The sequence below is a fragment of the Desemzia sp. FAM 23989 genome (genome assembly GCF_045528345.1).
Lineage (GTDB): Bacteria > Bacillota > Bacilli > Lactobacillales > Carnobacteriaceae > Desemzia.
This window is the reverse complement of the sequence record NZ_JBGQQT010000002.1, coordinates 1-115,343: the sequence shown is the minus strand read 5'-3', so window position 1 is coordinate 115,343 and position 115,343 is coordinate 1. Positions and strand designations below refer to the sequence as shown.

105 protein-coding genes, 7 tRNA genes, 3 rRNA genes, 2 pseudogenes and 2 riboswitches (1 of these 119 running past the window's edge) are annotated in these 115,343 nt (G+C 38.1%); of the genes and pseudogenes, 28 read left to right on the top strand and 89 right to left on the bottom strand.

All coding sequences use genetic code 11. From position 1 onward, the window contains the following. The 20 genes from pstA (ACEN36_RS02105) to ACEN36_RS02010 all read right to left on the bottom strand — a co-directional run. Positions 1–84, bottom strand: partial view of a phosphate ABC transporter permease PstA gene (gene pstA / locus ACEN36_RS02105; protein ID WP_407125823.1) — the start only. It extends 801 nt beyond the left edge of the window; 84 of the gene's 885 nt are visible here — the first part of the coding sequence; the start codon lies at positions 82–84; the stop codon falls past the left edge of the window. Next, complete coding sequence (gene pstC, locus ACEN36_RS02100; protein WP_407125883.1) at positions 84–980, bottom strand: phosphate ABC transporter permease subunit PstC; 897 nt, start codon at positions 978–980, stop codon at positions 84–86. Before pstC (ACEN36_RS02100) ends, pstA (ACEN36_RS02105) begins: the two co-directional genes overlap by 1 nt. Positions 981–1,106: 126 nt before the next feature. After that, positions 1,107–1,976, bottom strand: a complete 870-nt coding sequence (locus ACEN36_RS02095) for a phosphate ABC transporter substrate-binding protein PstS family protein (protein ID WP_407125821.1) — start codon at positions 1,974–1,976, stop codon at positions 1,107–1,109. Between the two features lie 297 nt (positions 1,977–2,273). Beyond that, positions 2,274–2,945, bottom strand: a complete 672-nt coding sequence (gene phoU / locus ACEN36_RS02090; protein WP_407095871.1) for a phosphate signaling complex protein PhoU — start codon at positions 2,943–2,945, stop codon at positions 2,274–2,276. Between the two features lie 33 nt (positions 2,946–2,978). Beyond that, entirely contained in the window at positions 2,979–3,731 is a 753-nt protein-coding gene (gene pstB / locus ACEN36_RS02085) for a phosphate ABC transporter ATP-binding protein PstB (RefSeq protein WP_407102721.1), read from the bottom strand. After that, a complete protein-coding gene (pstA, locus tag ACEN36_RS02080; protein ID WP_407125820.1) occupies positions 3,731–4,546 on the bottom strand; it encodes a phosphate ABC transporter permease PstA in 816 nt (271 codons plus the stop codon). The genes pstB and pstA (ACEN36_RS02080) overlap by 1 nt, the downstream gene beginning before the upstream one ends. Further along, positions 4,543–5,406: a phosphate ABC transporter permease subunit PstC gene (pstC, locus tag ACEN36_RS02075; protein WP_407095868.1), complete on the bottom strand. Its 864-nt coding sequence runs from the start codon at positions 5,404–5,406 to the stop codon at positions 4,543–4,545. The genes pstA (ACEN36_RS02080) and pstC (ACEN36_RS02075) overlap by 4 nt, the downstream gene beginning before the upstream one ends. A 226-nt stretch (positions 5,407–5,632) precedes the next feature. Beyond that, positions 5,633–6,544 carry a substrate-binding domain-containing protein gene (locus ACEN36_RS02070; protein ID WP_407125819.1) on the bottom strand — a complete coding sequence of 304 codons (912 nt, stop codon included), beginning with the start codon at positions 6,542–6,544 and terminating at the stop codon, positions 5,633–5,635. 429 nt (positions 6,545–6,973) lie between these two features. Beyond that, a complete protein-coding gene (gene pnpS, locus ACEN36_RS02065) occupies positions 6,974–8,749 on the bottom strand; it encodes a two-component system histidine kinase PnpS (protein ID WP_407125818.1) in 1,776 nt (591 codons plus the stop codon). Next, the gene (locus tag ACEN36_RS02060) at positions 8,746–9,471 is read right to left on the bottom strand and encodes a response regulator transcription factor (protein WP_407095865.1); all 726 of its coding nucleotides are present in this window, start codon (positions 9,469–9,471) and stop codon (positions 8,746–8,748) included. Before ACEN36_RS02060 ends, pnpS begins: the two co-directional genes overlap by 4 nt. Before the next feature lie 30 nt (positions 9,472–9,501). Then, a complete protein-coding gene (locus tag ACEN36_RS02055) occupies positions 9,502–10,677 on the bottom strand; it encodes a PDZ domain-containing protein (RefSeq protein ID WP_407095864.1) in 1,176 nt (391 codons plus the stop codon). An 898-nt stretch (positions 10,678–11,575) separates the two neighbouring features. Then, positions 11,576–12,781 carry an NlpC/P60 family protein gene (locus tag ACEN36_RS02050; RefSeq protein WP_407095863.1) on the bottom strand — a complete coding sequence of 402 codons (1,206 nt, stop codon included), beginning with the start codon at positions 12,779–12,781 and terminating at the stop codon, positions 11,576–11,578. 82 nt (positions 12,782–12,863) lie between these two features. After that, positions 12,864–13,751 carry a permease-like cell division protein FtsX gene (ftsX, locus tag ACEN36_RS02045; protein ID WP_407095941.1) on the bottom strand — a complete coding sequence of 296 codons (888 nt, stop codon included), beginning with the start codon at positions 13,749–13,751 and terminating at the stop codon, positions 12,864–12,866. Beyond that, positions 13,741–14,427, bottom strand: coding sequence for a cell division ATP-binding protein FtsE (gene ftsE / locus ACEN36_RS02040; RefSeq protein ID WP_407095862.1), 687 nt, complete (start codon positions 14,425–14,427; stop codon positions 13,741–13,743). The genes ftsX and ftsE overlap by 11 nt, the downstream gene beginning before the upstream one ends. 367 nt (positions 14,428–14,794) lie before the next feature. Next, a protein-coding gene (gene prfB, locus ACEN36_RS02035; RefSeq protein ID WP_407095861.1) for a peptide chain release factor 2 occupies positions 14,795–15,899 on the bottom strand; the annotation gives its coding sequence in 2 pieces (ribosomal slippage) (positions 14,795–15,826 and positions 15,828–15,899; 1,104 coding nt in all). A 126-nt stretch (positions 15,900–16,025) separates the two neighbouring features. Then, positions 16,026–18,563 carry a preprotein translocase subunit SecA gene (secA, locus tag ACEN36_RS02030; RefSeq protein ID WP_407095860.1) on the bottom strand — a complete coding sequence of 846 codons (2,538 nt, stop codon included), beginning with the start codon at positions 18,561–18,563 and terminating at the stop codon, positions 16,026–16,028. Positions 18,564–18,862: 299 nt separating this feature from the next. Beyond that, positions 18,863–19,420: a ribosome hibernation-promoting factor, HPF/YfiA family gene (hpf, locus tag ACEN36_RS02025; RefSeq protein WP_407095859.1), complete on the bottom strand. Its 558-nt coding sequence runs from the start codon at positions 19,418–19,420 to the stop codon at positions 18,863–18,865. A 274-nt stretch (positions 19,421–19,694) separates the two neighbouring features. Beyond that, complete coding sequence (locus tag ACEN36_RS02020; protein WP_407095858.1) at positions 19,695–20,393, bottom strand: ComF family protein; 699 nt, start codon at positions 20,391–20,393, stop codon at positions 19,695–19,697. Continuing rightward, positions 20,390–21,736, bottom strand: a complete 1,347-nt coding sequence (locus ACEN36_RS02015) for a DEAD/DEAH box helicase (protein WP_407125817.1) — start codon at positions 21,734–21,736, stop codon at positions 20,390–20,392. The genes ACEN36_RS02020 and ACEN36_RS02015 overlap by 4 nt, the downstream gene beginning before the upstream one ends. Before the next feature lie 131 nt (positions 21,737–21,867). After that, positions 21,868–22,881: an LCP family protein gene (locus ACEN36_RS02010; protein ID WP_407095856.1), complete on the bottom strand. Its 1,014-nt coding sequence runs from the start codon at positions 22,879–22,881 to the stop codon at positions 21,868–21,870. 265 nt (positions 22,882–23,146) lie between these two features. On the opposite strand from ACEN36_RS02010, the gene ACEN36_RS02005 reads away from it, so the two are divergent. Next, on the top strand, positions 23,147–24,226 hold the full coding sequence (locus ACEN36_RS02005; protein WP_407095940.1) for a glycosyltransferase family 4 protein: 1,080 nt from the start codon (positions 23,147–23,149) through the stop codon (positions 24,224–24,226). 92 nt (positions 24,227–24,318) lie between these two features. On the opposite strand, the gene ACEN36_RS02000 is transcribed toward ACEN36_RS02005, so the two are convergent. Together ACEN36_RS02000 and ACEN36_RS01995 are read right to left on the bottom strand one after the other, a co-directional pair. Then, positions 24,319–25,380 carry an LCP family protein gene (locus ACEN36_RS02000; protein WP_407095855.1) on the bottom strand — a complete coding sequence of 354 codons (1,062 nt, stop codon included), beginning with the start codon at positions 25,378–25,380 and terminating at the stop codon, positions 24,319–24,321. A 457-nt stretch (positions 25,381–25,837) separates the two neighbouring features. Further along, a complete protein-coding gene (locus ACEN36_RS01995; RefSeq protein WP_407102716.1) occupies positions 25,838–26,479 on the bottom strand; it encodes a YigZ family protein in 642 nt (213 codons plus the stop codon). A gap of 257 nt (positions 26,480–26,736) precedes the next feature. Here ACEN36_RS01995 and ACEN36_RS01990 point away from each other — a divergent pair, with 257 nt between their 5' ends. Continuing rightward, complete coding sequence (locus ACEN36_RS01990; protein ID WP_407095853.1) at positions 26,737–27,591, top strand: DegV family protein; 855 nt, start codon at positions 26,737–26,739, stop codon at positions 27,589–27,591. Positions 27,592–27,748: 157 nt separating this feature from the next. Beyond that, on the top strand, positions 27,749–28,627 hold the full coding sequence (locus ACEN36_RS01985; protein ID WP_407125816.1) for a hypothetical protein: 879 nt from the start codon (positions 27,749–27,751) through the stop codon (positions 28,625–28,627). Between the two features lie 74 nt (positions 28,628–28,701). On the opposite strand, the gene ACEN36_RS01980 is transcribed toward ACEN36_RS01985, so the two are convergent. From ACEN36_RS01980 to ACEN36_RS01950, 7 genes are all read right to left on the bottom strand, one after another. Continuing rightward, positions 28,702–29,409 (bottom strand): GntR family transcriptional regulator, encoded by a 708-nt coding sequence (locus ACEN36_RS01980; protein ID WP_407095851.1) that lies wholly within the window; start codon positions 29,407–29,409, stop codon positions 28,702–28,704. Between the two features lie 10 nt (positions 29,410–29,419). Then, entirely contained in the window at positions 29,420–30,124 is a 705-nt protein-coding gene (locus ACEN36_RS01975; RefSeq protein ID WP_407125815.1) for a glucosamine-6-phosphate deaminase, read from the bottom strand. A gap of 16 nt (positions 30,125–30,140) precedes the next feature. Next, positions 30,141–31,280 (bottom strand): N-acetylglucosamine-6-phosphate deacetylase, encoded by a 1,140-nt coding sequence (gene nagA / locus ACEN36_RS01970; RefSeq protein WP_407102714.1) that lies wholly within the window; start codon positions 31,278–31,280, stop codon positions 30,141–30,143. A 191-nt stretch (positions 31,281–31,471) separates the two neighbouring features. Next, positions 31,472–32,302, bottom strand: a complete 831-nt coding sequence (gene nadE, locus ACEN36_RS01965) for an ammonia-dependent NAD(+) synthetase (RefSeq protein ID WP_407125814.1) — start codon at positions 32,300–32,302, stop codon at positions 31,472–31,474. Positions 32,303–32,416: 114 nt separating this feature from the next. Next, a complete protein-coding gene (locus ACEN36_RS01960; protein ID WP_407125813.1) occupies positions 32,417–33,883 on the bottom strand; it encodes a nicotinate phosphoribosyltransferase in 1,467 nt (488 codons plus the stop codon). A 174-nt stretch (positions 33,884–34,057) separates the two neighbouring features. Continuing rightward, entirely contained in the window at positions 34,058–34,318 is a 261-nt protein-coding gene (locus ACEN36_RS01955; protein WP_407095846.1) for a DUF3006 domain-containing protein, read from the bottom strand. A gap of 2 nt (positions 34,319–34,320) precedes the next feature. Further along, the gene (locus tag ACEN36_RS01950; protein WP_407095845.1) at positions 34,321–35,535 is read right to left on the bottom strand and encodes an MBL fold metallo-hydrolase; all 1,215 of its coding nucleotides are present in this window, start codon (positions 35,533–35,535) and stop codon (positions 34,321–34,323) included. A 152-nt stretch (positions 35,536–35,687) separates the two neighbouring features. Here ACEN36_RS01950 and ACEN36_RS01945 point away from each other — a divergent pair, with 152 nt between their 5' ends. After that, positions 35,688–36,530, top strand: a complete 843-nt coding sequence (locus ACEN36_RS01945) for a class I SAM-dependent methyltransferase (protein WP_407095939.1) — start codon at positions 35,688–35,690, stop codon at positions 36,528–36,530. A gap of 305 nt (positions 36,531–36,835) precedes the next feature. On the opposite strand, the gene ACEN36_RS01940 is transcribed toward ACEN36_RS01945, so the two are convergent. Continuing rightward, positions 36,836–37,576: an SDR family NAD(P)-dependent oxidoreductase gene (locus ACEN36_RS01940; RefSeq protein WP_407095844.1), complete on the bottom strand. Its 741-nt coding sequence runs from the start codon at positions 37,574–37,576 to the stop codon at positions 36,836–36,838. Positions 37,577–38,257: 681 nt separating this feature from the next. Continuing rightward, the gene (locus ACEN36_RS01935; RefSeq protein ID WP_407095843.1) at positions 38,258–38,974 is read right to left on the bottom strand and encodes a pseudouridine synthase; all 717 of its coding nucleotides are present in this window, start codon (positions 38,972–38,974) and stop codon (positions 38,258–38,260) included. Between the two features lie 395 nt (positions 38,975–39,369). On the opposite strand from ACEN36_RS01935, the gene ACEN36_RS01930 reads away from it, so the two are divergent. Beyond that, on the top strand, positions 39,370–40,752 hold the full coding sequence (locus ACEN36_RS01930) for an MATE family efflux transporter (RefSeq protein ID WP_407095842.1): 1,383 nt from the start codon (positions 39,370–39,372) through the stop codon (positions 40,750–40,752). A gap of 318 nt (positions 40,753–41,070) precedes the next feature. Continuing rightward, positions 41,071–42,447, top strand: a complete 1,377-nt coding sequence (locus ACEN36_RS01925; protein WP_407095841.1) for a DUF1576 domain-containing protein — start codon at positions 41,071–41,073, stop codon at positions 42,445–42,447. Positions 42,448–42,495: 48 nt separating this feature from the next. On the opposite strand, the gene ACEN36_RS01920 is transcribed toward ACEN36_RS01925, so the two are convergent. After that, positions 42,496–42,915, bottom strand: a complete 420-nt coding sequence (locus ACEN36_RS01920; protein ID WP_407095840.1) for an Hsp20/alpha crystallin family protein — start codon at positions 42,913–42,915, stop codon at positions 42,496–42,498. A gap of 188 nt (positions 42,916–43,103) precedes the next feature. Between ACEN36_RS01920 and ACEN36_RS01915 the strand changes: the two genes are divergently transcribed. Beyond that, a complete protein-coding gene (locus tag ACEN36_RS01915; RefSeq protein ID WP_407095839.1) occupies positions 43,104–43,607 on the top strand; it encodes a pyridoxamine 5'-phosphate oxidase family protein in 504 nt (167 codons plus the stop codon). 57 nt (positions 43,608–43,664) lie between these two features. Here the strand turns inward: ACEN36_RS01915 and ACEN36_RS01910 are convergent, their stop codons facing one another. From ACEN36_RS01910 to ACEN36_RS01900, 3 genes and pseudogenes are all read right to left on the bottom strand, one after another. Then, the gene (locus ACEN36_RS01910; protein ID WP_407125812.1) at positions 43,665–45,047 is read right to left on the bottom strand and encodes a glycoside hydrolase family 32 protein; all 1,383 of its coding nucleotides are present in this window, start codon (positions 45,045–45,047) and stop codon (positions 43,665–43,667) included. A gap of 36 nt (positions 45,048–45,083) precedes the next feature. Then, positions 45,084–46,466 (bottom strand): annotated as a pseudogene (locus tag ACEN36_RS01905) (sucrose-specific PTS transporter subunit IIBC); the annotation flags it as partial. A gap of 90 nt (positions 46,467–46,556) precedes the next feature. Beyond that, the gene (locus ACEN36_RS01900; RefSeq protein ID WP_407125811.1) at positions 46,557–47,537 is read right to left on the bottom strand and encodes a LacI family DNA-binding transcriptional regulator; all 981 of its coding nucleotides are present in this window, start codon (positions 47,535–47,537) and stop codon (positions 46,557–46,559) included. 167 nt (positions 47,538–47,704) lie between these two features. Between ACEN36_RS01900 and ACEN36_RS01895 the strand changes: the two genes are divergently transcribed. The 3 genes from ACEN36_RS01895 (at position 47,705) to ACEN36_RS01885 (ending at position 50,496) form a co-directional block, all read left to right on the top strand. Then, positions 47,705–47,908 (top strand): YwbE family protein, encoded by a 204-nt coding sequence (locus ACEN36_RS01895; protein WP_407095836.1) that lies wholly within the window; start codon positions 47,705–47,707, stop codon positions 47,906–47,908. Positions 47,909–47,929: 21 nt separating this feature from the next. Next, a complete protein-coding gene (gene msrA / locus ACEN36_RS01890; protein ID WP_407102517.1) occupies positions 47,930–48,580 on the top strand; it encodes a peptide-methionine (S)-S-oxide reductase MsrA in 651 nt (216 codons plus the stop codon). A gap of 623 nt (positions 48,581–49,203) precedes the next feature. Next, entirely contained in the window at positions 49,204–50,496 is a 1,293-nt protein-coding gene (locus tag ACEN36_RS01885; protein WP_407102518.1) for a hydroxymethylglutaryl-CoA reductase, degradative, read from the top strand. 112 nt (positions 50,497–50,608) lie between these two features. Here the strand turns inward: ACEN36_RS01885 and ACEN36_RS01880 are convergent, their stop codons facing one another. Beyond that, complete coding sequence (locus ACEN36_RS01880; RefSeq protein ID WP_407125810.1) at positions 50,609–51,781, bottom strand: hydroxymethylglutaryl-CoA synthase; 1,173 nt, start codon at positions 51,779–51,781, stop codon at positions 50,609–50,611. 230 nt (positions 51,782–52,011) lie between these two features. Between ACEN36_RS01880 and ACEN36_RS01875 the strand changes: the two genes are divergently transcribed. Then, entirely contained in the window at positions 52,012–53,202 is a 1,191-nt protein-coding gene (locus tag ACEN36_RS01875) for an acetyl-CoA C-acetyltransferase (protein ID WP_407125809.1), read from the top strand. A 124-nt stretch (positions 53,203–53,326) separates the two neighbouring features. Then, a complete protein-coding gene (locus ACEN36_RS01870) occupies positions 53,327–53,539 on the top strand; it encodes a DUF378 domain-containing protein (RefSeq protein WP_407125808.1) in 213 nt (70 codons plus the stop codon). Positions 53,540–53,682: 143 nt separating this feature from the next. Here the strand turns inward: ACEN36_RS01870 and groL are convergent, their stop codons facing one another. Together groL and groES are read right to left on the bottom strand one after the other, a co-directional pair. Further along, the gene (gene groL / locus ACEN36_RS01865) at positions 53,683–55,305 is read right to left on the bottom strand and encodes a chaperonin GroEL (RefSeq protein ID WP_407102521.1); all 1,623 of its coding nucleotides are present in this window, start codon (positions 55,303–55,305) and stop codon (positions 53,683–53,685) included. Between the two features lie 54 nt (positions 55,306–55,359). After that, positions 55,360–55,644, bottom strand: coding sequence for a co-chaperone GroES (gene groES / locus ACEN36_RS01860; protein WP_407095829.1), 285 nt, complete (start codon positions 55,642–55,644; stop codon positions 55,360–55,362). Between the two features lie 339 nt (positions 55,645–55,983). On the opposite strand from groES, the gene ACEN36_RS01855 reads away from it, so the two are divergent. Further along, the gene (locus tag ACEN36_RS01855; protein WP_407095828.1) at positions 55,984–56,640 is read left to right on the top strand and encodes a CPBP family intramembrane glutamic endopeptidase; all 657 of its coding nucleotides are present in this window, start codon (positions 55,984–55,986) and stop codon (positions 56,638–56,640) included. Between the two features lie 34 nt (positions 56,641–56,674). After that, positions 56,675–56,878, top strand: coding sequence for a YdiK family protein (locus ACEN36_RS01850; RefSeq protein WP_407095827.1), 204 nt, complete (start codon positions 56,675–56,677; stop codon positions 56,876–56,878). An 18-nt stretch (positions 56,879–56,896) separates the two neighbouring features. Here the strand turns inward: ACEN36_RS01850 and ACEN36_RS01845 are convergent, their stop codons facing one another. Further along, positions 56,897–57,568: a redox-sensing transcriptional repressor Rex gene (locus tag ACEN36_RS01845; RefSeq protein WP_407095826.1), complete on the bottom strand. Its 672-nt coding sequence runs from the start codon at positions 57,566–57,568 to the stop codon at positions 56,897–56,899. Positions 57,569–57,869: 301 nt separating this feature from the next. Here ACEN36_RS01845 and ACEN36_RS01840 point away from each other — a divergent pair, with 301 nt between their 5' ends. Further along, positions 57,870–59,828, top strand: coding sequence for an ABC-F family ATP-binding cassette domain-containing protein (locus ACEN36_RS01840; RefSeq protein WP_407125807.1), 1,959 nt, complete (start codon positions 57,870–57,872; stop codon positions 59,826–59,828). A 603-nt stretch (positions 59,829–60,431) separates the two neighbouring features. On the opposite strand, the gene ACEN36_RS01835 is transcribed toward ACEN36_RS01840, so the two are convergent. The 6 genes from ACEN36_RS01835 to tsaB form a co-directional block, all read right to left on the bottom strand. Then, on the bottom strand, positions 60,432–61,376 hold the full coding sequence (locus ACEN36_RS01835; protein ID WP_407095824.1) for a nucleoside hydrolase: 945 nt from the start codon (positions 61,374–61,376) through the stop codon (positions 60,432–60,434). A gap of 47 nt (positions 61,377–61,423) precedes the next feature. After that, positions 61,424–62,500: a BMP family protein gene (locus tag ACEN36_RS01830; protein WP_407125806.1), complete on the bottom strand. Its 1,077-nt coding sequence runs from the start codon at positions 62,498–62,500 to the stop codon at positions 61,424–61,426. Between the two features lie 234 nt (positions 62,501–62,734). Further along, positions 62,735–63,748 (bottom strand): tRNA (adenosine(37)-N6)-threonylcarbamoyltransferase complex transferase subunit TsaD, encoded by a 1,014-nt coding sequence (gene tsaD / locus ACEN36_RS01825; protein ID WP_407125805.1) that lies wholly within the window; start codon positions 63,746–63,748, stop codon positions 62,735–62,737. Between the two features lie 38 nt (positions 63,749–63,786). Next, positions 63,787–64,272 carry a ribosomal protein S18-alanine N-acetyltransferase gene (gene rimI / locus ACEN36_RS01820; RefSeq protein ID WP_407095821.1) on the bottom strand — a complete coding sequence of 162 codons (486 nt, stop codon included), beginning with the start codon at positions 64,270–64,272 and terminating at the stop codon, positions 63,787–63,789. Next, positions 64,262–64,870, bottom strand: a complete 609-nt coding sequence (gene rimI, locus ACEN36_RS01815) for a ribosomal protein S18-alanine N-acetyltransferase (RefSeq protein WP_407125804.1) — start codon at positions 64,868–64,870, stop codon at positions 64,262–64,264. The genes rimI (ACEN36_RS01820) and rimI (ACEN36_RS01815) overlap by 11 nt, the downstream gene beginning before the upstream one ends. Continuing rightward, positions 64,854–65,576 carry a tRNA (adenosine(37)-N6)-threonylcarbamoyltransferase complex dimerization subunit type 1 TsaB gene (gene tsaB / locus ACEN36_RS01810; RefSeq protein WP_407125803.1) on the bottom strand — a complete coding sequence of 241 codons (723 nt, stop codon included), beginning with the start codon at positions 65,574–65,576 and terminating at the stop codon, positions 64,854–64,856. The genes rimI (ACEN36_RS01815) and tsaB overlap by 17 nt, the downstream gene beginning before the upstream one ends. 236 nt (positions 65,577–65,812) lie before the next feature. Here tsaB and ACEN36_RS01805 point away from each other — a divergent pair, with 236 nt between their 5' ends. Further along, entirely contained in the window at positions 65,813–66,019 is a 207-nt protein-coding gene (locus ACEN36_RS01805) for a CsbD family protein (RefSeq protein WP_407095818.1), read from the top strand. A 146-nt stretch (positions 66,020–66,165) separates the two neighbouring features. Continuing rightward, positions 66,166–66,915, top strand: a complete 750-nt coding sequence (locus tag ACEN36_RS01800) for an NAD-dependent epimerase/dehydratase family protein (protein WP_407125802.1) — start codon at positions 66,166–66,168, stop codon at positions 66,913–66,915. A gap of 100 nt (positions 66,916–67,015) precedes the next feature. Here the strand turns inward: ACEN36_RS01800 and ACEN36_RS01795 are convergent, their stop codons facing one another. The 4 genes from ACEN36_RS01795 to ACEN36_RS01780 are packed head-to-tail and all read right to left on the bottom strand — an operon-like array spanning position 67,016 to position 71,787. Then, positions 67,016–68,014, bottom strand: a complete 999-nt coding sequence (locus ACEN36_RS01795; RefSeq protein WP_407095816.1) for a LacI family DNA-binding transcriptional regulator — start codon at positions 68,012–68,014, stop codon at positions 67,016–67,018. Between the two features lie 39 nt (positions 68,015–68,053). Continuing rightward, entirely contained in the window at positions 68,054–69,094 is a 1,041-nt protein-coding gene (locus ACEN36_RS01790; RefSeq protein WP_407095815.1) for an aldose epimerase family protein, read from the bottom strand. 25 nt (positions 69,095–69,119) lie between these two features. Then, positions 69,120–70,601 (bottom strand): UDP-glucose--hexose-1-phosphate uridylyltransferase, encoded by a 1,482-nt coding sequence (gene galT / locus ACEN36_RS01785; RefSeq protein WP_407125882.1) that lies wholly within the window; start codon positions 70,599–70,601, stop codon positions 69,120–69,122. 22 nt (positions 70,602–70,623) lie between these two features. Beyond that, positions 70,624–71,787 carry a galactokinase gene (locus tag ACEN36_RS01780; RefSeq protein ID WP_407102532.1) on the bottom strand — a complete coding sequence of 388 codons (1,164 nt, stop codon included), beginning with the start codon at positions 71,785–71,787 and terminating at the stop codon, positions 70,624–70,626. Between the two features lie 194 nt (positions 71,788–71,981). Between ACEN36_RS01780 and ACEN36_RS01775 the strand changes: the two genes are divergently transcribed. After that, positions 71,982–72,323: a DUF6176 family protein gene (locus ACEN36_RS01775; protein ID WP_407102533.1), complete on the top strand. Its 342-nt coding sequence runs from the start codon at positions 71,982–71,984 to the stop codon at positions 72,321–72,323. Between the two features lie 27 nt (positions 72,324–72,350). After that, on the top strand, positions 72,351–73,091 hold the full coding sequence (locus tag ACEN36_RS01770) for a hypothetical protein (RefSeq protein WP_407102534.1): 741 nt from the start codon (positions 72,351–72,353) through the stop codon (positions 73,089–73,091). A gap of 57 nt (positions 73,092–73,148) precedes the next feature. On the opposite strand, the gene ACEN36_RS01765 is transcribed toward ACEN36_RS01770, so the two are convergent. The 5 genes and pseudogenes from ACEN36_RS01765 to ACEN36_RS01745 all read right to left on the bottom strand — a co-directional run. Next, complete coding sequence (locus ACEN36_RS01765; protein ID WP_407125801.1) at positions 73,149–73,634, bottom strand: LURP-one-related/scramblase family protein; 486 nt, start codon at positions 73,632–73,634, stop codon at positions 73,149–73,151. Between the two features lie 163 nt (positions 73,635–73,797). Next, positions 73,798–75,222 (bottom strand): MATE family efflux transporter, encoded by a 1,425-nt coding sequence (locus tag ACEN36_RS01760; protein WP_407125800.1) that lies wholly within the window; start codon positions 75,220–75,222, stop codon positions 73,798–73,800. A 196-nt stretch (positions 75,223–75,418) separates the two neighbouring features. Beyond that, on the bottom strand, positions 75,419–75,997 hold the full coding sequence (locus ACEN36_RS01755; RefSeq protein ID WP_407102537.1) for an SOS response-associated peptidase: 579 nt from the start codon (positions 75,995–75,997) through the stop codon (positions 75,419–75,421). An 18-nt stretch (positions 75,998–76,015) separates the two neighbouring features. Beyond that, complete coding sequence (locus tag ACEN36_RS01750) at positions 76,016–77,800, bottom strand: DUF4153 domain-containing protein (protein ID WP_407095808.1); 1,785 nt, start codon at positions 77,798–77,800, stop codon at positions 76,016–76,018. Positions 77,801–78,029: 229 nt separating this feature from the next. Continuing rightward, positions 78,030–78,308, bottom strand: a pseudogene (locus ACEN36_RS01745) (YrhK family protein); the annotation flags it as partial. 174 nt (positions 78,309–78,482) lie between these two features. Between ACEN36_RS01745 and ACEN36_RS01740 the strand changes: the two are divergent. From ACEN36_RS01740 to ACEN36_RS01730, 3 genes are all read left to right on the top strand, one after another. Beyond that, the gene (locus tag ACEN36_RS01740; RefSeq protein ID WP_407095807.1) at positions 78,483–79,355 is read left to right on the top strand and encodes an SDR family oxidoreductase; all 873 of its coding nucleotides are present in this window, start codon (positions 78,483–78,485) and stop codon (positions 79,353–79,355) included. 69 nt (positions 79,356–79,424) lie between these two features. Continuing rightward, the gene (locus ACEN36_RS01735; protein ID WP_407095806.1) at positions 79,425–79,745 is read left to right on the top strand and encodes a putative heavy metal-binding protein; all 321 of its coding nucleotides are present in this window, start codon (positions 79,425–79,427) and stop codon (positions 79,743–79,745) included. Between the two features lie 130 nt (positions 79,746–79,875). After that, on the top strand, positions 79,876–80,757 hold the full coding sequence (locus tag ACEN36_RS01730) for an SDR family oxidoreductase (RefSeq protein WP_407095805.1): 882 nt from the start codon (positions 79,876–79,878) through the stop codon (positions 80,755–80,757). A 131-nt stretch (positions 80,758–80,888) separates the two neighbouring features. Here the strand turns inward: ACEN36_RS01730 and ACEN36_RS01725 are convergent, their stop codons facing one another. From ACEN36_RS01725 to ACEN36_RS01700, 6 genes are all read right to left on the bottom strand, one after another. After that, positions 80,889–81,548, bottom strand: coding sequence for an amino acid ABC transporter permease (locus tag ACEN36_RS01725; protein WP_407095804.1), 660 nt, complete (start codon positions 81,546–81,548; stop codon positions 80,889–80,891). Beyond that, entirely contained in the window at positions 81,545–82,255 is a 711-nt protein-coding gene (locus ACEN36_RS01720) for an amino acid ABC transporter permease (protein ID WP_407095803.1), read from the bottom strand. Before ACEN36_RS01720 ends, ACEN36_RS01725 begins: the two co-directional genes overlap by 4 nt. Further along, positions 82,255–83,073 carry a transporter substrate-binding domain-containing protein gene (locus ACEN36_RS01715; protein ID WP_407095802.1) on the bottom strand — a complete coding sequence of 273 codons (819 nt, stop codon included), beginning with the start codon at positions 83,071–83,073 and terminating at the stop codon, positions 82,255–82,257. Before ACEN36_RS01715 ends, ACEN36_RS01720 begins: the two co-directional genes overlap by 1 nt. 30 nt (positions 83,074–83,103) lie before the next feature. Continuing rightward, positions 83,104–83,826 (bottom strand): amino acid ABC transporter ATP-binding protein, encoded by a 723-nt coding sequence (locus ACEN36_RS01710; RefSeq protein WP_407095801.1) that lies wholly within the window; start codon positions 83,824–83,826, stop codon positions 83,104–83,106. A gap of 481 nt (positions 83,827–84,307) precedes the next feature. After that, entirely contained in the window at positions 84,308–84,520 is a 213-nt protein-coding gene (locus ACEN36_RS01705; RefSeq protein ID WP_407095800.1) for a hypothetical protein, read from the bottom strand. Between the two features lie 133 nt (positions 84,521–84,653). Then, positions 84,654–85,535 carry a helix-turn-helix domain-containing protein gene (locus ACEN36_RS01700; RefSeq protein WP_407095799.1) on the bottom strand — a complete coding sequence of 294 codons (882 nt, stop codon included), beginning with the start codon at positions 85,533–85,535 and terminating at the stop codon, positions 84,654–84,656. A gap of 431 nt (positions 85,536–85,966) precedes the next feature. Here ACEN36_RS01700 and ACEN36_RS01695 point away from each other — a divergent pair, with 431 nt between their 5' ends. The 3 genes from ACEN36_RS01695 (at position 85,967) to ACEN36_RS01685 (ending at position 88,214) form a co-directional block, all read left to right on the top strand. Further along, complete coding sequence (locus ACEN36_RS01695) at positions 85,967–86,233, top strand: hypothetical protein (protein ID WP_407095798.1); 267 nt, start codon at positions 85,967–85,969, stop codon at positions 86,231–86,233. 305 nt (positions 86,234–86,538) lie between these two features. Next, on the top strand, positions 86,539–87,243 hold the full coding sequence (locus ACEN36_RS01690; RefSeq protein WP_407095797.1) for a hemolysin III family protein: 705 nt from the start codon (positions 86,539–86,541) through the stop codon (positions 87,241–87,243). Positions 87,244–87,512: 269 nt separating this feature from the next. Further along, the gene (locus ACEN36_RS01685) at positions 87,513–88,214 is read left to right on the top strand and encodes a zinc metallopeptidase (RefSeq protein ID WP_407095796.1); all 702 of its coding nucleotides are present in this window, start codon (positions 87,513–87,515) and stop codon (positions 88,212–88,214) included. A gap of 407 nt (positions 88,215–88,621) precedes the next feature. On the opposite strand, the gene ACEN36_RS01680 is transcribed toward ACEN36_RS01685, so the two are convergent. Beyond that, positions 88,622–90,229 (bottom strand): ABC transporter permease, encoded by a 1,608-nt coding sequence (locus ACEN36_RS01680; protein WP_407095795.1) that lies wholly within the window; start codon positions 90,227–90,229, stop codon positions 88,622–88,624. After that, the gene (locus ACEN36_RS01675) at positions 90,229–91,149 is read right to left on the bottom strand and encodes an ATP-binding cassette domain-containing protein (RefSeq protein WP_407095794.1); all 921 of its coding nucleotides are present in this window, start codon (positions 91,147–91,149) and stop codon (positions 90,229–90,231) included. The genes ACEN36_RS01680 and ACEN36_RS01675 overlap by 1 nt, the downstream gene beginning before the upstream one ends. 255 nt (positions 91,150–91,404) lie before the next feature. Here ACEN36_RS01675 and ACEN36_RS01670 point away from each other — a divergent pair, with 255 nt between their 5' ends. After that, complete coding sequence (locus tag ACEN36_RS01670; RefSeq protein ID WP_407125799.1) at positions 91,405–93,390, top strand: S9 family peptidase; 1,986 nt, start codon at positions 91,405–91,407, stop codon at positions 93,388–93,390. 248 nt (positions 93,391–93,638) lie between these two features. Further along, complete coding sequence (locus tag ACEN36_RS01665) at positions 93,639–94,466, top strand: aldo/keto reductase (RefSeq protein WP_407095792.1); 828 nt, start codon at positions 93,639–93,641, stop codon at positions 94,464–94,466. Positions 94,467–94,590: 124 nt separating this feature from the next. Here the strand turns inward: ACEN36_RS01665 and ACEN36_RS01660 are convergent, their stop codons facing one another. The 22 genes from ACEN36_RS01660 to thiM all read right to left on the bottom strand — a co-directional run bounded on the left by ACEN36_RS01660 (position 94,591) and on the right by thiM (position 112,229). Continuing rightward, the gene (locus ACEN36_RS01660) at positions 94,591–95,130 is read right to left on the bottom strand and encodes a dihydrofolate reductase family protein (protein ID WP_407095791.1); all 540 of its coding nucleotides are present in this window, start codon (positions 95,128–95,130) and stop codon (positions 94,591–94,593) included. A 72-nt stretch (positions 95,131–95,202) separates the two neighbouring features. After that, positions 95,203–96,558: a phosphoglucosamine mutase gene (gene glmM, locus ACEN36_RS01655; protein WP_407095790.1), complete on the bottom strand. Its 1,356-nt coding sequence runs from the start codon at positions 96,556–96,558 to the stop codon at positions 95,203–95,205. A gap of 92 nt (positions 96,559–96,650) precedes the next feature. After that, positions 96,651–97,838 (bottom strand): YbbR-like domain-containing protein, encoded by a 1,188-nt coding sequence (locus ACEN36_RS01650; protein ID WP_407095789.1) that lies wholly within the window; start codon positions 97,836–97,838, stop codon positions 96,651–96,653. Continuing rightward, positions 97,835–98,677: a diadenylate cyclase CdaA gene (gene cdaA / locus ACEN36_RS01645; RefSeq protein WP_407102553.1), complete on the bottom strand. Its 843-nt coding sequence runs from the start codon at positions 98,675–98,677 to the stop codon at positions 97,835–97,837. Before cdaA ends, ACEN36_RS01650 begins: the two co-directional genes overlap by 4 nt. 442 nt (positions 98,678–99,119) lie before the next feature. Next, positions 99,120–99,192, bottom strand: a tRNA-Lys gene (locus tag ACEN36_RS01640). Positions 99,193–99,205: 13 nt separating this feature from the next. Further along, a 5S ribosomal RNA gene (gene rrf / locus ACEN36_RS01635) occupies positions 99,206–99,321 on the bottom strand. 17 nt (positions 99,322–99,338) lie between these two features. After that, a tRNA-Gln gene (locus ACEN36_RS01630) sits at positions 99,339–99,410 on the bottom strand. A 7-nt stretch (positions 99,411–99,417) separates the two neighbouring features. After that, positions 99,418–99,498: transfer RNA gene (locus tag ACEN36_RS01625), tRNA-Tyr, on the bottom strand. 250 nt (positions 99,499–99,748) lie between these two features. Beyond that, positions 99,749–100,975, bottom strand: a complete 1,227-nt coding sequence (locus ACEN36_RS01620; protein WP_407102554.1) for a M20 family metallopeptidase — start codon at positions 100,973–100,975, stop codon at positions 99,749–99,751. Between the two features lie 28 nt (positions 100,976–101,003). Then, positions 101,004–101,966 (bottom strand): ABC transporter ATP-binding protein, encoded by a 963-nt coding sequence (locus ACEN36_RS01615; protein WP_407102555.1) that lies wholly within the window; start codon positions 101,964–101,966, stop codon positions 101,004–101,006. Next, positions 101,963–103,018 (bottom strand): ABC transporter ATP-binding protein, encoded by a 1,056-nt coding sequence (locus ACEN36_RS01610; RefSeq protein ID WP_407102556.1) that lies wholly within the window; start codon positions 103,016–103,018, stop codon positions 101,963–101,965. The genes ACEN36_RS01615 and ACEN36_RS01610 overlap by 4 nt, the downstream gene beginning before the upstream one ends. Before the next feature lie 24 nt (positions 103,019–103,042). Beyond that, a complete protein-coding gene (locus tag ACEN36_RS01605) occupies positions 103,043–104,425 on the bottom strand; it encodes a M20/M25/M40 family metallo-hydrolase (protein WP_407102557.1) in 1,383 nt (460 codons plus the stop codon). 23 nt (positions 104,426–104,448) lie between these two features. Beyond that, complete coding sequence (locus tag ACEN36_RS01600) at positions 104,449–106,053, bottom strand: ABC transporter substrate-binding protein (protein WP_407102558.1); 1,605 nt, start codon at positions 106,051–106,053, stop codon at positions 104,449–104,451. A 17-nt stretch (positions 106,054–106,070) separates the two neighbouring features. Beyond that, on the bottom strand, positions 106,071–107,000 hold the full coding sequence (gene opp4C / locus ACEN36_RS01595; protein ID WP_407102559.1) for an oligopeptide ABC transporter permease: 930 nt from the start codon (positions 106,998–107,000) through the stop codon (positions 106,071–106,073). 14 nt (positions 107,001–107,014) lie between these two features. After that, positions 107,015–107,971 (bottom strand): ABC transporter permease, encoded by a 957-nt coding sequence (locus ACEN36_RS01590; RefSeq protein ID WP_407097468.1) that lies wholly within the window; start codon positions 107,969–107,971, stop codon positions 107,015–107,017. Positions 107,972–108,600: 629 nt separating this feature from the next. Beyond that, a complete protein-coding gene (locus ACEN36_RS01585; protein WP_407097467.1) occupies positions 108,601–109,047 on the bottom strand; it encodes a DUF4385 domain-containing protein in 447 nt (148 codons plus the stop codon). Between the two features lie 240 nt (positions 109,048–109,287). Then, positions 109,288–109,360: transfer RNA gene (locus ACEN36_RS01580), tRNA-Thr, on the bottom strand. Positions 109,361–109,390: 30 nt separating this feature from the next. Further along, positions 109,391–109,462: transfer RNA gene (locus ACEN36_RS01575), tRNA-Glu, on the bottom strand. A gap of 211 nt (positions 109,463–109,673) precedes the next feature. Continuing rightward, positions 109,674–109,952, bottom strand: a complete 279-nt coding sequence (locus tag ACEN36_RS01570) for a GNAT family N-acetyltransferase (protein WP_407097453.1) — start codon at positions 109,950–109,952, stop codon at positions 109,674–109,676. 105 nt (positions 109,953–110,057) lie between these two features. Further along, positions 110,058–110,684, bottom strand: coding sequence for a thiamine phosphate synthase (gene thiE, locus ACEN36_RS01565; RefSeq protein ID WP_407097452.1), 627 nt, complete (start codon positions 110,682–110,684; stop codon positions 110,058–110,060). Further along, positions 110,677–111,489, bottom strand: coding sequence for a bifunctional hydroxymethylpyrimidine kinase/phosphomethylpyrimidine kinase (thiD, locus tag ACEN36_RS01560; protein ID WP_407097451.1), 813 nt, complete (start codon positions 111,487–111,489; stop codon positions 110,677–110,679). The genes thiE and thiD overlap by 8 nt, the downstream gene beginning before the upstream one ends. Then, positions 111,486–112,229 (bottom strand): hydroxyethylthiazole kinase, encoded by a 744-nt coding sequence (gene thiM / locus ACEN36_RS01555; RefSeq protein ID WP_407102560.1) that lies wholly within the window; start codon positions 112,227–112,229, stop codon positions 111,486–111,488. The genes thiD and thiM overlap by 4 nt, the downstream gene beginning before the upstream one ends. 120 nt (positions 112,230–112,349) lie before the next feature. Then, positions 112,350–112,447: riboswitch (TPP riboswitch) on the bottom strand. A gap of 67 nt (positions 112,448–112,514) precedes the next feature. After that, positions 112,515–112,613, bottom strand: a riboswitch (TPP riboswitch). A gap of 174 nt (positions 112,614–112,787) precedes the next feature. Between thiM and ACEN36_RS01550 the strand changes: the two genes are divergently transcribed. Next, positions 112,788–113,699, top strand: a complete 912-nt coding sequence (locus ACEN36_RS01550) for an NADP-dependent oxidoreductase (protein ID WP_407097449.1) — start codon at positions 112,788–112,790, stop codon at positions 113,697–113,699. Between the two features lie 51 nt (positions 113,700–113,750). On the opposite strand, the gene ACEN36_RS01545 is transcribed toward ACEN36_RS01550, so the two are convergent. The 5 genes from ACEN36_RS01545 to ACEN36_RS01525 all read right to left on the bottom strand — a co-directional run. After that, positions 113,751–114,305: a YtxH domain-containing protein gene (locus tag ACEN36_RS01545; protein ID WP_407097448.1), complete on the bottom strand. Its 555-nt coding sequence runs from the start codon at positions 114,303–114,305 to the stop codon at positions 113,751–113,753. Positions 114,306–114,711: 406 nt separating this feature from the next. After that, positions 114,712–114,784, bottom strand: a tRNA-Thr gene (locus tag ACEN36_RS01540). 41 nt (positions 114,785–114,825) lie between these two features. Continuing rightward, positions 114,826–114,899, bottom strand: a tRNA-Asn gene (locus ACEN36_RS01535). A 13-nt stretch (positions 114,900–114,912) separates the two neighbouring features. Next, a 5S ribosomal RNA gene (gene rrf, locus ACEN36_RS01530) occupies positions 114,913–115,028 on the bottom strand. A gap of 83 nt (positions 115,029–115,111) precedes the next feature. Further along, positions 115,112–115,343, bottom strand: a 23S ribosomal RNA gene (locus ACEN36_RS01525); the annotation flags it as partial.

The window sequence follows — 115,343 nt, the reverse complement described above, 5'->3', positions numbered from 1 at the left end:
CAAACTGGCAAGAATCAAGACAATGACTCCCGACATCGCATAAATAACGCCGACAGCAATTTTATCTACTTTTTTTGGATTCATTATTTCATTGCCCCTTTCTTCCCGATCCAACGTGTCAATATATTAAAGAATAAAGCCATGATTAAGAGAATAGTAGCTAAAGACCACAATACATTGTTCTCTAAAGTTCCCATAACAGTATTCCCCATACTCATCGTTAAGATACTGGTTAGTGTTGAAGCTGGAGTGATCAGGTCAGTCGGAACGATAGCTGCATTACCAATGACCATTTGAACGGCTAAAGCTTCTCCGAAAGCACGTGCCATACCAAATACTACTGCAGTAAGCAAACCTGGTGTAGCAGCTCTTAAAACAACCTTATAGATCGTTTGCCAACGAGTTCCCCCCATTGCTAAGGATGCTTCACGATAATGACGAGGCACTGCATTTAAGGCATCTACAGCCATACTAGTAACCGTAGGCAAAATCATCACAAATAATACCATGGTGGCAGACAAGATACCAAATCCGGTCCCTCCAAAAATACTCCGGATAAACGGGACAATAACAGTCAAACCAATAAAACCATATACAACTGATGGTATCCCAACCAGCAACTCAATAACAGGCTGTAAGATTTTCTTTCCGTTTTTAGGAGAGATCTCAATCATATAAATAGCTGCAGCAATCGCAAACGGAGTCGCTAATACCGCTGAAAGCAAGGTTACGTAAAATGATCCAAGAATCATCGGTAAGGCACCAACTAACGGCTCTCCATTTTCTCCTACTTCACCTGGACGCCATATATCGCCAAATAAAAAATCTGTTACAGAGACCCCATCTGTTGTAAATGTGGATACCCCTTTACTGATTACGAAATATAAAATAGACAATACGATCAACACAATAAAAGCGATACAAATAAAACTGATCGTCCGTCCAAATTGCTCAAATTTACGCTTTTTTGATTTTCGCATAAATTTACTTTGTGTCTCTTCCAAAAAGAAAACCTCCTTGTACTCATCCGCCTAATGCGCAACGAAAGACGCTGTTCATTCAAACAGTCGTCTCTTTCATATATTTTAACTATCGATTTTTTTGAATTATGGATTTTCTATAGGAGTTGTATTCCCTTCAAAATCCCTTTCTACTTCCATTTTGTTGATGGGAATATACCCTAATGTTTCAATCAAACCGCCTTGTACATCTTCTGACAACATGTACTCTAGAAAACCCTTTGTAAGACCTGTGGGCTCTCCATTCGTATACATGTGCTCATAAGACCAGATGAGCCAATCATTTGTACTGACATTTTCATCTGACGGTTCAATTCCATTAATAGACAAAGCTTCGACATCGTCATTTACGTATGAAAAAGCCACATAACTAATCGTTCCAGGAGTGTTGGCCACGATCTGACGAACTGTCCCGCTGGATTCTTGTTCTTGAGAAACAATACTCTTCAAGTCATCTCCAAGTACCCATTTTTCAAAGGTTGCCCTTGTCCCGCTTCCTGATGAACGATTCAAGACTGTAATAGGAAGATCAACTCCGCCTAATTCTTCCCAGTTGGTGATTTTACCCGTAAATATCCCTTGTAACTCTTCAAGTGTCACATTTGTTACTCCAGTCCCAGGTGTCACTATAGGTGTGATACCTACTACGGCAACACGGTGGTCGACTAATTTAGTCTCATCAATTCCGTCGCTTTCTTCCGCAAAAATATCTGAATTTCCAATATCTACTGCTCCTGCAGCGATTTGACTTAACCCAGTCCCGCTACCACCACCTTGAACATTAATAAATTTCCCTAAATTTTCTGCACTGTATTGTTCACCGGCTGCTTCCACTAATGGCTGTAAAGCTGAGGAACCCACAGCTGTGATAGACTCTTCGTCCACTACTTCACCACATGCTGTCAACACCAAACCGGCCATTATAGTCAAAAGAACACGGAATTTTTTAAGTTTCATCATGTACCTCCCATGAGATTACCTTTTTTTAAATAGAGTATGTAAATAGTATACATAAAATTAACTCAAATCCATAATACCGATACTTTGTAAATCTTATATAGTCTTATTGTAAATTTTATGTAAAGGGAATGAATGGAAAACCTTTACATAAAATCAGAATATACAAAAAAAGCGTTGAAGTTAGTGTAACTTCAACGCTTTTTTTTATTGCATATCCAAATATTGTTTACTGAAAAAAGATTCCGAATTATTTACAATAACTAATATAAAACACAGAATTCCATCATGTATTTCTTAGATACCTTTATTTTTGGTATTCAGCTCTACTACTTTTCCTGTTTCATGGTAAATGATCCATTCACAAATATTCGTGACATAGTCCCCGATTCGCTCTAGATAACCTGCTACTAAAATGTAATCTGTAGCCCCAATCACCAACTCTGAATTCCTTTTCATATCCTCAATGGCTTTTCCAGTGATCGTATGAGCAGCTTTATCAATCTTTCTGTCGTTCAAAGCAATTTCTTCGGCTTTTTCTACATCGTATTTTAGATAGGCTTCTAAAACGACTTCGACACTTTCTTTTACTTTTTCAGCTAAATCAGCAATATCTGCTTCTATTTCTGGAACGCGTTTGTTGCCTTTCACTCGAATAGTCGATTTTGAAATACTTACTGCGTGGTCTCCCATCCGCTCTAAGTCCGCGCTAGCTTTCATCACTGTAATGATTTTCCGTAAATCGCTCGTCACAGGTTGTTGTAAAGCAATCAGTTCAAAACATTTATTTTCCAGCTCTGCTTCTCTGTTATTGATAGCATCATCGTCCTCTATTACAGCATGCGCTAAATCTTTGTCATGATTGACAAACGCTTTTACCGATTTGTAGATAGCTTCATTTACCATCATGCCCATTTCAGAAAAATGAACGTGTAAGTCATTTAATTCTTCTTCAAAATTTTGTCTCATTGAAGGACCTCTTTCTGTTACATATTTTCTACTCTAACCAAATCGTCCTGAAATATAGTCTTCTGTTTGTTTTTTCTCTGGATTGGTAAACATCTTTCTAGTGTCACCAGATTCAATAATGTACCCATTGAAAAAGAAGGCTGTATTATCAGAAACGCGAGATGCTTGTTGCATATTGTGAGTAACCATAACTATAGTATACTTCTCTTTCAGCTCCGTTACCAATTCTTCTATTTTAGCAGTTGAAATGGGATCCAATGCACTGGTTGGCTCATCCATCAATAATACTTCTGGTTGAACAGCTAATGCTCGAGCTATACAGATTCTTTGTTGTTGTCCACCAGAAATAGAGAGTGCGTTCTTGTTTAAGTCATCTTTCACTTCACCCCAAATAGCCGCACCGCGCAAGCTTTTTTCAACGATCTCATCCAACTCTTTTTTATCTTTTACTCCATGTGTTCTCGGTCCATACGCGATATTGTTGTAAATACTCATTGGAAACGGATTAGGTTGTTGGAAAACCATCCCTACATCCTTGCGTAAAGTATTCACATTTGTACTCGAATTATAGATATCTTTACCATCTAATAAAATATCTCCTTCGATTCGGCAGCCTTCTACTAAATCATTCATTCGGTTTAAGCTTTTGATCAACGTAGATTTCCCACACCCAGATGGCCCGATAAATGCTGTGATTTCATTTTTAGGAATCTCTAAGCTTACGCCATGTAAAGCTTGAAAGTCCCCATACCAAAGATTCATATCTTTTATACTAATTTTACTCATTATTTAGTCCCCTTTGTGAGCTTATTGCTAAGAAATGTTGACAGTCCGTTGATGACCAATACAAACAATATCAATACTACACCGGTAGCAAACGATTGATTGACATGGATACCTTCATTTGATAACACATACATGTGTAAAGCTAGCGTTCTTCCTGAAGAAAACAATCCAGTTGGCAAATTAGAAGAAGTGCCCAAGGTGTACATTAAAGCAGCCGTTTCTCCGATCACTCGACCACTGGCTAAAATAACTCCTGCTAAAATACCGGGCATAGCGCCTGGTAAAACGACTCTGAAAATCGTTCTCAGTTTTCCAGCTCCTAAGCCAAAACTGGCTTCACGAAGAGAATCATTTACTGCCATCAATGCTTCTTCAGTTGAACGGATGATCAAAGGCAGCACCATGATTACAGAAGTCAACACTCCTGCTGCCACACTGTATTGAAAGCCTAAAAAAGTTACAAAGAACAACATTCCAAACAATCCATAAACAATTGACGGTACGGCCGCTAAAGTATCCGTTGCCATACGAATAGCTCCTACTACTTTATTTCCTTTTTTGGCATATTCTACCAAATAAAACCCTGTAAAAACACCGATTGGAGTTGCAATCAATAGCGTTAGTCCTAAAACGATAAAAGTCGTAATCAAAGCAGGCATCAACGATTGATTATCTGGAGTAAATTCCCATGCAAACATATCTGCTGTTAAATGAGGGAGTCCATTTGAAAAGATGTACACTAAAATAAAAACTAGTGAAGCAAATGTGATTGTGGCGGATAAATATACTAGAGAGCGGATAATCTTACTGCTCATGCTTTAGACTCCTTTCGCTTAATAATCATGAAAATTCCATTGATAATTAAGATAAATACGAATAGCACAACACCAGTAGCAATGAGTGCTTCTCTATGATTACCAGCAGCATAGGCCATTTCAAGAACAATATTCGTCGTTAATGTACGTACTCCGCTTGTCAAGTTTTGAGGGATGATCGGTTGGTTCCCAGCAATCAATACGACCGCCATCGTTTCACCGATAGCTCTTCCGACTCCTAAAATGACGGAAGAAATGATACCAGATTTTGCAGCAGGCAGCATGACTTTCAGTACCGTGCGTTCATGAGTAGAGCCAAGAGCCATACTTCCTGTGTAATACGATCTAGGTACAGATCGTAAACTAGATTCTGATAAACCGATAATTGTCGGTAAAATCATGATTCCAAGTAAAATCATCGCCGTCAACATATTCATTCCAGTCCCGCCAAAAATGTCACGCATGATCGGAACAATTAGTTGCAATGCAAAGAAACCATAAACAATTGAGGGAATAGCTGCCATTAAGTTAACAGCTGGTTTTAAGATTTTGTGCAGCTTTGGAGGACAAAATTCCGCCATGAAAATAGCTGTTAAAATACCGATCGGTACACCGATAACAATGGCACCGATGGTTACAAAAATTGATCCTAAAATCATTGGTAAAATACCAAATGATGCTGGCGAGTTTGAAGGAGCCCAACGTTCTCCAAACAAAAAATCAGTCAATCCATATTCCATCATAAACGGAACTCCGCCTGCAAACATGAAAATGATAATTAGAATAATTGATAGTACGGATATCAAGGCAGAAAATAGAAATACACCTTGCATAAATCCTTCTAATTTTTTTGCTTTCATGATTATCTCCTTTTTGTGTTACAGATTAAATCATCCATAAATACAATATCATTTAAGACAGTATACTTATGGATAATTGTAAAATAGTTTACCTAATTTCATTACCCCATAAAAAAAACAACGAGCCTGCTTTAGCAATAAGGCAGGCTCGTAAAGTTGAATGTCTTGTTTTTTCTTACATTCTAAAAGAAGACCAGAAAAATTGGTCTTCTTTTAATTGTTTTACTTATTCAGCAACATCTGCCCAAGTTGTTACTTCACCAGTATAAATTTGTCTTACTTGTTCTGTAGTTAAATCTTCCACTGAATTATCAGGGTGAACGATTACTGCGATACCATCAATTGCAAGCGCCTCTGCAGTTAATTCAGCAAGTTCTTCTTCTTTTAATTCACGAGAAGCCATACCAATATCAGCAGATCCATCCATTGCTGCTGTCATACCAGCAGATGAACCGTTAGATGTGATATCGATCGTTACATCTGGGTTTAAGTTCTTATATTCTTCAACCAATACTTCCATTACAGGAGTTACAGAAGTTGAGCCTACAACACTGATATTTCCAGAAAGTCCATCAGCAGCTTCATAAGCCGGAGCATCTGAAACAGCTTCTACATATCCTTCTTCAACAACAGTTTCTTGTCCTTCAGCACTCATCACAAATGTCCAGAAGTCTTGTGCAACTTCGCTCAATTCACCGCTGTATGCAATGTTGAATGGACGAGCAATTTCATATGAACCGTCTTGAACAGTTTCCGTACTTGGCTCAACTCCATTGATCATTAATGCTTTTACAGTATCATTAATTGATCCCAACGAGATATAACCAATTGATACAGGATCTCCAGCAACAGTGGTCATGACTCCGTTAGTACTGTTTTGAATCGTTGCTCCAGCGTAAGTATTGTCTGTTTCTGTGTCGCCATCTGCAACTAAAACACCAGTGATCTCTGTAAAAGCACCGCGTGTACCTGAACCATCTTCACGTGTGATAACATTGATGGTTTGAGAAGTATCAAAATCTCCTCCCCCAGCATTATCTCCGCTTTCAGTTCCAGCTTCTTCTCCACCGCCACAAGCTGCTAGTAAAAGAGCTGCTCCGGTAGTTAACATATATTTAGATATTTTTTTGAAATCCATTTATTCCCATCCTTTTTGTTTGGTTTTTTGGACTACATCCGCTCGTCCACAAAACCTATCTTAAACTGTGAATATTAATTTTTAATCGACTTTATGTAATGTTTCATTGGGATTATGTAAAGATTATTAACTTCATGTAAAAGGACATGGAGCAAGAAGGTTAGTTGCTCCTTTTTGATCAATCTTTTCTTTATAAGTCTTTAACCTATGTCATTATTTTCGCAAACTTCGATAGACTGTACCTATTAATAGTTATACTCAGCGTGTACATAGCTTAAGAAAAATAGTATTTTTCTATCCGACTTTATCCCCAAATAATCAGTTTCCTGAACCTTTCAGTTGAGTTATCCTCAACTGTAATCGCTGGAAATACACAAAAAAGCTCAAGAAATCTCCACATTTCTGCTGATTTCTTGAGCTTTTATGAGTTTAAATCAAATGATAGGGCAATTTAACTGTGAAGGTGGTTCCAAGTCCTAATTTACTGTGTACAGTGATCGAACCATTTAAGTTCTCCACTAAATACTTCACGATGGATAATCCTAATCCTGTTCCACCAGAGTTTCGGCTTCTCGCTTTATCTACACGATAAAAACGTTCGAAAATCCGGTCTTGTTCATCTTCAGGAATTCCAATACCATTATCACTTACTTCAATAACAGCATATTCATCCTCTTTATGAATCTTCACGACTACTTTCCCTTTTTCTTGAGTATACACAATGGCGTTGTTGATCAAATTAGCTAAGACCTGTTTTAAGCGACTTAAGTCGGTTTGGATACTGACTGTATCTTCTTCAATAATAGAAAGTTCCATTTGTTTACTTTCCGCTTTTTGTTTCACTAATTTGAAAGTTGATTCAATAGCCTCTCGCACCTTCACGTTTTCCGCATTTACAGGAACTTGTTTTTGTTCTACGCGAGATAATTCTAAAATATCGTTGACAATAGAATCTAACCGAATGCTTTCTTTTAACATGATTTCCAGAAATTGATCCAATACTTCTTTGTCTTCCTTCGCCCCGTCTAGAAGTGTCTCTGCAAAGCCTTTTAGAGCTGTTACAGGCGTTCTCAACTCATGAGATGCATTGGCAACGAAGTCTGTCCGGACTTTTTCCAATCTCCTGATTTCCGTAATATCATACAGCAAAACGATCACGTTGAGTTCTCCAGGATTTTTCCCGCTGATCGGAACAATATTGGCATCCACGATTCGATCTTGTGGATAATAGAAATAAATCTCATTATTTTGAGCTTTTTTCCTTCTGTACGCTCTCTCTATAATATGACTTAACCCATAGCTTTTAATGGCTTCCACATAAGTTTTCCCTAACAGTTTAGACGTATCTTCACCTAAAATCCGATTCATGGCTGGATTGACCATTTGGATGTTGCGTTGATCGTCCAGTAGCATGACGCCAATCACTAAATGATTGATCAACTCATACAGTCGTTCATCGTTTTGTCTAATCTCCAACATTTGGTTTTCTAAACTCTCTGCCAGTTCATTTACAGTTGAGCCCAATTTAGAAATCTCTCCAAATCCTTGACCCGAATAACGCACCGTATAGTGTTTTTCAGAAAGCTCTTTTGTCACATCCATAACTTCTTCTATAGGGCTTATAATGCGTTTAGTTGTGAAATACGTGATGATTGACGCTACTAATAAAGCCACAATAATAAATAGAACCAGAGACTGATTGATTTCAGTGTACAACTGAGTAATGGTTTCAACTGGTTGAGACAAACGCAGGATATTAATGAGTTCACCAGTTTCATCAAATAAAGGTACAGCCACATAGTATTCTTCTATCCCTGTACTATTGCTCACCCGGGATCCTATTCCATAAGAACTTCCATCTATAACTGTTTCCACTTCTTCTCTTTGCGCATGATTCTCTAACGTTTCTGCATTTGTTTCAGAATCATAAATAACTGTACCATCTGGTTGAATCAATGTGATTCGTTCATCCAGTTGGACAGACAGAGCATCCATTTGCATTAAAGTGTCAGATATCGGGCTGTTTTCTACGAAGTCATCGGATAAAAAGGAACCCATCAATCGAGCTTGTTCAATCAATGTGTCACTTTGTCGCTCACGAGAATGCGAGTCCAATAGATTATTTAAAAAGACACCGAATACTAAGCTGAACAAAATGAAAATAATCATAAAGGTACTTAAAATCCTTAAATGCAGTTGCTTCATACTTTAGGCGCCTCGAATTTATATCCGAAACCTCTAACAGTACGAATGTATTCAGGATTTTTAGTATCTACTTCGATTTTTTCGCGTAAGTGACTGATATGCACATCCACAATTCGTGTTTCTCCTGCATAATCAAAGTTCCAAATAGCATTAAGAAGCTGCTCACGGCTTAGAATACGATTCAATCTTTTAGTCATATACAAGAGCAGTTCGAATTCTTTTGGTGTCAATTCGATTTGGTCACCGCGAACCACTACTTCATATTGTTGTGGGTAAATGACGATTTCTCCCACTTCGATTTTTTCGTCTTCATTTGGCACATCTGTTTTAGCTTCGTTTTCAGTATTCTCAGAAGGCTCACCCATTCTACGCATGATAGCCTTCATTCGAGCTAAGACTTCCCGAGGGCTGAACGGCTTTGTCATATAGTCATCCGCGCCCAGTTCTAACCCTATAATTTTTTCGAGTTCATCGTCTTTAGCAGTTAACATCAAGATAGGAGTGTTGATCTTTTCTTGACGCAGCTTTTTACAAATATCCATTCCATCCATTGATGGCAACATTAAATCTAAAATAATAAAATCAAATGATTTCGTAACAGCTAACTCGTACCCTTCTAATCCATCAGAAGCCGTTTTAACTGAATAGCCTTCTTTTTCTAAATTAAACGCTAGTAACGTAATAATTGAAGGTTCATCGTCTACGATCAATACTTTTTTCATATTGTTCCTCCGTTAACTTTTTTCATTTTGTCAGGGTAAAAAGACAATTCCAAGTCCATGTGGATCATCAGCGTATAAAGCCGTCTCCGTTAATCGTGGTTCACCGCTGATGTCATTGACTTTTAAATGACAATAAACACTGTTTTTAGCAAGAGCTGCATAGAAGTCATCTTCTGTCTCAATGGGGATTTCATTGCAATAAGTTACTGTTTCTCCTGCCTGCAACTTCATTTTTTCTGCCGGAGTATTAGGTCGGATACCGATGATCTTTAATCCTTTATCCGCAGGTGCATATAGTCGTCGTCCACTTTTTTCTCTCAAATAGTGTCTCCATAGTACAATAACGCCACCTAAGAATAAAACTGTTAATCCGCCTAACAAGATCAAAGAATTCCAAAAAGAACCTGCAACGCACAGGAGCCCGAGTAGAGCTACAAGACTTAATTCCTTAGCTATTTTTTCAGTTGCCTCTTTTGGAACTTGAGATTGAACAGTGTATCTAAATCCGATCAATAGGGGCAACACAAAAAAAGAATAAGTTCCATTTCCAATAGAAAAGACTGGCCACCAATCAAATAACTCAGTAAAGGTTTCACCTGGTATAACAAGCACTAAGGGCATCAACCAAAAAGGCGTCAATGGGTATGTCGCGATTTTCTTCCCTCTCTTGGTTTTATTGAATCTTGGAGAAAAACTCGTCTCTCTTTGATAAAACAAATAAGCTGTTGTTGCAAGTAAACTGAATACTGCAATCATTAAACTATTCTGGATGAGCTGAGCATTCAACCACTCTAGTTGAGTAATCCCCTGATACCAATCATTGATGGGATTCGGTAGTTGATCCACTATTCCAAATCTATCTATTCCAATAATAGCTAAAGCGGATAAAGGAAACGTAAATAGAGGATGAAAAAAGCGTAATCCAGCCAGCAATCCTAGAAGTGCAAATAGTTGATAAAGAACTATAATTTCAATCGTGATCGGTACACCAGCACCAACAATCAAGAGCGAACCGATTAATCCGGGAATCAATCCTTTTGTAAAAAATTGAACCACCTCATGATTGTCTTTATTAATGGCTACGCGAAACAACTTTCGTTCTTGTTTTTTTCTATTAACTGCTAAACTTAGTGCCACCATAACACCGATCAAAAAAGTTGGTTGAATAAAAAAGAGTAGTACTGCACTGAATAGATTACTTACCATATTTTCCCCTTCTTCCCAGCTCCAACATTTATTTTAACAAATAAACATTAGATAATCTTGATTTTTACAAAGACCATACAATTTACATTACTTTTACAAAAATACACAAAAAAACTTTTTACGCATTCTATTTATCTCTACTATACCATAAGGAAACAAAAATATAATTTACTAATGATAAAAAGAGTATTGAAAAAAAGTGCGTTTATTGTATAAGTCTTTATTCTAGAAAGCTGGGCTCTTCTTAATAGTCAGGAAGAAGATTTAGACGTATGGTTCTATTTCAATTAACAGTGAGGAGGAAACAAAAGCGGACTTAAACTAGGCGTTTTTGTTTTTATTCGAGTAGAGTAACGGCACTCAACAGCTTCCTTTGGAGGAACGCTCTGTTCACTGTGAAAAGAGGCCTTCATTTGTGGGAGCAAATGAGGGTTATTCATCAAGTGAGGAATCAAAAATGTCCGACTCGATGAATAAATGGGGTTTATTGATGAAGCAGCGTTCACTTAAGCTCTCAATTGACTAATAAATTGTATTTACTTCTCAAATGAACCTAAAATGAAGTTTCACTTGACTAATAAACTAAAACAATAGAGTTGCTGGCTGTCTCAGATTCATTCATGTTCTCCTCCGAGCAACAATTAACAATTAATGAGAAAATATGGTTTTAGTTTCCAACGTTAAATGCCACAGAACCCAAATTTCACCTCACAGTGGACACCTTTGCCTTCTACTATATGCTTTACCACTGTCAGGTCGCATTCGGGACTTGCACCCGTTAGAGTTCGCCCATGCTGGGCGAACAAAAAGAGGCAGGACTCTAGGTCCTGCCTCCAACGTAAAAGCATTCAATCTCTATTATCGCATAATTAAATGGGGATGCTCTATAATGATTAAATTAGTTTACTCGTCCAAAACCTACTAGGTATTTTGCCCAGTAATATTGATTGATTTCAGCAACTGCTACTCCAGTTGAACTTTGTGCACCAATAAATTTATTGTTTCCTAAATAAATTCCTACATGATCAACTCCACCAGTTTGGCTGAAGAATACTAAATCACCTGGTTGTGCTTGAGATTGAGAAATTTTTGTAGAAGCTGCATATTGTCCGCTTGCTGTACGTGGAAGTGAAATGCCAGCTTTTGCAAAAGCATAGCTTGTAAATCCAGAACAGTCAAATCCAGATGTAGTTGTCCCACCAAATAGATACGGTGTACCACTTACTGAGAATGCTGCATTTTTAACAGTACCCCAAACTCCACCTGCTGGAGAAGTGGTTGCGTTAGCTGTTTGTGCAGCTTTCAATTCAGCTTCTGGAGCAGAAGCTGCTTCTACAGTTGATGCAGATGCAGTTTCTGAATCAGAAGAACTATTGTCCGTACTTGCTGCAGGTGTAACGGCTTCTACTGAAGTCAATAATGCAGCTTCTGTTTCTGCTGCTTCTTTTACACTCAAATAGTAGTCTTTTTGATCTTGAACATCAGCTTTATCAGCTGCAATGGTTGCTACTGCTACTTCTTTTTCAAGCTTTTTAGTTTCTAAATCAGCTTTAGCTGCTTCTAGTTCCGCAGCTAATACATTTTGTTCTTGCAGTTTTTCTTCTGTTGCAGCTTCTGCAGCAGCTACTGCTTCTTTATCTTCATTTTGAGCTGTAACTAGATCTTGATTAGCTTTAACTAAACTAGAAATTACGTCCATCCGTGTCATTGCATCAGCAAAAGTTTCAGATTCTAAAAGAAACTGAACAAAGTTTCCAGTGTTTCCGCTTGTTTGAACAGAACGAGCTTGTGCAGCCAATTTCTCTTCACGGTTTTCAATCGCTTCTGTTAAAGAGTTGATTTCAGATTGTAATTCTTTCAATGTTGTTTGAGCTTCTGTCATTTCTTTTACTAGAGAATCTGCTTTAGATTCATTCTCTTTGATAGAATCAGCAATTTCTACTAGAGTTGCTTGAGCAGATTTCTCTTGTGCTTCTAAATCTGACAATTGTTTGTTTGTACTCTCAATATCTGAATCGATTGATGCATAAGCCGTTATCGGCGATACCACTGTAGTAAACCCTAATACTGTAAGCAATGCTAGATGGACTAATTTCTTTTTCACGATGTTTCCCCCAATTATTCGATAAGTTTTTGACTGCTAGTTGCTTTACACTTGACTAGTTCTTTAACATTTTTGACTTTGTTTACACACGTAAAAATTTTCTAATAGAAAGTAAGGATCCTATTGCTCCGATAACTATTCCGACTGCTAAGAGTACTGCTCCCAGTTGGAATAAGAAAGGATTTACCGGTAATAATGAGAAGTAGGTTCCAACAAAATAATTTGAAATCATATCATATCCGTATACATATACTGCACTAATGATAGCTGTTGGGATGATAGCACCAACTAATCCTATAAGTGCTCCTTCAATAACAAATGGCCAACGGATAAACCAGTTTGTGGCTCCTACTAATTTCATGATCTCAATTTCTGTTCGTCTCGAGAAAATAGTGATACGAATCGTATTTGAAATCAAGAAGACCGCTGTTAGTAGTAATGCTATAATAACTACCCCACCAATATTGCGGACACTTTCCATTGTTTCAAATAATTTATCTGCTTCTGCTCCACCATAATTGGCTTGAGATACAAATTCCATTTCTTCGACTTTTTCAGCTACGACACTAGTTTGTTCTGGCGAATTGGTATTGACGATATAAACGTCGTGCAATGGATTATCATCGCCTTCGAATAAGTCAAATTCTGTTCCATAAGTTCCAACTACTTGTTGCAATTCATCTTCACGACTAGAATATTCAACGGTTTCAACTTCTGGCAGTTTTTCTAAGTCTTCACCTAACTGCGATTGTTGTTCTTCTGTTGCAGCTAAATCGATATATACACGAACACTCACATCATTTTCTACATCAGAGGCTAATTTATTTACATTCATTAATAATGCGATAAAACTACCAACTAAAAGTAATGTTACAGCAACAGCACTAACCGCTGCCAGTGACATCCAGCCATTTCTGACTAAGCTTTTAAATGCTTCTTTGATATGTCTTCCCATCGTTCTAAGCTTCATAGCCATAGTCCCCTTCCTGTTGGTCACGGACAATGCGGCCATTTTCGATTGCAAGAACACGATGTCTTACTTCATTAACGATTTGACTATTGTGAGTTGCCATAATAATGGTTGTTCCGCTGTTGGCAATTTCATCTAAAATATGCATAATTTCCCATGATGTTTCGGGGTCTAAGTTACCAGTCGGCTCATCACAAATCAATACGCGAGGCATATTGGCAATAGCTCTTGCGATCGCAATCCGTTGTTGTTCTCCACCTGATAATTCATTCGGGAACATCTTAACTTTATGTTTCAGCTTCACCAAATCCAGTACTTCCAAAACACGTTTTTTAATAGCTTTTGGATTTTTTTCCACTACTTCCATTGCATAAGCAATATTTTCGTATACAGTAAGTCTTGGCAACAGTTTAAAATCTTGGAAAACTACTCCAACATGTCTTCTTAAAAAAGGAACTTGTTTATTTTTCATTTTCGCTAAATCAAAATCTCCTACTTTTATCGTTCCTTTTGTAGGCAGCTCTTCTCTATAGATCATTTTAATAAAAGTTGACTTCCCAGCACCACTTGGCCCAACTACATAGACAAATTCGCCTTGCTCAATACGAATAGACAAATCATTCACAGCAGTAATCCCATTAGGATACTTCTTCGAAACGTTGAGCATTTCAATCATTATTTTATCACCTATCTAAGTTTGAATTTTTTTTACACTGTCTAACAGTATAAAAAAAGCAAAGTATTCCCTTTGCCCAAAAACAATTATATCATTTAGAGAATCAATGTCTGTTTTAATCTCTTTACAAAAACATTTCAATATATTTCACAACATGTCACTATAGAACTCTTTCTACCTGTGTCTTTCTCTACTTCGACTTCACTCCAACTTTACTATTGTTTAGAGGTTAGCTTGCCTTATATTGAGCAATTGGCTGCTTTTATCACCTCTTTTCGAGAGAGCCGGATTCTTTGAATGTTACAAAGATGACAAAAAAAGAACCTTCGCCATCTATAAAGTATGACGAAAGTTCGACAGAATATTTTTAGTTGCTGATATGACTAGTTAAATAAGCATGGATAAATGGATCTAAATCTCCATCCATCACATTATTCACATTTCCAGTTTCATAGTTCGTCCGATGATCTTTAACCATAGAATACGGATGAAAAACATAAGAGCGAATTTGAGAACCCCATCCGATTTCTTTTTGTTCTCCACGAATAGCAGCCATTTCTTTTTCTTTTTCTTCGAGCTGCAGTTGATGCAATTTGGCTTTCAGCATTTTCATTGCTTGCTCTTTATTTTGCAATTGCGAGCGTTGCGCTTGACTAGCCGTTACCTCTCCAGTCGGTAAATGGGTGATGCGGACCGCTGAATCTGTTTTATTGATGTGTTGTCCACCAGCTCCACTTGCTCGATAAGTATCGATACGCAACTCGTCCGGATTGATTTCAATATCAATATCATCATCAAATTCCGGAACCACATCTACCGACGCAAAGGAGGTGTGCCGTCTTCCAGCAGAGTCAAAAGGTGAAATCCGTACAAGACGATGTACACCTTTTTCAGCTTTCAAATACCCATAAGCATTTTGTCCTTTGATCAATAAGGTCACACTTTTAATTCCCGCTTCGTCACCATCCTGGTAATCAAGAATCTCTATCTTAAAACCTTTTTGTTCTGCCCAACGAGTATACATTCGGTACAACATACTGCCCCAATCTTGAGACTCTGTTCCGCCTGCTCCAGGATGAATTTCCAGCAAGGCATTATTTTTATCATACGGCTCGCTTAACAGCATTTGAAGTTCGAATTCTTCTACTTCTTTTTCAAATTGGATCGTCGTATCACTTAATTCTTTTTCCAACGCTTCGTCTTTTTCCTCATTCAGCATTTCCAGCATCACTTCAAGATCTTCTTTTTGCGTTTCTAATCCTTTAAACTGGTTGTACTTCTCTTTGATCGTATTCGCATCATTGATCGTTTGTTGAGCTTTCTCGGTGTTGTCCCAGAAACCTGGTTCAGCCATCATTTCATTGTACTCAGCAATGTCTCGCTCCATACCTTCTAAGTCAAAGAGACCCCCTGAAATTGGCTAACTTCTTTTCAACAAATTCTAAAAAATTTCTTACTTCACTGAGTTCCATTAAAATTCCTCCCAAAATTCACTAAAGGGCTTAGCCAAATAATTTGTCTAAACCCTCTAGTCTTTAAATACAGCTTATCGAAGCTCGTATTTTTTTATTTGCTTTATTTCATTTTTAATGAAAAGACTATACATCTTGTCCATGACAATTCTTGAATTTTTTGCCGCTGCCGCATGGGCACGGATCGTTACGGCCAACCTTAGATCCGTCAACATGAACAGCTTGTTTCATCACTTGTTTAGCTTGTTCAGCAGCTTTTTTAGCATTTTCAGCATGAGCTGGCGTTCCAGCACTGACTTGTTCTCGTTTCAAGTTCTGACGAATTTGTGCTTTCATCAAGAAGCGAGTCACATCGTAATCGATAGCTGCAATCATCTCTTCAAATAAATTAAAGGCTTCTGTTTGGTATTCTACTAACGGATTTGATTGCCCATAAGCACGCAAACCGATACCTTGACGCAATTGATCCATCGTATCGATGTGATCTGTCCATTTGCTGTCGACAACACGCAGGATAATGACTTTTTCAAATTCCAGTACTTGCTCAGTACCATTTAGTTGAGTTTCTTTTTCTGCATAGACCGTCTTAGCTAGGTCTAATAAATAGGTTTCGATTTGCTCAGCCGTTTTGCCTTCCATATCGCTCAATGATACATCATCTTGATGAACTAATGCTGAACCGGCAAAATCAACAATATTTTGCAAGTCCCAATCCTTCGTTTCACCTTGAGTATTGGCTTGAACGATTCGATTGATCGTACGTTTGATCATCGGCACGGATACATTCTTCAACGATTCAGTTTCCATGATGACTTCAAGTCTTTGTTTGTAAATGACTTCCCGTTGTTCACGCATCACGTCGTCATATTTCAAGACATTTTTACGTGTATCGTAGTTGTTTCCTTCGACACGTTTTTGTGCCGATTCTACTTGGCGAGAGATCATTTTACTTTGGATAACAGCATCTTCTTCTTGAATCTTTAATTGTTGCAAGACAGCTTGAATCTTTTCAGAACCAAAGCGTCTCATCAAATCATCTTCTAAAGATAAGTAGAATTGACTGACACCCGGATCTCCTTGACGTCCAGCGCGTCCACGCAATTGATTGTCAATACGGCGAGATTCATGTCTTTCGGTACCGATAACACATAATCCGCCTATTTCACGAACTCCAGCCCCCAACTTGATATCTGTCCCACGACCAGCCATATTGGTAGCAATCGTTACAGCACCTTGTTGACCCGCATTGGTAATGATTTCCGCTTCTTTAAAGTGATTTTTTGCATTCAATACAGCATGTGGAATTTTTTCTTGTTTCAGCATTCTAGAAAGCAATTCAGAAGTCTCCACGGCTACAGTACCTACCAAAATCGGCTGGCCTTTAGCATGGCGTTCTTTGATCTCTGCTACAACACTTTTGAATTTGCTTTCCAAAGAAGGATACAACAAGTCCGCACGGTCATCCCGTTGCAATGGTTTGTTCGTCGGAATAGCGACTACATTCATATTATAGATTTCACGGAATTCTTCTTCTTCTGTTTTGGCGGTCCCTGTCATACCAGATAATTTTTTGTACATACGGAAGTAGTTTTGGAAGGTAATATTGGCCATTGTTTTAGATTCTTTTTGAATCTCAACGCCTTCTTTAGCTTCGATTGCTTGATGAAGTCCATCTGAATAACGACGACCTTCCATGATACGTCCAGTAAATTGGTCTACGATTTTTACTTTGCCTTCTTGTACTACATAATCAAAATCATGGTGCATAATGTAATTTGCTCGTAAAGCTTGGTCTAAGTGATGCGTCAACTCTTGGTTTTCAACATCGTATAAATTTTGGACTCTAAACGTTTTTTCGGCTTTTTCCATACCCGTTTCTGTCAAAGCAATCGTTTTTGAAGAAACATCAATCGTGTAATCTTCTTCTTCGGTTAAACCTTTAACAAAAAAGTCTGTACGTGTGTAAAGAGTATTTGATTTTTGTGTTTGTCCAGAAATAATCAATGGTGTTCTGGCTTCATCCACTAAAATCGAGTCAACCTCATCCACTACAGCAAAATTCAATGGACGTTGCACCATTTGTTCTTTGTAAACAACCATGTTGTCACGTAAATAATCAAAGCCCAATTCGTTATTCGTACTGTACATAATATCCGATTGGTAAGCTTCTCGTTTCTCCGCAGAGGATTTATCGTTGGTGTTCAACCCAACCGTTAAACCTAACCATTCGTACAGCTCTCCCATTTCGATCGCATCACGACTAGCCAAATATTCATTGACGGTAACAACATGAACTCCCTCACCACTAAGCGCATTTAAATAAACGGGCATCGTAGCAGTCAGAGTTTTCCCTTCACCAGTTTTCATTTCCGCGATATTTCCTCTGTGCAAGGTGATACCACCCATTAATTGAACATGGAAAGGATACAATCCCAACACTCGTTTTGCAGCTTCTCGAACTACAGCAAATGCTTCTGGCAACATTTCATCCAGAGTTTCACCTTTTTGGTAACGTTCTTGCAATTCTGGCGTTTTTGCTTGCAGCTGCTCATCAGTTAGAGCTGCCATTTGATCAGCAAACGTTTCTATCTGTTTTGCGATTTTATCCAATTCTTTTAATTCTGTTCTATCTGTATCAAAAATTTTGCGTAATAAATTTGCCATTCAATATTTCTCCCCTATATGATCATTCTATCCACTAGTTATTTGCCTATATAATCTGACATATCCTTTTTGTTACACTTCGCCTATTATTCAGTTTACATTCTTTCTAATTCTATCATATATAGAAAGAAATTAAAGCTTTTTTCGATAAAACCAGCTTCCCTCTCCTAAACTTATGGCAGTAATGGACTAAATACTCTATGATTGACCTCAAATCGTAAAAAGAACACAAACGGAGAATGAACTCTTCGCTTGTGTTCTTTTAGTTTAACTCATTTATTAATAGATAGAATCAACGATTATTCTGTTTCAATCAATCCATATTTCCCGTCATTTCTGCGGTAAACAATGCTTGTTCCGTTTGTATCTGCGTCCTCGAAAATAAAGAAGTCGTGTCCAAGCATATCCATTTGCAATACGGCTTCTTCACTGTTCATTGGTTTCAATGATAAGCGTTTTGTGCGCACAATTGGCAACTCTTCTTCGACTTCTTCTGCATCAGCATGCTCGAAGTCAGTTCCAATCAATGGGTCAACAGGTTGAGATACTTGGTCGCGCCCTTTACGGTTTGATTTTGTTTTGTATTTGCGCATTTGTCTTTCCAATTTATCTACAACCAAATCCACACTTCCATATAGATCTGGAGAGGTTTCTTCTGCACGTAATACAATATAAGGTACTGGGATTGTAACCTCTACTTTAGCTGTTTTATCAGAATAAGTTTTTAAGTTTACATGAGCTGTGGCTTCTGGTACATCATTAAAGTATTTTTCAATCTTACTTACTTTTTTCTCAACATAACTGCGAATTGCAGCAGTCACCTCGATGTTTTCTCCACGGACATTGTATCTAATCATAAACAGTCTCCCCTTTCATCTGATACCTTTTTGGTAATTCAATGATTCGTTTAAATAGCAGAACTTTCTTTATGAATCCGCCTATCTTCATATATTAGTAGTTCTGATTCTGCTGTTTTAACACCTCTCATCATCAGATACCGCAACACCATGTGGACCACTCACAGGATGTATTGCTTATTGTCATTATAAAAGATAGCGTTTTAATAAGCAAACTTTTCAATTGAAATCTTTCTTTTGTCGTCAAAAGAATTTTGCACGCTTTTAATCCGCTTTAACGTGCGATCGTCAAAGACTGCACGTTAGCCGCACCATTCAAAAACAAACAATCTGCTGCATGAAAAAGAGTTCTTCCTGTAGTGTAAACATCGTCGATCAATAATATATTCCGACATTCTATTTCTATCCGTTTACTTGGTTTGATTTCAAATGGTTGCGAGCTGGTCATCCGCTGTTGTCGATTCTTACTAGATTGCTTCTCTCCAATCCCTACATGAACCAAAACTTCATTATATGAAAGGCCTGCAAAATCCAGCAATCCTTTCACTTGATTAAATCCTCTAATATCCATACTTTTCTTGCTGATGGGAATCGGTATGATAACAGACTCTGTATCAGCTCTCTTTTCAACCTTGTACTTTAGCGGTTCCGCAAATACCTTTCCTAAGCGGTAGTCTCCTTTAAATTTATAGGCTTCTATCCACTCTTTCATAAACTCATTGTATTCGTACAATGCTTCATTATGAAAATCATAATGGGGATAAAGATTTTGCCAACGTATACAATCTTTACAGTATTCCTCCCCGTCTTCAGGTCTTCCACACCCCCTGCAAGTTGATTGATCGTCTAAATAGCTTAATTGCTTTTTACATTGTCTGCACAGAGGTTCTGTTTTAATTTTTGTCAGTCCAACAATATCGATCAAACGAATTTTAGGCAACTCTTCACGTCCACACCACAAACAATTGGTCATTTTTGGATCAGTCCTCTCTCCGATGCCCATTTATTCATTTGCCGAATTTGTTTACGCGCTCGTTTCATTTCTTTTGACTGCCCATAATGAAAGAATAACACTTCTCCTTTTGGATAATCTTTGTGCCTTCCAGCTCGACCGGCAATTTGCACCAGTGCAGCTTCTGTAAAAGTTTTGTCTTCTGCACCTAAGACCAATACATCAATATCTCTAAAGGTTACTCCTCTTTCTAAAATAGTGGTAGTCAGTAAAAAATCATATTCTTCTTGCCTCATCTTTAAAACTTTTTCTTTTCTCTCTGGATCCTCTGCGTAAACACTCGTAAAAGAATGTGCTGGAAACAGGATTTGTAAATAAGCATCCAATTGTCCCATCAATGCAATATGAGGCACAAAAATAAGAAATCTCCGTTTTTTCTCTGTCAATCTTTTGACGTGATCCAAGAAAGGTAAGGCTTTTTTATGATCTGCTATCCCTTTTCGCCAATCTCCTGTCCAAATAAACTTTGGCACAGGCAGTGAAAAACCATGATAACGAGCGGGTAAAATCGATGCCGATAATTGTTTTGACCGAATCGCTTTTTGCATTTCCTTACTTGGTGTAGCTGATAAGTAAATCAAGGCTCCCTTTTTCTTACGAGCCTTTTGAGCAGCAAATTGCAAGCTTTTATCGATATGAAATGGAAAAGCATCTATCTCATCAATAATCAGCACATCAAACGCCTCACGGAACCGCATCAGCTGATGCGTTGTCGCAATCACAAGCTGTGTATAAGTATAAGGTTCTTCCATATTTCCATGCAAAACAGCTATTTCTACATGCAAAAAAGCTTGTTGCAATCGAGGCGCTAACTCCAAGCAAACATCTACTCGAGGAGAAGCCACACAGACTCTCTTCTTATCCTTTAATGCATCGGCTATTCCTTGAAATAGCATTTCCGTCTTCCCCGCACCTGCAACCGCCCAAATCAACCGCTCTTCTCCAACTCGTACAGCATTCAAAATCTCTACTGAAGCTTGCTGCTGTTGGGGAGACAACGATCCTGTCCAAGTCAAAATAGGTTCCTCTAGATCATCAAAACTGTTTTCTTCTTGCTGATAGTACAAAACACTGCATTTTTTTACTTTCCCCATTTGCAGACAGCTGACACAATAAAAACAGTCTGTACTACATGGACAAGGCGCACTGATTCTATCTTTCGATTGACTGGCGCCGCATCGATTACAGATGATTTCTTTGGCATTTAACGTAAAGCCTTTTCTCTCTTGAATGTTTTCTGAAGCTTCTATTACAGAAATCAGTTCGTTCCGCAACAATTCTCTTCCAACTAACCACTTTTCCATCACATCACCTCAAAATAATTTACGCAAAAAAAGAACTATTTTTTGAAATACACTAAATAACATAATGCAATTATGAACCATAAAAAACGAGGGAAAAGTGGATAACCATCCACATTTCCCTCGTTTTTTATTTACTCTATTTCAGTATTGCTTTCCTCTATGGATATATCATTATTAGAAGAATTGATTTCCAAGTGTTCTTGCAATACTTGACGAATTTCTTCTAATGTCTCTTCATAAGGGACCCATACATAGACGTCTTGTCCATACGTTGAAAAATAAACTGTATCTGCTTCACCGTCTAATGTCAATGATTCAATGTTTCGTGCTGCCGGCGCATAATTTGTGCCTAAAATCCATATCTCGCGACCAGTTAAATTGGTTTTCAAATTTGGAGCAATCGCATTAAAGATTGTATTAAAGTTTGTCAAACTCGAAATAGAGATCGTTTCATCTACGATAGCTTCTATCACTTGCCGTTGACGCTCTTGTCTCCCCCAGTCGCCACGAGGATCCTGTTTTCGCATTCTAGCATATCCCAGAGCTTCTTCCCCATTTAAGTGCTGATTGCCTTCTTCAATATGGATCGCATCGGCTTTCTCAGTACTATCCTGTACGGTGAATTTTAAAGGAGAATTCACATCAATTCCGCCAACTGCATCTACTAAATCAACCATGCCTTGAAAATTGATTTGAGCGTAATATTGAATCGGTATCTCTAAATACTCTTCAACCGTATCAATGACGTAAGGAATACCTCCATAAGCATAAGTAGCATTTATTTTATCTTCTTCTTGTGTATCGGGTAATTCGATCAATGTATCCCGAGGAATAGATACCAATTTAATGTCCTCACTCGTTGGATTCACAGTAGCCACCATGATCGTATCGGCTCTGCCGATATCCCCAGGTCGCTCATCTACACCTAACAATAAAATAGAAAAGGGTTCTTTATTTTCAATAATGACTTGTTCATTTGCGTCATCTGAAGGAATCGGTTCTCCTTGAATGGAATTAAAAAAATGATTTGCCGACATAAACGCATAAGTAAGATAAATACCTATTCCTAGTATAATGAAAATGAAAACCGAAAGGACAATCCATTTAGTTCGTTTCTTTTTTTTCTTTCTGTCAGTAGAACGCATAATTTTTCTCCTTAAGTTAGATTCATAACCATTACGGCCTATTTTTCAGGTATGCTCGTTACCAAAAAAGCTCTTTCAACTAGTTTATCGGATTATTTCCCTGAATACAATGAAACAAAAGAAAATTTTTATGTTGAATGCCATGAGTTCAATACTGTTCTGACCCGTAATCCTAAAATAAATAAGGTCTGCAATTGTGTTTAACCATTTAAATTTGTATAATAAATGAAGATAACGTTAAGGAAGGATCATTTGAATGTATAATATGTTCCATGTTCTTTTGACTTGTATAGTTGCAGCATTGATATCCATTGTTTTAACGCCTTTTGTAAGGAAATTAGCTATTTCAATCGGAGCTGTTGACCTGCCAAATGAACGAAGAGTAAACACAAGAATCGTACCATCTTTAGGAGGAATTGCTGTCTTCATCTCTTTCTTCCTCTCAATTTTCTTCCTGTTGCCTATTCCCAATCAGGAGACTCTGCCGATTTTTTTAGGGGCCAGTGTCATATTGATCACTGGGATAGTGGATGATTTAAAAGAGTTGAGCCCTAAATTAAAATCGCTAGGTATTCTTATTGCTGGTCTGATCGTTTATTACGTCGGAGACATTCAATTAAATATGATCAACTTGCCTTTTATTGGCGAGCTTCATTTTGGATCCTTCAGTTTACCGGTAACACTGTTTTGGATTTTAGCCATTACAAATGCGGTTAATTTGATTGACGGTTTAGACGGATTAGCCAGCGGAGTGTCCATGATCGCATTGACTACTATGGGAATTATCGGCTATTTCTTTTTAACCGTAGACAGTATGTCAGTACCAATCATGATTTTTGTATTAGTAGGCAGTATTGCTGGTTTTCTTCCCTACAACTTTAATCCTGCTCGAATTTTTTTAGGAGATACCGGAGCCTTATTTCTTGGTTTTATGATTTCCGTCATGTCTCTGCAAGGTTTAAAAAATGCTACTTTGATTACGTTGATTATTCCAATTGTTATTTTAGGCATTCCTATTACAGATACTATTTATGCAATGATCCGCAGAATTCTAAACAAACAATCGATTGCTACAGCAGATAAATTGCATATTCATCATCGCCTAATGACGCTGGGTTTCACTCACAAGCAAACAGTTGTTGCTATCTACTTTTTAGCCGCTATTTTTTCTTTGATTGCACTGCTTTATCCTTTATCCTCTCTGTGGGGTTGGATTTTTCTGACGATTGGTTTAGGATTTGGTCTGGAGCTTTTTGTAGAACTCATCGGCTTGACAGGTAAATCGAATCAGCCTTTGTTAAAACATATTCGCAAATTTGCTCGTGCTTGGAATCGCAAAGAATAGCATTATCACGATACTAAAAAAAGTGAGCTGAAGCATATTCATATGCCTCAACTCACTTTTTTTATAGGTGCAACAATTCTTCATCCTTGCTTTTAATCAGCGTATTCTGCTATTCGATTAGAAGTAAATTCATACCCTTCTGCATCGCGTTCATCTGCAGCTTCTAAATCCAATGCTACACGTAATTTATGACTGATGTAGTCAACACTATCCGGATACAACTCGACCATACTAGCTCCATTAAACGTAAAATCAGTCCATTCGAAAATGTGTGAATCGAACGTGTAACTTCCTTCCAAGCCTGATTGAGCAATATTCAGCATTTCATTAAATCGCAGATCGGTACGCATATTGCTTCCAACAGCTTCGATTGCATCAGAAAGTTTTGGAATCGAACCGATACTCAATGCTTTTTTCACAATCGCTTGAATAATCAATTGTTGACGCTCGCCGCGTTTGACATCATTATCGATTTTTCTAGTACGAGCCAGCGCTAATGCTTGCTCTCCGTTTAAGGTTTGATAGCCCTCTTCTAAATGGATCTGACCCATTTGTCCATCAGAATTTTGTTCTGAGATCGTCACAGGCACATCCATTTCAATTCCGCCTAAAGCATCAATAATTTCTAAGAAGGAATCAAAGTTAAACGTTGCGTAATAATGAACCGGCACATCCAATAAGTTCTCTACTGTTTCAATAACGGCTTTTTCTTGTCCTACTTCATAAGCAGAATTGATCTTATTTCTTCTGTAAAATTCACCATCATTCATAATTTCGGTATACGTATCTCGAGGGATACTCACCATATTAATTTCATGATTTTGAGGGTCTATCGTCAAATAAATCAGGGCATCCGTTCTGGCACTTCCCAAGTTTCGACTTTCAGTGTCATCCACACCCATGATCAGTAAAGAGACAGTATCTTCTATTGGATCGACATCTATTTCACTTTCTCGTTCAATAGAATGATAAGAATCTTCCACAGCGGTTTGAGCTTCAGCAAATAATTTTGCTGCAAAGATAGCTATTACTAATAAAACAGCCATGATAGGAATTAAAATAGCCAAAATAATTTTCTGGCCTTTGGATTTTTTGCGTTTTCCGCTTCTCCTATACTCAGAACGAGTTGAAGAGTCTTTCTGTTTTTTCTTCACTGATTATCACCTTTTCAAATGTATTCTTGAAACTAGTTTATTTGTTGAAATGAGCAGTACTATTGCTTATATCTTAACGTTTTTTCTAGAGCAAACAATCCTTTTTTGATTGGATAAAAAAAATAATGCAGATGCTTTGTTTGAAGTCTTGGTCATTTTATCACAAAATTACAATTTCCAATACTCTTATTGAAAAATTGTAAATGTTTCTTAACAATTGTTCAACATCGAGACCCAATTTCACCTTTTTTTATCATTCAAGAAGTTTTATTGATGTTCAACCCACCTAGAACGATTTTCTACTATGGCAAAATGCTCATTTCTCTGGCTGCTGACATTTAACTAACTGTAATTAACGACTGAAACAAGAACAAAAGGGAGTCTTTGAAACATTTTTCCCCATTGAATATATGTTGAAGAAACACAAAATTTAAGTTACAATTTGCAAATTAATCTATTATTCAGAGGTAATTTTTACTTCACGGTAACTTAACTCACCTTCCTCAAAAGTGACCTGATTGCTCACGCACTCAATCAGGTCTTCATAAAAACGAGCATTCTCCTCTTCTTTTACAAGGCAACTAAATGTTACTTTATCTGTATAAACGATATCTTTTATTGTATAAGATGACTCGCGCAGCAAGTTCTCTACTTTCCCTAATAACGGATACTCGATCGTTGCACGGATCTCAGCTTGGAGCATTCCTTCTACTAGTCCGATTTCCTCTAGTGCTCTACTGACAGAATTTCCATAAGCACGAATCAATCCGCCGGCACCTAGTTTAACGCCTCCAAAATAACGGGTTACTACAGTCGCTACATTCTTCAACTCTTTTTTCTTTAGCACTTCCAACATAGGAATTCCAGCTGTTCCACTAGGCTCTCCGTCATCATGAGCTCGTTGGACTTCGTTCTGATCTCCAATTAAATAAGCTGAACAATTGTGCGTAGCTTTAGCATGCTCTTTTTTTACGGCTTCAATAAAAGCTGTCGCTTCAGTCTCGTCTGCCACTCGTTTTAAATGGCAAATAAACCGAGATTTTTTGATCTCTATTTCAAATTGACCATCTTTTTCAATAGTACGATAGTTTTTCAGCATGATAATTTCCTTTCTTCAGACAGTTTCTATTTTGTTTTTGCCTTTAGTCTACAAGTTTTTTATTGATGACACAAGGCAAGTAAACAGCTTGTGTTTAACTAGTCGTGCGAATAAGTACAACTTGTTTATGAAACCAGATTATTTTAAAACAATGTAAACATTTTAGATTCTATTCTGTTTTACACTCTTTCTATGCTATAATTTTCTAATATGTGCTGATATTTCACCACAATAAAATCAGCTTGGGAGGTTTTGAATTGAAAATAGCTGTTGTAACAGATAGTACTGCTTATTTGACTGAAAAGCAGTACCAAGATAACCATATTTATCGATTGCCGCTTTCTGTTGTTGTGAATGGCGAAGCGTTAAAAGAAGAAGTAGATATCACAAGCGAACAATACTTTGACCTTATTCGAGATAGCGAAAAATTACCCACAAGCTCGCAGCCGACTATTGGCGATATTGAATCTTTATTTGCTGAACTAGCTAAAGATTATGATGCTGTGATCAGTGTCCACTTATCCAGTAAAATCAGCGGTACGTACCAAAGCATCGCAAGCGTTGGACAATACATGGAGGGCATACAAGTTTATCCCTACGATTCCGGTCTCAGTTGTACTGCTCAAGGGTACTTTGCATTAGAAGCTGTTCGTTTAGTTCGAGAAGGCGCTTCTGTACAAGAAATATTCCATCACTTTGACCACATGCAGCAAAGTTTGAAGGCCTTTTTTGTAGTCGATGATTTGAAGAATTTAGTTCGCGGCGGACGTTTATCAAGTGGTGCTGCATCTATCGGTACCTTATTGAAGATTAAGCCTATCTTGCATTTTGAAGACAAACAAATTGTCGTTTTCGAAAAAATTCGTACACACAAAAAAGCCTTAAAACGTATCGAAGAATTATTAGGCGCTGATGCAGCTAAAGGTTATCCTATCGTTTCTACCATTATACATGCAAACGTTGAGGAGAAAGCTCTTATTTGGAAAGAAAAATTAGAATCTTTGTACCCTGACGTTACATTTCACCTGAGTTATTTTGGTCCCGTTATCGGCACTCATTTAGGTGAAGGTGCATTAGGAATGACATGGGTAGAAGATTTCAGTAAAAATTAATTGTTTTGCATTTCTACTATATAATTAGTTAAGCCATTATTTATTTTTATGAGAGCTTGGGCATTTGTCCAAGCTCTTTTTTTATCATTGAGATTCGCACTCTTTTCAGTCATAATAAAAAAGAAAAACGACTTACCTATAGGGAGAGGATCAAGTAATGGAGGAGTATGAAGTTTTACAAGCAAAAATGAGTTCTTTACTAAATAAAGAGGCGAATGCAAAAATCAGATTTGAAGAAAATAAAGTACGCTATGAAACGGCTAAATCTATTTTTGCTAAAGAAAGCGATGATGTAGAAAAATTGCAAGAAGAGTCATTGTCTACTTTTTTAAAGCGCTTAGTGGGCAATTACGATAAAAGACTGGATAAAGAGAAACAAGAGCAACTCACGGCTAAAATGGAGCTGGATTTATCACTAGCCTTGGCCCTTGAATCTAGAGAAGCATTAGATGCGGTTCAAACTGCTGTCAACGAAACGTCTTCTCAACTCCAACGATTAAAAGAAACTCTGTATCAAAGTGATCCTCTCTTTCGTGAAAGAATCACTGCAGAAGAAACGAAACGTGCACAACTAAAACAAGAATTGATTGAAATTGAGGAAGCTTTAGCTGCTGGAGAAAGTATTTTGGATGCAATCGATTTTGCTTTAGACGATTTAGACTCAGCAGACTCTTACTCTACTTGGGATATGTTTACAGATAGCAGTCTATTGTTTGATATGATGAAATACGATAAAATCGATAAAGCTGAAGCTAAAATGAGTCAATTGGAACAACAGTTGGAACATTATTCTAAAGAATTAACAGATTTGTCTATGGATACTTTTTTGAGTTATGAGAAGTTTAGCGGAATGAGCAAAACATTCGATATCTTCTTTGACAATCTATTTTCAGATTGGGATACCAAATCAAAAATTGGACGCAACATCGAACTGCTGGAAAAACTAGGCCGGAATATTGAAGAATTGCAGACAAAACTGAAAAACAATCAAGCGGCTATCCAGAAGCAACTATTCGAATCGGAACAACTTTACTAAACAAAAAGACTGTCTCGCAGTGAGACAGTCTTTTTGTTTATACACACTGCACAAAGCAGTGCATGCTCTGTGTTCTAGTTCTCTAGATAGAATTCAAATCTGTCTGCTACGTATTGAGTTCTTACGTACTCAAACGGTCTATTGTCGTTGCTGTACGTAATTTGTCTCAGCTGCAGTATCGCTTCTCCACGTTTGATATCCAAGTATTCTGAAATTCTTTCTGATGCCAGCATAGCCGAGATCGTTTGTTCAGCTTTACCGATATGGATATCTTTTTCTTCTTCAAGAGTTTTATATAGAGAAGACGTGATCTCTTTTTTCCCTAATGACTCTACTAAATGAAACGGAATAGTCGCTACCTCAAAACAAATCGGAACATCATCTGCAAACCTTACACGCTCCATGCGCAATACAACTGTCTCATTTTCCAAATGCAAGTGTTCTGCTTCACTGACACTGGCAGGTTTAACATGGTATGAAATCGTCTTGCTCGTTGGTTTGCGTCCTTGAGAACGCATAGTTTCCGTAAAACTTTGGATACCAGTCATTTTCTCTTGGACTTTTTGACTGGAAACATAAGTCCCCGAGCCCACTTTCCGCTCTAAAATCCCTTCATCTACAAGTGTCTGAACAGCTTGCCTTAAAGTCATTCGGCTAACTTCAAACGTCTTAGCAAGATCACGTTCTGATGGAATCCGTTCACCAACTTTCCAGTGACCTTCTTCGATCATTTTACGGATCTTATTGTGAATTTGAATATAAATCGGTTTTTCCTTGGTCATTATTTCACTCCTAACGATTCAACAACGACCCAGCTTCTTCGTCTACAATCACAATTACATTTGGATGCTGTTGTAAAACACTGGCTGGAACCTCTTCGGTCACAGGACCTTCAATCATCTGTTGAATAGCTTCTGCTTTATTTTTACCAAATGCCATTAAAATAATTTTTTTAGATTTTAAAATCGATTTTATCCCCATAGAGAAGGCATATCTTGGAACATCTTCTTCGTGGTCAAAGTAAACTTTGTTGGAATCAATAGTAGATTCTACTAAAGCTACTTTACGTGTTTCAGACTCAAAAGATGAACCTGGCTCGTTAAAGCCGATGTGTCCATTTGTGCCAATCCCTAAGATTTGGAGATCAATAGGATTTTCAGCAATAATTTTATTGTAACGCGTATTTTCTTCTGCTTCTTCTGCTAAACCATTTGGAACATAAGTCTTTTTGAATGGTTTTTTAGAGAATAAATGTTTTTCCATAAAGTAACGATAACTTTGCGGATCTTCTGGTGATAACCCCACATATTCATCTAAATTGATAGATGTAATACCTGAAAAGTCCATATCGCTTGAAGTCATGATTTTGTATAAATCTTCAGGGGTGCTTCCAGTTGCTAGACCAAATACTTTTGCCCCATCTTCCATTTCTTGTGTAATCAAATCAAATACTTTTTGGCTACCCTCTTTTTTATCTTTTGCTACAAAAACGTTCATTTTTAACTCGCTCCTTTTATTCTTTATACACGATTTCCCCATAACTGACTGTTTGCAAGACATTGAAATCTTGACTCAACACTACCATATCTGCATCTTTACCCGCAGATAGTATACCTTTTTGTGTCAACCCAAATTCTCTTGCTTGATTGACTGAACTCATTTTTACAGCATCTTCCACACTGCAGCCTGTGAATTCCATAATATTTTTGAATGCATCTTGGAACTCCAAAACACTGCCAGCTAGATTACCAGATTCTAAACGAGCTTGTTTATCTTTTACAATAACTTTTTGCCCGCCCAGCTCACTTTCACCATCCGGCATACCTTTGGCCCTCATGGCGTCTGTGATAATCTCTACGCGATCTGGACCTTTCATCATGTAAGCCATCTTCACCATTTCAGGATGGATGTGGAACCCGTCTGCAATCACTTCTACATACGTATCTTCGTCTAAGAAAGCATGACCTGTTACACCTGGTTCACGATGGTGCAACCCTCGTTGTGCGTTATACAAATGCGTGATATGTCTAGCTTTAGATTGTTTCATTTCTTCTCTAGTCGCGTTTGTGTGACCAGCTGATAAAACAATATCATTCTCTTGGCATATTTTTTCAAATTCACTAGCATCACTAGTTTCTGGAGCATACGTTACAAGACGAACACGCCCTCCACTAATCTCATCCCACTTTTTCATTGTTTCAGCATCAGGAATTCTAATATATTCTTCAGGTTGAGCTCCTTTGAATACAGCGGAAATAAATGGCCCTTCTACATGAATCCCTTGAATCACCGGATTTGTTTCTGCTGCTTCAGCAATCCCTTTTAAAGCAGCTTCAATATTTTCATAAGATTGAGTCATAGTTGTTGGAAAATAAGAAGTGATTCCTTCTTGATACATTTGTTGAATCATCTGATTGATTTTTTCAGGATCCGCATCCATATTATCACTGCCGTATCCTCCGTGACTATGCACATCAATAAATCCAGGTACGATTATTTCCCCGGAAATATCGATTAATTCCTCTTCAGCTTCTTGAGTGAAATCTTCCATTCTACCAACCGCTAAGATTTCTTTGTTGAAACGGACGAAACCGTTATCAATTTTAGTTTCTCCTGTATAAACATTTCCATTGACGAATACTTTATTTGTCATATTATTGTCTCCTTCATTTAAAATACTTCTCTATTATAAATGGTATAGACCGAAAATGCAACGGATGAACTTTTTTTCTTTCACTAACAAAAAAGATTAAGAAAACTAGGCATTTAGCTAGCTTCTTAACCTTCTGTTACTTTTGATTTCGCTTATAATTATCGTCTCACACTATTCTCGACATCGTACGTTTATTCTTTCCAGAATGTATCAAAGACATCTATGGGCATATTGCGTTTGTGGCGTGTTCTATTGAACCAGCCTTCAATAGCAGCGGCTTCCCGTTCAGATACTTCTTTACCTTCTAGGTAGTCATCAATAGCTTCGTAACTCACTCCTAAAGCTACTTCATCCGGAAGGGATGGACGGTCGTCTTCTAAATCTGCTGTAGGTATTTTAGTATACAAGTGTTCAGGACAACCTAATGCAACAAGTAATGCTTTCCCTTGACGTTTGTTTAATCCAAACAGTGGGTTGATGTCTGTTCCGCCATCACCGTATTTGGTGTAAAAACCTGTGACTGATTCAGCTGATTGATCGGTTCCTACAACTACTCCATTGTAAGTTCCAGCAATCGCGTATTGAGCAATCATTCTTTGACGAGCTTTGATATTCCCAATTGTAAAGTCGCTCAATTCAATCGTTTCATCTTTTAAAGCCTCGACTACAGCATCTGTTGCTGGTTTGATATTTACGCGAACCGTTTTATCGGCTTGCATAAATTCAATGGCATCCATGGCATCATGTTCATCTGCTTGCGTTCCATAAGGTAATCGAACAGCTATGAATTGATACAGAGCGTCCCCTGTCTCTTCTCTTATTTCATTAATCGCCAATTGACTTATTTTCCCAGCCAACGTAGAGTCCTGTCCCCCGCTGATTCCTAATACAAGCGTTTTGATAAAAGGATATTTTGTTAAATAGGCTTTTAAAAAATCTACTCGTTGTCGAACTTCTACTTTAGGATCAATGGAAGGCTTTACTTTCATTTCTACTAGTATTTCATCTCTGATTTCTGACATAACTTGCACCCTTTCTCATCACAACTAATTTATTGAAGCTTTACAACTACTCGGCAAATAATATTTATTATAACCATTATAAATTACCACTGTTTCGCGAGAAGAAAGAAATAATCAGCTTTCCAGCTCTTTCATTCTCCGTCTCGTTTCTTTGATGATCGCTAATTTATTATCGTAAGCTTTTTGAGATAAATCAACGGGATAAGATTCAGGATTCAATATTCGTTTATACTCATCCCACAATGCCGTCAGACTTTCTTCTGCGTGCGATTTGATTTTATCCAATTTAGGTAACTCATACACCAATTCACCGTCCACAAAAATATCTTTCAACAATGGAACGGCAGTGAAATCTTTAACAGTTTTATTGATATACGTATGGATCGGGTGGAACATGAACAGCTCCTTTTCCAGATCGGGGCGTTCTCCCCAAAGAGCTACATAGTCACCTTCAGATTTTCCTTTTTCATTACTGGTGATTCGCCACACTTGTTTTTTACCTGGAGTAGACATTTTAGCAGCATTGCTGGTTAATTTGATTGTATTTCTCATATTGCCGTTTTTATCTTCTATCGCCACTAATTTATAAACCGCTCCTAATGCAGGTTGATCAAACGCGGTAATTAAACGTGTTCCAACTCCCCATACATCGATTTTAGCACCTTGCATTTTTAAGTTTAAAATCGTTTTTGAATCTAAGTTATTTGAAGCATAGATTTTAGCATCAGGATATCCTGCTTCATCCAGTTGCGTCCGTACTTGCTTAGATATATAAGCCATATCTCCACTATCTAATCGAACACCTAAAAAATTGATATTATCTCCCATTTCATTCGCAACACGAATCGCGTTAGGCACACCAGTTTTTAATGTATCAAATGTATCTACTAAAAACACACAATCTCTATGTGTTTTGGCATATGCCATAAATGCTTCATATTCACTATCGTAAGCTTGCACCATCGCATGAGCGTGTGTTCCGCTGGCTGGAATACCAAATAATTTTGAAGCACGAACATTACTTGTAGCATCTGCTCCGCCAATAAAAGCTGCTCGTGTTCCCCAAATTGCTGCATCCATTTCTTGAGCTCTTCGAGTCCCGAATTCCAATAAGGGATCATCTTCAACTACGGTCTTCATTTCAGAGGCTTTTGTCGCAATCAAGGTTTGAAAATTGACTACATTCAAAATAGTTGTCTCCAATAATTGGCATTCAGCCAGAGGCCCTTCTATTTGCAAGATGGGTTCATTAGCAAAAACTAAGTCTCCTTCTATGACTGAACGAATCGTTCCAGTAAATTTAAAGTTTTTTAAATAGTCTAAAAATGCTTCTGGGTAATCTTGAGTCTCTCTTAAATAGTCGAGATCAGATTCTGTAAACGTTAAATTTTCTACATAGTTTACTACTCGTTCCAACCCCGCAAAAACGGTATAACCAATACCAAATGGATTTTCACGGAAATATACTTCAAATACAGCATTCTTATCTGCATCCCCTAACTCCCAATACGATTTCATCATATTAAGTTGGTACATGTCTGTATGCAATGCCAAACTATCATCTGGATACGTTTTATTCACACTAATTGCCCCCAAAAAATTACTTTTTCTTTGCTTTTAATGATACCACAAAAACAAAATGCAACCTATGTTTAATCACTAAGAATTGTAATGAAGAAATAGAATAAACAGGCTCCATAAAAGATCGAATGGATTACCCGATCTTTTATGGAACCTGTTGAATTCATCTCGTTTTTAGTTGCGTTTGAATTTGCTGTCTGTACTTTTGGAACGTATAGATTGCATCAAATCATTGATCTTCTGGCTCTTTTCTTCTGTAAGCTGTTGATCAACGGATATACTGCTTATCTCATCTCCACTGATGTCTAAGGTAAACCAAGTACCTTTTTTACTTCCCGCTGGCAAGCGATCCACCTCTACAATCCATTCTTTATTTAACTGCTCAACCAATAAGACAGCTTTATCTTCTTCAAATCGATCTAGTATACCTTTCACACTTATTCCCCTCCTACATAAACTTTGCCTTCAGTTAAAATATCGTCTAACCTGGCAGCTCCAATGCCATTTACTTCGCTCAGCTCTTCAACTCGCTCGAAAGGACGCAAGGCGATAATCTCTTCTGCCCGTTCTGGACCGATATGAACGATCTCAAGCAACTCTTCATAAGATGCTGTGTTGATGTTTATCATTTCTGAAGATGGGGCAAGTTTGCTTTCTTCAGCCGATTCCTCAGGGACTTCAGAAATTGTAGCACTATTTTTTGAAGAATCCTTCTTTTCTTTCTTGCCGGTCTTCACAACCCCTTTGCCAGTTGTTCGAATAGTGTACTCTGCACCATTGGTAGTGACAATGATCGTGCCATAGGCATCCGTTCCATAAAGCTCTATCCCTTTATCTTTAATCATAGACACTACTTCTTGATGAGGATGCCCGTATGAATTATCTACACCAGCACTGTAGACTGCGACTTCTGGACTAACTGCTTCAACGAAAGAAGGATCACTGGAAGTATCAGATCCGTGGTGCCCTAACGAAAGAATTTCCGCATCTACATTCATCCCAGAATTGACCATTTCGATTTCTTGCGCTTTTCCAGCATCCGCTGTAAACATGAAATCAATCTCTCCATATGAAACCATCATTGAAATAGAATCTGCGTTTGTATTGCCGGTCAATTCAGCAGGATAAAGAATCTCCATATCCAATGGACCAACATCAAATTGGTCTCCTGCTCGAGGTTCATAATACCCTACTTCATGTTCTTGAATTGCTTCGAGTGATCGTGCAAATACATCTGAAGTGGTAGTATTTCCAGACATCCAAATTTCTCCTACTTCAAATTGTTCAATCACTTTATCTAATTGACCAATATGATCTGCATCTGGATGACTGACGATGACTAAATCTAGTTCTTCTATCCCTTCATTAGACAAGTAATCGACCACATCTGTTCTGTTCCAATCACCTGTATCATAGAGAATCGTATATTCTTCACTCTCATCTGCAAATTCAAACAACGTTGCATCGGCTTGTCCAGCATTTATGTAATGAACTTTCAACTCTTCTAAGCCGCTTTTTTCAATCGTTTCTACATGAGAAGCAGTAGGATTAGAGGCTTCATTTGCTGAACTTTCTGTTCCACAGGCACTTAGCAGGCTCAAAGCAGCCACAAGTCCTAATTTTTTTCTTAATTTGATCAAACTTTTCTTCATCTTTCACATACCTTTCTTCTATTCTATAGAATACCATAAAATCAAGAAACTGCCTTTCATTTTGCTGCACTTTACGGATTAAAACTAAGGTATACTAAGTAAGTCAAACGGCATATCATTGAAAGAAATAGAAAGAGGGATAAGAATTGGGAATGAACAACTTAAAAGAAATGGCTAAAAGCATTTCACCAACAGGTACTTTATCTGAAATTCAAACTGTCCAAACGCAACATCGCATTCATTTAGCAGAGTATTGGGGAATTCATGCTGGAGAAAGTGTTTTAGAAATTGGTTGTGGTCAAGGGGATATGACTGCTGTACTAGCTTATTTTGCAGGAGATAAAGGAAAAGTTCACGCTATCGATATCGCTGGTCCTGATTATGGCGCTCCAGAAACGTTGGGTCAAGCGATGGCTAAACTGCAGCAATCTTCTGTGGGCAAGCAAATTACAGTTGATTTCAACACAGATATTTTATCTGCTGAAATAGATTTTCCAGAAAATACTTTTGATACCATAGTGTTTTCTCATTCAAGCTGGTACTTAACATCTCAAGAGATATTGCTAGAAATGTTTACCAAACTTCATAAATGGGGAAAACGATTAGTTTTTGCGGAATGGGATACTCATATCACTGACAACCATCAAATGCCACATTTTTTAGCTGCTCTGCTGCAAGCACAATACGAAAGTTTCCGTGAAACTACTGAAGCCAACATCCGTACATTAATTACCCTTGAAGACAGCAAAAATTTAGTTAAACAGGCTGGGTGGAATGTAGTAGACGAAACCGTTATTCCTTCGAAAGATTTGCAAGACGGTTCTTGGGAAGTAGATATGACCTTGTCCAATGCACCTGAAGCTATAGCTTCTATTTCAACTATGCCGGATAAATTTAAAATATTGTTGTCTTCGCAGCTTAATTCATTAACTAGTTATCATAATCAAAAAAACATCCAATCTATGGATACATTCTCGTTTATTGCCACAAAGTAAATCTAACTAAAATAACTAAAGGAGCCGGAATATTTTCCGGCTCCTTTAGGTTTGTGCTTTCTAGACGCGTTGCGCAAGGCAGCTCACACGCCTATAAGCTAATCACTAACTGTTAGGAAAAACCACCTAACTGTTAGTGATTTTCTTATATTCGGTGAGCTAAGCGCCTTACTCCACGCTCTATTTTAGACGCGTTGCGCAAAACAGACTTCCTGTAGTTTCATTTTCTCTTTTTGGTGGGAAAGATCGCCCAACTAAAAGAGAAAAGTGAACCTCACGGAAGTCTAAACGTTTTGCTCCATGCTCTATCTTCCTATTGTCCATCCTCCGTCTATTTTGATGGAGGTGCCTTGAATGTAATCTGACTCGTCAGAGGCTAGAAAGACTGCTAATGCAGCTACTTCTTCTGGCCTTCCTGCTCGTTGTGCTGGGATATCTTTTAAGCGATCGTCTTCAATGCCTTCTGTCATGGGCGTTTCAATAAATCCTGGAGCAATTAAATTCGCTTTAATGCCTTTTTTACCAAAATCATAGGCCAACTGTTTCGTAAAACCTTCGATAGCATGTTTAGACGTTACATAAGCTGAACCTCCTGGGCCGGCTACAAAAGTGGCTTGAGAACCAACATTGATAATTGTTCCTTTCCCTTTTTCCAACAAAATAGGCAAAATCTCTTTGGTCATCAAAAAAGGACCTTTTACGTTAATGTCCATCAATTTATCGTAACTTTCTTCATCTGTATCCAATACCGTATCATACGAATCATGAATTCCGGCGCTATTCACTAAAACATCAATCGTTCCAAATGCATCTAACGTCTTTTCAACACTTTGTTTGATGTCTTCTTTTTCAGTAATGTCTAATGTGACAAATAGACCTTGTCCGCCTTTTTCTTCCATTTCTTTTACAATACGCGTTCCATCTTCCTCATCTCTACCTGCTACAATTACTTTTGCACCCTGTTCCGCAAATGCTTTAGCTGTAAATTCCCCTATTCCAGATGTTCCGCCAGTAACAAAAGCTACTTTTCCTGTTAATTTTCCCATATCTTAAAACTCCCTTCCTATTGCTCTTCTACTTTTAAGAATAGTGAGAATCAACTTTCAAATCAAAGATAACGTTCTGTATTGTCTAATTTTAATAAAAGCACAGCCCTTTCTTAATGTCCAAAAAGAAACGATTTTTCTTCGAGTGAGATTTAATACACTATCCAATCAATGATCTGAATAATTCATAGTTTTATGAGTTGATACTCAAAACTCGTGTTTATTCATCCATTTGGTGCGTAGAGTACCTAGAAGTAAACCATAATGATGGAGAATAGTGTTTGAACATCAAGGAGAAAACTGCCTTGATGAAGAATGGTGTTGGAACATCAAAGGGAAAGTTACCTTGATGAAGAACGGTGTTGGAACATCAAGGAGAAAGTTACCTTGATGAAAAATGGTGTTGGAACATCAAGGAGAAAGTTACCTTGATGAAGAATGGTGTTGGAACATCAAAGGGAAAGTTACCTTGATGAAGAACGGTGTTGGAACATCAAGGAGAAAGTTACCTTGATGAAAAATGGTGTCGGAACATCAAAGAGAAAGTTGCCTTGATGAAAAATGGTGTCGGAACATCAAGGAGAAAGTTGCCTTGATGAAGAATGGTGTTGGAACATCAAGGAGAAAACTGCCTTGATGAGTAACGATTATTCCAGGTCGGTTCTTTTTAGAGATTAAAAGTTAAAAATAAGGGATTAATTGATTTAATTCTTCGATTGAAAGAGGGCGATAGGCTCCTGCCGGAAGTTTTTCATCGAGTTCAATTGGTCCCATTGACAACCGTTTTAAAGAAGTCACTTTTTTCCCGCAAGCTAGAAACATTTTCTTCACTTGATGAAACTTACCTTCGTTAATTTCTACAAGTACCTTGCTTTCTGTTTCACTCGCTTCTAAAATGGTCAGCTTCGCTGGTTCGCACTGGATTCCCCCATGAAATACGATTCCTTTGGCAAATGCTTCTTGATCTGCACTAGTCACTCGTTCGTTGACGATTACTTCATATTTTTTTGCAACATGTTTGTGAGGCAGTAACAATTGATAGCCTAAGTTTCCATTATTGGTGATCAACAATAAACCTTCTGTGTCTTTATCCAATCTTCCCACAGGATACAACCCCGGTAAGCGATCATATTCTTTGATTAAATCGATGACTGTTTTATTCTCTTCGTCTGCTACTGCACTAACTACTCCACCAGGCTTATTCATCATATAATAGGCATGCGGCTGATAGTCAACTTTTTTCCCTGATACGACTATTTTTTGGATTTGCGGATCAACATTGGTGTTGTCTTCCATCACAACTTCACCATTAACGACCACTTGTTTACTTTTAATTAAGCGTTTAACTGTTCTTCGCGAGCCAAATCCAACTTCACCCAATAACTTATCCAGTCTCATACTTCTCTTCCTTTGTTTTAAAATTTTGCTTATTCTATTGAAAAATAAATTCCTTTATTTGTTTATTTAACAGTACGGCATGTTGCGTGTATGTACAATTAAAAATAAAAAAAATCTGTACTCTTTATTTTTTCATTCTGATTTTATATTTTATGAAAATGAACACTTTGTGAAGTTGGAAAACTATATGTATCAACAGCTGATTGCCGTTAAACCAATGAAAACGAAATGGTTTTTCTGCCTTTTTTTTGTTGACAAAACTGTCACAATAAAAAATGAAAATAAGGGTTGTATTTTCTGAAAATGAATCTATACTTGCAAAAGTATTCAAAAAAACAAACGCACTTATTCATGACAGATTTGTCAGACAAAAAAATTCAGGAGGCATTTTTATAATGGGACAAAACATGACTAAAGGAAATCCAATCAAATTGATTATCCTATTCACTCTACCAATGTTATTAGGAAATATTTTCCAACAATTTTACAGCATGGCTGATACATTCATTATCAGCAGAACGATTGGTGTAAATGCATTTGCAGCCGTTGGTTCTACAGGAAGTATCAGCAATCTGATTATCGGGCTGGCAACGGGTTTAACTGTAGGTCTTTCAGTGATTACTGCTCAACGTTTTGGAAAAGAAGATATTAAAGGGATTCGTAAAAACTTAGCAGCCAGTGTGATCATCAGTGCTGTAACTGCTGTTGTTTTAACTATTTTAGCTACTTTATTTACTAGACAAATTTTAGATTTCATGAACACCCCGGCTGCTTTAATGGAAGACGCTTATACTTATCTAATCGTTATTTTTGCTGGAATTAGTGCTACTGTATTTTTTAATTTGTTATCAAATGTTTTACGCGCTATCGGAGACAGCCGTACACCTTTGTTATTTTTAGCTATCGCTTCTGTATTAAATATCGTGTTGGACTATGTCTTTATTTTAGGCTTTGGCACTGGCGTAGAAGGCGCTGGATATGCAACTGTCATTTCTCAAGTTGTTTCTAGTATTCTTTGTTTAGTTTATATTTGGAAAAGAGTTCCTGTCTTACGGATTCGTAAAACGGACTGGAAAGTAAGCAAAGAAGAAATCACAACTCACTTAAACATCGGCTTGCCTATGGGATTCCAAGCTTCTATTATTTCAATCGGGGCTATTGCCATTCAAATTACATTGAACAGTTTAGGCGCTACTGCTGTTGCAGCCACTACAGCAGCTGAAAAAATCAACGGTATCGCGACCATGCCGTTAGTATCTTTTGGAACAACAATGGCAACCTATACAGCTCAAAACTTCGGTGCCGGTAAACACGACCGTATTTGGGATGGCGTTCAGAAAATCACTCGTATCGTTGTTGTATACAGCTTTGTAGCTGCAACTTTACTGATTGTATTCGGCAGCCGTATGGCAAAAATGTACATTGGCGAAACAGATCCCGAAATTTTAGGAATGGTACAAACTTATTTCGTTACAAATTCGACTTTCTATTTTGTGTTAGCTTTATTATTTATCTATAGAAATACACTTCAAGGATTAGGTAAAAGTACTGCACCAACTGTAGCAGGCGTAATGGAATTACTTTCTCGTGTTATTGTAGCACTAGCTCTCGTAACACCACTAGGCTACCTTGGCGTAACTATTGCTAATCCTTTGGCTTGGATAGGTGCATTGATTCCACTAGTCATTTCTTACTACTCATTCAAACGCACTACGATTGCCGGAGAAAAGAAAGCACACACAACAAAACTGTTACAAAATGTAGAACAAGGCATTTAAAAGAAAATCGTTGTAGTCGTTTAGAATCAGACCACTTTTCCTTTTAATTGATAACTAACGGAGCAATCTAACCAAAGATTGCTCTTTTTTTATTTTGTTCAATTTTTTAAAAAGGAAAACGATTCCTTTTATTGTCTGTTTTCATTGATGTTTCAATAAAACCGGCACTTTTTCTCGGTATTTTTTTATTGCTGTTGAAAACGAATCATGTTATTATTTTAAAAAAGCAAGTGCCTACTTTACTAGACCACTTGGATGATAAACAAAGAAAAATTCCATTCTATCTAGAAAATCCTCTATGAAAGTGTGTTGAACTAGATGAAAAATATTCTTTATCCTAAACAAAATCAAGAACAGACTTTGGTAACTGAACGTCAAAAATATCTCTTTATCTTCATTTTTGCTGCTTCCTTATTTAGTTTTGCTTTTTTGTTAAACACACCAAGTGAAATTTGGAATGGCAGTATAAAAATTTTATTTTCTCCCGCTAACTTAATAACGGATTATTTTGCATTGGCTAATCCAGGAGCTGCGTTAGTGAATGCTTCACTAATGACTTTGAAAAGCCTGTTGATTATTCGAAAAAATAAAGTAACCCTCTCCGGTCCGTTACTTGCCGCTGTTTTTACAGTCGTAGGATTCTCCTTATTCGGAAAAAACTTGTATAATTCTATCCCCATCATTTTAGGCGTACTGCTTTATGCAAAAGCTACTCGTACTCCATTTAAAAATTATTTATTATCTGCTTTATTCGGGACAGCACTGGCCCCTTTAGTAAGTGAGGTTTCTTTTAATGTTGGCTTGCCTCTTCCATTAGGTATCTTATTAGGGTCTCTCTCAGGGATAATTGTCGGCTTCGTGCTTCCTCCGTTGTCTCGTCATTTTGCCAGCTTCCATAAAGGGTTCAGCCTATACAACATCGGATTTACCGCCGGAATTATTGGTATGGCCTTTATCGCTATGTTGAGAGCTTATGGTTTTGAAGTCGATGTAGTGAATCTGCTTTCCAGCGGAAATAATGTAGCTTTTTCTATTTTTATGTACACTCTATTTTCCTTTATGTTTGCTGTCGGACTGTATTTTAACGGTGGGAATTTTCATGGATACAATGACTTCTTAGATGAGGATGGCATTGGTGGGGGAGATTTTTTAGAAAAGCATGGTTTTGGATTGACTCTTATCAATATGTCTTTACTAGGGCTGATTACTACTACTCTTTCTCTTCTGGTTGGAGGAGAATTGAATGGACCTGTACTTGGTGGTATTTTTACCGTTGTCGGATTTGGAGCTTTTGGAAAACACATCAAAAATGTCTTGCCTATTTTAGTTGGGATTGTTGTGATCAGTTTATTTACTTCTGTTGAACTATCTTCTACTACTTTTCTATTGACCGCTCTTTTTGGAACTACATTGGCTCCTATAAGTGGGCACTATGGGGCTGTTGCAGGTTTTATAGCAGGTGGTCTGCACATGGCCATGGCTGCAAACATCACTTATTTGCATGCTGGTATGAACTTGTACAACAATGGTTTCTCTGGTGGATTTATCGCAGCCATTTTAGTTCCCTTATTGGAAGTTTTACACTTCCACAAAAAGGAACGCAAAAACAAAGAAATCGTCAAACCACTTGTGGATACAGAAGTCGTCGAAGATTTGGATGAAGCTGAAGAACCTTCTGTTTACCAAGATAAATAAAAACAGCAGAAAGGACTGCCAATTAATGACAGTCCTTTTCTTCTGTTTTTATTGTATTTCAATTCTATTTTTGGGTGAGTCCATAACTTCTTTTTTAGGCAAATGAACAGTCAGTACGCCGTTATCAAATTTAGCCGTAATTGCATTTTCTTCAACGTCTTTTAAAATAAACTGACGACTGTAAGAACGAACCGAACGTTCTCTATGAATGTAGTTCCCTTTCTCATCCGTCTCGTCTTTGCCTTCTTCTTGGTGAGCATTAATGGACAATACATTATTGTGGTAATCTAATTGGATGTCTTCTTTTGCCAATCCTGGCATATCCGCTTCTAAGATATATCCTGTATCAGATTCTTTAATATCTACATCAAAGTTGGCTGTATTAGAAAACAGGTGATCAAAAGAATCTCCGAAAAAGTTTCTGTCTACATTCATGAAATCACGTCTAAATGGAAATAAACTATTCATAAAGCATCCTTCTTTCTTTTATTGTACTGATTCTTGCAGCAAGTCTCTTTCTTGCTACAACAATATTATAACCTTTTTTAGCACTTCGGTCAACAGAGTGCTATTTTTTTATAAGCAGCAAACGTATTATTTTAAGATCGATAATCCCTCTGTTATACTAACTGTATTAAACTAGTGAGGTGAAATAGATGTCGGAAAACAATTCTTTACAAAACGAAAAAGCTTTATCCGTATTAAGAGGTATTTTAAAAGATACGGAGATAGTCATGCTTACAACTGTTTCTGCAGAAGGAAATATCGTCTCTCGCCCGATGCAAACTCAAGAACTAGAATTTGACGGTGACTTGTGGTTCATCACGCGCAGAGATACTACAAAATACCAAGAAATTTCTGCAAATCCAAATGTAAACGTTACCGTTGTTGGCGATTCTTATGCTTCTATCAGCGGAACGGCTTCCTTTGTAGAAGATATCGAGCGCAAAAAAGAATTTTGGAATAAAGTCTATGAGAAAATGTTCGATGTCAGTTACGATGATCCTATTTTGGTTTTGATCAAAGTGGAAGCTAATCATGCAGAGTATTGGGATACAGGCGATACTACCAAATCTGTTGCCAACTTCTTTAAAAAAGTTGTTGGAAATAAAGACTCGGTGAAACCGGGAGAAAATGCCAACGAAACCTTAGATCTATAAGAGAAATGTAGAAAACAGACTGAGATAAGCAAATTGTGCTTATCTCAGTCTGTTTTGCTAAACGCTTAATTCATACAATGAAATAGTCCTATTTTCTATCTCATCACCTGTTGATATCACTAATTGACGGCTTTCTTCTTCTATGAAATAACGTAAGGTAAATACTTCTTCCCCGTCATTAATAAACAACTCTATTAAAGAACTTTCTAACAACAAACGGATATTTTTTAATCCTTTTTCTATTTTTACTTCTCGCTCTTCTCGTTCTTTCGTGAGCCAATTAGTGCGACTGACTACAAATCGGTTATTCCCATGATGGTACTGCATCGTTACACCCTTACGAATGTGAAGGCAGAAGTCTTTAGGGGTATTTTCCCAATCGATCAGCAACTCGTTTTGTAATGAAGGCAATTCAATCGTTTGCTGTGCAGCATCATTTATCACTGTTGGGTTTGGCTGTCTCAATTGTTCTAACTCTATTACAGGTTGTTGTTTAAGCGCACCATCCACATAAGTGACTTCCCTTGGGACAGATAACGCGTGCAGCCAGCCATCTTTTCGTGTTGGGACCGCTGCTTCGACTTCCGGGTACATCACTCCGGCCCAACCAAATGAGATTACCCTGCCTGAAACATCCGTAAAACTTTGAGGAGCGTAAAATTCAAAGCCTCTATCCAATTCTTTAAACGCCTTCTTATCTGGCGCAAAAGTTCCATTGGAAGTCAGCTTTCCGGTTAAATAACCCGTTTGATAAATATTTTGGAACTCTTTTCCTTTCGTTTCCAAGCCTTGTGGAGAGAAAATAAAGACATCCTTTTCTGTGAAACGCAATACATCTGGACATTCCCACATGTACCCCAGAGAAAGTTTTTCTTCCACAAATGATCCCTTGAATTCCCAATCCAGCAAATTAGTGGATTGATAAAGAATAGTGTCTCCTGATAGATCCTCTTTTTGTGCTCCTAACACCATCCACCACGTCCCAACTCCGTCTTGCCATACTTTCGGATCTCTGACATGACCTGTGTAACCTCTTGGATGATTGAACAATGGCCCTTTTTTCTCAAATGTGAACCCGTCTTCCGACACAGCTAAACACTGGTAGCTTTCTCGCTTCCCTTCAGCTCCTCGTACATTTCCAGTATAGAACAGATACAATTTGTCATCAAAGGAGACTGCACTGCCAGAATATACGCCGTCTTTGTCATACCACTCATCCGGCATCAAAGCAGCCTCATGGTAATCCCAATGAATCAAATCTTTTGAAGTGACATGTCCCCAGCTTTTGTTTTTGTGAACGGTATCGTGTTGATTCCACTGGAAAAACACATGGTAAATTCCCTTGTATTGAATCAGCCCATTCGGATCATTCAATAACCCTTTTGGTGGAACAATATGGTACTTCAATGAATATTTTTCTGTTTCTGACTTACTCGACAAATCATTTCTTCCTTTCATTGCTTAGTCCTTTGCAACTTCTTTATCTGAAAATCCGAACAGATACGTTAAAGCGAAAGCTACAGCAATTGCAACTGCGTTAACTACAAGGTACCAGATAAATTGTTCGTTTAAATACAACAATGCTCCAGGAATAACCGTAACAGACATCCCTGTTCCTTCTAAATTCAATAAGTCAGCCAACATCCCGCCAACTCCACCACCTACTAAACCAAATAAGAAAGGTTTAACGTAGCGTAAATTCACCCCGAAAATAGCGGGCTCGGTAATTCCTAAGAACGCTGATAAAGTAGAAGGGAAAGCTAAAGCTTTTAATTTTTTGGATTTTGTTTTCATTCCTACCGCTAATGTTGCTCCACCTTGAGCTGCTACACTACATGTGATAATCGCATTATATGGATTCACTCCTGTATTTGCTAAGAGCTGTACTTCCAAGAAATTAAAGATATGGTGTACTCCAGTGACTACAATCAATTGGTTAAGTCCACCAATGACCAATCCAGCAATACCGAATGGCAATTGCAACAACCAAATCGTTGCATCCAATACAACCGTTTCTAATGAGTGGAATACAGGTCCAATAACGAATAATGACAAAATACTCATTACAAGCAACGTTGCAAATGGTGTAATCAATAAATCAAGATATTCCGGTACTCTTTTGCGTACAATACGTTCAAATTTAGCACCCATAAATCCAGCAATAAAGGCTGGCAATACAGTTCCTTGGTACCCAACAACGGGGATGAATCCAAACATGGTGATTGGATCTACTGTTCCAGCAGCTACTTCATAAGCGTTTGGAAGAGCTGGGTTAACCAGCATTAAGCCTAATACAATACCAATAACTGGCGATCCGCCAAAAACTTTAAAGGAAGACCACGCTACTAAAGCTGGTAAAAACGCAAAAGCCGTATCGGTTAAAACTTGAGTATACAATAAAAAGTTCGCACTAATGTCTTCAGGAACTAAACCAAATACAGCTAAAACCTGTTCTTGTGTCAGTAATCCACGCAATCCCATGAACAACCCGGTGGCCACCAATACTGGAATAATCGGCACAAACACATCTCCAAATGTCCGAATAGCTCGTTGGAAACCATTTTTGCCTTCGTTTTTTTGAGCTTTGGTTTCTCCGGAAGTTTGCTCCGAAACACCTAATCCGGTTACTTCTTCGTAAATTTTATTGACTGTCCCAGTACCGAAGATAATCTGGTATTGTCCTGAATTGAAGAAGGCTCCTTTTACTTTCTCGATATCGTCTACTTTATCTTCTTGTATTTTTTCTTTGTCGTTGACGATAACTCTCAATCTCGTTGCACAATGGGTAACAGATTGAATATTTTCTTTTCCACCTAGCGCTTCCACCACATCTTGAGCAATTTCTTTATTCGTTGCCATTTTTATTCCCTCCTATTTTTTGGAACCGGTTCTATTTACGTTCATGATACCGGTTCCAAAAAGAGTTGTCAAGAGATTTCTCTTGATTATTTATTTTGGAACTGTGGATTCCCTTTTGATCAATGTATTCGGAATCAGTACATTCTTTTCTGCTTTTTCTCCATTTATTAAGTGGCAGAGTTGATTTACCGCAGTTTCACCAAGTTCTTTGTACCCGTATTTTACTGTGGTAATAGAAGGCGAAACAATAGATGTCACTTCATATCCTCCAAACCCTGAAAGCGAAAAATCTTTCGGGATCGCTAAATTTAAAGTATGTGCTGCTTTTAACACAGCCATCGCAATATTGTCTGTGGCACATAATACATAAGTAGCTTTGGTTTTTGGCAAGATATCCAAGGTTAATTCATAAGCTTGTTGGAAAGAAAAACTGGTTTCTATTACCTCTGTTTGACTATCCGGCCATTCTCTCAATGCTTCCAGCACTCCATTTGCTCTTAGTTGGCCCACTGCGATATCTTCTTTGAAGACAGAAAAATACAAAAAATCCTTATGTCCTAAGCTGCCTGCAAGTTTTCCCATTGCATATCCAGCTTTATATTCTTCATGCCCTATTGAATGCAACCCTTCCGCTTGCTGCCCTAGCAGCAACACAGGCACGTCTACTTCTTTGATAGCTTTCCGGTGTTCTTCTGTCACTACCGTAGCCATTAGAATAATTCCAGCGACTTTTTGTTTCGCCAATGTATAAATATTTTCAATTTCTCTTTCAACACTTTGATCCGTGTTAGTAATCAGTAATTGATATCCTGTTGCTGTTAATTTTCTATCAATACTGGTGATGACTTCATTTGCAGAATAAGAATCCAATCTGGGGACAATGACTCCAACCATTTTAGTGTGTTTAGCTTTTAAACTTTGAGCAAATGTATTGGGTGAATACCCTGTTTCGTTGACTATTTTTTCTATTTTATCCTTTGTTTTTTGACTCACCGAACCGCCATTCAAATAGCGGGATACTGTACTTTTAGCTACCCCCGCTTTTTTGGCAATATCATTGATGGTTACCATTTCACATCACCTGTTCCTCATTCTGCTGATTGCATACAGCTGCTTCATCGCAATGTTACCATAATTTTTAACGAATAGGTATTTTGAATTCAGCAAAAAAGAAGAACCCGCAGCTTCTTTTCTGTATAATAGGAACTACAAACTAGTTATAAGGGAGCAATTTGAATATGGATGGAAAAAAACGCAGTACTATTAAAATAGGGGCACTGGTCGATATCGTTCTTAAAAAAGATCAACGTACCGGAAAATTGACTCGTGGACATGTCAAACGTCTCTTGACCAACAGTCAAAGTCATCCGCACGGCATCAAAGTCATGCTTCAAGAAGGCGATCAAGTAGGACGTGTACAGCATATTGTGGAAGAGGAATAAAGAAATAGCGAGGTGAGCAAAATGACAGACTTGAATGAGCACGCTTCAGTTCTAGAACAAGCTACTTTTAGTATGGGCTGCTTCTGGGGCCCGGATAGTTTTTTTGGAAGTTTACCTGGAGTGATTCAAACCGAAGTCGGTTACGCTGGCGGAACTAGTAAGGATCCTACTTATCGAAAAATAGGCAATCATTCTGAAACAGTACACCTCACTTTTGACCCTGAAATCATTTCTTATGATCAATTAGTCCATTTGTTTTGGGAAAACCACGACGCTGCTAAAGATCGCTTTTATAAAGAGCGCCAGTATATCTCTATTTTGTTTTATCAAAATGAAACACAGTATAAGACGGCTAAAGAGATTCGTTCCGAATACGAGCAAGCCCAAGGAAAAGAAATCCAAACTGAATTCCAAACTTTCAACCACTTTTATACAGCTGAAAATCACCATCAAAAATACTTTTTAAGGCGCTTTAAAGGAGCCACTGAGGTGATCAAAAATCTTTTCCCAGATGAATCCTCATTTATCCAATCTACTATTGCTGCTCGATTGAACGGATTCGTCCGCGAGCGCGGCAAGTTGCCGGATATTAAAGAGGAAATCACTCACTGGGGTCTTAGTGAAGCTAATACAAAATTGTTATTGGAGACGATCGATAAGATTCGTTGGTAATGTTTTTAATGTGCATTTTAGGTAGCTAAGGATTTTGAAGAGTTATTGTGCTTAAGCAGGTAAAGTAATCTCTCAAAGTGCTTGGCTTTTTTTCGCATCGTTGCACTAGTTAGCAGGGAGAGGTTAATTCATCATTCTAGAAGGATTCCTGCTTTTTTTGTTAGCTAGGCTTTTGCTATCTAACAATTGCTGCTGATTTCTAGTTCTTTTGTAAATTAACCCCGCTCTATTTAATGATAGAATACTGATTCCCAGTTCATTTGTGAGCTAACGCCTCTCTATCTAATAATTGAATCCTATTTCCCAGTTCTATTGTGAACTAACCCCGTTCTATCTAATAATTGAACCCCTATTTCCCGGTCCTTTTATGAGTTAACTCCTCTCTATCTCATAAAAGAAACCTGATTACCGATTATTCTATGAGCTAATCCCCATCTATCTAATAATCCCATCTAATTTATCTGCTCTTTTATTAACTACACCAACACTATCATTTAAACCTATAGCTTTGTCATAACTACCTCATCAATTGACTTGTTTTTTAAACTAATTTTCTTTACTGGTGCTTAGTTTTTTTGAATGTGCTACTATAAATCTATACACATCACTGTTCAAAGGAGATTATGATGGACTACTCGTATTTAAATAAGTTTTATGCTAAAACTAAATCTAGCCGTATCTCTGCTTTAAGACAAGCTGGAGTTTTATCTGCCGAAGAAAAAAGTCAGTTGGAATCAGGGTTGCATTTGTCCAATGACGTAGCGGACAATATGATTGAAAACCAGCTGGCCACTTATGAATTGCCTTACGGAGTTGCTTTAAACTTTTTGATTGATGGCAAAGAATATGTGGTTCCGATGGCAATCGAAGAACCTTCTGTGATTGCCGCTGCCAGTTCAGCTGCGAAAATCGTCAAGCACACTGGTGGTTTTACAACGACTACGACTGATCGGACAATGATCGGTCAGGTGGCTTTGAAGAATCCCCCACACATAACGGAAACTCTTCAATTGCTTGCTGAAAAAGAAGCTGAGATCTTACAGATAGCTAATGAAGCTCACCCTTCTATTGTGAAACGCGGGGGCGGAGCCGTAAAACTAGACATTCGCCATATTAAAGCTGACGAACTAGAATATGCGCCTGAATTTATTGTGCTTCATTTGCATGTTAAAACCTTAGAAGCCATGGGAGCCAATATTATCAATACGATGATGGAAGGCATTATTCCTTACGTAGAGGATTTGGCGCAGAGCCGGGCACTGATGGGGATTCTTTCCAATTATGCGACAGAATGTCTGGCAACTGCTACTTGCCGCATTCCAGTTGAGCAGTTGCAAAAGGGAAAGTTTAGCGGCGAAGAAGTGCGTGACCGCATCATTGACGCTTACCAATTTGCTTATGCGGATCCTTATCGTGCTGTGACGCACAACAAAGGCATTATGAATGGAATTGATGGCGTTATTATTGCTTCCGGGAATGACTGGCGCGCTATTTCTGCTGGTATCCATGCATATGCCTCCAGAAGTGGTCAGTATCGTTCATTGACCAAATGGGAGAAAGCGAAAAATGGCGACTTGTTAGGGAGTTTGACGCTTCCTTTACCCATCGGAACAGTTGGTGGTTCAATCTCATTCCATCCAGCCGCTAAAATGACCAAAACTATTTTGCACTATGAAAATGCAGCTGAATTGGAATCAATCATCGTGTCTGTTGGCTTGGCTCAAAATCTAGCGGCTGTCAAAGCACTCGTCACAGACGGCATTCAAAAAGGACATATGGGATTGCAGTCTCGCTCTTTGGCTATCAGTGCAGGCGCTAAAGGCGAAGAAATCAACTGGTTGTCGCGTAAATTAAAACAAGCTGAAAACATGAATTTAGCCACTGCTGAGAAATTGTTAAAAGAATACCGTCAATAAAAAGAGGAGCTGTCTCTAAATTCAAGTAGGATTAGATGATTTAGGGTCTGCTTCATAAACTGAATCTCAAAAAAGGCAGCCCCTGTTTATTTTGGGATTGCCTTTTTTGAGATTATCTGCTTTTATTGACATACACTCTCTTATGCTCTTTGATTCCCGCAACACAAATCATTGCTGGGTCTTTTTCGATATCCAGTTGTAGATTTGATCCATCTACTGGCAATGTTTCACTAAAAATCGCTTCATACTTTTCAATCGAAACTTCTTCTCGTTCCGCAAATAAATTCTTATGATCCGCTTCTGCTAAAGCATTTCTGAATTCCGATTGAAGTATTCCAGTAAAGAATTCACCAACTGCTCCAGAACCATAACTAAACAATCCAATTCGATCTCCAGCTTTTAAGCTGACGTCCTGTTCCAGTAACGAAATCAAACTCAAATACAATGAACCTGTATAGATATTTCCAACACTTTTATTGTACACCGTACTCTTTTGGTAATGGTCCGTTAACCGTTTTTGATCTTCTTCAGTACCTTCATCAAATATTTCCCGCATCGCTTTCATACCCATTTTTGTATAAGGCAAATGGAAACACAGGGCTTCAAAATCCGCTATCGTCATATCTAATTGTGATTTGAATTGTTCCCAGGTGTTTAAAAAGAAAGCAATGTACTGTTCGTTTGAAAATTTGCCGTCTACATAAGCGGTATCTGAATAAGTCGGTCTCCAAAAATCCATGATATCATTTGTCAGGTAAGCACTTTGGTTGCCTAAACTTAAAATACGAGGGTCAGCACTAATGACCATTGCTACAGCTCCGGCTCCTTGAGTTACTTCTCCTGAAGTTCTCAAGCCGTATCTAGAAATATCTGAACCTAATACCAATACCTGACTCTCTGGATTCAAAGCAATATGCCCTTTAGCTAACTGGATTCCTGCTGTAGCTCCATAACAGGCTTGTTTGATTTCAATCGAACGAGCGCTGGATTGAATGCCCAGCAAATCATGCACATAAACAGCTCCTGATTTAGAGCTATCGACTCCTGATTCTGTACCAAAAATAACCAAATCGATTTTTTCCAAATTTTCTTTATCTAATATTCTTAAGGCTGCATTTGCAGCTAATGTTACTGAATCTTGAGTAACCGGTGAAACGGCCATTTGTTCCTGTCCGATACCAATCGTGTATTTTGCTGGATCCACTCCTCGAGCTTCTGCCAACTTCTCCATATCAATAAATGTATGAGGTGTATAAAAACCAATTTTATCTATCCCTATATTCAAGTTGATCTCCCCTTTTATTCGTAATCAATTGCTCTCCGAATCTTCTCCATCTTTAACGATAAAACAACTTTCTTGAAAACACAACTGAGACAAATGAAATTTAACAATAACTTATGAAATTGGGCAAAATGATAGTTTTAAGGAAATCTTATAGTGTATTCGGCTCAGTTTATCGTAAAATAGACGTATCAATACTTAATCGTATAAAAATTAGTTGGAGGAGATCAATTATGGAAGAAGTAGTAATTGTCAGTGCAGTCCGTACACCAATCGGGTCTTTAGGAGGTCAATTTAAAGATACTTCAGCTGTTCAACTGGGCACCGTGGCTGCTACAGAAGTCTTACACCGCTCTCATTTGCAGCCGGAAGATGTGGACTCAGTGATTTTTGGTAATGTCTTACAGGCAGGTTTGGGACAAAACCCTGCACGCCAAATCTCTATTCATTCTGGAATTCCCAATACTATCCCTGCTATGACGGTAAATGAAGTGTGCGGTTCAGGATTGAAAGCTGTTATTTTAGCCAGCCAAGCTATTCAAGTTGGAGATGCCAAAGTCGTGTTGGCTGGTGGAACAGAAAATATGTCTCAAGCTCCTTATTTATTAAAAAATCAACGTTTTGGCAGCAAATTAGGCGATACCAACTCCGTCGACAGCTTGGTACATGATGGTCTGACAGATGCTTTCAATCAGCAGCATATGGGAATCACAGCTGAAAATGTGGCTGAACGGTATCATGTGAGCCGTAAAGAACAAGACCAATTTGCCTTGGATTCACAAATCAAAACCGCAACAGCTCAAGAAAATGACTGGTTCAAGGATGAGATCGTTCCAGTATCTGTCCAAATAAAACGTGAAACACAACTCATCTCAGACGATGAATATCCTCGCAAAGAAACAACCATAGAAAAATTGCAAAAACTACGTCCGGCTTTTAAAAAAGAGGGAACCGTAACAGCTGGAAATGCTTCAGGCATTAACGACGGTGCAGCCGCAATCTTGCTGATGGCTAAAACTGAAGCTGAAAAACGAAACATCCCTTATTTAGCAACGATCAAAGGGTATTCAGAAGTGGGAACCGATCCTGAAATCATGGGTTATGCACCATATACTGCTGTTCAAAAAGTATTTGAAAAAACGAATTTCACAAAAGAAGACATCGATTTATATGAATTCAATGAAGCTTTTGCTTCCCAAAGCATTGCTTTGGTGCGCGATTTAGAACTTCCTACTGAGAAAGTCAATATCCATGGCGGTGCTATCGCATTAGGACACCCAATCGGCGCCTCGGGCTCACGCATTTTAGTCACACTTTTAAATGCGATGAAACAAAACAACAAAAAGCGCGGCCTAGCCACACTATGCGTAGGAGGCGGAATAGGCATCGCAATGATTATTGAGAGCGCGGAACAAGGCGTTTAGCCTATCGAATATAAAACACCTTTAACTGTTAGATATTCTTCTAATCAATTCATTGGACAATCAACAGTATCCCTGTTATTTTTAGAGTGATTTAAAAGTCATACTAAACAGGGAGGGATACCGGATGAAAACTCTAGACAGTATTGCTTTAGCTTTATTGATCGTTGGTGGTTTGAATTGGTTGTTGGTTGGACTTTTTGAATTTGACTTAGTAGCTACTTTATTTGGCGGACAAGACACTCTCTTATCTAAAATTGTGTATATCATCGTTGGTCTATGTGCTTTATACTGCTTGAAATTTTTTGGATTACTATCCAGAGATAACCACGAACACTAAAATTCTTGTATATTCTAACATTGGTAAAGACATGAATTTTTACTTACCAACGTTAAATAGTGGAGAACTGAAAATAATCGAAAAAAACAAGGGAGTGAGGCTTTTGCCTCACTCCCTTGTTCAATAATCTTAAAATAACTTTCTTACATCATACCGCCCATGCTTGGGTCCATTCCTGGAGCTGCTGGTGCTGCTGGTTCTGGATGATCTGCTACTACGGCTTCAGTCGTTAACAATAATGCCGCTACACTTGCAGCATTTTGTAGAGCTGAACGAGTCACTTTAGTTGGGTCTGTAATTCCAGCCTCAATCATGTTTACCCATTCGTCTGTTGCCGCATTGTATCCAACACCTGGTTCAGCAGTTTTCATTTTTTCAACAATTACTGAACCTTCCATTCCTGCATTTGCAGCGATTTGGCGAATTGGCTCTTCTAACGCACGAACAACGATTTTCACACCTGTTGCAACGTCGCCTACAGCTTCAATTTCAGCAACTTTGCTTTGAACGTTGATATAAGCAGTCCCACCACCAGCGATGATTCCTTCTTCAACAGCTGCACGTGCTGCATTCAAAGCATCTTCAATACGTAATTTACGTTCTCTTAATTCAGTTTCTGTTGCAGCACCCACACGAATAACGGCAACTCCACCAGCTAATTTTGCAATACGTTCTTGTAATTTTTCTTTGTCAAATTCAGAAGTTGTTTCTTCTGCTTGAGCTCTCAATAATGCTACACGTTGGCTGATCGTATCTGTTGAACCAGCGCCTTCTACAATAGTTGTCGCATCTTTAGTAACAGCCACTTTACTTGCATGTCCTAATTGTTCTACTGTAGTATCTTTCAATTCAAGACCTAGGTCTTCTGTGATTACAGTACCACCAGTTAAAATAGCAATGTCTTCTAACATCGCTTTACGACGATCCCCAAATCCAGGAGCTTTAACAGCTGCAACATTGAAGGTACCGCGTAATTTGTTCAAGACTAATGTAGGCAATGCTTCGCCATCAATATCTTCAGCAATAATCAACAACGGACGACCTTGTTGCAAGATTTGTTCCAATAATGGAAGAATATCTTGAATGTTTGAGATTTTTTTATCGGTAATCAAAATGTATGGATTTTCTAAGTTAGCTTCCATTTTATCGTTATCTGTAACCATATATTGTGACAAGTATCCACGATCAAATTGCATACCTTCTACAACATCTAGTTCAGTTTCGATTCCTTTAGATTCTTCGATCGTGATAACACCATCGTTGCCCACTTTTTCCATAGCGTCTGCTAATAAAGCACCGATTTCTGGATCTCCTGAAGAGATAGAAGCGATTTGTGAAATGGATTCTTTTGTTTCCACTTTACGAGAAACAGCTAATAATTCCTTAACAGCTACTTTAGTGGCTAATTCAATTCCAGCTCGAATCCCTACCGGGTTTGCGCCTGCAGTAACATTTTTCATTCCTTCGCGAACAATCGCTTGGGTTAAAACAGTGGCAGTAGTTGTACCATCACCAGCTGTATCATTGGTTTTTGAAGCTACTTCAGAAACTAATTGAGCTCCCATGTTTTCAAAGCGGTCTTCTAATTCGATTTCTTTTGCGATCGTCACTCCATCATTAGTGATTAATGGCGAACCGTAAGATTTGTCTAAAACTACATTTCTTCCTTTGGGTCCAAGTGTTACTTTAACAGTATCTGCTAATTTATCTACTCCACGTAATAATGCAGCACGTGCGTCTTCAGAAAATTTAATATCTTTAGTCATTTTCTTTCACCTCATCAGATTGATTTTTATTCGTGTACATGTCTTTATTTACGTTTAGTCTACGATTGCGATGATATCGCTCTCTTTGATCACTAAATATTCAGTACCATCATACTTCACTTCAGAACCAGCGTATTTTTCGAAAAATACTGTATTTCCAACGACAACTGAAAGCTCAGCTTTTGTTCCGTTATCGAGTATACGCCCAGCACCAACAGCAACTACTTCACCAGTTTGTGGTTTTTCTTTTGCTGTACCAGCCAAAACGATACCACTTGCTGTTGTTTCTTCTTCTTTTGTGACTTTAATGATGACACGATCTCCTAAAGGTCTTAACACGTAAATCCCTCCAATTATAGTTTTTCTTTGTTAGCACTCACTCTAAAAGAGTGCTAAATCACTTCTTCATCATATCAAACTGTAAAAATTTTGCAAGTATTTTTTACTCTTGAAAAAGAAAAAGAGTGCCCTTTTATTTAAGAAAGAAATACTTCAAGAAGAAAGCAAAAATTGCTTTAGTGGTATGAGACTTATGTTATACTGTTTATTGAACATCTTTTTTTAAAACTGTTTTACGTCCAAATGCAGTACCATTACAAAGGTGCATTGCTCACTTTATATAGTCTTGTTCTTTTTTAGTGCAACTGTAAATAATTACTTAAAGAAGGTTTTAAACACATGAAGAATTTAATTAAGTCTCCATATGCAAAAATCATTCTCATCTATATTATAGCTCAATTTTTCCCAGTGATAGTGTTGTTTTTTGTACCAGCTAAAGCTGTAGCAGACGCCAGCATTTATGGTACTATCGCCGGTTTCGTGATTGGAGCTATCCTAATGTTTATCGTTAATCATCGGTCTACATTTGATAATAGTCTAGAGAAAACGCCCAGCAATTCTAAAAAATCGATTGTTTTTTGGGGAGTAGGAGGAATGTTTTTAGCTTTTGTTGGTCAATACTTAGCTGTATTTATCGAAACATTCTTGCTCAATACACCTTTAGGGTCACAAAACACTGCAGAGCTCGTTTTCACTGTGAATAAATACCCTATTTTCTTGATTCTAGTAGCTATCTTTGGTCCTATTATGGAAGAGTTTGTATTTAGGAAAGCTATCTTTGGTTATCTTTATGACATTACTGGAGGAATCGGTGCTGCTGTGATCAGTTCATTGATATTTGCCTTTATTCACTTTGATGGTCATTACTTGCTTTATTCGATTATGGGATTTGTTTTCTGCTATTTGTACTGGAAAACAAAATCGATTGCTGCTCCAATTATTGCTCACGCTTTAATGAATGCTACCGTTACAGTAGCTAACTTATGGCTATACTAATAGTGTTTATAGTAGAAAGGAACTTTTAACGTTCATGAAAAAAAGAGATTTTATTATTCAAATTGTTTTCAATTATGTTCTTGCAGCTATTTTTATCTGGTTTGCAATTGACTACGTTGGTGAATTTGGTTGGGGATTCTTCTCTATCATTTTTGTATTGTTTGCCACACGAGATGTGGTAAGAGCTACGAAGATTTTACAAATCTATCTCAAACTAAAAAAAGGCAACAAACCGTAAATAGGTTTGTTGCTTTTTTTAATCTAATAGCAATAAAGTATCATCACTGTCTGAGTCTGCTTTATAGTGATCGATAAAATAGATAAGAGTCTGCAATTCATTCGCTAAATCCACGTTTTGTACTCGAACTTCTTCTGGTACGGAAATACGAATCGGTGTAAAGTTCAGTATTCCTTTAACGCCAGCTTCAACGAGATTATTTGCAGCATCTTGAGCTGCTGAAGTAGGTACAGTCAGCATAACTACATCGATTTGTTGCATTTTCAACTGTTGTACCATGTCTTCCATTGGATAAACCGGTACTCCAGATTGAATCGTTCCTACAATATCCTTGTTGATATCAAAGGCAGCACTGATGCGCATGTTGTTCCCTTGATGGAAATTGTAATTTAATAAAGCATGTCCTAAGTTACCCACACCAATTAATGCCACGTTCGTTAGTCGGTCTTGTTTCAATGTTTTACTGAAAAAATGCATCAGCGTTTCAACATCGTAACCATAACCTCTTTTTCCTAGAGCTCCGAAATATGAAAAATCGCGTCGAATCGTAGCGCTATCTACTTTCACAGCTTCACTTAATTCAGTTGATGACACACGTTCTTTTCCATCTTCATGCAAATACCGTAAATATCTATAATAAATCGGTAATCTCTTTGCCGTTGCTTTGGGTATTGTATTCGTTGAACCCATCGTTCACTTCACTCACTTTCTTTTATTCAAAATTCACAATATTCGTTAACAAATTATTTGTTTCACAAATTGTCGAGTTTCACATAATAAGATTATAACATCTTCTTCTTAAATTACCAGCTTTTTTAAACGGTCATTTCAATATTTTTTTTCGCTTATTTTCTTATCCATACAAAATTCACAAAGAACATTGTGAACCGGCTTTCTTTTTGTTAGTCCAGCCTTCCAGACACTCTCCCACTTAAAGACAGAATATGCTAAACTAAGTGAAAGAGCAGAGATAAGAAATGAGGACAACAAAATGATTCTATTACAAGCTCAACACGTTGCACGTTATTTTGGTGCAGATGTATTGTTTGAGAATATTTATTTAGAAGTACAAGAAAATTCACGTATTGCCCTTGTGGGACGAAACGGTGCCGGCAAATCAACTCTGTTAAAAATCATCGCAGATATTGAACCTCCGGATGCTGGACAAATTTCAAAAGGAAAACAAGTGACTATCGGCTACTTAGCACAAAATACTGGCCTTGACTCTACTCAATCCATTTGGGATGAAATGTTGGAAGTTTTCCAACATGTGATCCAATTAGAAAAGAAAATGCGTCATACCGAAGAAATGTTAGGGGATCCTTCTTTATTAGCCGATGAGGAACTCTATCATGAAACCTTAAAACAGTATGATCAAATGCAGCACGATTTTCGAGAGCAAAATGGTTATGGTTATGAAGCAGAGATCCGCTCTGTTTTACATGGTTTCCGCTTTTTTGAAGAGGATTATGCTAAATCCATCAATCAACTCTCAGGTGGCCAAAAAACGCGTTTAGCTTTAGCGAAATTATTGTTGCAAAAAAAAGACTTATTGATTTTAGATGAGCCTACCAACCATTTGGATATCGAAACATTAAACTGGTTAGAGAACTACCTGCAAACTTATACTGGTGCGTTGCTGATCGTTTCTCATGACCGTTATTTCTTAGATAAAGTAGTTAATGAAGTCTATGACTTAAGCCGTCAAAAAATGCACCATTATAAAGGAAATTATAGTAAATATTTAGACTTGAAAGCTGCACAACTTGAAAAAGAATGGAAAGAATTTGAGAAACAGCAAAAAGAAATTGCCAAGTTAGAAGATTTTGTAAACCGCAACTTAGTCCGCGCTTCTACTACCAAACGTGCTCAGAGCCGTCGGAAACAATTGGAAAAAATAGACCGTTTAGATAAACCTCAAGGCGAAGAAAAATCAGCTACATTCAGTTTCCACCCTGCCAAAGAAAGCGGAAATGTCGTGATGTCATTAGAAAACGGAGCTATCGGATATGACCAAACGATTTTATCTGAACCGATCAATATGGATATCCGAAAATACGATGCTATAGCTTTAGTCGGACCAAATGGTGTGGGAAAATCCACACTGCTGAAATCCTTACTCGAAGAACTCCCTCTTATGAAAGGTGAAAAGCGATACGGAACAAATGTGGAAGTTGGCTATTACGATCAAGAACAAGCTGAATTGCATTCTTCTAAATCTGTATTGGCCGAACTTTGGGATGAACACCCTACTACTCCCGAAAAAGATATCCGATCTATTTTAGGCAGCTTTTTATTTTCCGGAGAAGATGTTGAAAAAGCCGTCACCTCTTTAAGCGGTGGAGAAAAAGCTCGTTTGGCATTAGCTAAATTGTCTATGAATCAAGACAACTTCTTAATTCTGGATGAACCTACAAATCATTTAGACATAGATAGTAAAGAAGTACTTGAAAATGCGTTGATCGATTTCGACGGCACACTGCTTTTTGTTTCTCATGACCGCTATTTCATCAATCGGATTGCGTCTAAAGTAATTGAACTGTCTGCAGAAGGGAGCACAGCTTACTTAGGCGATTATGATTACTACCTAGAAAAAAAAGCTGAGCAAGAAGAATTGAAACGACTTGCAGATGAAGAAGCACAGGGAACGGAAAACAGTTCTGGGAAAGATTCCGCTTCTACCGCCCTTTCAAAAAAACGTGAAATCAATAAAGAAAATCAAAAATTGGTTCGACAGCTGACCCGTCGAATCGAAGCCATTGAACAGGAAACTTCTGAATTGGAGCCTAGTATCGAAAATTTAGAAACTGAATTGACCAAACCAGAAGTCTATGAAGATCATTTAAAAGTCCAAGAAATCAATGATAAACTTCAACTGTTGAATGAACAGTATGAAACACTCATGGAAGAATGGGAAGAAACGACGTTAACTCTTGAAGAATTAATCTAAGAAGTCCTTTAAATAAGAAGCTCGGGTTGGCTTGGTGCCCTAATAGTTAGAGTTCTTATTATACAGCTGATTGGCTGGTTTGAGTTCGGTTGAATACCGGACTCAAACCAGCCAATCTTACTTTTTATGTTCAATCTCAATTCCTCATCAAGGCGGTTTTAACCTTGATGTTCAAGCCTCTTTCTTCATCAAGACGGTTTTACTCTTGATGTTCAATCTCAATTCTTCATCAAGGCGGTTTTAACCTTGATGTTCAATCTCAATTCTTCATCAAGGCGGTTTTAACCTTGATGTTCAAGCCTCTTTCTTCATCAAGACGGTTTTACTCTTGATGTTCAATCTCAATTCTTCATCAAGGCGGTTTTAACCTTGATGTTCAAGCCTCTTTCTTCATCAAGACGGTTTTACTCTTGATGTTCAATCTCAATTCCTCATCAAGGCGGTTTTAACCTTGATGTTCAAGCCTCTTTCTTCATCAAGACAACTTTAACCTTGATGTTCAAACTCACTTCAAAATACACCCTTTACTCCGCCACAGAAAAAGCAACCCCCACAAAAAATTAGATTTCACTCTAACTTGGAGGTCGCTGCTTCTTTTTCTATCTAAATAGCTTTTAAAACATCTAATAAACTGGCTTTAAATTTGTCTCTATCTACTTCTTCACACACACGCACATTCGGTGTTTTGCCGGTAAAGTTTGAGACATCCACTAAATCGTAGCCTCTGGTCAGCTCACCATGTACTTCAATATCTACATAATACATATCAGAGCCTGTCATGATACTTTCATCTGCAGCTATAGCAACGAGTAATGTATCAGGGTGAGTAATCCCGTCTAACTTATGAATTTCTTGATCATAACGTATAACTGCACTATTTACATCCATGTAAAATTTAGATCCTGCTGTTCCTAGCGCTTGAATCTCCGTTTGGTCCTCTTTTTTCATTACGGAATGTTTTTTACACATATCCCAGCCCACCATAGTGATAGGAACACCAGAATGCATGACAATTCTGGCAGCTTCTGGATCTACATAGAAATTATACTCTGCTGCTGCCGTAATATTTCCTAACGTATTGTTTAAACCTCCCATAATATAAAGATGAGGGATGTCTTTAACAATTGTAGGATCTTTTTTGATGGCCATCGCAATATTGGTTAGAGGAGCAATCGCCAATAAAGAGATTTCGCCGGGGTTTGCTTTGACTGTATCAATAATGAAATCAACAGCGTGTTCTTTTTCAGGACGTTGTTCGGTTTTTTCAAAATAAGAATCGCCCATGCCATATTTCCCATGAATATCCTCAATCGTAATATGCTTCTCTACTCCAACTGCCATAATGGGTCTTTCATAGCCTTTGTATACCGGCACATGGTAGTCAGATTTTGCCATTTGAACTGTGTAAAGCGCATTTTCTACTTCTTGTTCAAAGTCGACATTCCCTCCAGCCACCGTTACTCCTTCAACTTTAAAGTAGTGCAGCGCTGTTAGAATAGCTATTGTATCGTCTCCAGCTGTATCTGTATCAATAATGACTCTTTTCATCGTTTCCTCCTGCAAATGTCTTCAAATTTGTACCCGTTCGCATGCCTTTATTCTGGCGCAGTCACTTCATCAGGATTTGTCGGTACAACAATGTCCCCATTGATAATTTGCTCTTTGAATTCTTCAACAGCTGTCCAGACCTCTTCGCTCAAATTGCCTCGTGTCATATAGATAGCCTCTTCTTTCAGTCCTAATTGAGTGATTTTACCTCCTGGGAAATTGCCTTCCATTGTATCATGCGCAACTGATTTGATAGCTGTTCCTAAACCTTTAATGGAAGACGTTAATGTCAAATTACCGCCATCATAGTTCCCTTCTTCTGTTTGATCACGATCACTACCGATGACCCAAATTTGCTCATCCGGGTTGGCGTTCATACGATCTCTTGCTTCAGAAAAGACACCATTACCAGCATCTCCAGCACCTTGGTAAACCACATCGATTCCGTTAGAATACATTCCTGCGGCAATTTGTCTGGCTTTTGATGTATCTGCAAAAGAGCCGACATACTCTACTTGAACTTCAACACTTGGATCCGCTGCCTGAACTCCTGCTAAAAAGCCGGCTTCAAATCGATCTAAAACTTCACTTTCTTGTCCAGCTACAAATCCGATTTTCCCTGTTTCAGTTGATAGTGCAGCAGAAACTCCTGCTAGGAATGCATTTTCTTGATCTTTAAAAAGAACTGAAGCTACATTATCAAGTCCTTCTATACTATCATCGGTAATCACAAATTGTTGCTCAGGATTGCCTGCAGCAATTTCTTTAATAGAATCTTTTAATTTAAATCCAACACCAAAAATGATATCAAAGTCATTCATGATGGCTTGATTTAAGTTGGGTATGTATTCTGAATCTTCATTAGAAGCAATGTACGCATAGTTCTCACCTTCAAGACCATTTGTTTCTTCCCCCCACTCAATCATACCTTCCCATGCAGATTGGTTAAAGGAACCATCATCAACTCCACCACTGTCAGTTACCATCACAATGGAATAATCGCTCGTTTCTATAGATTCTGTGCTGCCGTTATCTGTTGCTTCTGTTTCGTTTCCACAAGCTGCAAGCATTAATCCCGAAACTAATCCGAATGACATTATTCCTGTTACTTTTCTTTTATTCACACTCTTTACCCCCAAAGTTTTTTGTTTCGTATGATCTTTCATGGACACATCTTACAACAAAAAAATAAGCAAAGATTTAAAAACTTTACATTTCTAATCGTATTATAATTTATAGTTCGTGTTTTAAACTTAAAATAAAATAAAAAGTCATTTTTATTAATATAAATACAAAAAATCCGAAAGTTAGAATAACAAACATTTCTAACTTCCGGATGATTTATTTTTTATTGAGAATCAGCCTAACAATAGACCAGGTTTTGCATTCAACTCGTATCCTGCAAATTGATGTTTAGTCAGTTCCACAAATCCCGCAGCCCCTATCATAGCGGCATTATCTCCACATAGAGAGAGTGGCGGAATAACCAACTCTACTTCAGGAAGTTCTTCTTTCATAGCTTTCATAAGAGCTTCTCTCAAACCTTTATTAGCTGCTACACCGCCTGCTAAAAGAAGCTGTTTGACACGATATTCTTTAGCAGCTCGCAGAGTTTTTGTGACCAATACTTCGACCACACTAGCTTGGAAGCTAGCCGCTAAATCATTGTTATTCAATTCTTCCCCTTTTTGTTGAGCGTTATGCACTTTATTGATAAAAGCACTTTTCAGTCCGCTGAAACTAAAATCATAATTATCTTCTTTGATCATAGCTCTTGGAAAATTGTAAACGTCTTGGCCTTCATGGGCCATTTGATCGATAGCTTTCCCACCCGGATACGGCAGTCCTAGAACACGGCCGATTTTGTCATACGCTTCTCCGGCTGCGTCATCTCGGGTTTCGCCTACAATTTCGTAAGAACCGTCATCAGCCATATAAACCAATTCAGTATGCCCACCGCTTACTACAAGCGCCATTAGTGGGAATCTCATAGTGTGCACAAATTTATTGGCATAGATGTGACCGGCCATATGATTGACAGCGATTAAAGGTAATTTGTGTGCGTAAGCAACAGCTTTGGCAGCATTTACTCCGATCAATAAAGCACCAACTAAACCAGGTCCTTCAGTGACGGCTACTCCAGCTAGATCTTCATAGGTAACGTCAGCTTCTTCCATCGCTTCTTCAATGATCTGTGTAATCTGTTCTACATGGTGCCGGCTGGCAATCTCTGGAACAACTCCTCCAAAACGCATATGACTTTTTATTTGGGAAGCTACGATATTGGATAAAACAGTATCTCCATTTTCTACAACCGATGCGCTTGTTTCATCACAACTCGATTCAATAGCAAGAATCAATTTCTTTTCCATTTTAATTTATTTCACTCTTTCTCATTTTAGACTTTAAGTTATTTAAGGGTTAGTTGCATAATCACAGCATTTTCTTTAGATTGTGCATAATAATTCTTTCGTGTACCGATATTCATAAATCCGCTTTTTTGATACAAACCGATTGCGCTTTGATTGCTTTCACGAACTTCTAGAAAGACTTGTTCAACCTTCTCAGCAGACAGTTTTTCTAGGCAACTTCGCAGCAGCCTTAAAGCTATCCCTCGTCGCTGAAAGTTCTTCGCTACTACAAAATTAGTGATTTCAGCTTCTCCTAATAGGCTGTGGTAGCCTACAAAACCGACACATTCTTTATCAGATAAGACCATTCCATAATAAGCATGAGCTGTTTTTAAATCCTCTGCAAACCCACTGACACTCCAAGGTGAGCCTGTGCTGTAATTTTCATTTGCCAGTTCGAATAACTTGTTGGGAGGGGGGATATCTGTTGGTTCAAAAGATAGATGTACATCTCCAAACCTTGATAAATCTTGATTATCTTTCAAGGCTGGCTACCTCGCTTTTTACAAGTTGTTTGCTCATTTCAAGAGCATCTTCATGATCGTTTGAATAATAGAATTTTTTGACTTTTCCTTCTGAAAATCCCAATTGGTGATACAAACATTGTGCTTTTTCATTGGATACACGCACTTCTAAACTGAGAACTTCCATGCCTTCTGCCGCGGATATACGCTCTAATTCCTGTATCATCCATGTAGCGATTCCTTTTCGTTGAAATTCTGGAACAACTGCTACATTGGTGATATGAGCTTCTTTTTCCACTAACCAAGCACCAATAAAGGCTACTGGTTTTGAAATTTGGCGAATCACAATATACAATGCATTTGTATTTCGCTTTAATTCGTGGTGCAGTGCAGAAGCGTTCCAAGGCGTCTCTCCATTGTAACAAGCGGTCTGGATAGCCAATAAGGTTTCTACATCCCGGTCCTCCCCAATCGCTGTTTCAAACATTGCTCCATCACCCAAGATAAGATGAGACTGACTAAGCTGAACTCGATGGGAAACTTTCGTTTTAGGTATCGTTTCTGAAATAGACACTGTACTTACTCCACTGGTTAACCAATCTCTAAATTTTTTCAACATAGTTATCCTCCACTAAATCAGGATGTGCAGCACGCCAATTTTCTTCAGCTTCAGCTAATTTCAAGTAATCGGGAGTAAAAGTATGAACCTCCTCAACTTCACTAGATAAGCTTAATATTCCCAGCACACTAGCTTTTGGTACTTGTTGTTGCGGTGATGCAATACTGACACGTCCCATTAACTGTTTTTCAAATGTTTCCAAGTGTTTACTATAGTCTTCGCCTACTAAAATAAATTGACCTTCTTTGCGGCTCAAGTATTCAGCCCATTTATCGGCTGAGATATGAGTGTCAGGCTCTGCCTCGACCAGGACACCTTTTTGATACTGATACAATCCCGTATAAATATTGCCTCTTCTGGCATCCATGACAGGAACAATATACTGATCAGTAAAGCTTACATTTGCAGCGAGGACTTTCAAACTAGAAATACCTGTTAATTCTTTGTTCAATGTCCAAGCTAATGTTTTTGCAGTTGTTACTCCAATTCGTAAGCCAGTATAAGAGCCTGGGCCTTTAGCCACCGCAACTCGATCGATTTCTTGTATCTCCAAACTCAGTTCTTTCATTAATGCGTCAATAGCAGGCATCAAACGTTCACTGTGGTTTCTTTTTAAATTGGTTGTCAATTCGCCAATTAATGTTTCGTTTTCCATTACTGCAATACTCATTGCTTGATTAGAAGTGTCTATGGCCAATAATTTCATGCACTATTTTCCTCATTTCCGTAATCTCTATGCCATTATTTTAGCATAAAAACGCGGGAATATTAAGCAACTACGTACTTTCTGTCTTTTGCAACCATAGTTTTATCCTGTAAGGCTTTTTATTTGCCTTTCTGCCTCTCAAGCGATAATATTTTGGTATAAGATAGTTCATGCATTCAGATCCAACAATTGGTTTAACCTATTTTTATAAAATTTACTAAGAGGAGGAAATAAGAATGGCAGACAAAAAGGAAAGCTGGAAAGATAAAGCAGAAGGACTAAAAGATAAAGCAGTAGGTGGCGCAAAAGACACTTACGGCGATATGACAGATGATAAGTCCAAACAAGTCGAAGGAAAAGCACAAAAAGCTAAAGGCGACGTAGAGAAAAAAGTCGGCGAATTTAAAGATGATATGGATCATAAAAAAAACGACAACCACTAAGATGAATTCTTTTATTGTCACAGAATAATAAATAAAAGAATGACATTTGATGGGTATTCAAAAAAAGGCAAGACCATAAGAAATTTTGGTCTGCCTTTTTTAGATAACTTTTCTTGAATATTATTTCAATTTCGGGAGGAACGACTATGGCAAAAATTTTAATCACAGGTGCTACTGGAAGTATCGGAAAAAATCTAGCTGAACATTTACATCCGAATCATGAATTAGTGTTAGTAAACCGATCCTTTGATGATAAGGAAAAAGAATTGTTCAAAGAAATGGAAATCAAAGAATTAGATTTGGTAGAACAAAACAGTTGGGATGGTCTGTTAGAGGGTATTGATTATGTGATTCAATTGGCCGGACAAGCAGATGCAACTGCTGGTTTTTATGATAGTTTATTGGACTTGAATTATAAACTTCCATACAACTTATTTGATGCAGCAGCGAAAAGTTCGTCATTAAAACGTGTCATCTATGCAAGTTCTATTCATGCTTCAGATGCTTATCCTTCCAATGTACAAGTAAAAATCTCTGATATCCCTCGTCCTAGCGACTTGTATGGTGTATCAAAAGTTTATATCGAAGCTCTAGCTTCTTATTTTGCTTTTGAACAAGGCGTGGAATCAATTGGTTTACGGATTGGAGACTATAAAGAAGACGACAGCGAATTTGACGCAAATACAGATGTCAGCGGGTTAGCTATGTACTTATCCAATCGTGACATGTGTCACTTAATGGATTGCTGCTTGAAAGCTGAACTTAAAGAACCGGCATTAGTAGTGAATGGTCTATCCAACAATACATTCCCGCGCTTAGATATCGATCAAGCAAGAATCGCAATAGGTTATGAACCTCAAGATGATGCTTTTAAAAAAGCAGGGTTGGTTAAGTAATTTTAAGGAACTTATAGCCCGAAGAAGCAGTCACTCAAAGTTTATTATCTGTATACAATAAAAGAGAGTCTAATTAGGCTCTCTTTATTGCATGCAACAATTATTTTTGTGAACTTTCTCGCACCATCAATTCCGTTGTCAGAGTAATTTTTTTAGCGACTGTTCGCTCTGTAGTCATCCGATCTATCAGAAGTTCAAACGCTGTTTCTCCCATCAGTTCTGTTTCAACTCTTACCGTGCTTAATGTGGGAAAGACATATTTCGCTACACTTGCATCGTTAAAGCCGATAATACATACATCATCTGGAACTGACACGCTATTTTCCTGCAGAGTTCTTAAGCTACCTATAGCTAATGCATCATTAGCTACAAAAAAAGCCGTTGGAAAGTCATCACCTAGAAAATCGATTGCTTGCTGCATCGTTTTTTCCCCCTCACTGACATGATAAGAATCAGCCACAAAAAAGTACTTTTCATTATACAAGGCTTGTTTATCGAGCAACTGTGCGAAAATCATTTGTCGTTTATCAGCAACTACAGCCGATTGATCTGCATAACTTTCTTGTCCTCCGATAAAACCGATTTTCTGATGTTCATGATCTATTAAATAATCCACAACTTCTGAAACTGCCTGCTCAAAATCTACTTCGACAGAATCTAATTTACGAGACAGCTGATTTGAATCTACAAAACAAATATTTTTTGTCCATTTACTCAGCTTGTTGATTTCTTGCTCACTGAATTTTCCAATAGCTATGATCCCCGATACCTCTGAAGTTATCTCAGACTTTGAATCTTGAAACAGCCGAACGATTTCATACCCTTCTTCTGCTGCTTTTTTCTCCACCCCTAAGCGGATCGATAAATAATACAAATCATTGAGTTCTTCTTTTTCTGTATACCATTGTACAATGGCAATTTTCCCTTGTTTCAGCTTTTTCTTCTTTTGGAATTTAGAATAATTCAAATTTTCTGCTGTCTCAAAAATGCGTTTTTTAGTATCATCGCTGACGGAAAGACTCTCATCATAATTCAATACACGTGAAACTGTTGCGCTGGATACACCAGCTTTTTCAGCGATTTCTTTAATCGTCGCCATTTTATCACCACTTTTCTGACTTTATTCTAAGTCCTCTTTTTATTCAAATTGATAAATGGTTTCGGATCGGAATGGTTCACCTGGATACAAGATGACATCCCCGAAATTTTCTTGATTGATCGCGTCCGGCATAGCTTGTGTTTCCATCGCTACTCCTGCATATGGCTGAACTGTTTTTCCATCGATTCGGTAATCACCGCTGACCCCATTGTGAGTAAAAATAACTACCGCATCACAATCCGTTGTAACAACAACTTTTCTGCCACTTTCAGGATCATATAATACAGCATCTGGTTGAGAGCCTCTATGCGATAAGAAAAATGGATGGTCAAATCCCTCGTTGCTTTCTAATTGAGGGTGTTCGCTGTCGATTCCTCTACTCAACGGTGCAGCTTCTCTCAAATCAAAATCAGTATCATTAACAGGCAGCATTTTCCCTGTTGGAATTCCATCCTCTTTCAATTCTCCTACTAAGTCACTATTGATTTGCAGTTCATGATCACGAATGGTTTTAGTATGGTCGCCCGTCAAATTAAAGTACACATGATTGGTAGGATTGAATAAAGTAGGCTCATCCGTTTCAGCTTCATAAGTGATTTTCCATTCATTGGCTTCGGACAACGTGTACGTTACTGTAACAGTAACATTGCCTGGATATCCATTTTCTCCAGCTGGACTAAAATACTTAAAGATCAAATGTGCAGCAGCTTCCTCTTCTTCTATAGAAACTTCCCAAAGGTGAGACTCAAATGCAGGGTTTCCTCCGTGATGATGGTTCTCTCCTTCATTTACTTGCAATTGATATTTTTTGCCTTCAATAGAAAATTCCCCTTTTGCAATTCTTCCTGCCACGCGCCCTACTAGTGCACCATAGAAAGGCCGATAAGTTAAATAATCTTCCACATTATCGAAACCTAATGTGATATTGGCTAGAGCTCCACGTTTGTCTGGTGTTTTGATTGAAGTCACTACTCCTCCTAAGTTCAAAGCAGACAAGGACACACCCTGACTATTTGTGAGCGTGTACTCATAAACCGTTTCTCCTGACAAGTCTCCAAAAAATTTCTTCTCAAATTCCATTTTATTTCACTCCCCACTGTGCAATTTAAAGTGTCTCTACAAATCTTTTAAAGGCTTCTTTACCATCGTCTGTTGCTTTATACACACCTGCATCTTCCAACACCCGTAAAAATACAGAGCCCACACCCTCTTGAATCACTTTTCCAACCGTTTCCTTCGTGATGTGTTGAGTTGCTTTTAACTCATCCGCCCATTCTTTATGGTAATCTGCGATTGTGTTGGGTTGATCCAGTAAATACTGCTCCACTTCTTTTAATTCCGTTTCTAGTCGAGGCGGCAAAATTGCTAGACCCATGACTTCTATCAAACCAATATTTTCTTTTTTGATGTGCTGCACATCAGGATGCGGATGAAAGATTCCATACGGAAACTCTGCTGATGTTCGATTGTTGCGTAGTACTAAATCCAATTCAAATACGCCGTTTTTTTGACGAGCTATAGGGGTAATAGCATTATGGGGTTCTTCTCCAGAGTATGCTCTAATTTCTGCTGATTCATCGCTGTACTGTTCCCATTTCCCCAGAATATAACTGCCCGCTTCAACTAATGCTTCAGGTTGTTTGCTTTTCAGACGAATAACAGACATCGGCCATTTTACAATTCCACATGTTACTTCAGGATACTGATCTAAAGAAAAAGGTACATTCGTTTCTGCTTTTTCCATTGGAAATGTGTGCCGACCTCCTTGATAATGATCATGTGTTAAAATCGATCCGCCAACGATTGGCAATCCAGCATTCGATCCTACGAAATAATGCGGCAAAGTTTCTACAATGTTCAACAGGTTTCGATAAGCCTCCCCGTTTACATTCATTGGGCGATGTTCTTCAGATAAGAATATAGCGTGCTCATTGTAATAAGAATAAGGAGAGTACTGGAAGCCCCATGTTTCATGATTGACAGACATGCGGACTAAGCGGTGGTTGGCTCTTCCTGGATGTGTTGCATGTCCTTCATATCCTTCATTTTCCATACACAATAAACATGCTGGATAACTGGAACTGACTGCGTTTTTAGCTAAAGCGATCTCTTTTGAATCCTTTTCGGGTTTGGAAAGATTGATGGTGATTTCCAGATCGCCATACTCTGTTTCTTTCAAAAAATGGATATTTTTGGCAATACTTCTTGTTTTGATATAATTGTTTGATTGGCTTAATCCATAAAAGTAATCCGTAGCTTCTTTAGGGCTGTTTTCATACAAACTCCAGAAATCATCGTTTACTTTTGAAGGCAATGGTGTCACTAAATCCATTATTTCTGCTTCCAATACGTCTCTATGGGATGGGCTATCTTCGATTCTTCCAGTTGTTGCCGCATAATTGACCAGTTCATCCAATACTTCTAAAACAGATGGCAGCGGTGTGCTGTGGACAATAGAAGGTTCAAAGTCTATTTTATGCAATAAAGCCAACAATTGATTCGTTTTGTATACACGATCTACTTTAGCCATTTTTTGTTTCCGTATCCCAATTTCAATAAAATCGATTATAGCTTGATCAATCACTATTTTGCTCCTTTTCGAGTCATTTTTATCGTACTTTAGCTCCATCACTGATTTCCGCAATGTAAAATTCAGCTGCATAGCCGATATTACTTTCATATTCAGCTCCAACCTGTTGGATAAACGTTTCAGTACTGTCTTTTTGAACGATGGCAATAGCACAGCCGCCAAATCCAGCTCCTGTCATACGTGCTCCGATCACTCCAGGCTGTTCCCAAGCACTATGTACCAAGGTATCTAACTCTATACCAGTCACTTCGTAATCTTCTTGAGTAGATAAGTGGGATTCATTCATTAATTTGCCAAAAGTAATCAAATCTCCTGCTTTCAACGCTTCCGTAGCTTTTAGCGTCCGTTGGTTTTCGTACACAGCATGTTTCGCGCGTCTCGACAAAACTTCGCTGGAGATAACTTGCTTATTGGCTTCAAAAGTGGCTTCATCCAGGTCACCCAATGATTGAATAGCCAACACCGTTTGCAACTCGCTTAAAGCTTGTTCGCATTCGCTTCGACGTTCATTGTATTTTGAATCAGCCAGCTCACGTCTTTTCTTTGAATTCATGATCACGATGACATGATCAGTCAATTCAACAGGCACCATTTCATACTCTAAAGTATTTGTATCCAATAAAATAGCTCTATTCTTTTGACCCATCCCCACGGCAAATTGATCCATGATTCCTGAGTTGACCCCAATAAATTCATTTTCTACTTTTTTCCCAATTTGAATCAACTCTAACCGTTCGACCTTCAAATCAAACAATTCCTCTAATACTACTCCCATCAATAATTCGATAGATGCTGAAGAAGATAAGCCTGCACCATTAGGAATCGTTCCACAAATGACCATTTCTAAACCAGTAGAAATAGCATGTCCTGATTCTTTCAAGAACTTGATGACACCTTTAGGATAGTTCGCCCAGTTATCTTCTTTTTTATAGCTCAATTCACTCAAATCAAATGAAATAACTCCTGCTTCTGGAAAATTTTCAGAATACAACTTTACTGTGGTATCTTCCCGTTTACTAGCTATGCCGTAAGTCCCCAAAGTAATAGCACAGGGAAAAACGTTCCCTCCATTGTAATCTGTATGCTCCCCTATCAAATTAATTCTTCCTGGTGCGAAAAAAGAATGGATTTCTTTCTTTCCATATAATTGTTCGAATGTTTCTGTTAACTGATCTAATTGCATGTGTTTGACTGCCTCCTTTTATTAAAAACGCTTTCAAGTTCTCTTTGATTCTATTTTATTCCATCTAGTAAACAAATTCAAGTAAAGTTTACTAAATATTTTATCTTTCTAAAATCCTTATCCATTATGGCTGTTTTTTGCTATACTTAACTTAATTATTCTTTAAGGAGAGGACTACAACGGGACCGTTACATGTGGAATTAGAACGTTTTAGAGTAAAATCCGGAAAAGAAGACACTGCTCGAGAATGGATGCTTTTTTTAAACCATCATTTAGCTGAAGTCATCGAAACTCTGCCCGGTGAAAAAATGTATGTAGAGTCAATATTTGAAGAAATTATCGAAGGAACAATGTATTTATACTGGGTTTCTTATCAAGGAATGTCTCCTAATGAAGTGGAATTTTCTACTGCTGATGTCGATAAAAAACACTTGGAATATTGGAAGGAATGTATTGAGCCTGCGTATGGAGAACATCTACTGAAAACAAACGTGGTAATGATCCAAGATAAAATCAAAAAAGAAATGTACGATTAATTGACTTTTAAGGAAAGGATTGTATTTATGAAACAGATTTTTGCTTTTGAAGATTTAACTCAAGTAGAACCCCATAGAAAAATCATCCAGTCGATGTTCCAACAACTTCAACCGTATGAAGTGTATCTCCAACAATCATTCGCTTTAAAAGAAAGTCCTAAAGCTATCGTTTGGACATCCACTGAATTAGCTACAACTATTTTTTCTACGATTCCGATTCCAGCCTATACGAGAAAAGACGTTATTTACATGTCACCCGTTATGGAGGATTGGAAAACTATTTTCTATGAGCAATTGGATGGACGTGATTTGCCGGTCATCAAAAATTATTATGAACGGAATATGGAAAGCCAAATGATGGAGATTTTAGCACATGAATTGACTCATCACAGCGATTTGTTCTTAGAAGGATTTGATGACGGAAACTGGGAAAAAGATATTTGGTTCGAAGAAGGAATGTGTTTTTATTTGCCACGGAAGTTTTTGTTAACTGAGGAAGAATTTGATGAGATCAGTACTGTCGAACGAACTTTAGTCAAAGAATTCAAAGAAAAATATGGGCACCATTCTTTGAGTGAATTCGGCAATAGTACTTATAAAGGCAACATGACCAGTATCATGTATGATTATTGGAGGAGTTTTTTAGCGGTGAAAGAATTAGTGGATAGAGCAGAAGGCGATGTGATGCAGGTGTTTGCTCAATACCATGAATGGCACCACACAGGTAAAAAGGGCTCACTTACAGCATATTTCCAATTAGATATCTAGTCTTTTTTCAAAAGATCATAAAAATCCCCGCCAGAAATTAGTTGGCGAGGATTTTTTCTATTCATCTTCTTTTTCTTCAGCATCTGCTTGCAAGCTCCAAATAGCCACTACAACAGCTAAAGCCACCACAGAATCTTGTTCTTCTTCCACTTCTAGTACATACGATTCACCGACTGAGAACCATTTTTTCTTCAATTCGGCTACTGTCCGTAAACGTTCTTTGATCTTGTACTCATTGTCTTCCACGTTGCCTTTGATCTTCCAGTTGAGTTTATCAATATCATAATCCGAAGCAACCAGATTGTTTTCTTTTTTGACGACAGCTACATTGGTATCTAATTGACTGATTGCGTATTTCGCTGAAAAACCGAACTTCTTTTCTTCAATAGAAGCTACTTCTTCATTCTGCTGATCATAGATATGTACCTTTCGTCCAAATGACAACCATTCGCTTTTGATTTCGTAAATGGGCTCATCTTTTTCATTTCGTACAATCAAACTATCTCTTAAAGAAAAACGTTTTGCTCGAATGTATAATTTCATAACAACCCTACTTTCAGTAAAATATATCGTTTAATAAAGTATACTGATTTGTCGCATAATTTGCTATGAATAAGGTTTTTCTGATCAAAGTAATTTGCTTTTTTGCGAAAGTTTATCCATGCGGCTCCATGTTCTGCTCTTAAACGAATTATACGTGACACTTTTAATGAATCACTATATGTTTCCATTTTCCCGATTTAAAGCGCAGACCTACTAAGACCCATCTTAGGAATTGGTCTAAGACGATACCCATCCAGGCTCCTAACAGACCAAGATCTAGAATAAATACAAAAAAGTACGCGGATAGTACACGAACGATCAATACTCCAACAAAGGTAGAGATTAATGGGAACATGGTATCTCCTGCACCTCGTAAAGAACCGGCAACGATCAATTGATGTGTTTGGAACGGCTGAACAACAGCAATGATTTTTAAGGCCAGTGAAGCATTTTCGATAATCGCTGAGTCATTGGAATAAAATCCAACAAAGACTTCCGAACCGATAAATAAAGCTGTTCCTACTACCAAACCCGTAATGGCCCCCATGGCACTCGTTTTCTTAGCGTATTCCGCAGCCAGATCGGTATCCTTTTTGCCTAAAGAACGTCCAACCAATGAAGATGAAGATATACCAAAGGCTTGCCCTGTAGTAAATGACAGACTTAATATATTCATTCCAATTTGATGTGCAGCAAAAATAACAGTCCCAAGACTGGAGACGATTTGAATGAACAGAATAACTCCCGCACGCAAAATCAACTGTTCAATGGCGGAAGGCATCCCGATACGAACTAAATTTTTCAAAGTCCGTTTATCAAATGTAAATTTGCGTTTGAATGAAAAGGGGAGTTCACTGTTCCCTTTCATCAGGAAACGTACCAGTAATGTACTGGCAATCAGATTCGCTGCAGCTGTTGAAGTTGCAGCTCCAACGACTCCTAAAGCGGGTATACCTAGTAGACCATAAATCAATATAGCGTTCCCGATAACATTTAAAAAGTTTACCAAGATATTGATGCGCATTGGAATTTGCGTTTGGCCAATCCCACGAAGGGCTCCTGTAATACTAATGTTAAACGATTGGAATAAGTAGCTGATACAAATGACTCTAAAATAACTTGCTCCAATAGCAACGGCATGAGGTTCTCCACCCATGAACGTCAAAATAGTTTCCGCATTCAACAACCCGAATACAGAAATAGGGATCGAGAAAAACAGACCGAACAACATAACGTGTTTCAAAACATTTTCCATTCGCTTCTTTTCGCCTGCTCCATAATAACGAGCTATCATGGCTGTACCACCGACATTCAACGCTTGTACTACAGACAGCGCTAAAAATAAAGGCTGATTAGTCAAACCCACAGATGAAACAGCCGCAGCCGCATAGTTGTTATCTGGAATATTTCCCAGCATCATCATATCGATCATACCAAATATAGAACTTAACACTAATTCCATTAAGACAGGCCAAGCAATATTCAGGATGTCCAACTTTAATGGATCCTTGATCATGCTTTTAAAAACGGTTTGAGCTTTTCCTTTTGATTTCCGGATAATTGGATTCCGGATTTCTGTTTTTTTCACGTTTGCTTCTCTCCTTATAAATTTTCGCTTCGTGCTTACTTGCCAGCTTAAAACTATCTATTGTCAAGCAGCGCAAGATCATAACTTCAACGATACACTTTTGCCTTCAGTAATTCAAGTTGTACTAATAGAATATTCAGAACTTTCAGCCAAATAAAAAAAGCTGGAGAAAACCCAGCTTTTTTTTCATTCTGCTTCACACAATACTCAACTCTTTTTCAAAAGGTCGCAACAATTGATGAACTGTTTTAGGATCTTGGTTTAAGTCCAGATAATCTGCTTCATTTTCAGGTAATAAGATAACAGGCATTCGATCATGGATTTTTTTCATTGCTTCATTGGCTTCGGTCGTAATAATAGAATACATCCATGCTTCTTTCCCGTTTTTGTCTATAAAAAGATCACATATAGCCGCTATGGAAAAAATCGATTGGTCTTTGACAGAAATTTTGCGTTTTTCTTTATGATTGCCAATCTTTTCCCATTCAAAAAAGGACGTAGCAGGTACCAAGCAACGATTGGTTCTAAACGCTTTACTAAATGTCGGCTTCTCTAAAATAGACTCTCCTCTTGCATTAATCAGCGGACCTTTTGCAAAACTCGGAGAAAATCCCCAAGTCAGTAAAGCTGATTTTTTGTCTGGAAGAATAATGGGTGAAATAGTTGTCGGGTAAATTTCTTCTTTAGCACCGTAATTAAAATCTGCTTCTTTCAATCGATACCGTGCTATCAGTTCTTTCTGACTAGCTTCAAATGAGTATCTTCCACACACCACAATCTACTCCTCACTCTTTTATTTGACATGAATCAAAGCAAATAGTTCCATATAAAATTCTCCATTGTTATTGAAATCCAATTGGGTCACTAATATGTCCATCAAAGCTCCCTCATTTTCGCTTTCAATCAGTGCCTGATCTAAGGTCAACTCTTGTGAAACTGCATCAGGAGATTGATTCAATTCATTGGTCATTTCTGTTACATTCGTACTGATCAATGTATTTCCTTCCTCATCCTTCAAAGAGAGCAGCACACTATTTTCTTCTTCAGTTACCTCTAATTGATACGCAACTTCCTCTATCTCAATAGTTTGAACAGTTTCTGCATTCGTACCTTGTGACAGGGTATCTACTTGTATTTTTGACATGGTTTGATAATTGGAAACATCTAACACCGTACCATTTCCCCATTCAAAATAATGGTAGCTGAATACTTCAGTTGCTGCTCCATATTGGTTGAAACCAAATGTTTCTTCAAAATCTACCGAGGATTGAAAATCTTTCGGCAGAAATCCAACTTCATCAATATAGCCGTTACTCTCTAAGTCATTGACGGTTTCTACAATTTTCCGCTGCTCATTCTCCGGTACATCTGCATTAGGGACAATGGTATTTTCCGCAAGCATGTTGTTATCATTCAACACAGATCTTAGAAAAGCCATTTGCCCATTTTTGCTGACCGTAAAAGCGTCTACTGGGGGAACAATCGAGATGACAGAAAAAACAATCAGTACAATCGCTACTAGCCCATTTTTTTGTTTTGGCCAAATACTGAAAATAACACTGGCGATGATCGCAAAAACTCCAAATAGAATAACGTAGTAACGGCCAATGGTCAGCCCTTTTTCATTGATTTGTATAATAGAAGCTACTGTTTGGAGCAGAACGATAAAGAAGAGGACTTTTGGAAATACCAGCCTGAAACTAGTCACCATTTTGTTTTCCAACCTTCCAATCAGCAGCATCACTAATATCACCACTATGGCATAACTGACCAGCATGGGTTCCAGTAAATTATCTACCCAAAAATCTCTTCCTATATTCAGAACAATATACAGTGCTAGTATAATGGTAAAAACCATAGTGATTGGAATAATGATATAAGACAGCAATACTTCCATTATTTTTGGAACACTGATGGCTGTTTCAACTTCTGGAGACAATTCTTCTTTCACAGCATCCTGCTCAATTGTCGCTGTATAATGCGGGATATCCGATAAGAAGAAAATCGGTGCAAATAATGACGCCACTACATTTGCAGCATGGGCAAACACGCGATAGTCCACTGTAAACAGTAAAACATTGATGGCCGATAAAATAGACATGATCCCTATTGTCAAAACGACAGAAAATAAAATAGTTGTAAACAAGGCTTTGAAAGTAGCGGTAAAAGAATCACTGAATGACAACCGATTGCGAATACTTGGAATCCATATAAACGCAATGAGCAGCGCAAACGATAAGACCGTTGTCCGGATCACTACTTCAAGTGAAAAAACATCTGTTTCAACATTCAGAGTAAAATAGTAAATAATAGCTAACAAAAGCGCAGGTGAAAGAATCATCCAACGCAGTTTTTCTCTGTGAGAGAAAAATCGTTCAAAAACCATTTGTGCTACTGCTGCAGCTAAAGCTCCTACAAAACTGGCGATCACCAGCTCATAATAATCAAACTCTTCCGACTGTATATTAAGAGATAAAATACTCGTAGCAATGACTAAAAATACGACGGATAATGGAAAGCGACTGATTGCATCTGTTAAATTTTGTACCTGTCCTTTAAAAAATTTGGTCCATTTCATTTGTTCCGACCTTCTTTCCACGAAGAAATTTGTTATCTATAACGCTGATTTACGCATCATCGTGTTTCTCGTACTCTTCGTTCTTATCATCCCCATAATATTCTTCATTGTACTCTTGGTCTTCTTGTTTTTTCTCTTCATCTTCTTGGTCTTCTCCTTCAGTCTCTTGCTTTTTTCTCTCCTCCTCCTCTTCTCTAGCTTTTAGTTCTTCTTCATCAATGTAATCCACATCTGTATAAATATAAATATTGTGAAGGATCTTCAGTACTGGGCGCATCATCAAAAAGATACCTCCTGCTAGATAAAGGTAAGTACCATACTGACTTGGAAATCCCATCATTGGAGCCAAGCTCCCGAAAATATACATAATTCCTACTAAAAAGTCATTGATTAAAGAGATGAGATTGTATCGATTTTGAAAATAAATCCTTAATCGTCCAGCTTTCAATTCAACATCTTCATCTTTTCCGGTATCCAATTTGTGTTCTTTTCTCTTTATTTTTGGCACGGTATATCCTCCTTAATGACGAATGTTTCCTATATTCAGTATACTTTTTTTACTTTCATAAACCAATTATGAAGTCCGTAAAAAGACTCTCTTGCAGAGTCTTTTGGTTTGAATTCTAATCATTTACCTGCTATTCTGGCATTGATTAAAACTGTGATAAGGATGGTGTTTTTAATGGCAGATGAAAAGAAACTTGATACTCAAGCTCCAAAGGAAAATTATTTACAGCCAGATAAGTCGGGAAATATGAGTCCAGAACCATTAATTGAAAATCCAGATTACAAAGCAGCCGGAAAACTGAAAGACAAAGTAGCGATCGTTACCGGAGCTGACAGCGGAATCGGTGCCGCAGTTGCTGTTGCATTTGCCCAAGAAGGTGCTAAGTTGGCTTTAGTGGACATTGAAGAACATGAAGATGCAGCTGAAGTAAAACAACGCGTGGAAGAGTTAAGCGGATCAGTTTTGTGGTTTACTGGTGATGTGGGCGACGACGATTTTGTCCAAGAAGTAGTAGATAAAACGGTTGCTGAATATGGTGGAATTGATATTTTAGTAAATAATGCTGCAGAACAACTGACAAAAGAGTCAATTACAGATATTTCGGTAGAACAACTGCATCGAACTTTCCGAACCAACATTTTCTCGATGTTTTATTTCGCAAAAGCTGTTCTGCCGCATTTTAATGAAGGTGGAATAGTGATCAATAGTACATCCGTCACAGCTTACAAAGGAAACCCTTCTCTACTCGATTATTCTTCTACTAAAGGAGCGATTGTTTCCTTTACGAGATCTTTGGCTCAAAATACCGAGTTTTTGGATAAACACATTCGGGTAAACGCTGTTGCCCCTGGTCCGATTTGGACGCCTTTGATTCCGGCCACTACAGGAACTACTGATAAAGAAGAATTTGGAGCATCTGTCCCTATGAAGAGAGCTGGGGAAGCTTTTGAACTGGCACCTACTTATGTTTACCTGGCCAGTTCGGACTCCAGTTATGTGACAGGCCAAGTCTTGCATGTAAACGGCGGCTCTGTCGTTAATGGATAATGTACAACTTTAGTTATGTAATGGTATACTATTAGTTGTATACCATTACATTTTTTTGGAGGGATTTAAATGATCATCACAACAACTGGTAATGTGGAAGGCAGAACGATTGCTTCATACGAAGGAATCGTTTTTGGCGAAGTTATCTCTGGAATCAATTTTTTAAAAGACTTGGGTGCAGGAATGCGCAACTTTTTCGGTGGACGTTCACAAGGATATGAAGACGAAATCCTGCAAGCACGTGAAAATGCTCTAGATGAAATGGCAAATCGTGCCACGGAAATGGGAGCGGATGCAGTTATCGGTGTAAAGATGGACTATGAAACATTAGGCGCCGACAACGGAATGATCATGGTAACATGCAGTGGAACAGCGGTTAAATTGAACTAATCTTTCCCAATTCATAGTAAAGCTCGATGCTCGATGCATTGGGCTTTTTTTGACGGCTTTAGATTTCTCTTTTTTCTTGATTCTGCGTATAATTAAAATAAGAAATCGGATTTCTTTTGGAGGGATGGAAATGAAAATTTTAGTTACGGGAGCAACCGGTATGCTGGGTGTTAAAGTAATGGAGGCTTTGCTGGAAAGAGCATCTGTAGAAGACTTAGTGATTTCTGCCAGAGATCCAGAAAAAGCTGCCGGCCTAAAAGAAGAAGGCGTGGATGTTCGACAAGCAGATTATGAAGATCCAGCTTCTTTGGAACGAGCTTTCTCAGGAATCGATAAATTGCTGCTGATTTCTTCTCAAGGAGATGATGAAACCCGAATTCGTCAACATTCTAACGCGATTTATGCTGCTGAGAAATGCGGAGTAGGATCGATCGTCTATACGAGTATTTCAAAACCACAAGAAAGCACTTTGCCAGTTGCTGAAGTTCACCGCCAGACAGAACAACTCATTCGAGACAGTGGTATTCCGTTTACCTTTTTACGAAACAATTGGTACATCGAAAATGAAATTGGAACCGTTAAAAATGTATTAGAAGGTGGTCCTGTTCTGACATCTGCTGAAGATGGCCGTGTTGGATGGGTACCACGCGTGGATTATGCAGAGGCTGCTGCAGCTGTATTATCCTCATCAGGACATGAAAATAAAATTTATGAACTTTCTGGAAAGCCTTCCAGTTATGCAGATATGGCTAGAGAATTAACCAATATATTGGGGCGTCGAGTGATTGTACGGAATGTAAATGACCGTACTTATCAAGAAGTTCTGATCGCTAATGGAACCCCCGATATCATGGCTGAATTTTCTGTAGAGATCCAACAATCGATTCGCCATGGCGATTTAGACGTTGAAAGTGAGGATCTGCAAAAACTTATGGGTCGTCCTGCAATTACTTTAAACCAATCTTTAACAGAAATCGTCAATCAATTTGATTATACGAATCCTGCGAAATAACCAAAAGCACTCTACTATACAACGGTAGAGTGCTTTTTAGGCAAACAGAATAAAAAATCGTTTCGTTCTTGTTTAATTTATCAACAACTGAACGTTAACTCATATAAGGTCTTCAACTTTTTGAACAACTGCTACACATTTTCAGAATTTCTATTGTGCCAATTCCTTACTAAAATAGAAAGCAAGAAACAGATCATAAAGTACACTAAAGCTAAAAAACCATAAATCAAAAAGACTTCAGAAGTTTTTGTGGCTTTTCCTAAAATAACTTGTCCGCTTCGAGTAAATTCCATTATTCCTAAACCAGCAAGGAAAGAAGTATCCTTAATGGTTGTTATCACTTGTGACAACAAAGAAGGAATAATTTTTTTGAACGTTTGAGGCAGAATAATATACATTAAGGATTGAAAAAAAGAAAACCCTTGAGAATGAGCGGCTTCAAATTGGCCTTCTGGTATCGAATTTAATCCTCCACGTACAATTTCAGCTACTACTGCAGCTGTATACAAAAATAAAGCTAGAGAACCTTTCACTAAAATTGTACTTCCCGGAATCAGAAATGCACAACCCAGCATCCATAAAAGCAACGGCGTATTGCGAAACAATTCAATATAAAAACCGGCTAATTTGCCAAAAAATTTCTTTTCGTAATTTCTAACCAACCCTAAAAGGGTCCCGAATAGGATGGAAAGGATCACGACTGCTAAAGAAATCAGTAAAGATGTTTTTAAGCCATTTAATAAAAATAAGACATTAGGTTGGGTAAAGACAGTTCTTATAGATTCGATCATTCCATCACCTCCGGAACATCCACCACTATGGCATCATTCTTTTTCAGCTTCTCTTCATATTTCCTTGAGAATGTGGCCAGCGGGAAACAAAGTAAGAAGTACAATAACCCGGCTAAGACATATGCCGGTCCGTAATTTAAGGAAGAAGCAGCATAAGAATCAGCCGCATACATCAAGTCTGCTCCAGCAATGATCGCTAACACGGATGTATTTTTAATGAGATTGACCGCTTGATTCGTTAATGGTGGCAAAATGCTTTTCACCATTTGCGGCAAGATAATGTAACGCATCGTTTGTGCGTAGTTAAATCCTTGAGAATAAGCTGCCTCATGTTGGCCCTTAGGCATCGATAAAATACCTGCACGAACTACTTCTCCTACATATGCCCCATGATACAGCCCAACACCTACTACCCCTATAGTAAATTCACTCAACACTATACCCGCCATGGCTAACCCGTTATACATGAAGAAAATTTGGATCACAAGCGGAATATTTTGAAAGATCTCCACATACACTCGAGCAATGGAACGCGGAACCCAGTTTTGGGCTGTGGATAAGATCCCAACGAACATACCTACGATCAACGATACTATTAATGCTAAGATGGCTACTTGAAGTGTCCTAAAAAAACCAGCTCCAAGATTATCGATATTTTGAAAAAGAGCCTCCCATCTCCAAAGAGCGAATGGATTTGTGCTGTTCATTATTCATTCAGTCCCCACTCTGAAACCAATCCATCAAGAGTACCATTTTCTCCCCATGTAGTGATTAACTCATTTGTGTGCTCTGCTAATTCTGTGTTTGTTTTCTTAGTAGCGATTCCATAGTCTTGAGTCGCAAAACGATCTGGCAAAACCTCCGTAGAATCATCCAAGTAACCAGCCAAAATAGATCTGTCCACACTGAACGCATCTACGCGGCCTGAGTCTAGTGCCGCTTTGATTTCCGGATAAGTGGCATATTCGGAAAAGTCCAATGTGATATCATATGGTTCAGCTTCTGCTTTGATGGCATCTGCTGTAGTAGAACTTTGAGATACACCGATAGTCGCTCCATCCATATCTTTCAAACCTTCGTAGTTCTTATCTTTTTTGACCAGCAAACCAACTGCATCTTCATAATAAGCATCTGTAAAGTTATAGGTTTCTTTCCGTTCTTCAGTCACCGTAAAAGTGGCGATGATCATGTCAACTTCTCCATTGTCCAACAATGGACCACGTGTCTTAGCCGTAACAGGTGTCAATTCAATAGCATCTGGATCACCAAGGATATCTTCCGCTATTTTCTTAGCAATATCGATTTCAAATCCTTCTGTCTCCCCAGTTTCCGTATTCTTCAAACCAAAATTCGGAACATCTTCTTTGACCCCTACTTTTAAAACGCCAGCTTCCTTGATCGATTCAATCGTTACTTGATCAGATCCATTTGCAGCTTCCGTTGCAGAACCTTCTTCTGACGAGCAGGCTCCTAAAAATAATAAACTAGATAACATTACTGTCGCAAATAAATTTCTTTTTTTCATCTCTTTTTCCCCCTAAATAAATCTCTATTTTTATCGTAAAATTTTGCTTAAAAATGCTTTCGTTCGTTCATGAGTCGGATTTTCAAAGAAATGCTCCGGCGATCCTACTTCAAGAATAGTCCCCTCGTCCATAAAGATAACACGATCTGCGACTTGTTTAGCAAATCCTATCTCGTGCGTCACCACGACCATCGTGATATTCATATTCGATAACTGGATCATGACATCTAATACTTCTTGTACCGTTTCAGGATCTAAAGCAGAAGTTGGTTCATCGAATAAAATAATCTTTTTTTCTGAGCAAAGTGCTCTGGCAATTGCGACTCTTTGTTGCTGTCCACCAGATAGTGTTGAAGGGTAAACCAGCGCTTTTTCTCTTAACCCTACGATATCTAGATACCGATAAGCTGTCTCTTCTGCTTCTTTTTTTGATTTTTTTTGCAATTTTATCGGACCAATTGTCAGATTTTCTAACACTGTCATATGCGGATAGAGGTTGAACTGTTGAAAAACCATTGCCGATGAATTCCGCACAACTTCTAGTTTATTTCTTGCATTTACTTGGTATCCTTCAATAAAAACTTCTCCTGATGTGGGTTCTTCAAGAAAATTCATGCATCTGACAGTTGTACTTTTACCAGACCCAGAAGGTCCTATAATGACGATTTTTTCTCCTTCTGCCACCTCTAAATTAATGTCTTTTAATACATGGTGGTCACCAAAATATTTGTTTACATTCTGTAACTGAATCAATTCTGCTCATCTCCTTTTGAAAAAACTTTTAGTCCATAGTTTTTGTACGGTTTAAAGTTTTTTTACTTAAAACCAAATTATAGATACAGGTTTATTAGAAATCAATTAGAACATAACATCTAATGTTATGTTTTCTAACATCATTTTAGTCTTATTTTAATTTAAAACCTTCAAAACCCTTTTATGTAGCTGTTTTAAAAATGAGTTTAACCTAATTATTTTATCATCTTTTCATTAAAAAAAGATGTTGCACCGTTTTAAATAGGCGACAACATCTTTCTTATTTTAACCCCCATGCTTTATTTCTCTACCCATTAGCGGAAATATTTTTTCTTCCTAAATGATTCATCCTTGTTAAAAAAGGTTGAAACAAAGCCGAAATAAAAAGCAGAAGAATAAATTATCTTTTCTTCTGCTTTTTCGCGTCCTATAAGCCAACTCTAAATACAGCTGTACTAGTCTTCACTAGGCTCTTTTTAAGTCATTTATTTTTTCGTTTGTTTTTTAAATATTGACGATATCCCCAAACCAGCACAATAACTGCACTGATCTGCCATAAATCCAACACCATAAACAATACAAATAAACCAATCATTACAAAGATCTCGATTGTTGCCGGCCCACCTTCGTTAAAATACACTAGTGCGGCAATAGCCACGAGTAAAATACCTACAAATATCCACATCCACAACATGATACGTTCTCCTTAATTATTCTCTTTTCAAAATAAAAATCCTTATTCTTGATTCACTCACATGATACCATATTATTTAAAGCACTACTAAACCGAATTTTGTCATATAGTGGAATTTAAGTGTTGTTTATTTTTAAATAGGTGTTTCTTTGATTTGAAGGATCAGCATACTTTCTAAATATTCTTCGTAGCTAATAGCTAAATCCTCTGAACCAATCGTATACATTGTCGTGATGGCTTTTCGAGAGAGCTCTTCTCCAGCTTCTATGTTGCCTTTTTTAATTTCATAAATTCCTTTAAAGAAAACCAGAAGAGTACGTTCATAAAATAAATTTTCAGCCATGTGCATATTCTCCAACGTTAAAATAAAATACAAAGCATCATTAAGCAGGTTTGATTCTAAACAGACAATCGTTGTATTGATCAGAATCCCTAATGTCTGCACGAAATTTTTATTCACTAATTTATACATAGAGGTCTTTTTAACCACTTCTTTAGAAAGCGCAATAACGGTTTCAGGCGGGAAAACAGTCAAAGCATTGGCATAAATCACCAATTCATAATTTCCCCACAATTCTACATTGAATAAGTAATTCGCTAAGTACTCCCTTTTTTTCTTGTCGATTTCTTTTCTTTGTAAATTCAACATTTTTGCTTCTGCCATAATGGAATTGCACAGATAGGCATCTAAACCGTACTCTTCCCATTTTTGATACTCTTTATTGGTGATCATTTTTAATTTTGATGTATTGTTGCGTTGATAGGCTGACGCAATTTCAGACATTAAACTATCCAATTCATTGGGTTTATACTCATTGGCAGAAAAAATAAATTCATCTAGAGAAATGTTCATTCGTTCAATAACGTTAACAAAATGACTCAGCGAAATATTCGATTCGCCGCGTTCGAACTTGGATAAAAAAGAAGTCGATAAGATCCCATTAGAAACTTGTCGTAAGGAGTACCCTTTTTCTTCGCGCATTCGTCTTAGTACTTGGCCATAATTTTTTTCCATAGACTTGTTCCTCACTTTCCTTTATATGACACATATATACTTTTTTCATTTTTTTGTAGTACACTAAATTTATCTTAAGAAAGGCTAGGTGGTATTGATGAAAAAATTTATCAAAAAGAATTTCTTTAATATCTTAGGTGTTCTTGTTACCGTTGGCGCTCCTCCTGTTGTTTATGGAACATACGCATTACTTCCAGCCCTATTCTAGTCAGTCGAATAAATAAATGCAAAAGAGGAGTTTCTGTCATTTGTGAACCTACAACCCTCACGAATTGTATTCGAACCCTTTATCCTAATCTACTCCTCTTTTGTATTTTTTGTGATCCATTGGTTATTTCTTGTCTTATATGACAATATTTAAATCTTTAAAAACAGCTAAGTTCAAATGTGAAGAACAAAGTTGCCTTTATGTACTAAAGGAGTGAATGGTCATGGATACAGTAAAAAACAAAATAAATGTCCGGTATGCCTATGTCTTAATCAAATGCGATGCTGAAATTGAATTAGAGATCGATCAGGAAGACTTTATTTTAAACGCTGATGGAGAAGTAGATATTCCTTTAGAAAAAATTTTAAGAAAAAACGATTTAACGTTAAATGATTTATACCTTATGAATATTCAAAAATTGTTGTTCGTTCGGAAAAGTGATGGGCATTCTTGCATCCTAAGACAGATATGCCTTAATGTAAATTTATAAGGCTGTTACATTACTTAAAATATAGAAAGTAGAGCATTTCTTATGAATATACCCCCGGAAACGAAAATACTTTAGAACGGTGCTGACATTGTTCGATGAGTATTTTCGTTATTTTTGTTGCTCGCTTTACCATTGCTTTCGTTATCTTTAAAGTATCTTTAGTTTACTACGTATTCAAAGAAACAAAAAACAATATCCTGCTAAAATTTTTATCTAGTTTCGATAACTAGATAGTGACACATCTATAACCGTGTGTTAAAATGAATTTGTTGAACGAGTACAACTATTTTACTATAATTAAGTTCATGACAGGTTATCGTAGTTCTTGTACCGTTTTATTTTTCTTAAGGAGGTTATTTACTTTGGTCAAGACACCCACATTTACAAAAAAATACTTGATTCGCAATGAGGTTTTAAATGCGGTTACTCATGGAATCGGAGTCTTGTTGAGCATAGCTGGTCTGGTATTGTTACTTATGAAAGGTTCTCAAAGTGGTTCCACAATAGAACTTGCCTCTTACATTGTTTATGGATCAAGTCTCATTCTGTTGTATTTATGTTCTACCTTGTATCATAGTTTGAGTTTTACCCGTGTCAGAAGGTTATTCAAAATATTTGACCACAGCAGTATTTATGTGTTGATCGCAGGAACGTATACCCCTTATTACTTAGTAACCATCGGCGGAACTTTAGGATGGACAATGTTTAGTATCGTTTGGGTCATTGCTCTATCTGGTATCATTTTCAAGAGCGTGGCTGTGGAAAAATTCCCAAATGTTTCTACCCTAGTTTATATTGGAATGGGATTGCTCTGTGTCTTTACGTTTAAACCTTTATATGAAGGCCTGGGAACAAACGGTTTGTATTTATTGGTTGCTGGTGGAGCCGCTTATATCATTGGAACGATTTTTTACAGTTTACGAAATGTTAAGTACATGCATGTAGTATGGCACCTGTTTGTTTTATTAGGAACCGGGTTAATGTTTCTCTCCATTCTATTTTATGTTTAAACCGATACAATTTCTCTCTTTAACTCAGCAGCTTTATCTTCTGAGTTAAAGAGTTTTTTTAACATCTAGTTGTTTATCTTATCGGCCTTTTTTTAAAAAAATTTAATATTTCAAATTGACGTTACAAAAGTTTCACATATGACTGGTATACTGTCTATCAGTGAGTCTGTATTTAAGACTTTATTCTTTTTGTTAAATTTACTTTTATACTTTTCATGGTAAGATAAACATATAATAAGACAGAATGATTGGAATGAAAGGAGAATATTATGCCATTTTACTTTTTTTGGGACCCAACGATGATTTTTATTCTCATTGGATTAGTGATTTCCGGTATTGCAAGCAGTTATGTGCGCAGCACGTACAATAAATATTCAGATATAGGAAATTCCAGAGGACTTACTGCATGGGAAGTTTCTCGAAATATTTTAGATAATGCAGGTTTACAAGACGTGGCCTTAGATCGTGTTCAAGGCGACTTGACCGACCATTACGATTCTCAAAACAATATTTTGCGTTTATCAGATGCTACTTACAACTCAACTTCTGTAGCAGCGATCGGTGTAGCCGCTCATGAGACTGGTCATGCTATTCAAGACCAGGTAAGTTATTTTCCACTTAAATTAAGAAGTACTTTGGTTCCTGTAGCCAACTTTGGTCAAGGAATCTCATTCCCATTGATTCTAGCAGGAGTTATCTTCGGCGGAAATCAATCACTGATCAATATTGGGATCCTATTTTTCTCGTTGACTTTAGTATTCCAATTGGTTACTTTACCCGTTGAATTTGATGCATCAAATCGCGCTATCGCCATATTAGACAGCCAACAAATTTTAACTCCTGAGGAATTAGACCAAGCCAGACATGTTCTACGTGCCGCAGCCTTAACATATGTTGCTGCTGCAGTCGCCTCTTTCTTGCAAGTTCTAAGACTCGTTCTCCTATTCGGAGGCGGCAGACGAAATGACTAGAGAGAAGAACGGAACAAAGCTTCTAGGAAGCAAAAAGCGAGAGACCACTTTGTAAGTGGCTTCTCGCTTTTTTATATCGTTTAAATCCAGTTAACATCCACATCGTCGATATTAACCAAAGAAAAAATATTGCTGTTCGTTATGAGTCTATTTTAAAAGTGTGCCTTTCCTGACAATGATGAGGTTCTATAGTTATACCAATCAAGAATTCATCCTAATTATAGATCAACTGCATTTCACCAAGTGATGCTTGTCTGGTGCATATCTCACTTAAAAAATACCAGTACTCTAAGGCATTCTCATCACAAACAAAAAGTTCACTTTCTATTAATTGAACACAGTTGATTGTTTATTCTAAGTTGGAGAATTGGTTGTCTTTCTCTCTCACTCCTATTTGAGCAAATGGATCATTGGTTTTGAATATCTCGTTTGTTATATCCTATAAGTCCAATTAGAGTTAATACAACTGCAATACCACTTAAACTACTTAAAGCTTTCCAATCCATCTCTTCAATTGGAATTTGAGGAACATGAGTAAAAGCTGAAAAATTAATCACCCAATCTGGAAAATCAACTAAATCGCCTATATAAATCACAATGAACGAAAATATAATATAGAACCAAGCCAAACTGCCTCCTTTTGGGAAAACACCGACCAACAGTGTAGCCAGTCCTATGACAAGCCAAATTGCTGGTACATAGACAAGTGTGGTTTTCATAATCATACTCAATTCAAGACCTTCTTCTAAAACTTGATTCGCCGTTAAATACAACCCTAGCCCTGTCATAACTTGCATCACAATTACAGAGACCAATGAAATCATATAGTAACTAGATAAGATTGTATTCCGCGATACTGCACGACTGTAATAATTTTCTACACGGCCCTGTTTTTCTTCTTTTTTTAGTTTCAAAATAATCGACATAACTGGTACTGCGGTAAAGACAGACATAATACTTATCAGTAACGCTATAAACTGTTCTGTTAAAGAAATCCCCGATTCTTCAGAAAAGTAAGCTTGAATAATATCCATATCTGAAAAATAGACTTCTAACTCTCCTAATATGGCACCGAAAGCTGCACTTAACAAAAACAAGACTACCGTCCAAGCAATTAAATTCGTTTTTTCTAAATGCCATGTTAAACCAATAGGTGTTTTTAAAAATCTAGATGCATGTACTTTACCTTTGCGATCAGGAAGCAATCCTGTATTGATATCTCTTTTTAGATTCAAGTAGAGAGCTGCTATTAGCAGTACTATTGTGCTAGACAACAAAGCTCCTATTGGCCACCAGTTGTTATTCACGAAAACTTCTGTACGAACAACCCAACCTAGTGGAGAAAGCAAAGCTAACCCTTCACTATTTACATCTCCAATTGCGCGAATAACGTATGCTGCAATTAAAACGCCTAATGACAAAGCGGTTGCTCCTTTAGAAGTTTCTGCTAATTGGGCACATAATGCTGTCAAAGCAGCAAAGAATAGACCAGTTACTCCTAATAAAGTACCATAGAGAAAAGAAGCTTCCCAGATCATTCCTGATGCAGAAACAAAGCCTAACCCAACAGCCGTTAAAAGAAAGAGAATCCCATCCACAATAGCAATCATTATTCCAGAAGCAGTTAAGTATGCTAAACGGCCAACTGGCAAAGCTCGAACCATTTCTAAGCGTCCTTCTTCTTCGTCATCTCGTGTACTAGAACTGACCAATAAAATATTCATGACACCAACAGCAATAACTGTAAATAATAACATCTCATTTGCAAAAACCGCCCCAATATTGTAATCCTCTATAGCATAATTAGGACCTAACATTGCATTCATTGCCGGATTCTCCATAGTTAAAGCAAATCCCATAATGTCTTCTTGAGTTACATAAACTGTAGGATACACATTCGCTACAGTTAATGTAATCCCTACCACCCCTATTAACCAAAGAAAAATTTTGAATTGATTCTGGCGCAGCAGCAATTTTGTTATCTTTCGGGTTTCTTTAAACAACTGCTTTCCCATTAATGAACACCTCCACCTTTAAGTTCTTGTGCGGAAGATTCCCCTTCATAATGACGCATAAATAAATCTTCTAGTGTTGGTGCAGTACTTTCTAACTTTAAGACACCAAAATTACTGATGTACTCTATTGTCTCTGCCATTTGTTCTGTATCTACTTGGAAATGCCAACCCGTTTCATTTTGATACACATCATGGATGCCTTTCAGTTCAGTTAACCCTGTCAATTCTTTTGCTGTTTCAACTGTAAATTTCGTACGTGTAAGATGACGTAATTCGGTTAAAGTGCCTTTTTCTATCATTTCACCTTCCCGAATAATAGCGACTCGGTCGCATAATGTTTCTACTTCAGATAAGATATGACTTGATAGTAAGACACTTTTTCCTTGCTCCTTAGCTTCTAAAACGTATTCTTGAAAGATGCGTTCCATTAATGGATCTAGTCCAGAAGTAGGTTCATCTAAAATATATAAATCTGCATCTGATGCAAAAGCAGAAATAAGAGCAATTTTTTGGCGATTTCCTTTTGAATAGGTGCGGCATTTTTTAGAGGGGTCCAAGTCAAAGTGTTGGATTAATCTATCTCGTTTAGTTGGATTAATTTCCCTCCCACGCATCTTCAAGAACAAATCAATTACTTGTCCTCCAGTCAAATTGGGCCATAAATTGGCATCTCCTGGCACATAGGCAATCCGTTTATGTATCTCGACTGAATCGCGCCAAGCATCTTTTCCAAAGATAGTTACTTGTCCTTCAGTAGGCTTCAATAGTCCTAATAACACACGGATAGTCGTAGATTTTCCAGCCCCGTTTGGTCCAATAAATCCGTAAATTTCGCCTTCGTTCATGATCAAGTCAATATTATTCAACGCTATAAATTTCCCAAACTTTTTGGTTAGTCCTTTAATTTCTACAATACTCATTTCAACTTTCCTCCCTTAATTTGTCCAACAAGTATCTTATATTTCAAAAAAATTCTAAAAAGACTCCAAGTTGTTTGACATTAATTTATCATTTTATTGTCGCATTAGCCAATAGGATAATTTAACTACTCATTAGATTTCCTCTTGAAATATAGAACTAGAAGAAGGATAATAATGATAATACACTAAGATAATCATTAGAATATATTGAGATTTTAATTCAATACTTCTTTTATTACATATAGGAGGATAAAGATGAAAAAAATCACTACGGAAAGTTTATTTGAGTTGAAAAATGTCTCTCAACCTGTCGTTTGGAAGGATACTATTTTTTATTTGGAGACACAAATCGATAAAAAAGAAAATCTATACCGAACTGGGATCAAAAGTTTAAATCATTTAACGAAACAACGACTAAACTGGGGAGATACTGGTTCAGTGAATGCGGCTATCAAAATTTCTCCGAATAACAAATGGTTGTCTTACTTATCTAACGGAACCACAGATAAAAAGATGCAACTTATGGTCATGCCTTTAGATGGTGGAAGCCCTATTCAATTGACGGAAGAAAAAGAAGGGGTTTCAACTTATTATTGGTCTAGTACTGGTTCAAGTATCTATTATCAAACTTCTGCTGAACTAGAATTAGAAGAGGAATTGAGCGGAGATAAAAAGGACAGCAAAAAGGAAGAATCGGATAAATTACCAGAGGCTACCATCATCACCAACTTGACCTATAAACTAGATGGTGCTGGATTATTGCCGGAAAATCAGCAATACCATGTCAAAAAGGTCGATATAGCTACTAAAAACAGCCATACTATTCTGACAAGAAAAGAAAGTTTCGCTTTGAATTATGTCGCTAAAGATGAAAGTTATCTGATTTATGCCGATGAATTAGATCCAGATGATGAATGGGATTATGGAGCAACCGTCTATTGGTACGATATAGCTACAAAAGAAAGTCATTCATTGACTACATCCATTCCTCAAGGCAGTTTTGGTTTCGGAGCGATGTCACCAAAAGAGGATTACCTGCTATTAGTCGGAAATGATTTTGAATATGCTTTTGTCACACAGAATAAATTATATGGATACGACCTTATTTCACATCAATTGACCTGTCTAACAGCCAAACAAGATATTGAGATTGGCGATGTACTAGTTGGTGATTTTCAACAACAAGCTGCTGGTATCGATCCTATTTGGCTGAACGAGGAAGAATACCTGTTTTCAACTACTGAACACGGTAAAATCAAGCTGTACAAAGGAAACCGGTCAGCAGAAACTTCGACTCTTTTTGACGAGCCGATGCATTTAACGGATGGAAGTTTGATTCCAAATAGCCAAACAATAGTAGTAACCTATTCTACCACCACTAAACCAAGCGGATTAGGATTCATTGATCTAGAAACAGGCAATCTCGAAGCTGTATACAACCCAAATGAATCCTTTGAAAAAGAACACACCATTGTGGAGCCTGAAATGTTTTGGTACAAAGGTGCTGATGATTGGGATATTCAAGGTTGGTACTTAGCTCCTTTAGAAAAAGCAGCTTCTCATCCAGCTGTTTTATACATTCACGGTGGACCTCAAGTGAGTTATGGTGAAACATTCTTCCATGAAATGCAAACACTGGCTGCTAAAGGATATGGAGTCATTATGTTAAATCCTCGTGGCGGAAATGGCTATGGACAGCAATTTGTGGCTTCTATTTTAGGCGATTATGGGAATAAAGATTTTGAAGACTTGATGCTGGGAACAGACGCTGTGCTGGATGTCCATCCAGAGATCAATCAAGAGGAAGTTTATGTAGCTGGAGGAAGTTACGGTGGTTTTATGACCAACTGGATCGTTGGACATACCGACCGTTTCAAAGCAGCCGTGACCCAACGCTCCATTTCTAACTGGATCAGCTTCTATGGAACCAGCGACATTGGGCCCTTCTTTGTCAAATTCCAATTGCAGCATGAATTAGATGATGTGGAAAAATTATGGGAAATGTCTCCTCTAGCTCATGCACATAAAGCTAAAACACCTATTTTAGTGATGCACAGTGACGAAGATCTGCGTTGTCCAAAAGAACAAGGCGAACAATTCTATGTCGCCATGAAACGTCAAGACGTCGATACTCAATTCATGACCTTCCCTAAATCCAGCCATGGGTTGTCACGCAATGGACTACCAAATTTAAGAATCCAACGATTGAAAGCTGTTCTAAACTGGTTCGAAACACACTAAGAATAAGAGAGTGGAACAAGGCGTTTAGCTCTCCGGACAAAATAGAAACGACGAAAGTTAGGTGTTCACTTTACCTAACTTTCGTCGTTTCTATTTTGGTAGTGAGAGTTGCCTTGTGCAACTCGTCTAAGAGAGTGGAACAAGGCGTTCTAGCTCAAATTTTATTTTCAATAAAAAAGCAGAAGTATATACTTTTTTTACTCAAAGAAGTATATACTTAACTTATTCTTTCTCAGGAGGTTAGTCATGTGAATATCAAAGAAACTGTAACACTAGCAAATGGGGTAGAAATGCCCAGATTAGGTTTAGGAGTGTGGCAAGTTGAGGATGGTCAAGAGGTTGTCCAATCTGTAAAAACGGCTTTAGACACAGGTTACATTATGATAGATACCGCTGCTGGGTATGGTAATGAAACAGGTGTAGGCCAAGCCATCAAAGAAGCGGGCGTAAAACGAGAGGACATTTTCGTTACTACTAAAGTAGCCAATTCAGATCAAGGATATGAAACTACATTAGAAGCTTTTGAAACCAGTTTGAATAAATTAGGTTTGGATTACATTGATTTGTATTTGATCCATTGGCCGGTAGCTGATTCATTTAATGATACTTGGAAAGCTATGGAAGAATTATACGAAAGCAAAAAGATACGCGCCATTGGTGTATGTAACTTCCACAAGCACCATTTTGAAAAATTAATGCGTACCGCTCGCATCAAGCCTATGGTGAACCAAATCGAATTGCATCCGCTATTAAACCAAGAATCTTTGCGCACATATTGCGCCGAAAATGATATTGTAGTGGAAGCTTATTCTCCACTAGGCAGCGGTAAAATCTTAGACAACCAGGACCTCAAAGAAATTGCAGATAAATACAACAAAACAGTAGCCCAAATCATTTTACGTTGGGATATGCAAATCGGCGTGGTAACGATACCTAAGTCCGTTCATCAAGAACGCATTCAACAAAATGCAGCTATTTTTGATTTCGAACTAACTGAAGAAGATATGCATAAAATCAATGCCTTAAACAAAAACGAGCGTACAGGATGGAATCCCGAACGTTTTGACAATAAATAACAAGCAACGGTTCTATAGTAAAAAAGCAGAAGACAGTTAAACTTGTCTTCTGCTTTTTGCCATAGATTTGTTCATCAGATTGATTAAAAAATGAAAGTCGCTTTCTTTAATCAGTGAGGTCCTTTTATTTTCTTGTTAAATTTAATTCAGCAAATTGGCCCATCTGGCGTGTTCTTTTTAACGTCCACTCTGAATGATAATTCCCATTGTTAAATAAAGATATTCCCTCACCTAACAGTACAGGTGCGATTGTAATAATTAATTCATCTACTAAATCCGCTTCTAAAAAATCACGGATGACTACTCCGCCGCCCATTAACCAAATATTTTTTCCTTTTTGGCTCTTCATGACTTCAATTAGGCGCTTTGGTTCTTCTTTTGTATAATGAACATTTTCAAACGACTCGTTGGCTGTGTAAGAATACACATACGTCATTTTATCTTTATATGGATTCTCGCCTTTCGTTTCTTTCATTACCCAGTCAAACGTTCTTCTGCCCATAATAACGGTGTCTACTGTCTGGTCAAACTCTGCTATTCCTTTGTTTGCTTCCTCTTGCCCTTCTATCTTAAAAAGCCAATCCAGGCTTTCTTCTTCAGTAGCGATATATCCGTCCAAACTGCAAGCAATATTCAATACTACTTTACGTTCTGATTGATTCATTCTACTACATCCTTTCCTATAACAGAAAGAGCAGAAACCCCATTACGCGGATTTCTGCTCTTTCTGTTTAGCTTAGTCTAAACCAATTTCTTCTCTAACAACCGCTGCGATACGATCAACATAGTTGTTTACTTTTTCTTCAGACGGTGCTTCAGCCATTACACGCAATAAGGGTTCTGTTCCGCTCGGACGAACCAATACGCGCCCATTGCCTGCCATTTCAGCTTCTACTTCTTCAATAGCTTTCTTGATAGCTGGAACTTCCATAGCGCCATTTTTATCGCTGACTCTTATATTTACCAGCTTTTGAGGATACTCTGTAACTTCTTCAGCCAATTCAGATAATTTTTTTCCGGTTTCTTTCATAACGTTCAATAATTGAACCGCAGAAAGTAAGCCATCACCCGTTGTATGGTAATCTAAGAATACCATATGTCCTGATTGTTCTCCACCTAAATTGTAGTCGTTTTTACGCATTTCTTCTACTACATAGCGGTCTCCAACCTTAGTTTTCAAGGCTTTCATTCCAGCAGATTCCACAGCTTTGTGGAATCCTAAATTACTCATGACTGTTGAAACAATTGTATCTTTTTTCAAATGACCTTTGTCTTTCATGTGTTTACCGCAAATATACATGATTTTATCGCCATCAACAATATTTCCTAATTCGTCTACAGCAATAATCCGGTCGCCATCGCCGTCAAATGCTAAGCCAGCATCTGCACCTTTTTCGACAACCATTTCAGCTAATTTTTGAGGGTGTGTGGACCCTACTCCGTCATTGATATTCAGTCCATTGGGAGAAATACCCATAACGTCAAATTCAGTTTCTAAATCAGCAAACAAACGATTGATCAATGGGCTTGTAGCGCCATTTGCTCCATCTAGACAAACTTGCAATCCATTCAAATCACCTGCAATGGTTTGTTGTAAGAATTGTGTGTACTTTTGAGAACCTTCTTTGTAATCTTCAACACTTCCCAGTCCTGCTGCGCTTGGACGTGGTAGTTCGTCTTCATCTTGGTCTAAAAATACTTCAATTTCATCTTCTTGATCATCTGATAATTTGAATCCATCTGAACCAAAGAATTTGATACCATTATCTGGAGCCGGATTATGAGACGCTGAGATCATTACTCCAGCTGCTGCTCCTTGTACTCTTGTTAAATAAGCTACTCCCGGCGTACTGATAACGCCTAGCTTAAGAACTTCGATTCCTACAGACATCAACCCAGAAATCAATGCATACTCCAATAATTGTCCGGACATGCGTGTATCTCTACCCACCAAAACACGAGGTTGTTCGTCTCCCTCTGTATGTTGTGATAGCACATAGCCACCGTATCTTCCAAGTTTAAATGCTAGTTCTGGTGTAAGTTCTGAGTTTGCAACCCCTCTTACTCCATCAGTTCCAAAATATTTTCCCATTTTTCAAAAGCTCCTTTTCAGTAATTGAATCGATTGCTTATTTTTGTATTGAATCATCATTTTAATCACTATTCACTCAAACACTTTTTTCGTTATTCACTGTTGTCTTCTTCTGTACTCTCTTCTGTACTTTGATCAGAAGATGCTGAACTTTCTGAGCTGCCGGAGCTTTCCGTAGTTTCACTGCTTTCAGACTCTGCACTGCTCTCGGCACTGTTTTCAGATTCAGCACTACTTTCGGATGTAGAACCTGAAGTCTCATTCGTTGGCGGATCTGGTTCATCAATCGGATCAGAATTCCCTGCTTCTTCATCAACAGTTACCGTAACATCTACTTCTATCGTCTCCGGCAACACTGATGTCGCATTATTCGGTATAGGTACTGCGATTTCTACAGTAGACGTCTCAGTTATGCCTGTAATATCCACGGGTACTTCCAGATCTGTTAAGGCCTCCAAAACACTGTCTTCCGCCACAAGGTTTGCTATCGTTTCCGTGCCTTCAGCAAATTCCAGCTCATACGTATAACCTTCTACGGGCGTACCGGTTTGGATTAGTGACATAGGCAAGTCCTTATTATTTGAAGAGACTGGAATCGTTACATTGACTTCACTAGGTGTCACTTCAACATCTAGTTGATTTCCCTCAGCATCTGTCACAATAACCGGCAGTGTTTCACTGATGTCGGAATTGATGTTTTCTTCCTCTGAAAGTCTGACTTGGACATTTGCGATCTGTTCTAATGTAGAAGCTGCTCCTTCAACAAGAACTGTCTCTGTATCCACAATTGGAGTCCCAGCTTCATATCCTCTTGCTAAAGATTCCTCATCAAATAAAACAGATACATCATAGTTATCGCTGGCACGTTCTTCGATATTGATCGTCACCTCTGAAGGATAAAGCGTGTATTCCAGTTCATCAGATAAGCCAGATGGTATCAACTCTATCGTGAAAGTTCCCTCACCTAATTCATTTAAATCGGGTGTTACAATATCAAAACTTTCAGTAGTCAATGTGTTTAATAAGATCGCAGTAGATCCTTCTAACAAAATAGACACTGATTCAGGTACACCTGTTACAAAATACTTTTCTTGATCAATATTCACAATAACAGGCAAATCGGTGATCATTTCAGAACTATTTACCGTAGCTCCTCCTGATCGATTGTTTGTACTAAACTGTCTGTTGTTTTCATTATTTACATACGCAAACAATAATATCGCAAATGCTAGTGCTACAATCCGTAGGAACCAAGGAGAATTCGTTACTTTTTCAATCATTTTTTAGAAGCCCCCTTTTTAAAACTATTAAAGAAAGTTTGAATAGGGTTGCTTGTTTGTTCTTCATCATTCGTTACTAAGGCTTTTGTTAAGAATACCTCAAAATCTTCTTTTGATAAGTCACGGTACAGGTTGCCGTTTTGTGTAATACTTACCCCACCTGTTTCTTCTGAAACGATGACAGTCAAGGCATCAGATACTTCACTCAATCCAATGGCCGCTCTATGACGAGTACCCAATTCTTTAGAGATCAAGGAACTTTCTGATAGCGGCAAATAGCTGGCTGCTGAAGCAATCTCAAAATCTTGAATAATAACTGCTCCGTCATGCAACGGGGTATTTGGAATAAAGATATTGATTAGTAGCTCTCCGGAAATATCAGCGCTTAAAGGAATACCCGTGTTGATATATTCTTCTAACCCTGTTTCCATTTCAATCGCCATCAACGCACCGATACGACGTTTACTCATGTACTGAACAGACTTTAGTATACTTGATACAAGTTCTTCGCTAGGGTCTTTTTTCTTTTTCCTACGATTGAATAAAGAACCTCTTCCTAGATGCTCTAAACCTCTGCGCATTTCAGGCTGGAAAATAATGATCAAAGCCAATACAGCCCACTGAATCACTAAATCCACAATCCATTCTACCGTTTGCAGTTGGAAGAAATAACTTCCCACTTTTATAAGTACAATAATGGAAATTCCTTTTAATAATTGAACAGCTCTTGTTCCTCTTACTACAATAATGAGCTGATAAATGAAAAATGCTACAATCAGAATATCTATCAAATTGATAAACGAGCGCCATGTAAAAAGTAGTGACCAATCTATTGACATGTGGACACCTCCAAAATGGTAAAATTGTCACTCAGTCCATATTATATCACAGATTAGTTTGAATGACGCTATTTCATTGCACAGCCTGAGATCTTTTTCTCATTCATCTTTACTCCAGCAAAGGAGGACTTATAGCGGATACAACAATAATAAAATGATCCGACAGCCTTTTCGTACCCAAATAAATCATTCTTCTATTAAACTGTCACGAAAAAGAAATTTGCATCCCTTATTATCCAAAACTTTATCCATAAAGGCACACAAAAATATTTTACTTTGTCTTTTGAAATAAAAGATTCAGAAAACGTTGCGCTAATAGCCAAACGGTTCTTATTCCCGCACTTTCAAATTAGCTGCTCACTTCGAAAAAAATTATTTTACCAATACGCAAAAAAACTATCGATCAGCAGATTCTCTGATCGATAGTTTCATCTTATTATAATGAGTCATGCAGGATTCGAACCTGCGACCCTCTGATTAAAAGTCAGATGCTCTACCAACTGAGCTAATGACTCATAAATTAAACTAGCATGGCTTCGTCCTAATCTCACAAAGGGAAACCCTTCACTACCTTTGGCGCTAAGAAGCTTAACTGCTGTGTTCGGCATGGGAACAGGTGTGTCCTTCTTGCCATCAAAACCACACATAGTTTTATTTACAACTGGGCTAGCTGGATTCGAACCAACGCATGAGGGAGTCAAAGTCCCTTGCCTTACCGCTTGGCTACAGCCCATAAATGATGGAGGGGGGCAGATTCGAACTGCCGAACCCGAAGGAGCGGATTTACAGTCCGCCGCGTTTAGCCACTTCGCTACCCCTCCATGAATTAAGTGCTGAATTTCAGCAACAAGAATATAATACAATAAAATTATCACCTGTGTCAATAAAAAAATTATATTCCAGATTATTTATACATTATTTGGATAAATAATCTACTATTCTCTCGATATACAACCTATTCAATTAAAATAGCTAGACAATCAAACCGTATAGTAAAGTGTTGTCATTCTCCAAAAAAGATCCACTAAGCTTAGTAACAGCTTCTGCGGATCTTTCCAAGTCGTTATTCTCTCAATCAGCAGGATTGTTCACCAAATAATCCTCAGCAATGGCTAAAAATGCTTTCCCCGCTCGAAGCATCGCGACTTCATCAATATTGAATCGCTTGTGGTGATGTGGATAAGTGGCTTCTATGTCAGGATTACCGCCTCCAACATTAAAAAAGGTTCCTGGTCTGACTTTTGAAAAGTAGCCGAAGTCCTCTCCTCCCATGGAAGGCTCACGCTCGACCACTTCACTATCACCAAATTTTGCTTTCATAGTGTTCACGAATCTTGCTGTCTCTTTAGGATGATTGTAAACAGCATCATACCCTCTTGTATACGTCAGTTCACTAGTTCCATGGTACATTTCCGCAATATTTTTGGCCATCAGCTCCATTTCCTGTTGAATGGTATCTCTTGCTTCATCATGATAAGTACGAACAGTTCCTCTAATCATGGCAGAATCAGCAATAATGTTATTGGCTTCTCCTCCCGCAAGTACAGTAGACACTGTTACAACTGCTGGATGAAGCGGATTGATGGCTCGACTCACAAGTGTTTGTAGAGCTTCAATAATTTTCACAGCAATGATGACAGAGTCTACGGTATCTTGAGGGTGAGCCCCATGACCTCCTTTTCCCTGAACGTGAATATTAAAGAAGTCGGCAGCTGCCATAGCGTAGCCATTCATGTAGCCCACTTTTCCAGCAGCAAGCAAAGATTGTACATGTTGCCCAAAGACATAATCTACTCCTTCCAAAGCACCAGCCTCTACCATGCTCTTCGCCCCGCCTGGTAGAACTTCTTCCGCATTTTGATGGATCAACACGACATTTCCATTTAATTCTTCCGTGTGATTGGCTAATACTTTTGCTACACTCAATAACGTTGCCGTATGCGAATCATGCCCGCAAGCATGCATGACTCCTGGATTTTTTGATTTGTAATCGACCGTATTTTCTTCTTGAATGCGCAACGCATCGAAATCAGCTCGAAAAGCAATCGTCGGTCCTGGATTTTCTCCTTCAATTTTAGCTACGATCCCATACCCGTTACCCACACCTTCTTTAATATCCGTAATTCCAAAAGATTTTAATTGTTCAACAATATAAGCAGCTGTTTCTTTTTCTTCAAAAGACGGTTCCGGGTATTGGTGTAAATGACGTCTCATAACTACTGTTTCAGGATAATTTCCTTCTAGTTCTTGCGCCCAAATATCGTAGCTTGTTTTTGTTGTATTGATTGAGGATTCCATAATATTCCTTCTTTCTATTCTTAATGGATTAAATGACTAATTCTTTCTGTGCAGCTTTTTTATATTTTTCTTTTAAGAAAGGGACTTCGTTTCTTTTGCAATAAACAAAATGTTCGGACGCAATTTCATGTAAAGCCGCATCTGTATCATCCTCATATTGATGAAATGACTCCTGGTAGGCTGTTCTGATACGACTGCGCTCTTGGATTGGGTCTGGTATTGGAACAGCTGACAAAAGAGATTCAGTATAAGGATGCAACGGAAAACGATACAACTCATCTGCAGGAGCTACCTCTAACAAACGCCCTCCATTCATCACTCCGATCCGGTCACTAATATACTTCACCATAGACAAATCATGTGCAATAAATAAGTACGTTAACTTTTTTTCGTGTTTCAGTGTTTTCAATAAATTAACGATCTGTGCTTGGATCGATACATCTAAAGCAGAAATAGCTTCATCTGCAATAATGAAAGAAGGATCAACAGCTAATGCACGCGCAATACCGATCCGTTGACATTGCCCTCCTGAAAACTCCCTCGGGTAGCGTGTAGCGTACTCCGAACTCAATCCAACCAATTCCAACAGTTCATAGACTTTTGCTCTTTTTTCTTCTTCACTTTTAACTAACCCGTGCACTTTCAATCCACTACCGACAATTTCCATAACGGTTTTCCGAGGGTTTAAAGAAGCATACGGATCTTGGAAAATCATCTGCACATTTTTTCGGAAACGTTGTAACTCTTCTTTCTTTTTCAATGGTCCAACAGCTTGTCCATCAAATTGAATCTCTCCGGATGTAGCTTCTTGCAGCTTAGAGATCAGCTTTCCAGTTGTTGATTTGCCGGATCCTGATTCACCTACCAAACCAAAAGTTTCTCCTTCATAAATATAGAATGACAAATCATTGACTGCTCGAACCTCAGAGGATTTCCCTTCGTTAAAAAACAGGTTCAAATGCTGAATATCAAGTATTTTTTTTGATTTCATCCGTGTGCCCTCCTTACATAGTTGTTGTTGAAGACAGAGCGGCGCCAACTGATTTCAGCTGGTGGAGATACCTCTGGAGCTTCAGGATGCAACAGCCACGTTGCTGCATAATGAGTCTTTGATACGGCAAAAACATCCGGCTCCTGACGAAAATCGATTTCCAAAGCATAAGCGTTCCTTGGAGCAAACGCATCTCCCATCGGTGGATGAAGCATATTGGGTGGAGTGCCGGGAATTGAATACAGTTCATTATTGACGCTGCCTAAAGTGGGCATTGAAGCCAATAGTCCCCATGTATAAGGATGTTGAGGATTGTAGAAAATTTCGTCTACTTGTCCCCACTCTACTATTTTTCCGGCATACATGACGGCTACCCGGTCTGCCATATTCGCTACCACACCTAAATCGTGTGTAATAAAGATAATGGAGGTGTTGATTTTATCTTTTAATTCATTCATCAATTCTAGAATTTGAGACTGAATAGTAACATCCAATGCAGTCGTCGGCTCATCCGCTATCAAAATCTTTGGTTTGCAAGCCAACGCAATGGCAATCATCACCCGTTGCCTCATTCCACCTGAGAATTGATGAGGGTAATGGTACACACGCTTGTTAGCATCTTTTATTCCTACCATCTTCAACAGCTCTTTTGCTTGCTCAAAAGCATCTCTGGGACTACTGTCCTGGTGTTGGACAATGGACTCTGCAATCTGTTTCCCAACTGACATCGTAGGATTCAGTGAAGTCATTGGATCTTGAAAAATGGTTGCAATTTCTTTTCCCCGAACCTGCTGCATCTCTGCCTCACTTAACTTCAGCAAGTCTTGCCCTTGATACAGAATCTCACCGCTTTTGATCATCGTTGTTTTTTTTCCCAACAACCCTAGAATAGCCTGAGTAGAAACGGATTTCCCCGATCCGGATTCTCCAACGATTGCTAATGTTTCTCCATCGTATAAATCGAAATTCACTCCTCTGACAGCGTGCATCTCTCCAGCAGCTGTCTGGAAAGAGATTTCCAAATTTCTTACTTCCAATAATTTCTTTCGCATCGCTCCACCTCTTTTCTCAAATTTTTACGCGGCACCGAATTCTTTCATCAATTCCACCATATGCGCAATATTCTGATAAAAATCATTCAAACGGATGTTTTCATTTGGCGCATGCGCCCCTGAATTTGCCCAACCTGCTCCAACTCCCGCCACCGGCAGATGCAAATATTTTTCGAACAACTCACTGGGACCTGTACCTGCCATGCTAGGCGAGACTAAGACCGGATTGTCCGCTCCATAGATTTTCTCTGCTGTTGAAACGACCGTTGCAATAAAAGGGTCATCAATTGATGTGCGTTGTGCTCCTTCAGCTGCAATCATCGTTACAGAAATATCTTGATAACCGTGAGTTTCTAAATGATGACATATGCAATTATAAATGTGTTCTGGTTCTTGACCAGGTACTAAACGACAATCCAATTTGGCTTTGGCCGTTTTAGGGAGAACGGTTTTGATGCCATGACCCGTATACCCGCTGTTGAATCCACAAATAGTCATCGTAGGATAAAAAGCCAATGCTTCCGTTGGACTGATGTCAGTTCCTTCAGTGATGAATTTCCCTGTCACTCCATACTGTTCTTTCACTTCAGCTGGATCAAAGGGTTGTGCTGCTGCAGCTTCTTTATCTTGTTTGGATAATGCCGGTATGCCATCATAAAATCCTTCTACTACAATTTCATTGTGCTCATTTTTCATGGATTCCAACGCATGGACCAAACGCCAAGCAGGATTGTCAATAATTGCCGCCATAGAAGAATGGATATCAATGGCGGCGGTAGTCACTTCTAAATCAAAGTATGCGATACCTTTCATTCCTGCACTCACAACATAATTTTCGTATTTATCTTTTGAACCTGCTTCCCAAATGCACGCATCTGCTTGAAAGAGCTCTGCGTATTTTTCTATATAAGGTCCCAAATGAGGGCTTCCAATCTCTTCTTCCCCTTCTAATAAAAATTTCACATTACAAGATAAGTCACCTGTTTCGTGCAAGATCGATAAAGCATTTAGTCGTGCCATAAAATTGGCTTTATTGTCTGAAACTCCTCGTGCATAGAGTAGGCCATCTTTTACAGTAGGCTCGAAAGGTTCTGTGTACCATTCTTCTAAAGGTTCTGGTGGCTGCACATCGTAATGGTTGTAGAACAATAGCGTACGCTCACTATTCCCATTGGGAGATGCGGGGAAAAATCCGTAAATCACTGGGTGTCCACCTAAATCATCAAATACCTGGACTTCCCCACCAGTTCGTTCAATCAATCCTTTTACATACGCAACAGTTTCAGGAATTTGTCGGTGTTGCGTGGAAACCGATTCGATGCGCAAGTAATCGTAAAATTCTGTTTCCCGTTGTGAAGCCATTTCTTTAGCTTTTTCGATCGTTCCTATTACTTGTGATTGTTTCATTCTTATCTGCTCCTTTTGTCTGATTAGTTTAGTGTCCAGTCTTGAATGTCGTACAGTGAACCGCCCCAATATTCTTTGATGCCGCCGGTTAACGACTCATTCTGGATCACAATGTCGCTTTGGGAATAAAGCGGCAGAATCGGTGCTTGTTCTTGTAAGACGACTTGCAACTCATTGTAAATTTCTTTTCGTTTCGTGCTGTCGGTTTCAGAATTTCCTTGTTCCAATAGGTTGTCGATTTCTTCATTCTGGATAGATGGATGGTTAGAGCTGCCTGCTGAACCAAAATAAGTGGTCATGTCTGGATCAATGGGGACAGCAATTCCACCTAAATAAAGGTCATACTCTCCAGCTCTTGCTTTTTCAAGAGTAGTCGGGAAATCATAGGTAATTTGTTCCACAATAAATCCAACAGCTTCCAAATCTTGTTCGATCAAATTAGCTGACTGCTCGCGGACTTTATTTCCAGTTGGAACCATGATCTCAATTGGTTCGTTCATGTCATAATCGGATTGAGCAATGTACTCTTCTGCTTTGTCTGGATCATAGGCAATTGGGGCTAAATCTTCATTCATATATGGACTTGCGGAAGTGTAAGGTCCATTTGTGACTTCTCCATTACCTTGCAGCAAATTATCGACAATCGTATCTCGATTCACGGCATATGACATCGCCAAACGAATATTCTGGTCAAATTTGTCGGTATTGAAATAGATAAATTGATTGGTCCAAGCTGGTTGTGTAGTAACTGCCAGTCCTTCAACATTTTCTACTGTCTCAATGTCTGAAATAGAGACCTCTCCAATTCCACCACTTGAATTCATCGTTACACCACCTGTTTGCAGCTCAGTGGTCAAGTTCGTTCCGGTCATCACGCGAATGAAGATAGACGGGATATTTGGAGTACCACGGTAATACGTGTCATTAGCAGCTAGTTCAAGATAAGAATCTTGGACATATTCCTTAAATTGATACGGACCACTAGTGACTGTTGGGGAAGCAAAAGCTTCAGAGCCTTCCAATTCATTGACGGGAATACTTTCCAAGACATGTTTTGGCTGCACGAAAATGTTCGTTCCGATCATTTCTTTGACATAATTTGGATCCATAGGAGATTTTGTTTTAAAGGTCACCGTCTGGTCATCTACAACAACCAGATTTGGGATCTCATGGCCATTTTCTAATTTACCCGAACTATCCACTCCTTCTAATGAAGACAAGTACAATCCTGTCGTTTGGACTTCTGGATTGGCAAACAAATTAAAGGTAAAGACCACATCATCTGCTGTAATCGGTGTACCGTCTGTCCATGCAGCCTCTGGATTCAGTTTGATCGTATAGGTTTGATTGTCTGTAGTTTCGAATGATTCTGCTAATTTAGGTTCAAATTCTAACGGATTTGTCATTTCCAATAAGGTATCAAAGTAGAATCGCTGCACCCATCTGGTGGATACACTGCTCGCATTGATCGGGCTAAGATTTCCCATCCCATTTGTTACCCCGATATACAACGCCTCTTTGTCTGTTTCTGAATTAGCAGAGCTTGTTTCTTCTGCAGTAGTGTTGCCACAGGCAGCCAGTATCAATATGACTGCAGCTGCTATAAAACTAACTATTTTTCGATTCATACTTGTTTCCCCCATTTTTAAGTAATTGTCCCGTCAAAGGCATCACGCAAGCCGTCACCAATAAAGTTGATTGAGAGGACTGCGAGTAAAATCAAAAATCCAGCTGGCATCCATAACCAAGGCTGACTCGATAAAACCGTTAAGGACTGAGCTTGAGATAAGATATTTCCCCAACTTGCAATGGGTGGCTGGATCCCCATCCCTAAGAAGCTGAGTGAAGATTCGGTCAGTATCGCACTGGCAATTCCAAATGTAGCATTCACAAAAATACCGGAGAGCACATTTGGTAAAATCTCTCGAAATAGGATATAAGGTGTCGAATGCCCTACCGAAATTGCGGCTTGGATGTATTCACTATTTTTGATCGCTAACACATTCCCACGCACTAAGCGGCAAAGACTTGTCCAGTTCAGACAACCCAACACTACCGTAATCGTACCTACTCCAGGGCCAATGATACTGACGAGTACTAAGATCACCATGAATGTTGGAAAAGATTGAAAAATTTCTGTTGTCCGCATGACTACCTCATCGATCCAACCGCCAAAATAACCGGCAATCAGTCCTAAAGTCGTTCCAATAATGGTATACAACGCTACTGAGCTGATTCCGACAAATAAGGACATTCGAGAACCGTAAATGAGACGGCTGAATACATCTCTTCCAACTTCATCCGTTCCTAGCCAATAATCCATACTGGGTTTTGCTTCGAAATCTGGTGTAATCAACGTCGGGTCATATTGTGCGATTACCGGTGCAAAAACAGCTGTCAAAATCAATATCAGAAAAACCATCGAACCAATAAGGGCTGGTTTATGTTTGATAAATCGATTGAATACGACCTTGCTGTTGCTTTCATGCTTTTGTGTACCAAAAGGCTGCTTTTCAACACCTGATACGTCGCCATTTGGATAAACCAGTTTAAAATCTGTATTTGCTGAAGCCATGCTTTTCCTCCTCACTAATCTTTACTGAATCGAATTCTTGGATCTGCTAAAGCATACAAGATGTCCATCAACATATTAGCTGCCAGCACTGTAACAGCGGAAAGTAATGTAATAGCCATCAAAACAGTGTAGTCTCGTGATTGGATGGAAGAAATCGTTAATGCTCCAAGTCCAGGCCACTGGAAGATTTGCTCCGTGACAATGGCCCCTCCAATCAACATCGGGATATCGGTTCCAATGATCGTAATGATGGGAACAAATGCATTTCGGATACCGTGTTTAAAAATAATCTGACGCGGTTTTAATCCTTTGGCTTTAGCGGTCCGTAAATAATTCTCATCAAAAATATCGATCATGCTTGAGCGAACATAACGAATCATATTGGCCGATATCGTAGTGGCGATAACGATAACTGGCAGCACCATGTGCCGAGCTCGTTCTACAAATCCTCCATCTGATCCCAACATTTGCATGCCTCCAGTAGGCAACCATTTTAATTGGACGGCGAACACATAAATGAGAAATAACCCTAAGAAAAAGTTGGGAATAGAAATCCCTAAAAATGAGGTGCCCGTAATGAAGTAATCGACCCATGACTTCTGCTTTACGGCACTATAGATTCCTAAAGGTATCGCCACCAGATAAGCCGTTAAGAGCGAAACTCCCATTAGCAACACCGTTGGTCCGATTCTTTCTAAAAGGATATTGGCTACCGGCTGCCGAGTCGCAAAAGATATTCCTAAATCTCCACGAAGTAGATTCTTCACCCAATTGGCATACCGAATCAACAACGGCTTATTCAACCCTAAACTTTCACGAACCTGATTGATTTGTGCTTCTGTTGCATCTTGTCCCACATATAAGGTTGCGGGATCACCTGGTGAAAGATTGATAATCATGTAAGACAGAAAAGTGATAAAGAACAATACAATAAATCCAATCATAAAACGTTTTAGTAAATACTTTTTCATCCGACACCTCCGAAAGTTAGTTAGTCACCTTTATTCTTAGCTGCGTTACATAACCCGTATAGTTCCTCCTCTCTTAAAAAATAAAAAGCCCTTCGCAATGAAGGGCTTAAATCTCGTTAAGCCCTCGTAAAACGCAAATGAGGACTCAACTAATTGAATAGTTAGAATCCTGGGCTAAATCAATAAAATTAATAAGACAGTATGAGTGTTACATGTTGGGCACACAGATTCATTTTTTTGCTGCATCATTCGTAACACTCCTTGTCTTTTATTAAAGTAAACCTACTTTAACCGTATTAAATGAGAAAGTCAACCAATAAAACTAATCTAACTCACATTTTTATATCCGTGTTCTAATAGTTATCGCTTTCATTAGTAAGGAACCAATCTTTCTTTTGCATCAAACAGTTGCTTGTTTTTTAGAAGAAAATATAATGTATAACGAAATTTAGGAGAGAATGAACGGACAGAATTTTTTTTAGGTAGAGGTGTGCATCGAACATTTAATACATAAAATGTATTTTTATTCTACAGAAAAGGCCCTGAAAACAATTATTTGCTGAACCTTTTACTTATATAAGCTAAAAAATTCTACTCTTTCTCTATTTTTCTGAATGATTCCTGCGTTTTCAGCCATATTTTTTCTGATGTTTTTTCTTCATCTGGAGATAATCCGCATCTTCTCTGACGGTTTTCCATTTCTCCTCAAATATTGCAGCTGACTCTGCTTTTTCTTCGTCAATCGTTCTTTCTTTTATTTCGCCATCTTCATTGTATTTCCTTCCACCTTTATAATTTGCGTAACGCCTTGATCGTGTATATCCCATCTGAAGAAATTTTCTGGCCATGTCCATTCCAACAAAATCCTCAGCTTTTTTATAATCTAAGTACATCTGGTAAATTTTTTCAGACGATTCTTTAGCGAGTTTGGGAGTCTTAAACCGCCACTGCGGAAGTATCTCGCTCTTGTAAGGCTCTACCAGCAGCACACCTTGCTCTCCTCTTCCCACTCTATACAATTCTGGCTGCTCGCGAAAGTTTATATGATCGAAGTCAAGATCGTAGTCGAAAACCATTTTCATCACCTCTTGAATTTTTTACTGCCTCTGATTAAAGGTTTCATCATAGCAAACATTACTCTACTTGTTCATTCTAATCAATTAACTTGTCTATTCGTTTAGAAACGGAGACAATAAAACGCAAGTATCTTCTATTCATTTGAACTGGATTTAGATTATTTAATCAGAATCAAATAAAAAAAAGACAGGTCTATCAAAAGTTTAAAACTTTTGATAGACCTGTCTTTTTTCGTGTTATGCCGGCTGCAGGATTTGAACCTGTGACCTCCGCGTTACGAGTGCGATGCTCTACCAACTGAGCTAAGCCGGCGAACGGTATAATTATTAAACTTGGTTAGGATGACCCGTACGGGATTCGAACCCGTGTTACCGCCGTGAAAGGGCAGTGTCTTAACCGCTTGACCAACGGGCCTGATAAGCATTTGAGTGATAAGCACAAAATGAATTATATAAAATATTTTCTATAATGTAAAGAGAATAAAGCCTTTTTTGCATCTTTTTTAATTTTTTTTTAATAGTTATTCATTACTGCTTTGTTTTTTGAATGTTTAACACAAAAACTCTAAAATCGATCTCGTTTTAGACTATTACTAAAAAGATCGATTTTAGAGCCTAGCTCATCTTTATTTCGCTATAATATCTTGATATTTATCAGATTTCCGTTCAAATAAACTTACTACATACGGACACACAGCAACCATTTTTTTACCTTCTGTTTCCATTTCTTGGACTGTACGATCTACTAATTGTTCAGCAACGCCTTGCCCTCTTAAACTTGGGTCAACAAATGTATGATCAACCAGTACTTTATCTTCACCGGAAGGTATATAGGTAATTTCTGCAATCATTTTTCCACTTTCGTCATTTTTATAAAAGCGATTATCCCCTTTTTCAAACTCCATTGTTCTTCCCCCTTTCTTCAATCAATGTCATTTTAGCATTTCTTATTTACTGCTTCCAGTTTGTTCATCCTTTTAATCCTACTGCACAAGAAAAATATTTTTGCATCAGCTGCTTTTTTGCAACTTTTCTACTGTCTGTTTTAGGTCTTCACTGCCACAGATAGCAGATATGACGGACACCCCATCTGCTCCCGAAGCACGAATTCCAGCTGCATTTTCTTCCGTGATACCACCAATACCTACTATTGGAAAAGTACCAAACTGTTTTCGTATCGTACGTATGCAGTTCAATCCTACTGGGGAGGCAGCATCTTTTTTAGACTGTGTTGGATAGATTGGGCCAATTCCAACGTAATCTGCTCCATTAACTATAGCCTGTTCCATTTCTTCAACATTATGGACTGAAACACCTACAAGGTTTCCTTTTACTCTCTTCCGAAAGGCTGTCAAGGCTAAATCATCTTGTCCCACGTGTATACCATCAGCATTTAATTGTATAGCAAGCTCAACATCGTCATTGACAATAAAAGGTACTTGGTACATTGCACACAATCTTTGACATGCTTTGGCAAAATCTACATAGGCTGAACCAGTCAACGCTCCTTTTCCTTTCTCGCGTAACTGAAAACAGGTTATCCCTGCCTGCAAAGCTTCTTCGAGTGTTTTCAATGGGTCTTTTTTGCAATTCACTGTACCCATGACAAAATAAATAGTTAAAATACTTCTATCCATTTACTTCTACCTCACATATTCCTTGGTTGCATTTGTAAGCAAAGTGGTTCGTCGGCCCATGACCGTGACCAATATAAAGCGGTGTAGAAACAGCTAGTTGAATAAATTTTTTCGCTTCAACGATCGCTTCTTGCATGGATAGTCCTTTCGCTATATTGGCTGTTAAAGCAGCAGAAAATGTACAGCCTGTCCCATGTGTATCTTTTGTTTTCACACGATTGGTGGTCAATTGAAAAGACTGCTCGCAAGTGTATACTCTATCAATTGCCTGTTCTTCTTCTAAATGTCCACCTTTGATGACAACACATTGAATACCCATTCGCAACAGTTGTTGTGCTGCTTTTTCTATATCTTTCGTATTTTTAATACGAATACCTGTCAGCACTTCTGCTTCTGGGATGTTTGGGGTGCAAATGGTGGTATAGGGAAACAGCTTTTCTATTAAAGTTTTTGCTGCTGATTCTTGCAATAGCTTTGCTCCGCCTTTTGCAATCATCACCGGATCAACGATAAGCGGTATATTTTGTTTTTTTAGGATTTCAGCTACCCCATCAATTATTTCAACTGAAAACAACATCCCCGTTTTGATAGCTTTTACTGAAAAATCATCTAGTACAGTTTGGATCTGTTGTTGCACAAAATATGGCGGTACTTCATAAATATCATGTACACCCAGTGTATTTTGATCTGTTAATGCTGTAATGGCTGTGGTCCCAAATACCCCTAACTCTTGAAATGTTTTTAGATCTGCTTGAATCCCAGCTCCCCCGCCTGAATCTGATCCTGCAATCGTTAATGCAATCATTGTCCTGCCTCCGCTATCTTTTGCAGAGCATTCATAAATTGTACAGCGAATGTCCCCACTTCATTTCCACTCTGTTCAGCAGCTTGTTTATACGCTTGTAGAGTGGTAGCTAATTGATTGAATGAGGCTTCTTTTCCACTCGCAAGCGAAGCTGTACAAACAGCGCTTAATAAACACCCCATACCTGTAATACGTGTAGCAATTTCGTTGCCTCCAGACACGTATCGCTCTTCTTGACCATCCGTTAAATAATCGGTTTCTCCTGTGACGATGACTTGACAGCGATACTTCAAGGCAATTTCTCGCGCTACTTTGGAAACAGGCATCGCCCCTATGCCGCTGTCCACTCCTTTTTGATGCCATTCTTTACCTGCAATTGCGGCTAGTTCTCCTGCATTGCAGCGGATCAAATCAACCTGCATTCTTTTTAAAAGTTGTTGCACCACTTGTTTTCGATAGCTTGAAATACCGATTCCTACAGGATCCAGTACAACAGGAACTCCTAACTCATTTGCTTTTTTTCCAGCTACCAACATCGTTTGGATAGTGCGGTCATTTACGGTACCGATATTGATCAATACTCCTTGAGCAGCTGTCACGACATCAGCAACCTCATTCACTTCATCCGCCATAATAGGAGAAGCTCCGATAGCAAGTAATCCATTAGCCATAAAATTTGCCACCACATAATTAGTGATACAATGGACTAAAGGAGCTGTTTGTTTGACTCTTGATAACATTTATTACACCCTTTCCTTGGTTTCTCTAGCTTATTCAAATAGGCTGATCTCAATCCTCCTTTATAGAACGTGAGCACAAAAAAAGGCTCTACAAATATGCAGAAGCCAAAAAAGTGTATAAGAAACTCACTATTTGCTCCCTACGTCAGTATGAACTAACAGGTTCAAAGGGTCAGGTTTTACCTTCTCAACACGACTGTGTCCCCCCGCAATTAAGCGTTTTACAAAAGAAAAAGCTCCCCAAATAAAATTGGAGAGCTCAGTACGAATATAGTCGTTAGAATACATATGTACGATTGTGCTCCCTACGTTAGTGTTAACTAACAGGTTCAAAGGGTCAGGTTTTAACCTTCTCAACACGATTATGTCCCCCTGCAAAACATTTAATTACTTATAAGTTTACTATAGATAATAAATTTAATCAATCACTTTACTGTCTTTAATACACCGCTTATCGTTCTCTTTTAAAGTATAAAAGCCTCATTATTTGTGGTCTTAAGATAGCAGTGTTAAAGTAATCATAACTAGAGAACCAATCAGAGAGAGGAGTACCTTTTTATGAAAACTATCGCGATTAAAGAATTTGGGTCAGCTGATCAATTAAGAGAGATGGAAATGGAGAAGCCTTCTATCAAAGATGATCAGGTATTAATTGAAGTTCATGCTTTCTCCATTAACCCCGTTGATTGCAAAAGACGTTCCGGTAAAATGGGCGGCAAACTTCCTATGGTGCTTGGTGGTGATGTCGCTGGTATCGTAAGTGAAATTGGTACAAATGTCACGAATGTAAAGCCAGGTGATCGTGTATTTGCTAATGCATCCAAAACTTACGCTGAATATGCCCGATCTCGCGCCGAAGTAACGATTAAAATCCCTGATAAACTCTCTTTTGTGGAAGCAGCTGCAATTCCATTAGCTGGACAAACCGCTTGGGAAGCTTTAATAGATAAAGGACAATTAAGGGATAATGAAAAAGTCTTGATTCACGCAGGGGCTGGCGGAGTAGGCTCATTGGCTATACAAATTGCTAAACATTACAAAGCTTACGTTATTTCGACAGCCAGTGAGAAAAACAAAGCATTCCTTACTTCTCTAGGCGTGGACTATTTCATTGATTACAACAAAGAGGATTTTGAAAAAGCAGTCAGTGATGTCGATCTCGTACTAGACCCTTTAGGAGGCAAAACTCAAGAAAAAAGTTTCACTGTTCTAAAAAAAGGCGGGCGCTTAGTTTCCTTAGTACAAGAACCGGATGAAACTACATTAAAAAAATTAGGGATGATAGGAATTATTTTCAGTATGACCCCCACAAGCGAACGCCTGCAAACCTTAGCTGATTTACTTACCAGTGGAAAAATCAAAGCCATAGTCAGTCAAACTTACCCTTTTACAGAAGAAGGGGTACGTAAAGCACATGAACAAAGTGAAACAGGTCATACAAGAGGAAAAATCGTGATTAAAGTAAAATAAACAAAAAGATGGAGTCAAGAATTTTTCTTGACTCCATCTTTTTGTTTATTTTTATTGGTTCTCATCTAATAGATCTTTTTCAGAATCATAATCTAAATCGTTGAGAGTTTCATCCAACTTATCTGCAGGAATCGTTTGATCTTCATTAGGTTCTGCTGATGTCCCATGAACGTTTCCATGCGGAGCTTCCATTTCGTCAGAATATTTTTCTTTTAAGTCCTGAGCTTTCTCTTCGCCGACCTCTTTCCATTCCTGTGCTTTTTCTACTCCTACTTCTTTCCATTCTTGCCCTTTTTCCATTCCAGTATCTTTAACGTCGGTAAATTTATCCTTAATATCCGAACGTAATTCTTTCCCAGACTTAGGCGCAAATAACAAGGCAACTAGTGCACCTGCTAAAGGCAGAGCAATCATTTTAGCCACTTCCATATGTTTTACCTTGGCAGGCATCGCCTTAGTAACCCCTTTAGCAAGTTTGGCTTTGGTCTTCATACTTGGTTTAGCCATATGGTGCATATGGTGTGTGGAAGGTAAATAGTCTTTCGCTGTATCGTATGCATCTTGAGCATAATCGGTTCCCATGTCCATCAATTTTGTTAATTTCATACTATTCGTGCTCCTCTCACTTCTTGTTTTTCCTGTATTCCTATAAGTGTTTACATGATTATCATATAACAAATATAGAATTCTCTAAAGTAAAACGCACTCAAAATATACGAGATCACTTTCTAGACAGTTTTAAAAAGTATATTTCTAAAACTAAATGCAGACCAATCATCTCCTAAAACACCTTAATAAAGTCGTAACACTTTCCCATTTAAAGTAAGTGCTTTCATAAATGCTCAATGTGGTAATCATCATGAATTCTACCGTCTTCAGTAACTTCATCTTTCACATCAAGGTCATTATCACATCAAATAACTATTTATGAACCTAAAAAAGCTGCAGTTTGATTAGTAATTAGAAAATGAATTCCAACTACATCAAACTGCAGCTTCAGCTGTTATATATAAGCCACTTGCCGGATTCGAACCGGCGACCTCTTCCTTACCATGGAAGCGCTCTACCGACTGAGCTAAAGCGGCATTTAGATTAATGCGCTTTAATTTTGGATAAAAAAAAAGAACTCCGCAAGTAGGACTCGAACCTACGACATCGTGATTAACAGTCACGCGCTACTACCAACTGAGCTATTGCGGAATAATTTAAATATGCGCGGCAACGTCCTAGTCTCACAAGGGGAAACCCCTCACTACCTTCGGCGCTAAGAAGCTTAACTACTGTGTTCGGCATGGGAACAGGTGTGACCTTCTTGCCATCGTCACCACACATATGTGTGAGAATAGTGTACTCTCAAAACTGGATTTGTCTAATGCACATTCGTTCAGATTCTTCGAATCCACCTAAAAACTTTGGTTAAGTCCTCGACCGATTAGTATTGGTCCGCTCCATCTATCACTAGACTTCCACTTCCAACCTATCTACCTGATCATCTTTCAGGGGTCTTACTCACTGACGTGATGGGAAATCTCATCTTGAGGGGGGCTTCACGCTTAGATGCTTTCAGCGTTTATCCCTTCCACACATAGCTACCCAGCGATGCTCTTGGCAGAACAACTGGTACACCAGCGGTGTGTCCATCCC

What these genes read in the sequence shown, in the direction of transcription:
- ACEN36_RS01850 (WP_407095827.1), top strand. Translation starts at nt 56,675, where the DNA reads ATGAAAAAAAGAGATTTTATTATTCAAATTGTTTTCAATTATGTTCTT.
- ACEN36_RS02095 (WP_407125821.1), bottom strand. Translation starts at nt 1,976, where the DNA reads ATGAAACTTAAAAAATTCCGTGTTCTTTTGACTATAATGGCCGGTTTG.
- secA (WP_407095860.1), bottom strand. Translation starts at nt 18,563, where the DNA reads ATGGCAAATTTATTACGCAAAATTTTTGATACAGATAGAACAGAATTA.
- ACEN36_RS01605 (WP_407102557.1), bottom strand. Translation starts at nt 104,425, where the DNA reads ATGAAACAATCACAAGTAATAGGAACGATCGAAAAAGCTAAAGAAATG.
- ACEN36_RS01600 (WP_407102558.1), bottom strand. Translation starts at nt 106,053, where the DNA reads ATGAATCGAAAAATAGTTAGTTTTATAGCAGCTGCAGTCATATTGATA.
- ACEN36_RS01765 (WP_407125801.1), bottom strand. Translation starts at nt 73,634, where the DNA reads ATGAAATTATACATTCGAGCAAAACGTTTTTCTTTAAGAGATAGTTTG.
- ACEN36_RS01690 (WP_407095797.1), top strand. Translation starts at nt 86,539, where the DNA reads ATGACAGGTTATCGTAGTTCTTGTACCGTTTTATTTTTCTTAAGGAGG.
- ACEN36_RS01975 (WP_407125815.1), bottom strand. Translation starts at nt 30,124, where the DNA reads ATGAACGTTTTTGTAGCAAAAGATAAAAAAGAGGGTAGCCAAAAAGTA.
- thiD (WP_407097451.1), bottom strand. Translation starts at nt 111,489, where the DNA reads ATGATTGCATTAACGATTGCAGGATCAGATTCAGGCGGGGGAGCTGGG.
- ACEN36_RS01795 (WP_407095816.1), bottom strand. Translation starts at nt 68,014, where the DNA reads ATGGCGACGATTAAAGAAATCGCTGAAAAAGCTGGTGTATCCAGCGCA.
- ACEN36_RS02005 (WP_407095940.1), top strand. Translation starts at nt 23,147, where the DNA reads ATGTTCCATGTTCTTTTGACTTGTATAGTTGCAGCATTGATATCCATT.
- pstC (WP_407125883.1), bottom strand. Translation starts at nt 980, where the DNA reads ATGCGAAAATCAAAAAAGCGTAAATTTGAGCAATTTGGACGGACGATC.
- ACEN36_RS01650 (WP_407095789.1), bottom strand. Translation starts at nt 97,838, where the DNA reads ATGATTGAAAAAGTAACGAATTCTCCTTGGTTCCTACGGATTGTAGCA.
- ACEN36_RS01715 (WP_407095802.1), bottom strand. Translation starts at nt 83,073, where the DNA reads ATGAAAAAAAGAAATTTATTTGCGACAGTAATGTTATCTAGTTTATTA.
- tsaD (WP_407125805.1), bottom strand. Translation starts at nt 63,748, where the DNA reads ATGGAAAAGAAATTGATTCTTGCTATTGAATCGAGTTGTGATGAAACA.
- ACEN36_RS01985 (WP_407125816.1), top strand. Translation starts at nt 27,749, where the DNA reads ATGGAGGAGTATGAAGTTTTACAAGCAAAAATGAGTTCTTTACTAAAT.
- ACEN36_RS01615 (WP_407102555.1), bottom strand. Translation starts at nt 101,966, where the DNA reads ATGAAATCAAAAAAAATACTTGATATTCAGCATTTGAACCTGTTTTTT.
- pstA (WP_407125820.1), bottom strand. Translation starts at nt 4,546, where the DNA reads ATGAGCAGTAAGATTATCCGCTCTCTAGTATATTTATCCGCCACAATC.
- ACEN36_RS01610 (WP_407102556.1), bottom strand. Translation starts at nt 103,018, where the DNA reads ATGCGAAAGAAATTATTGGAAGTAAGAAATTTGGAAATCTCTTTCCAG.
- ACEN36_RS01875 (WP_407125809.1), top strand. Translation starts at nt 52,012, where the DNA reads ATGGAAGAAGTAGTAATTGTCAGTGCAGTCCGTACACCAATCGGGTCT.
- ACEN36_RS01770 (WP_407102534.1), top strand. Translation starts at nt 72,351, where the DNA reads ATGAAACAGATTTTTGCTTTTGAAGATTTAACTCAAGTAGAACCCCAT.
- groL (WP_407102521.1), bottom strand. Translation starts at nt 55,305, where the DNA reads ATGACTAAAGATATTAAATTTTCTGAAGACGCACGTGCTGCATTATTA.
- ACEN36_RS01900 (WP_407125811.1), bottom strand. Translation starts at nt 47,537, where the DNA reads ATGGTAACCATCAATGATATTGCCAAAAAAGCGGGGGTAGCTAAAAGT.
- tsaB (WP_407125803.1), bottom strand. Translation starts at nt 65,576, where the DNA reads ATGAAATTATTGGCCATAGACACTTCTAATCAAGCAATGAGTATTGCA.
- ACEN36_RS01545 (WP_407097448.1), bottom strand. Translation starts at nt 114,305, where the DNA reads ATGAAATTAACAAAATTGATGGACATGGGAACCGATTATGCTCAAGAT.
- pstC (WP_407095868.1), bottom strand. Translation starts at nt 5,406, where the DNA reads ATGAAAGCAAAAAAATTAGAAGGATTTATGCAAGGTGTATTTCTATTT.
- ACEN36_RS02020 (WP_407095858.1), bottom strand. Translation starts at nt 20,393, where the DNA reads ATGACCAATTGTTTGTGGTGTGGACGTGAAGAGTTGCCTAAAATTCGT.
- ACEN36_RS01995 (WP_407102716.1), bottom strand. Translation starts at nt 26,479, where the DNA reads ATGCTGAAAAACTATCGTACTATTGAAAAAGATGGTCAATTTGAAATA.
- ACEN36_RS01935 (WP_407095843.1), bottom strand. Translation starts at nt 38,974, where the DNA reads ATGAGACTGGATAAGTTATTGGGTGAAGTTGGATTTGGCTCGCGAAGA.
- ACEN36_RS01730 (WP_407095805.1), top strand. Translation starts at nt 79,876, where the DNA reads ATGAAAATTTTAGTTACGGGAGCAACCGGTATGCTGGGTGTTAAAGTA.
- glmM (WP_407095790.1), bottom strand. Translation starts at nt 96,558, where the DNA reads ATGGGAAAATATTTTGGAACTGATGGAGTAAGAGGGGTTGCAAACTCA.
- ACEN36_RS01590 (WP_407097468.1), bottom strand. Translation starts at nt 107,971, where the DNA reads ATGAAAAAGTATTTACTAAAACGTTTTATGATTGGATTTATTGTATTG.
- ACEN36_RS01675 (WP_407095794.1), bottom strand. Translation starts at nt 91,149, where the DNA reads ATGAGTATTGTAGAAATTAAAGGACTAACCAAAAAGTTTGGGAAATTT.
- phoU (WP_407095871.1), bottom strand. Translation starts at nt 2,945, where the DNA reads ATGAGACAAAATTTTGAAGAAGAATTAAATGACTTACACGTTCATTTT.
- ACEN36_RS01695 (WP_407095798.1), top strand. Translation starts at nt 85,967, where the DNA reads ATGGATACAGTAAAAAACAAAATAAATGTCCGGTATGCCTATGTCTTA.
- ACEN36_RS01855 (WP_407095828.1), top strand. Translation starts at nt 55,984, where the DNA reads ATGAAGAATTTAATTAAGTCTCCATATGCAAAAATCATTCTCATCTAT.
- ftsX (WP_407095941.1), bottom strand. Translation starts at nt 13,751, where the DNA reads ATGAAGCTTAGAACGATGGGAAGACATATCAAAGAAGCATTTAAAAGC.
- ACEN36_RS01570 (WP_407097453.1), bottom strand. Translation starts at nt 109,952, where the DNA reads ATGGAGTTTGAAAAAGGGGATAATCGCTTTTATAAAAATGACGAAAGT.
- pnpS (WP_407125818.1), bottom strand. Translation starts at nt 8,749, where the DNA reads ATGAAGCAACTGCATTTAAGGATTTTAAGTACCTTTATGATTATTTTC.
- thiE (WP_407097452.1), bottom strand. Translation starts at nt 110,684, where the DNA reads ATGGATAGAAGTATTTTAACTATTTATTTTGTCATGGGTACAGTGAAT.
- ACEN36_RS01980 (WP_407095851.1), bottom strand. Translation starts at nt 29,409, where the DNA reads ATGACCAAGGAAAAACCGATTTATATTCAAATTCACAATAAGATCCGT.
- ACEN36_RS01660 (WP_407095791.1), bottom strand. Translation starts at nt 95,130, where the DNA reads ATGAATCAATCAGAACGTAAAGTAGTATTGAATATTGCTTGCAGTTTG.
- thiM (WP_407102560.1), bottom strand. Translation starts at nt 112,229, where the DNA reads ATGTTATCAAGAGTCAAACAAACAGCTCCTTTAGTCCATTGTATCACT.
- ACEN36_RS01870 (WP_407125808.1), top strand. Translation starts at nt 53,327, where the DNA reads ATGAAAACTCTAGACAGTATTGCTTTAGCTTTATTGATCGTTGGTGGT.
- hpf (WP_407095859.1), bottom strand. Translation starts at nt 19,420, where the DNA reads ATGATTAGATACAATGTCCGTGGAGAAAACATCGAGGTGACTGCTGCA.
- ACEN36_RS01840 (WP_407125807.1), top strand. Translation starts at nt 57,870, where the DNA reads ATGATTCTATTACAAGCTCAACACGTTGCACGTTATTTTGGTGCAGAT.
- ACEN36_RS01705 (WP_407095800.1), bottom strand. Translation starts at nt 84,520, where the DNA reads ATGTTGTGGATGTGGATATTTGTAGGTATTTTACTCGTGGCTATTGCC.
- ACEN36_RS01680 (WP_407095795.1), bottom strand. Translation starts at nt 90,229, where the DNA reads ATGGGAAAGCAGTTGTTTAAAGAAACCCGAAAGATAACAAAATTGCTG.
- ACEN36_RS02070 (WP_407125819.1), bottom strand. Translation starts at nt 6,544, where the DNA reads ATGGATTTCAAAAAAATATCTAAATATATGTTAACTACCGGAGCAGCT.
- ACEN36_RS01780 (WP_407102532.1), bottom strand. Translation starts at nt 71,787, where the DNA reads ATGCAATTAGATCAGTTAACAGAAACATTCGAACAATTATATGGAAAG.
- nadE (WP_407125814.1), bottom strand. Translation starts at nt 32,302, where the DNA reads ATGTCAGAAATCAGAGATGAAATACTAGTAGAAATGAAAGTAAAGCCT.
- ACEN36_RS01750 (WP_407095808.1), bottom strand. Translation starts at nt 77,800, where the DNA reads ATGAAATGGACCAAATTTTTTAAAGGACAGGTACAAAATTTAACAGAT.
- ACEN36_RS01920 (WP_407095840.1), bottom strand. Translation starts at nt 42,915, where the DNA reads ATGAATAGTTTATTTCCATTTAGACGTGATTTCATGAATGTAGACAGA.
- ACEN36_RS01550 (WP_407097449.1), top strand. Translation starts at nt 112,788, where the DNA reads ATGAAAACTATCGCGATTAAAGAATTTGGGTCAGCTGATCAATTAAGA.
- ACEN36_RS01915 (WP_407095839.1), top strand. Translation starts at nt 43,104, where the DNA reads ATGTCGGAAAACAATTCTTTACAAAACGAAAAAGCTTTATCCGTATTA.
- ACEN36_RS01585 (WP_407097467.1), bottom strand. Translation starts at nt 109,047, where the DNA reads ATGGTTTTCGACTACGATCTTGACTTCGATCATATAAACTTTCGCGAG.
- ACEN36_RS01885 (WP_407102518.1), top strand. Translation starts at nt 49,204, where the DNA reads ATGATGGACTACTCGTATTTAAATAAGTTTTATGCTAAAACTAAATCT.
- rimI (WP_407125804.1), bottom strand. Translation starts at nt 64,870, where the DNA reads ATGTTGAAAAAATTTAGAGATTGGTTAACCAGTGGAGTAAGTACAGTG.
- ACEN36_RS01800 (WP_407125802.1), top strand. Translation starts at nt 66,166, where the DNA reads ATGGCAAAAATTTTAATCACAGGTGCTACTGGAAGTATCGGAAAAAAT.
- ACEN36_RS01670 (WP_407125799.1), top strand. Translation starts at nt 91,405, where the DNA reads ATGAAAAAAATCACTACGGAAAGTTTATTTGAGTTGAAAAATGTCTCT.
- ACEN36_RS01945 (WP_407095939.1), top strand. Translation starts at nt 35,688, where the DNA reads ATGAACAACTTAAAAGAAATGGCTAAAAGCATTTCACCAACAGGTACT.
- ACEN36_RS02055 (WP_407095864.1), bottom strand. Translation starts at nt 10,677, where the DNA reads ATGGTAAGTAATCTATTCAGTGCAGTACTACTCTTTTTTATTCAACCA.
- ACEN36_RS02015 (WP_407125817.1), bottom strand. Translation starts at nt 21,736, where the DNA reads ATGGAAAAGTGGTTAGTTGGAAGAGAATTGTTGCGGAACGAACTGATT.
- ACEN36_RS01845 (WP_407095826.1), bottom strand. Translation starts at nt 57,568, where the DNA reads ATGGGTTCAACGAATACAATACCCAAAGCAACGGCAAAGAGATTACCG.
- ACEN36_RS01720 (WP_407095803.1), bottom strand. Translation starts at nt 82,255, where the DNA reads ATGAACAGCACAAATCCATTCGCTCTTTGGAGATGGGAGGCTCTTTTT.
- ACEN36_RS01700 (WP_407095799.1), bottom strand. Translation starts at nt 85,535, where the DNA reads ATGGAAAAAAATTATGGCCAAGTACTAAGACGAATGCGCGAAGAAAAA.
- pstB (WP_407102721.1), bottom strand. Translation starts at nt 3,731, where the DNA reads ATGAGTAAAATTAGTATAAAAGATATGAATCTTTGGTATGGGGACTTT.
- ACEN36_RS01835 (WP_407095824.1), bottom strand. Translation starts at nt 61,376, where the DNA reads ATGAAAAGAGTCATTATTGATACAGATACAGCTGGAGACGATACAATA.
- ACEN36_RS01895 (WP_407095836.1), top strand. Translation starts at nt 47,705, where the DNA reads ATGGATGGAAAAAAACGCAGTACTATTAAAATAGGGGCACTGGTCGAT.
- ACEN36_RS01740 (WP_407095807.1), top strand. Translation starts at nt 78,483, where the DNA reads ATGGCAGATGAAAAGAAACTTGATACTCAAGCTCCAAAGGAAAATTAT.
- ftsE (WP_407095862.1), bottom strand. Translation starts at nt 14,427, where the DNA reads ATGATTGAAATGCTCAACGTTTCGAAGAAGTATCCTAATGGGATTACT.
- ACEN36_RS01620 (WP_407102554.1), bottom strand. Translation starts at nt 100,975, where the DNA reads ATGGAATCCTCAATCAATACAACAAAAACAAGCTACGATATTTGGGCG.
- ACEN36_RS01950 (WP_407095845.1), bottom strand. Translation starts at nt 35,535, where the DNA reads ATGAAGAAAAGTTTGATCAAATTAAGAAAAAAATTAGGACTTGTGGCT.
- ACEN36_RS01925 (WP_407095841.1), top strand. Translation starts at nt 41,071, where the DNA reads ATGAAAAATATTCTTTATCCTAAACAAAATCAAGAACAGACTTTGGTA.
- cdaA (WP_407102553.1), bottom strand. Translation starts at nt 98,677, where the DNA reads ATGTCAATAGATTGGTCACTACTTTTTACATGGCGCTCGTTTATCAAT.
- ACEN36_RS01930 (WP_407095842.1), top strand. Translation starts at nt 39,370, where the DNA reads ATGGGACAAAACATGACTAAAGGAAATCCAATCAAATTGATTATCCTA.
- ACEN36_RS01725 (WP_407095804.1), bottom strand. Translation starts at nt 81,548, where the DNA reads ATGATCGAATCTATAAGAACTGTCTTTACCCAACCTAATGTCTTATTT.
- ACEN36_RS01805 (WP_407095818.1), top strand. Translation starts at nt 65,813, where the DNA reads ATGGCAGACAAAAAGGAAAGCTGGAAAGATAAAGCAGAAGGACTAAAA.
- ACEN36_RS01735 (WP_407095806.1), top strand. Translation starts at nt 79,425, where the DNA reads ATGATCATCACAACAACTGGTAATGTGGAAGGCAGAACGATTGCTTCA.
- ACEN36_RS01940 (WP_407095844.1), bottom strand. Translation starts at nt 37,576, where the DNA reads ATGGGAAAATTAACAGGAAAAGTAGCTTTTGTTACTGGCGGAACATCT.
- ACEN36_RS02060 (WP_407095865.1), bottom strand. Translation starts at nt 9,471, where the DNA reads ATGAAAAAAGTATTGATCGTAGACGATGAACCTTCAATTATTACGTTA.
- opp4C (WP_407102559.1), bottom strand. Translation starts at nt 107,000, where the DNA reads ATGGCTTCAGCAAATACAGATTTTAAACTGGTTTATCCAAATGGCGAC.
- nagA (WP_407102714.1), bottom strand. Translation starts at nt 31,280, where the DNA reads ATGACAAATAAAGTATTCGTCAATGGAAATGTTTATACAGGAGAAACT.
- ACEN36_RS02010 (WP_407095856.1), bottom strand. Translation starts at nt 22,881, where the DNA reads ATGCGTTCTACTGACAGAAAGAAAAAAAAGAAACGAACTAAATGGATT.
- msrA (WP_407102517.1), top strand. Translation starts at nt 47,930, where the DNA reads ATGACAGACTTGAATGAGCACGCTTCAGTTCTAGAACAAGCTACTTTT.
- ACEN36_RS01790 (WP_407095815.1), bottom strand. Translation starts at nt 69,094, where the DNA reads ATGGAATTTGAGAAGAAATTTTTTGGAGACTTGTCAGGAGAAACGGTT.
- ACEN36_RS01685 (WP_407095796.1), top strand. Translation starts at nt 87,513, where the DNA reads ATGCCATTTTACTTTTTTTGGGACCCAACGATGATTTTTATTCTCATT.